This window comes from Peribacillus sp. AS_2, from assembly GCF_026891895.1.
GTDB lineage: Bacteria > Bacillota > Bacilli > Bacillales > DSM-1321 > Peribacillus > Peribacillus frigoritolerans.
Genome location: NZ_JAPTGA010000006.1, coordinates 1 through 115,343 on the forward strand (window position 1 = coordinate 1; position 115,343 = coordinate 115,343).

Genomic DNA, 115,343 nt, shown 5'->3' on the forward strand with positions numbered 1-115,343 from the left:
GTATTGTGATATTTTTCAGTTTCAGGGAGGAGTGACGTGAATTAACAGATAAATCAACCTGTAGGCTAATTAATTCCAACAGCTGGCTTATTTATTCGGCCTAAATTTGAATTGAAATAATTCATGGGAGCAAGATACGAATATGTATCATGGAGCAGAGGGAATTTCATGAATCAAGCGATTGTAATTCAGGGGGGAGAAGGGCAGGATATTGAAGGAGATGTACAGTATATGAGTGTTGATGTTTTTACGGAAGACAGGGGCATCATATTCTGAGGTATTATGGAATTACCATTATAAAGTAATCGATTTTATTTACATGCATTCTTGTCTTTACTTATTCTTTTCATTATACTAGGAAGAATTTAATTGATAATATGCAAGTTGGATGGGTAAGGAAGAAGGCTGACAAATATAGAACCATGAAGGGATCGGTATTGTGAGTAAGAAGAGTAAGGAAAAGTTTGAAGTTATCGAGGGCGAGACGATCGATGCATGTTTAGATCGAATTAAAGCGGCAGGTTACTTTCCCGTAAGGCGAACGGAAGAGCCTATCTTTGCCGAGAGAATTGAGAATGGCAAAGTCCATTATGTGCCAGTTAATCGAAAAATTGTATTCGAAGCAAAGCTAATTGAGTAAAACACGAACGATTAATTAATATCATGTAAAAATATTCGATTTTAACTTGACATTAAAATGGCCGGAAGGTAAGATGAAGTTACATTAATACATCTCATATAATCATGGGGATATGGCCCAAAAGTTTCTACCTGATGACCGTAAATCATCGGACTATGAGAAAAGCATCTGACTATTTCGGAAACTAGCCAAGTCTTTTTGTATTTCCAAAAGGGCTTTCTTTTCCGGACAGGTTGCTTTCTCTATGAGGAAGCAACCTGTCCGGTTTTTTAATTTACAATGAATTATAGATAAATGATAAGCGTCTGTCTGCATACTCGGGACGCCATAATATGAGTGTTGGAGGGAAAGATGATATGAAACCGCAAGTTGGGGTTATTATGGGTAGTGTCTCGGATTGGGAAACGATGAAGTACGCTTGTGAATCATTGGAACAGCTTGAGATCCCCTATGAAAAAAGAGTCGTTTCCGCCCACCGGACGCCGGATTTATTATTTGAATATGCAGAGAGTGCAAAAGATAGAGATATTAAAGTGATTATTGCCGGAGCAGGCGGGGCTGCACATCTACCAGGTATGACCGCCGCTAAAACGATTGTCCCTGTGATTGGCGTGCCAATACAGTCGAAGGCATTAAATGGGATGGATTCGTTATTATCGATTGTTCAAATGCCTGGTGGTGTACCGGTTGCAACGGTTGCGATCGGAAAAGCCGGCGCAGTCAATGCCGGTTTGTTAGCGGCTCAAATGTTAGCGGCTTTTGATTCTGACATTGCTGATAGGCTAGAGGCTTTACGAGACGAAACCAGAGAAAAGGTGTTACAGAGCAGTGAACAACTTAAATAATACAATCATATTACCGGGACAGACCATTGGAATTATCGGCGGTGGGCAATTGGGCAGGATGATGGCCTTGTCAGCTAAGGCATCGGGCTTTAAGATAGCGGTCCTTGAGCCGACTGCAGAAAGTCCATGTGCTCAAGTGGCGGATATTGAAATCATTGGTGCTTATGATGATATCGAAGCATTGAAAAGGTTAGCTGACGTCAGTGATGTCATAACATACGAGTTTGAAAATATCAGTTCGGAAGCCTTGGATTGGTTAAAGCAACATGCATTTCTTCCACAGGGCTCAGAATTATTAAAGTTGACACAGGATAGATTGACAGAAAAAAAAGCCATATCCGATGCAGGAGCTTCCGTTGCTCCATATCAGGAAATACAGGATATTTCAGAAATTTACCTTCATATAGAGAAATTAGGGTACCCTAGTGTGTTAAAAACGACGCGGGGCGGTTATGATGGAAAAGGGCAGTTGGTCATTAAGGAAGAAGCCGATATCAAAAAGGCTGAATCCCTGCTCAAAACAGGTATATGTGTGCTGGAAGCCTGGATTCCTTTCGTGAAAGAAATATCCATCATCGTGACGCGTAAGGCTGATGGCGAGACAAGTCATTTTCCGATTGCGGAAAACATTCATATTGAAAACATTCTTCATAAAAGCATTGTTCCGGCCCGTATCAGTATCCAAGCTGAACGGAAAGCTATTGCTGAAGCTTTGCAGCTTGCAGAGAAACTTGATTTGGTGGGGACATTGGCAGTCGAGATGTTTTTAACCGCTCAGGATGATATCATCATTAATGAATTGGCGCCAAGACCACATAACTCAGGCCATTATACAATGGAGGCATGTGAGACTTCACAGTTTGAACAGCATATAAGGGCTGTCTGCAATTGGCCTCTCGGAAATACGGCGTTATTGAAGCCCGTGGTAATGATAAACATCCTTGGTGAGCATATCGAACCCTTGTTGGATGAAATTCCGACGCTTTCAGATTGGAAGGTTCACCTTTACGGTAAGAAAGAAGCCAAGCTTAAGCGGAAAATGGGTCATGTGAATATTTTACGTCCAACGATTGAGGAAGCTCTTTTGGAAAGTGATCGAAGCAAAATATGGAATCAACAGGTTGAAACGGAGGAAGTAAAATGATTGAACGTTATACCCGCCCAGAGATGGGAAACATTTGGACAGAAAAGAACCGCTTTAATGCGTGGTTGGAAGTTGAAATCTTAGCTTGTGAAGCATGGTCAGAGCTAGGTGTCATTCCAAAAGAAGATGTGAAGCTTCTTCGCGAAAATGCTACATTCGATGTCGACCGTATCAATGAAATCGAAAAAGATACACGCCATGATGTTGTTGCTTTTACACGTGCGGTTTCCGAAACGTTGGGTGAAGAACGGAAATGGGTCCATTACGGACTGACTTCCACTGATGTGGTGGATACAGCTCTTTCATATGTGATAAAGCAGGCGAATGAGATCCTTGCCAAGGATTTAAATAACTTCGTGGAGATCCTGAAAAACAAAGCGAAAGAACATAAATACACAGTTCAAATGGGACGTACACATGGAGTTCATGCGGAACCGACCACATTTGGGTTGAAACTGGCACTTTGGTATCAAGAAATGAAACGCAATGTCGAACGTTTTGAAGAAGCAAGAAAGAACATAGAGGTTGGGAAAATCTCTGGGGCTGTCGGAACTTACGCAAACATCGACCCGTTCGTTGAAAAATTCGTTTGTGAAAAGCTTGGCCTTGAAGCAGCGCCAATCTCAACACAAACATTGCAACGCGATCGCCATGCACATTATATGAGTACATTGGCTTTAATTGCGACATCTATTGAAAAGTTTGCAGTGGAAATTCGCGGCTTGCAAAAAAGTGAAACACGCGAAGTGGAAGAATTCTTTGCAAAAGGACAAAAAGGATCTTCTGCAATGCCTCATAAACGGAATCCAATCGGTTCTGAAAATATGACGGGTATGGCTCGTGTAATCCGCGGTTACATGATGACAGCATATGAGAATGTGCCATTATGGCATGAGCGTGACATTTCGCATTCTTCTGCTGAGCGCATCATCTTGCCGGATGCAACGATCGCATTAAACTATATGCTGAACCGTTTCAGCAACATAGTGAAGAACTTGACCGTTTATCCAGAAAATATGAAACGCAATATGGACCGTACGCTGGGATTGATTTTCTCACAACGTGTGCTGCTATCCCTTATCGATAAAGGACTTGTCCGTGAAGAAGCTTATGATACGGTTCAGCCGAAAGCGATGGAAGCATGGGAGCTTCAGGTTCCATTCAGAAGCCTGATCGAAAAGGATGATAAAATCACAAGCTTGCTTACGAAAGAAGAACTTGATGATTGTTTCGATCCTACACATCACCTGAAAAATGTTGATGTAATCTTTGATCGTTTAGGTTTATAAAAGTGAAGGCGGCAAACATGGCACCTTTAATGGTGATATGTTTGCCAAGCCTGATCAATGGCAGGAAGATTCATAATATTCACAATGTGGGGGTCTGGACAGATGGAAAAACGAGAATTGTTGTATGAAGGAAAAGCGAAACAGATTTTTGCAACGGACAACAGTGAAATAGTATGGGTGGAATACAAGGATTCGGCAACGGCATTCAATGGTGAGAAGAAGTCAGAGATTGCCGGAAAAGGAAAGTTGAATAATCAAATTACTAGCTTACTATTTTCAAAGCTTGCCCAAGAGAATATCCCGTCCCATTTTATTGAAATGCTTTCCGAACGGGAGCAGCTAGTCAAAAGGGTATCCATCATTCCGCTAGAAGTCGTTGTCAGAAATACGGCTGCCGGCAGTTTTTCTAAAAGGACTGGCATTGAAGAAGGCCAGCCGCTCAAGAAAACGCTGATTGAGTTTTACTATAAAGACGACGAGCTCGGCGATCCTCTGTTAACGGAAGACCATATTGAAGAATTGGAACTTGCAAGCAAGGAAGATGTAGCGATTTTAAAAGAAAAGGCACAAGAAATCAGTATCGTCTTAACGTCTTTCTTTAAAGAGTTGGACATTAAATTGATTGATTTTAAATTAGAGTTCGGCAAAACCCCGAATGGAGACATTCTGCTGGCAGATGAAATTTCACCTGATACCTGCCGATTATGGGATATTAACACGAACGAAAAATTAGACAAAGATGTATTCCGCCGTGATTTAGGAAGTTTAACAGATGCTTACGAAAAAATACTAGCAAAGTTGGAGGGCACTCAACATGTATAAGGTTAAGGTATATATCACACTACGCGAAAGTGTATTAGATCCACAGGGAGCAGCAGTGCAACAATCACTTCATAGCTTGACATATAACGAAGTCAGTGATGTTCGAGTGGGGAAATACATTGAACTTACAATTAAGGATACGGATCGTGATTTAGATCAACTTGTGAAGGAAATGTGTGAAAAACTATTGGCCAATACGGTAATTGAAGCTTACCGTTATGATGTTGAGGAGGTTATCACCCAATGAAATTTGCTGTCATAGTTTTCCCTGGCTCCAATTGTGATGTCGATATGTACCATGCGATAAAGGATGCACTGGGGGAAGAAGTGGAGTATGTTTGGCACTCTACAGACAATCTAGATCAGTATGATGGGATTCTCCTTCCTGGAGGTTTCTCTTATGGAGACTATTTACGCTCTGGAGCAATTGCACGCTTTTCGAATGTAATGGCTGAAGTCGTAAAAGCGGCACAAGCAGGAAAGCCTGTCTTGGGTGTCTGCAATGGTTTTCAGATTTTACTTGAAGCAGGACTTTTACCTGGAGCGATGCGCCGTAATGAAGGCTTGAAATTCATTTGCCGCAATGTAGGACTGAAGGTTGAAAATAACCAATCGATGTTCACGACAGGATATGAATTAAATGAAACGATTACGATCCCTGTGGCACATGGTGAAGGGAATTACTACTGCGATGATGAAACATTGGCTGAATTAAAACAAAATAACCGCATCTTGTTCACGTATGATGGTGAAAATCCAAACGGAAGCTTGGAGCAAATAGCGGGAATTACAAATGAACAAGGAAATGTCCTCGGAATGATGCCTCATCCCGAACGTGCTGTTGATTCGCTGCTTGGCAGTAAAGACGGCTTAAAGATTTTTCAATCCATCGTAAAAAACTGGAGGGAATCACATGTTATTACAGCTTGAACCAAGTCCGGAAAAAATTAAATCGGATCGATTGTACGCAACAATGGGACTATCCGATGATGAATTTGCAATGGTGGAGAAAATCTTAGGCAGACTGCCGAATTATACGGAAACTGGTTTGTTTTCGGTTATGTGGTCAGAGCATTGTTCCTACAAAAATTCAAAACCCATCTTAAGGAAATTCCCGATTACAGGGGAGAAAGTGCTGCAAGGTCCTGGTGAAGGAGCAGGTATCGTTGATATCGGTGACGATCAGGCTGTCGTTTTTAAAATTGAAAGTCATAACCACCCTTCGGCAATAGAGCCTTATCAAGGTGCTGCTACCGGTGTCGGCGGAATTATCCGTGATGTTTTCTCCATGGGAGCCCGTCCGATCGCGATGTTGAACTCACTTCGCTTCGGTGAGCTAGACAATGATCGCGTGAAATATTTATTTAAAGAAGTGGTTGCAGGGATTGCAGGATACGGGAATTGTATCGGAATTCCAACTGTCGGCGGAGAAATTCAATTTGATCCATCGTATGAAGGAAATCCCCTTGTCAATGCAATGTGTGTCGGTTTAATCGATCATAAGGACATTAAAAAAGGCCAAGCGCATGGAGTGGGCAACACAGTGATGTATGTGGGTGCCAAAACTGGACGTGATGGCATTCATGGAGCAACATTTGCATCTGAAGAGCTATCAGAGTCTTCGGAAGAGAAACGGCCTGCCGTACAAGTAGGCGATCCATTCATGGAGAAACTGCTTTTGGAAGCATGCCTTGAATTGATTCAAAATGATGCCCTTGTTGGCATTCAGGATATGGGAGCAGCAGGTCTTACAAGCTCATCTGCCGAGATGGCGAGTAAAGCTGGCTCAGGAATAAAAATGAACCTGGATTTGGTACCGCAGCGTGAAACGGGAATGACAGCATATGAAATGATGCTTTCTGAATCACAAGAGCGGATGCTGATTGTTGTCACTAAAGGACGCGAACAGGAAATCGTCGACTTATTTACGAAATATGACCTAGAAGCGGTTGCTGTTGGTGTAGTAACGGATGATAAAAATCTAACACTTTCCCATCAAGGTGAAATCGTTGCCGAGGTTCCGGTTGATGCATTGGCTGAAGAAGCTCCTATTTATCACAAGCCATCTGCAGAGCCGCAATATTTCCGTGACTTCCAAAGCATGACGGCAGAAGTGCCAGTCATTGAAGATTATAAAGAAACATTGGTATCCCTATTGAAGCAACCGACAATTTCGAGTAAGGAATGGGTCTACGACCAGTATGATTACATGGTCCGCACGAATACAGTCGTCTCACCTGGATCGGATGCAGCGGTAGTGCGTGTACGTGGTACGAATAAAGCCCTTGCCATGACGACGGATTGTAACTCCCGCTTTATTTATTTAGATCCTGAAACAGGCGGCAAAATCGCTGTGGCTGAAGCAGCCCGTAACATCATTTGCTCGGGTGCGGAACCTTTAGCGATTACGGATTGCTTGAATTTTGGGAATCCAGAAAAACCAGAAATATTCTGGCAACTGGAAAAAGCGGCAGACGGTATGAGTGAAGCTTGCAGAAGCTTAAGCACTCCTGTAATCGGCGGAAATGTTTCCCTTTATAATGAAACGAATGGTGAAGCGATTTATCCGACGCCTGTAGTTGGAATGGTTGGTCTAGTCAATGACCTTAAGCACATCACAACACAAACATTTAAAAATGAATCCGATTTGATTTACGTGGTCGGTGAAGCGAAAGTGGAATTCGGAGGCAGTGAATTACAGAAAATGCTCGAGGGTAAAATCTTTGGACGCGCTCCAGAACTTGATTTGGACCTTGAACAAAAACGTCAGCAGCAAATTCTGACAGCAATCCAAAAAGGACTTGTTGCATCAGCCCATGACCTTTCGGAAGGCGGTTTGGCAGTGGCTTTAGCTGAATCTTTATTCGGGGCAAGCAAACTAGGGGCAAAAGTGAATATATCCGGGGAACCTGTATCTGAATTATTCAGTGAAACGCAATCACGATTCTTACTGTCCATCAATCCTGAAAATCAAGCGTCATTTGAAGCTCTTGTTGAAGATGCGATTTGCATAGGCTCAGTAACGGCTGATAATAAATTAGTCGTGGCAACAAGTGATAGCAAAGTATTGGAAGCGGACGTTGAAGATTTACAAACAGCTTGGAAGGGAGCCATACCATGCTTGCTGAAATAAGAAGCCTAAACGAAGAGTGTGGTGTTGTTGGAGTCTGGGGACATTCCGATGCAGCGCAGCTTGCTTACTACGGTTTGCATAGCTTGCAACATCGTGGTCAAGAGGGAGCGGGCATCGTCGTGACGGATGGTGAGCAGATGTCCATCTCTAAGGGCGAAGGACTTGTCACGGAGATATTCACTGCGGAAAAAATGCAGGCACTTTCCGGTAGCGGTAAAGCGGCAATAGGCCATGTCCGTTATACAACGGCAGGCGGCGGCGGGTATCAAAATGTTCAGCCTTTCCTGTTCAATTCTCATACAGGAGGGCTGGCCCTTGCTCATAATGGGAATATCGTCAATGCCCATCAATTAAAAGCACAGCTTGAAGGACAAGGAAGCATTTTTCAAACGACCTCTGATACGGAAGTTCTGGCCCATCTGATTAAACGATCCGGCTACTCGGATGTAAGAGATTCTGTGAAGAACAGTTTAAGTATGCTGAAGGGAGCCTATGCCTTTGTCATCATGACCGAAACCCAAATGATCATGGCAAGAGATCCGCATGGCTTCCGTCCACTTTCCTTGGGGAAAATAGGCGATGCATATTTCGCTGCATCTGAAACATGTGCACTTGATATTGTAGGCGCGGAATTCATCCGGGATATTGAGCCGGGTGAACTCGTTGTCATTAATGATGAGGGAATCACATCCGAATACTTTTCGCTTTCCAGCCAACAGGCAATGTGCACGATGGAGTACGTGTATTTTTCCCGTCCGGATAGCAACATTGATGGTATCAATGTTCATACGGCGCGGAAAAACCTTGGTAAGCAAATGGCACTCGAAACCAAAATTGAAGCAGACGTAGTTACAGGTGTACCTGATTCCAGCATCTCGGCAGCGATTGGCTATGCTGAAGCTGCGGGCATTCCTTATGAAATGGGCTTAATAAAGAATCGTTATGTTGGACGGACTTTCATTCAGCCATCACAAAGTCTGCGTGAACAAGGCGTAAAGATGAAACTATCACCTGTAAGAGGGGTAGTGGAAGGCAAGCGGGTCATAATGGTTGATGATTCAATCGTCCGCGGGACAACGAGCAGAAGGATTGTCCGCATGTTAAAAGATGCCGGAGCGAAAGAAGTGCATGTAGTAATCAGCTCACCACCGATCAAGAATCCATGTTTTTATGGCATAGACACGTCTAAAAAGGAAGAACTGATTGCAAGCTCAAAATCTGTGGAGGAAATAAGGGAAATCATTGAAGCTGATTCCTTAACTTTTCTAAGTGTCGAAGGTATGGTCGAAGCAATTGGACGACCGTTTCCTGGAGAAACGCGCGGTTCATGCCTAGCTTGTTTCACCGGAAATTATCCGACTGAAATTTTTGAATACGAACGAGAAAAAACAAAATGTTAATCAAGTCGGCAATGATGATTGATTTTCGGAGGAGGATTTCAAATGGCTAATGCATATAAACAGGCTGGTGTGGATATTGAGGCTGGTTATGAAGCGGTAAATCGAATGAAAAAACATGTAAAGCGCACATTTCGTCCAGAAGTAATGAATGGTCTGGGCGGTTTCGGCGGCATGTTTGATTTATCTTCCTTGAACCTTAAAGAACCTGTGCTCATTTCTGGTACGGATGGAGTGGGAACAAAACTTTTGTTAGCGTTCATGATGGATAAACACGATACAATTGGAGTGGATTGTGTAGCTATGTGCGTCAATGATGTTGTCGTTCAAGGTGCTGCACCTTTATACTTTTTAGATTATATTGCCTGCGGTAAAGCAGATCCTGAACGAATTGAAATGATCGTCAAAGGGGTTGCAGATGGCTGTGAGCAGGCGGGCTGTGCTTTAATCGGCGGAGAAACGGCTGAAATGCCGGGCATGTATGAGACGGAAGAATACGATGTGGCAGGTTTTACTGTAGGTGCCGTTGAAAAATCACGTCTGATTACTGGTGAAGCGATTTCGGCTGGTGATGTCGTTATTGGACTCGCTTCAAGCGGCATCCACAGTAATGGGTATTCACTTGTTCGTAAAATCCTTCTTGAAGACTCAGGCATGGGGCTTCATGACTTCGTACCGGAACTGGATTGCAAGTTGGGTGAGGAATTATTAAAACCGACGAAAATCTATGTGAAGTCCGTTTTATCGACGTTGGAAAAATTTGAGGTTAATGGTCTTGCCCATATCACCGGTGGAGGATTCATCGAGAATATTCCGCGTATCCTTCCTGAAGGATGCGGTGTTGAAATCGAGCTTGGAAGCTGGGAAATTCCAACTATATTTTCATTCCTTGAAGAAAAAGGGAACCTTGTAAAAGAGGAAATGTTCAATATCTTCAATATGGGTATTGGGATGACGGCTGTCGTCAAAAAAGAAGTGGCATTGGATGTGCTAGCCCACCTAAAGTCTTGCGGTGAAGAAGCCTCAATTATTGGAACGATCGTGGATGGAAATGGAGTGTCGTTCAAATAATGAGACGCCTTGCTGTCTTTGCATCAGGTAACGGTAGTAATTTTCAATCAATTGCTGAAGCAATAAAAAGTGGAAAGTTGGAGGCGGAAATCTGTCTTGTCGTATGCGATCGTGAAGACGCATATGTGCTTGAGAGAGCAAAGCTTGAGAATATTGACTCTTTCTCCTTTTCAGCAAAGAATTACTCCAACAAGACTGAATATGAATCGGAAATCCTGGAAAAACTTCGCCAGTATGAGATAGAGTTCATCATTCTTGCTGGTTATATGCGTTTGATCGGTCCGACATTATTACAAAAGTATTCACAGAGGATTGTGAACATCCACCCTTCACTTCTGCCAAGTTTTCCAGGCAAGGATGCAATTGGCCAGGCTTTTGATGCCGGAGTGAAGGAAACGGGGGTAACCGTTCATTATGTTGATGATGGAATGGACACAGGACCGGTCATTGCCCAAAAAACAGTGCCGATTCTTGAAGGGGATACGAGAGACATCCTTCAAAAAAGGATACAGGAAATGGAGCATGACCTGTACCCATCAGTTTTGCAGGAGCTATGCCACAAGAAACTTACTTAATGGAGGGACCAACATAACATGAAGAAACGCGCATTAATTAGTGTATCGGATAAAACAGGTATCGTAGAATTTGCTCAAGGTTTAATTGAAGCAGGTTTTGAAATCATTTCTACAGGCGGTACCAAAAAAACGCTTCAGGAAAATGGTATTGAGGTAATTGGAATCAGTGACGTCACCGGTTTCCCGGAAATTTTGGATGGACGTGTTAAAACGCTTCACCCGAATGTCCATGGAGCAGTGTTGGCAAAACATGATGACAAAGGTCACGCAGCACAGCTTGCTGAGCATAACATTGAACCCATTCAACTTGTCTGTGTAAACCTATATCCATTCCAAGCGACTATTTCCAAACCGGAAGTCACTGTGGAAGATGCTATTGAAAACATCGATATCGGTGGACCGACAATGCTTCGTTCTTCTGCTAAAAACCACGAATATGTGACTGTTATCGTTGATTCCAATGATTATCCTACCGTGTTGGCTGAGCTGAAACAAAACGGCGGGGTAACAAAAACCACGAATCGCCGCCTGGCTGCAAAAGTTTTCCGTCATACAGCAGCATATGATGCAGTTATTTCAGAGTATATGACAGAGCTTGCCGATGAAGAAAATCCTGAATCATTGACTGTTACCTATGAATTGAAACAGTCGCTTCGTTATGGGGAAAATCCACATCAAAAAGCCGCATTCTATAAAAAACCGCTTGGTTCCGTTTTCTCGATTGCAGAAGCGAAGCAATTACATGGAAAAGAACTATCATACAACAACATCAATGATGCTGATGCAGCACTTCAAATCGTAAAAGAATTCAATGAGCCTGCTGCAGTTGCAGTCAAACATATGAATCCTTGCGGCGTCGGCGTCGGTGCGACTATTTTGGAAGCATATGAAAAAGCTTATGAGGCAGATGCCACCTCCATTTTTGGTGGGATCATCGCTTTGAACCGTGAAGTCGATAAAGCGACTGCGGAAAAGCTTCATGAAATTTTCCTTGAAATCATCATTGCCCCTGGGTTTACACAAGAGGCAGTGGAAGTATTGACAAGCAAGAAAAACCTACGTTTATTAACGATCGATTTTGACGCGGTTAAAAAGCCTGAACGTAAATTGACATCCATTGAAGGCGGATTGCTTATTCAAGATCGGGACGCACATAGCTTAAAGGATGCAGAGGTAAAAGTGGCAACGAAACGTGAGCCTACACCTGAAGAGTGGAAAGCCATGGAACTTGGCTGGAAAATCGTGAAACATGTCAAGTCGAATGCAATAGTGGTTTGTAACGATCAAATGACATTAGGTGTTGGCGCAGGTCAAATGAACCGTGTGGGAGCTGCAAAAATTGCTCTGGAACAAGCTGGGGAAAGAGCGACAGGAAGTGCATTGGCATCAGATGCATTCTTCCCAATGGATGATACTGTAGAAGCGGCAGCAAAAGCGGGCGTCACGGCAATCATTCAGCCTGGTGGATCTGTTAAAGATGAGGATTCAATCAAGAAAGCTGATGAATATGGGATTACAATGGTGTTTACAGGAATTCGTCACTTTAAACATTAATCAAAAACGAGGTGCGATAATGAATGTACTAGTAATTGGCCGGGGCGGCAGGGAGCATGCCATAGCCCGCAAACTATTTGAAAGTAAACGGGTTGGGACCGTTTTTGCAGCACCGGGAAATCCAGGGATGACCGATGTAGCGACTCTTGTTCCAATTGATGAAAACAATAACAGGGAATTGGTTGCCTTTGCCAAGAATAATGCAGTTGCATTAACGGTGATCGGGCCCGAAACACCATTGTTGAATGGACTTGCAGATGATTTTGCGGAGGCAGGATTACAGGTATTTGGACCTAATGGCCGTGCTGCTGTCATCGAGGGAAGTAAATCCTTTGCTAAAGATTTAATGAAGAACTATAGCATTCCGACAGCGGAATATGAAACATTTTCTGATTATGATTCAGCAAAAGCATATATCGAAAAAATGGGTGCCCCCATTGTCATAAAAGCGGATGGTTTGGCAGCAGGAAAAGGTGTCGTAGTTGCTATGACGATGGAAGAGGCGTTAGACGCCATCCATGATATGCTAGTCGGAGCAAAGTTCGGGGAAGCATCTGCCAAAGTCGTTATTGAGGAATTCCTTGATGGCGAGGAATTTTCATTGATGGCATTCGTTAATGGGGAAAAAGTGTATCCGATGGTCATTGCTCAAGATCATAAGCGGGTTTTTGATGGAGATCAGGGTCCGAACACAGGTGGAATGGGTGCATATTCACCGGTACCGCAAATATCCGATGAAATGATTCAGACTGCAGTCGAAACGATTCTTAAACCCACGGTAAATGCGATGATTTCTGAGAATCGGAGTTTTACAGGAATATTATATGCCGGGTTGATCGCCACTGAAAAGGGCACAAAAGTCATTGAATTCAATGCCCGTTTTGGCGATCCGGAAACGCAAGTCGTTTTACCTCGTCTAAAGACAGACTTCGTAGATACGCTTGAAGCGGTTCTTTCTGGCGAGGATTTACAACTTGAATGGCATGAAGAGGCCGTGCTCGGAGTGGTCGTCGCAGCTGATGGATATCCAGGGGAATATAAAAAGGGATCTATCATTAAAGGCTTGGAAAAGATTGATCCGAAAGCCCATGTTTATCATGCTGGAACGGCTCTCAATAATGAAGGGAACTTCATCTCGAATGGCGGACGTGTACTTCTTGTTGCTGCAAAAGGGAAAGATTTGGCCTCTGCGCAAGCTGAAGTATATAAAGAGTTAGGGCATATTGAGAAAGACGGTTTATTTTGGCGAACGGATATTGGCTACCGAGCAATAAAATACAATTTTTCATCATAATATAAAGAAGCTGACTCTAAGCGGAGTCAGCTTCTTCTATAAGACTTAATATGAATCAGATTGATTCGATTCATTTTCCTGTTTTGGTTCTTTTGTCATCAAGTTTTGTCCGTTTTCCATCGCATCGACGACAGGACAATAACGGAGGATCCCTTCACCTATTTTCATGGCGGAAAGCATGGCCACGATTATATATGATTGGTTTTTCCATGGTTTTTTCACCATTTTAGCCGTAGCCCATGTTAGAAATGTAAAACCACAAGTAATTCGCATTAAAGCATTTATTATACTGATATTTTGTTTAAACTTCATATAAAATCCATCCCTTCACAAAAATTTAACAATAATCTGGATAACATTACTGTTCTAATGGGGCAAGTATGTTACTATGAAATAAAATTGGATTGAAAATGGTTTTTTTCATACACTGTTTCTAATAACTTATGGGGGAATGTTTATGCTTGAACAGCGCTATAGATGGAAAAATAAACATCTAAGAGAACATATAGATGTGCTGGATGGCAATAGGGCACCACACATTCTGCTAAAAAATACGACTTATTTAAATCAGGCTTTACGAAAATGGGTAAAAGCGAATATATGGATATATGAAGATCGCATCATATATGTTGGCGATAAGCTTCCTGATAATATAGACCGCTGTGAAATGGTCGACTGTACAAACCAGTACTTGGTTCCGGGTTATATTGAGCCGCATTCACACCCTTCTCAATTATATAATCCCCTTTCTTTTTCACGTTATGCATCTCATTTTGGCACAACGACATTGATCAATGATAACTTGCCGTTTCTATTGCAGTTAGATAAAAAGAAAGCGTTTTCTCTTTTGAAAGAATTACGTAACATTCCTGTAACAATGTATTGGTGGAGCCGTTTTGACGGACAAACGGAATTGATCGATGAAGATATGGTCTTTTCCCATGGAGCCGTCAAATCATGGCTGGAGCATGACGCCGTATTACAGGGCGGGGAACTAACTGGATGGCCGAAGCTTCTCGATGGGGATGACATGATGTTGCACTGGATTCAGGAAGCCAAGCGAATGAGGAAGAAAATAGAAGGACACTTTCCAGGTGCTTCAGAGAAGACTTTAGCAAAAATGACCTTGTTCGGCGCCGATTGTGATCATGAGGCAATGACAGGTGATGAAGTCATGTCACGCTTGCTGCAGGGCTATTATGTATCGTTAAGACATTCTTCGATCCGTCCGGATTTCCCAAAGCTGATACAGGAAATCCATGAACTGGGCATTGATCATTATGACAAATTCTTTTATACGACAGATGGATCACCTCCGTCCTTTTATGAAGGTGGTTTCATAGACTGCTTGATCAAAATAGCGATAGAGCATGGCGTTCCGGTCATCGATGCCTACAATATGGCGACCATCAACATCGCACGGTATTATAACATTGAATACCTTCATGGCAATATTGCCACAGGGAGGGTGGCGAACATCAATTTCCTGACCGATGTAAAGGAACCCGCACCGGTTTCGGTAATGGCGAAAGGGAAATGGGTGAAAAGGGATGGTGAGATCATTCCGGATAAACAGGAAATCGAATGGAGTGATTTCGATTTTAAACCGCTCGATCTTGATTGGGATCTCAGTTTAAAGGAAGATTTTGAATTTTCCATGCCGTTCGGGATAGAACTGGTTAATAATGTAATTACGAAACCATACTCCCTTGCCAATGATGTTGGGCATGAAGAACTGAACTTTGAGGATGATGAATGCTTTTTCATGCTAATCGACCGGGAAGGGAAATGGCGTATCAATACGATATTAAAAGGGTTTGCGGACAAATTGTGCGGCTTTGCTGGCTCTTATACAAATACAGGTGATATCATACTGATCGGTAAAAGGAAAAAGGATATGCATTTGGCATTTAACCGGCTGAAGGAAATTGGCGGTGGAATCATTTTGACGGAACAAGGCAAGGTGATTCATGAACTTCCTCTGAATTTAAAGGGAGTCATGTCGACCAAGGAGGTTCCTGAATTGATAAAAGAAGAAAATGAATTGAAACATTTGCTGCGGGAAAGAGGTTATCGCTTCGCCGATCCTGTGTATACCCTTTCATTCTTTTCGACAACCCATCTGCCATATATAAGGCTGACCCAGCGAGGAGTATATGATGTAATGAATAAAACTATACTCTTTCCCACTATAATGCGTTAAAATATAAGAGAAGAAATGGCTAATAAATCAGAGGAGTGGAAAGATGAAATTTAAGAGAGTTCTTTTCATCGTTATTGCTATTTTACTGCTGGCAGGCTGTTCGACGAAAGAGGACCCTGCATCGGATGACGGTAAGCCGAAAGACCAAGCTGTCATCAAAAATACAGATGTGAAAAATGAACCTTCCAATGAGTTTCCACTTACAGGTATAGCCACCGAAGCAGGCAGTGAGCGAAGGGCTGCAGCAGTGATGATTAATAATCATCCGGAAGCACGCCCGCAATCGGGCCTCTCAGAAGCCGATATGGTTTACGAAATGCTCGCAGAAGGTGACATAACCAGATTTTTAGCTATCTTCCAAAGTGAAATGCCTAGTCAAATCGGTCCGATTCGGAGTGCAAGGGACTATTATATCGAATTGGCTAAAGGCCTTGATTGCATCTATGTCTGTCATGGGTATAGCCCCGAGGCAAAGACCATGCTGGACAGAGGGTATATTGATAACTTGAACGGATTATATTATGATGGTACTTTGTTTCAACGTTCGGCAGATCGAAAAGCACCGCATAATTCCTACACCTCCTTTGAGGATATCGAAAAAGGTGCAAAGGAAAAGGGTTATGAGTTGAATGGTGCACCGAAGCCTTATGCTTTCCTTACAAAAGAAGAGGCAGCTGGACTTCAAGGGGAACCTGCATTGAAAACCGAGGTTTCCTACGGATCAGACGAGTATGATGTACAGTATGAATACGAAGCCACGGAAGAGAAATATAAACGTTATTCGAATGGAGAGCAAACAGTCGAGCATAAATCGAATAAACCTATTTTACTGGATAATATATTGATCATTGAGGCTGCTCATCAAGTGATCGACGACAAAGGGCGTCGAAAAATCGACTTGAAAAGTGGCGGAAATGGTTATTTACTTCAAAAAGGAAAAGCGAATGAAGTAGAATGGGTGAATAAGGATGGTCGTATTACACCAGTGAAAAACGATAAAGAGGTAGGGTTGGTTCCAGGGAAAACTTGGATCAATATTATTCCGGATGAACCTGGTTTAGTAGGAGACGTCTCATTTTGATACCCATGAAATTGAGGGGGAGTAACATGCAAATTGATAAGTTAAGAGGAAAAGAAACGGATCAGCTGTTCAAGTCGATCCTTTCCTTGCGTGATTTGGACGAATGCTATCGATTTTTTGATGATCTATGCACAGTTAATGAAATTTCATCATTGGCACAGCGTCTTGAAGTAGCCCGCATGCTTGAAGAAGGAAAAACCTATCATAAAATCGAAACGGAAACAGGTGCAAGCACGGCTACGATTTCCAGGGTCAAACGCTGCTTGAACTACGGAAATGATGCTTATTCCATGGCTCTGAACCGTATTAAGGATAACGTAGAGGAAACAACTGAATCATAATTCTTTCGATTAAAATAAAAAGCTGGGGAATTCATTTCCCGGCTTTTTATTTTGTGTCCAGCACGCTCATTGCCGGCTGTCTTTCTGCCGTATCCATGTTATATTGGATTTTAGATTAAAAGGTTCCATTTGGTAATAACATTTTATCGATACTTCTCTTTTTTAATGAAAAATCTTAATGCTATAATGGTGTAATGGGAAGTGTGAATGGAGGATTATAATGTACGATTTTCGCGAGTGGAAACATGTTTTCAAACTCGATCCAAATAAAGAAATAAGTGATGAGGCCCTTGAGAAAGTCTGTGAATCCGGTACTGATGCAATCATGGTCGGGGGAACGGATGGTATCACGCTTGAGAATGTGCTTCATTTAATGGCACGTGTCAGGCGATATACGGTCCCATGTGTGATGGAAATTTCTTCAGTTGAAACGGTGACCCCGGGGTTTGATTTATATTTCATTCCGAGTGTCCTGAATAGCACCAACCCGGATTGGATGATGAAATTGCATCAGCAAGCAGTCAAGGAATACGGATACCTTTTGAATTGGGATGAAATTTTCGTTGAAGGGTACTGTATCCTGAACCCTGGGTGCAAGGCGGCCCAATTGACGAAAGCCAATACTGATTTGGATATGGATGATGTGGGTGCATACGCGATGATGGCGGAAAAGATGTTCAACCTGCCGATCTTTTATTTGGAATACAGCGGTGATTATGGCGATGTCCAGATGGTGGAAGCGGCCAAAGAGAGTTTGGAAGATACCATACTATTCTATGGCGGTGGGATAAAATCGGTTGAACAGGCCAAAGAGATGTCCAAGATTGCGAATGTCATCGTTGTCGGCAATGTGATTTATGAAGATTTGAAAGTGGCCCTTGCAACAGTTACGGCAGTTAAATGAAAACATGTAAGAAATATAGTATACTAAAACAGAAACGAATGTTCGTATAGGTGGTGTGATAATGCAATATTTAGCGGAAAAATTATTAATTGGTTTGAATGAACAGCAACAAAAAGCAGTGAAAGCAACAGATGGTCCACTTTTAATCATGGCTGGGGCAGGAAGTGGAAAGACGCGTGTGCTGACTCACCGAATAGCTTACTTGATGGTCGAGAAGGAAATAGCGCCTTGGAACATCCTTGCAATCACGTTCACCAACAAGGCGGCACGTGAGATGAAGGAGAGGATCCGTGCCATACTTGGCGGTGCATCCGAAGATATCTGGATTTCGACTTTCCACTCGATGTGTGTCCGTATTCTACGAAGAGATATCGACCGTATCGGATTTAATAGGAACTTCTCGATATTGGATACGACGGATCAGCAATCGGTCATAAAACAAATCATGAAAGACCGTAATATGGATACAAAGAAATATGATTATCGTGCCATTTTGGGCAGCATCAGTTCAGCGAAAAATGAATTGGTCGGGCCGGAAGAGTACCTGAAGACGGCGTCTGATTACTTCACTAAAGTAACGGCCGATGTTTATACGGAATATCAAAAACGGCTGCGCAAAAATTCAGCGCTCGATTTCGATGATTTGATCATGATGACGATTCAATTGTTCCAGCTCGTACCTGAGGTGCTTGAATATTATCAGCGTAAATTTCAATACATTCATGTTGATGAGTACCAAGATACGAACAGGGCTCAATACATGCTTGTTAAATTATTGGCTTCACGCTTCCGTAATCTCTGTGTTGTCGGGGATTCCGATCAATCGATCTATCGTTGGCGCGGTGCGGATATTGCGAATATCCTTTCATTTGAAAAAGATTATCCGAATGCCAACATGATTTTCCTTGAACAGAATTACCGCTCGACGAAAAAGATCCTTGCAGCTGCGAATAAGGTCATCGATAACAATCAAAACCGTAAGCCGAAAAATCTTTGGACCGAGAATGCAGATGGCAATAAGATTTTCTATTACCGTGCGGACAATGAACAAGGGGAAGCGCAATTCGTTGCCGGAAGGATAAATGAGTTAGTTCAGGACGGCAGCAGGAAGTATTCAGATATAGCAATACTTTACAGAACGAATGCACAATCACGTGTCATGGAGGAAGTTCTGCTTAAATCCAATATTAATTATGCAATAGTCGGGGGCACTAAGTTCTATGACCGTAAAGAGATTAAGGATTTACTTGCCTATCTTCGACTTATTGCGAACCCTGACGATGACATCAGCCTTCGCCGTGTAATCAATGTGCCAAAACGCGGAATTGGTGCAACTTCGATGGACAAAGTGGCAGATTATGCAGATCAATATGATGTTTCCATATATAAAGCACTGGAGTCTGTGGAAATGGCAGGGATAAGCGGGAAGGCCACCAAAGCGGCAAGGGAATTCCATACGCTGATCACTAATTATACAAATCAGCAGGAGTACTTATCCGTGACGGAACTTGTGGAGGAAGTCATCGAGAAAACCGGTTACCGTGAGATGCTTCAGGCAGAAAAAACGATTGAATCACAAAGCCGGCTTGAAAATATAGATGAGTTTTTATCTGTTACGAAAGCATTCGAAGATAACAGCGAGGACAAATCATTGGTGGGCTTTTTGACTGACCTGGCGTTGGTTGCCGATATAGACCAACTTGACGAGAATACCGAAGAAGCTACAAATACGGTAACGTTGATGACACTGCATTCAGCGAAGGGACTTGAATATCCGGTAGTCTTTCTATTGGGCCTTGAAGAGGGGGTTTTCCCTCACAGCCGCTCTCTCATGGATGAAGAGGAGATGGAAGAAGAACGCCGCCTGGCTTATGTGGGAATTACAAGGGCCGAAAATGAACTATTCATAAGCAATGCCCAAATGCGGACATTGTATGGACGGACGAGCATGAATCCCGTTTCACGTTTCATCAGTGAAATACCAGAGGAACTTCTAGAAGACCTAAAACCGAAACCTGCTCCTAGGGCTAGGCAAACGCCTTTCAGCTCTTCGAGGACCGGGTCTCCTTCAACGGCTTCAACAAGAAAAGTGCCTGCCTTTGGAAAAGCTGTTTCTGCACCATCCGCAACGGGCGGTGAAGAAATCGGCTGGGCTGTCGGTGACCGTGCCTCCCATAAAAAATGGGGTATAGGAACCGTGGTGAGCGTAAAAGGGGAAGGCGAAGGAAAGGAATTGGATATTGCCTTTCCAAGTCCAATCGGCATCAAACGCCTATTGGCGAAATTTGCACCAGTTGAAAAAGCATAAGCTATTAATATGCTCCTGCTGGTAAAGAATAGGGATATCTGACTTTAGACACCGCTCTTCTATCAGAAGTGCGGTGGAGTCTTCTTTAGAAAGGATTGAACGTATGGACTTACAAGCTGCAGAGAAGAAAGTTCTGGAACTGCAAACGTTATTGAACCAATACAGCTATGAATATTATGTGATGGACCAGCCATCAGTACCTGATGCTGAATATGATCGGCTGCTACGTGAACTTATTGGGTATGAGGAGAAATTTCCGGAACTGCAAACGGCGGACTCGCCGACACAACGGGTCGGTGGCGCCATTTTGGATATGTTTGAAAAGGTGGAGCATACCACACCGATGCTTAGTTTAGGCAATGCCTTCAACGAAAGTGACTTGCGGGATTTCGACAGAAAGGTCAGACAATCTGTAGGTGACGATTTTTCCTATGTATGTGAATTGAAAATTGACGGACTTGCCGTCACACTTCAATATGAGAATGGATATTTCGTAAGAGGGGCAACCCGTGGAGACGGAACGATCGGTGAAGATATTACCGCCAATTTGAAAACGATCAAGTCGATCCCATTGAAGCTGCGGGAGCCAGTTGCCATAGAAGTGCGCGGTGAGGCATTCATGCCAAAAAAATCATTCGAATCATTAAACACGGCTAAGGAAGAACGCGGTGAGGAACCATTTGCCAACCCGCGAAATGCCGCTGCCGGCTCGTTAAGGCAGCTTGATCCGAAACTTGCTGCGAAACGGAACTTGGATATTTTCCTTTATGCGATTGCCGATTTGGGGGAAACGGGGGTCCGTTCCCATAGCGAGGGTCTGGATTTATTGGATAGACTCGGGTTTAAGACGAACCGGGAAAGAAAAACATGCTCGAATATAGAGGAAGTACTGGCCTATATAGTAGAATGGACGGAACAACGTCCAAACTTAGCCTATGATATTGATGGAATTGTCGTAAAGGTGGATTCCCTTGAACAGCAGGATGAATTAGGTTTTACTGCAAAAAGTCCGCGATGGGCCATTGCTTATAAATTCCCAGCTGAAGAAGTCATTACAACCCTAAGGGATATCGAGCTGAATGTGGGCCGTACGGGTGTATTGACCCCGACTGCCGTTTTGGATCCCGTCCGGGTAGCAGGTACGACTGTGCAGCGAGCTTCACTTCACAATGAAGACTTAATCCGTGAAAAGGACATCAGAATCGGAGATCAAGTGGTTGTGAAAAAAGCGGGTGATATCATTCCAGAGGTAGTCAATGTACTGGCAGAGCGCCGTACAGGGGAAGAAGTCGAGTTTCAGATGCCGACTGAGTGCCCTGAGTGCAGCAGTGAACTTGTCCGGCTGGACGGGGAGGTTGCTTTACGCTGCATCAACCCGAAGTGTCCTGCACAAATACGGGAAGGTTTGATTCACTTTGTTTCCCGTACAGCTATGAATATAGACAGTCTTGGTGAAAAAGTGATTAGCTTGTTATTTAAAGAAGAACTCATACAAGATGTGGCTGATATTTATAAGCTTACATACGATCAACTGATTGCTTTGGAAAGGATGGGGGATAAATCCGTCACTAAACTTCTTCAAGCAATCGAAGCTTCGAAGACCAACTCGTTGGAAAAATTACTATTCGGGCTGGGCATTCGCCATGTTGGTTCCAAAGCTGCCAAGACGCTTGCGAGGGAATTCGGGACGATGGAAGCCTTAAGCAAGGCGAGCCGTGAAGAACTAACGGCCATTAATGAAATAGGTGATAAGATGGCTGATTCCATCGTAGCTTATTTTGAATTGGAAGAAGTCCATGCATTATTGAATGAGCTGGATGCAGCCGGTGTGAATCTTACTTTCAAAGGGCAAAGAGCTGTTGCTTTAGAAGATATCGACTCTTTTTTTGCCGGTAAAACAGTCGTTTTAACGGGAAAACTGCATCAGTTAACACGTAACGAAGCTAAAGAGAAATTAGAGGCGCTAGGAGCTAACGTTGCTGGAAGTGTCAGCAAGAAAACCGATTTGGTCGTAGCTGGTGAAGATGCCGGTTCCAAACTGGAAAAAGCCGAAAGCCTAGGCGTCATGGTATGGGATGAAGAGAGACTGATTGAGGAACTAAATAAATAAGAGGTGTAGCTATGAGGAAACACTCCATTTTGGGGATGATTCTTATACTGCTTCTTGCTGGATGTGCGCCTAGTTTCGAGGATAAGCAAGAGGTAGTTCAAGACTCCAAAGACAAAAAAGAAACGGCAATTATTCCGAAGTATAAAATTTCGGAAGAATATTATCAAACAATCCTACCGTTTGAACCATCAAAAGCACGCGGTTTGGTCGTATCCAATCTAAATACCAGATACGACATTGAAGAATTCGAAAATGGATTGATGCGGTTGGCCCAAACCCAATTCGACCCGGAGGATTACCTGTTTCAAGAGGGGCAAATGCTAGATAGTTCCAAGATATCTTCCTGGCTGAACAGAAAATATACCGATAGTCAGTTGAAAGAAAAGAAGATGAAGGCCAAAGAGAACGTTGGCTTGAATCCGGTTGATCCGGGCAAGGGTGACATTGATAAGCGGAATGAAGAAAATCCGATCTATCTTGCCCATATTTTAGAACATAATTACTTGGTCAAAACAAAAGATAATTCAGTAAGCCTTGGCGGAGTTGTAATCGGTCTAGCGTTGAATTCAGTGCATTACTATCAAAAAGAGGCATTCGGTGCCACCTATGAAAATAAAATCGATAGTAAAAAGCTAAAGCAAGAAGGGGAAAAAATTGCTGCAGAAGTTTTAAAAAGGCTGCGTAAAATGGACAAGCTGAAAAATGTTCCGATTACGATTGCCTTATTCGAGCAAAATGAAAAATCTTCAGTAGTCCCTGGGAATTTCATTTCCTATACAAATATCGATAAAAACTCGAACAATATTGGGAAATGGACGAACTTGGACGAAGAGTATTTCCTATTTCCTTCTGCTGCTGCTGAAAAGAAATACCGTGATGACGTCAATACTTTCACGAACTTTAAAGAAGATGTCGAAGAATACTTCCCTAACTTTAACGGAGTCATCGGCAGGGCGTTCTATATGGATGATCAATTGCAAAGCCTGAACATCGATATCCCCATTCAATTTTATGGGAACTCGGAAGCGATAGGCTTTACCCAATATGTTGCTGGGCTCATAATGGAACGTTTCCCGAACTATATTGCCGTACAGGTATCCATTACGTCTGTAAATGGACCTGAAGCGCTCATAGTCCGTGAAGCGAATCAGGACGAACCAACCGTTCATATATACGAATGAAAAAAGGATGAAGCTTAGCGGCTTCATCCTTTTTTTCGACTGGAATCTATTTCTTGTAAATGTCAAAATAATCTTTAACAATGAACAAAGATATATAATGGAAAGTAAACCCTTCCATCTTAGGGAACAAGTGCTTTAAAAAGGCAACATTTGTCGAATTTTAAAAGCCTTATTGTCATTTCCCCGGAAATTCCGGCAACTTTCCCATATTTCCCGGAAAATATCTCTTTTTCCTTATGAAATAATTGAATTTCGACATTGTATCTCTTGTTGCTTTACTGTGCAATAGTTTGATATGATTTAAACGATGATTATATGGAGAAAAGCGACGAAATTCAGTCGATTTGGATATTTTTTCGGAGGTGAAGAGAATGTCACGTATTACTATGGAACAAGTTAAACACGTTGCCCATTTGGCCCGATTGGCCATTACGGAAGAAGAAGCAAAACAGTTTCAGCATCAGCTTGACCAAATGATTTCATTCGCGGAGCAGTTGAATGAGCTTGATACGGATCAAGTAAACCCGACTTCTCACGTTTTGGATATGAAGAATGTTATGCGCGAAGATGTCGCAAAACCAGGATTGCTAGTGGAAGAAGTAGTTAAAAATGCACCGGATAGCAAAGAAGGATATATCCGTGTACCATCAATAATTGAATAAGGAGGGACAATGATGTCGTTGTTCGAACAAAAGGTTTCTGAGCTTCATGAACGATTACATAAGAAAGAGATAAGTGTCACTGATCTTGTGGACGAATCGTATAAGCGAATCGGACAGGTAGAGGACAAGGTGAAGGCATTTTTGACACTTGATGAAGAAAACGCCCGCAATCAAGCAAAACGTTTGGATGATCAATTGGTAAAAGGCGAGAACGAAGGCGCTTTATTTGGTATGCCAATCGGAGTGAAGGATAATATTGTCACTAAAAATTTACGTACGACTTGCGCGAGCAAAATTTTGGAGAACTTTGATCCAATCTATGATGCAACCGTTGTTCAAAAGCTACAGAAGGCAGAAACGGTTACGATCGGTAAATTGAATATGGATGAGTTTGCGATGGGTTCTTCCAATGAGAACTCCGCATTTCAAGCAACACGCAACCCTTGGGATACGGAATATGTGCCAGGCGGTTCTTCGGGTGGTTCAGCTGCATCTGTCGCTTCCGGTGAAGTCCTATTCTCTTTAGGTTCCGATACGGGTGGATCGATCCGCCAACCAGCGGCATATTGTGGAGTCGTCGGCTTAAAACCTACATATGGACGGATTTCCCGATTCGGCCTTGTAGCATTTGCGTCTTCATTGGACCAAATCGGACCTGTTACAAGAACTGTTGAAGATAACGCTTATTTGCTTGAAGCGATCTCAGGAGTAGACCCAATGGATTCGACCTCTGCTAATGTTGACGTGCCGAATTTTGTGAATTCATTAACAGGCGATGTTAGAGGATTGAAAATAGCTGTGCCTAAAGAATACCTTGGTGAAGGCGTTGGTGAAGAAGCGCGTAATTCCGTACTTGAAGCATTAAAAGTACTAGAGGGTCTTGGAGCTCAATGGGAAGAGGTTTCCTTGCCGCATTCCAAATATGCTTTAGCTGCCTATTATCTGCTATCTTCATCGGAAGCCTCGGCTAACCTTTCACGTTTTGACGGTGTTCGTTACGGACATCGGACAGATAATGCAGAAACTCTTATAGAAATGTATAAGCAAACCCGTGCAGAAGGATTCGGTGACGAAGTGAAACGCCGTATCATGCTTGGAACGTTCTCCTTAAGTTCCGGTTATTATGATGCTTATTATAAAAAGGCTCAAAAAGTACGTACATTAATCAAAAAAGACTTTGAAGATGTCTTTGAAAAATATGATGTCATCGTTGGGCCGACTACACCTACGCCTGCATTTAAAATTGGTGAAAAAGTCGACGATCCATTAACGATGTATGCGAATGATATCCTGACGATTCCAGTCAATCTTGCTGGCGTACCGGGTATATCCGTGCCATGTGGTTTCGCAGCGAATGGTCTTCCGCTTGGACTGCAAATGATTGGGAAGCATTTTGATGAAAGCACGATTTACCGCGCGGCTCACGCATTTGAGCAAGCAACAGATTTTCATAAACAATTTCCTAAGCTGTAAGGGGTGAAAATAATGGACTTTGAAACGGTGATTGGTCTAGAAGTACACGTAGAATTAAAAACGGATTCTAAAATTTTCTCAGCGAGCCCAAATCATTTTGGTGCCGCTCCAAATAGTAACACGACTGTAATTGACCTAGGCTACCCAGGTGTATTGCCTGTCGTCAATAAAAAGGCTGTTGATTTTGCAATGAAGGCTGCAATTGCCCTGAATTGCGAAGTGGCGGAAGTTACGAAATTCGACCGGAAAAACTATTTTTACCCGGACAATCCTAAAGCATACCAAATTTCACAGTTCGATCAACCGATCGGTGAACATGGTTGGATTGAAATCGAAGTGGGCGGCAAGAAAAAGAAAATTGGTATTACCCGCATTCATATGGAAGAGGATGCTGGAAAGCTGACACATAAAGGGAACTATTCGCTTTGCGATTATAACCGCCAAGGTACGCCTCTTGTTGAAATCGTATCCGAACCGGATATCACTTCCCCGGAAGAAGCGTATGCTTATTTGGAAAAGCTGAAATCCATCATTCAATACACGGGCGTTTCCGATTGTAAAATGGAAGAAGGCTCACTCCGTTGTGATGCTAACATTTCCTTGAAACCTGTTGGTCAAAAGGAGTTCGGTACGAAAACCGAATTGAAAAACTTGAATTCATTCAACTTCGTTCGCAAAGGGTTGGAGCATGAAGAAATCCGCCAAGCGGAAATCTTGAATGAAGGCGGCATAATCGAACAGGAAACTCGCCGTTTCGACGAAGCTACAGGCAGAACCGTACTAATGCGAATTAAGGAAGGCTCCGATGATTACCGTTATTTCCCGGAACCGGACTTATTGACGATCCATATTGATGAAGAATGGAAAGCTCGTATCGCTGCCGAAATTCCGGAACTTCCGGATGCCCGGAAAAAACGCTATGTCGAAGAATTTGGCTTACCTGAATATGATGCAGCCGTTTTAACGGTAACGAAAGAAAGTGCGGATTTCTTTGAAGCGACAGTTGCTTCAGGTGCCGATGCAAAACTAGCATCTAACTGGATCATGGGTGAGGTTTCCGCTTTCTTGAATGCAGAAGGCAAAGAGCTGCATGATGTCAAATTGACTGCTGAATCATTGGCTGGAATGATCAAGCTGATTGAAGATGGCACGATTTCGTCTAAAATCGCTAAAAAGGTTTTCAAAGAATTGATTGAAAACGGCGGGGATGCTGAAACGATCGTCAAGGAGAAGGGACTAGTCCAAATTTCCGACGAAGGCGCATTGCGTACAGCCGTTGAAGAAGCATTGAATAATAACCCGCAATCCATTGAAGATTTTAAAGCCGGTAAACAAAAGGCAATCGGCTTCCTTGTCGGGCAGATTATGAAAGCGACAAAAGGACAAGCCAATCCACAACTTGTTAATAAAATTTTGGTGGAAGAAATCAATAAACGTTAATGTTGACCGTATCACTTTTAAAGTGGTACGGTTTTCTCTTGATTAAGGCTGAGAAAAATAATAAGCGGAAAAATAATTTTGAGTTATCTGTAGGGGTAACTCCTTTTTGTGTCGTCTATTACATGAATGTATATCAGGAAAGGGGGAAGAGAAGTGTCCGATGAGTTAGTTGAGAAGGTAAGGGCTGGGAATGATCATGCATTCCGAATGTTGATTGAAAATTATAAACAGACGATTTATAGAACCGTCTATTCCGTCTTGCGGAATCAAAAGGATGCAGAAGATGTTACCCAGGAAGTCTTTATCAAAATCTACACTTCTCTTCCTCAATATAAGAACCAAGGCTTCAAAACTTGGATTACCCGAATTGCCGTCAATCATGCAATCGATCTAAAGAGAAAGAGGGAACGCCAAAAGGAAGAATTACAGGACGAACATTCATCGGAAGTTAATTTGGGCTTAACGGATGATGTCGAGGCAGTATTTTTTCGGAATGAAAGGCGAAAGCAAGTATTACGGAAGCTGAATGACCTTCCAGAGGGATATCGAGACGTTGTATATGGCTATTACATAAAGGAAAAGACATTCAAGCAAATTGCAGAGGAACAGCAGATTCAAGTGAAATCTGTGGAAGTAAAGCTATACCGGGCAAGAAATTGGATGAGAAAACATTGGAAAGAGGAGGATTTTTCATGAATCATGTTTCAGAGGCACAATGGGTTGCATATTTGGCAGATGAAATACCAGAGGCTTTAAAAATTGAATATGAAAATCATCTATACTCCTGTGACAAGTGTTTGTCCGTCTATATGGAAGCGATGGAAAAAGAAGAAACAAGTCTTGACCTTGAAGGATTTGATATTGCAGGTCCAGTCATGGACTCTATTAGCCGATTGAAAGGCGGCTCTGTTGAAGAGTCTTGGCCACATCGAAAAGAGAAGTCACTTCGGACAATCACAAGACATTACCTGATTGCGGCAGGATTTACGATTTTATTAATGGCAGGCGGGGTATTTCAATCATTGACAGAATACGTGGATTCTGTGGAATCAAGCAGTGAAAAGAAAACGCAGTCCTTGACCGAGGACCTTATTGATAAAACATTTAATTGGATGGATACAATCGAAAAGAAAAATAAGGAGGGGTTTAGAAATGAATAAAAGTCCGGTATTAGCCTTTTTATTATCCTTTCTGCCAGGTTTCGGACATTTTTACCTAGGAAGGCAATATAAAGGGCTATTTTATTTTCTTGCCACAGCTGGATTGGGGCTTGGAGGTCTTTTTCTTTCGTTAATCAGTCAATCGGATGCGTTTCTGGCATTTTCCGTTATTGGAATGGTGTTTTATTTCATCAGTATATTTGATTTGGTGGTCACCTCATTGAGGAATCCTAAAAGTGAAGAGGATGTGGAGGGAATGGCAAATCCGCCGGAAGCGGAAAGGTTTTATGTAATCATCCTTTCATTCGTTCCTGGGTTAGGGCATTTTCAGCTAGGCCTCATGAACCGTGGGCTCATTTTTCTCATCAGCTTTTTAGGCTTTGGCATCATGGTGATATTCATCAGTGTGATGACACAAATGGAAGGCCTGTTAATATTCATGGCACTATTGCCTGTTATCTGGATTTACAGCTTTTTTGATTCTGTTCAACAGCTGAATAAAAAGCAAAGAGGTGAGGAGCTTATCGATCGGACCGTTTTGGAAGATTTCGAGGAGAGACGGGAATCCGGGAAGAAGAGTAAAGCGGTCGCGACTTTATTCGCTATTTTCCCTGGTGCAGGTCACTTATATTTGGGGCTGCAAAAACGCGGGATACAATTGATGGCCGGCTTTTTATTCGCCATTTACATACTGGATTTACTCCGGTTGGGTTTCTTCTTCTTCCTTATTCCGATTATCTGGTTTTATAGTTTTTTTGATGGATTGCAAAAAGCTTCGAAAATGGAAGAGGGTCCAGTAGAAGATACGCCCATCATTTCGGGAATGGTCAATCATCAAAAATGGTTAGGATTGGGTCTGGTGGGAATTGGAATCTATTTCTTGGCTAGTAATATGATCGTCCCGGCCATCGCTCCCCATTTAGATGAATGGATTGGAAGCAACTTGGAATATTGGTTTAGGGATTATTTTCAAAAAGGCCTTGTATGCATCCTTCTAATAGGCGGAGGAATCAAATTGCTGTCGGGAAGTAAAAAAGGGAGCGTCAAGGAGGAGACAAAATGAGAACATGGAGAGTCGGAACGATTTCAATGGGGATCTCCCTGGTTGGTTTGGGTTTTGTTTTACTCGTTTCCCAAATTTCGGATATGAATTTGACGACGATTCTGCTATCATGGTGGCCGTTGCTGTTCATGATCTTGGGTACAGAGATTCTCTTCTATATTTATTTTTCCAGAAAAGAAAGTTCTTTTGTAAAGTATGATATTCTTAGCATTCTTTTCGTTGGATTGCTTGGAACGACGGGAATAGTTTTAATTCTGCTTACATCCAGCGGATTGTTGGATCAAGTTAGGGCTGCCGTTAATAGTGAAGAGAAAACGGTCAATTTGCCTGGTTTCAATCAAAAGGCAGGAAAGGGCATACAGAGAGTTGTCCTGGACACTGGTTCATACCCATTGACAATTGAAAGTGGTAAGGACGAAGAAGTTTCCGTTTTTGGAACATATGGTGAGCGGGTAATGGAAGATGATGATTCATTGTTGAACAATGCGGAAGATTATTTACTTGTTGAAAGAAATGGTGATACTCTTTATATTAGCTTCAAGGATTTACCGAGTCAAAATGGACTTTTGGACAGTGGTACAAGGAATCTTAAGGCAACCCTTATAATCCCTGCTGAGTTGGCAGTGGAGATAGACGGTCAAAGTACCGATCTTGTCTTGAAGCCTAGAAAGCTCTTGAATGACTGGAGTGTGAAGGACAGCGGAAATCTAAGTATAGTCCTTCAGGATAATAGTGATATCAAGATAGATGCTAGAGGGGTCGAGGAACTTGAAGGCCCCGAGAGTGGCTGGAAGATGACTGAAGTGAAAAAAGGAACAAGTGATGAAGGCATTGTAAAAAAGAATGGGATATTCAATAATGGTGATGGGAAACATACTTTAACGGTTACCGATACATTTAACGTGAACGTTCAATATCCATGATTGAAATCATTTACTAGAATAAAATTGTAAAAAGCATTATAATTTTCCCTGATAAGATTTCTAGTAAAATGTAAAAGATATGGACCGAAATACGGTCCTCTTTTTTTCGAATATTGCTTTTCATGTAATGAAGGATTAAGATGTAAATTATGGAATCAATATGTATAAGGATGATGGGAAATGAAAAGAGCAAGGTTGATTTACAACCCGACTTCGGGCCGGGAAGCCATTAAGAAGAGCCTGCCAGGTGTGCTAGCGAAGCTTGAAGAAGCTGGTTATGAAGCTTCTGCACATGCGACGACTGGTGCTGGGGATGCGACGAAAGCGGCAAAGATAGCGATTGAACGCGGCTATGAGGTAGTTATTGCAGCAGGGGGCGACGGTACGATTTATGAGGTTGTTAATGGACTGGCCACTGCAGAGAAACGTCCGAAACTAGGAATCATCCCGACGGGAACGACCAATGATTTCGCCCGGGCGCTGCATTTACCGAAGTCGATCGAAGGGGCAGCCGAAATTATTGCCGGCGGGCATACGATGCCGATCGATATCGGGAAAATGAACGATAAGTATTTTATCAATATTGCTGGCGGGGGCAGATTGACAGAATTGACCTACGACGTGCCGATCAAGCTGAAAACGATGCTCGGTCAGCTAGCGTACTATATTAAAGGAATTGAAATGCTTCCTTCAATTAAGCCGACGGAAGTTTCTATTGAATATGATGGAAAGCTTTTTGAAGGGGAGATCATGCTTTTCTTGGTGGCTAACACGAATTCGGTCGGGGGCTTCGAGAAACTGGCCCCTGACGCCTCTTTGAATGATGGTATGTTCACGTTGCTTATTTTAAAAAAGGCAAACCTGGCTGATATTGTCCGTGTCGCAACATTGGCAATGCGCGGTGAGCATATCCATGATAAAAATGTCATTTATGAAAAAGCCAATCGAATTAAAGTACAGGCCAAAAAGGATATGATGCTTAATTTGGATGGGGAATTTGGCGGGATGGCCCCAGCTGAATTCGTCAATCAGTACCGCCATTTTGATGTATTCATTCCGCAAGGACTACTGCCGGATGATCCGGCAAATAAATAAGGTGAAAAGGCCACTGAATCTGGTGGCCTTTTCAGTTTAATGAAGCAAGGAGAATTGCAACATGTATATCAGGAAAGCGACACCGGAGGATGCGGACAAGGCAGCCATATTGACCCGGTTAGCGATTAAGGAAATTGCAGAGGTTTTGACAGGGGAAACGGAAGAAGAAAGAATACTTTCCGTTCTTGCCGACTTGTTCAGGAAAAGTGGGAATCGGGTCAGCTATGAAAATACGCTTGTCAGTGAACATGATGGACAAGTATCTGGATTGATCATTGCTTACCATGGCAAGGATGCCGAGAGCTTGGATGAACCGATAGTGAAACAATTAAGGCTCAAAATGAAAGACCCAAGCGTTACGCTCGATAAGGAAGCGGAAATGAGAGACTTTTATTTGGATACCGTGTCCGTCGACCCGAATTTTCAAGGAAGAGGAATTGGCAGTGCACTGATTCAATATGTGGAGGAATACGCTAAAAATAAGGGGTATCCAAGAATTTCTTTAGTCGTTGAAAATGAAAATGTAGCGGCGAATCGTCTCTATGGCAGATTAGGATATATAGAAATGAAAACCATTTCGATTAGCGGCCATGAATTTCGCTATATGGTAAAGGAAATAGAAGAACCTCCTGTTTAACAGGGGGTCCTTTTTAGTTCTTTGAAGTTTGGCATTGTATGCGATTACATTTGCTGCCCATTCATGGCTGCCCAATCAGCGTAAGCTCCGGTGCCATTACAGCCGGGACAGTCGTGTATATCGGAAAAATGATATTCCGTAGGTACGAAGGAGCTGTATCCACGTCCGTAACAATCCGGACAGAGGCCTTTTTCCTCCATACTCGCTCGATGTTTTTCTATCCTTGTAGCATTCCAGGCCGATATAGAGTTAAATAAACCCATTTCCTCACCTCTTTTGTTTTTCCTTATTTTTCTTTTTTTATTGAACTTTTATTCATGGAACTATGAAAAATCCGTAATTCCTTCCACTATATTTTTATGAAAACCAGGGTAAATTGGTGAGTGGTTTTGTGGCAAGGCCCCTATTGTGGTAAAATACAGGCTAGCATAAAAAAGAAAAGAGAAGATGATATGAAAAAAACAGCACCAGTTGCTAAAAATGATATAGTAGAGGTTTTATTTGAAGATTTAACACATGAAGGAGCTGGCGTCGCTAAAGTCGATGGCTACCCGATCTTTGTTCAGGGCGCCCTTCCAGGTGAAAAAGCAAAAATCAAAGTGATGAAGGCTAATAAGGGTTATGGCTTCGGACGCTTGATGGAGATTATCGAAAACAGTCCATACCGGGTTGAGGTCACGACTGAAGACTACCATAAGTACGGTGGTTGTCAGCTGCAGCATATGAGCTATGAAGGGCAGTTGGAATTCAAGGAAAAGCAAGTACGTGAAGTGATGACACGCATTGGGAAACTTGAGGATGTGAAGGTTCATCCGATCATCGGGATGGAGAATCCAACCCATTATCGCAATAAAGCGCAAGTGCCTGTTGGTGAAAAGGATGGCAAGCTAATAGCAGGGTTCTTCAAACCGCGGACACATGAAATCGTTGAAACGAAAGAAAGCATTATCCAAAATGAAGTGATTAATGAAGCCGTTCAAGTCGTTAAAGAGATTTTCAGTAAACTTGGTATCCCCGCTTACAATGAAGAGGCACATAAAGGTGTATTGCGGCACATCATGGCCCGTTATGGCAAGCAAACAGGGGAATTAATGATTGTTCTTGTTACTAGAACGAAAAGTATCCCTTTCATCGAAACCATCGTGAAGGAAATCGTTGAACGTCTTCCACAAGTTAAATCCATCGTTCAAAACGTGAATTCCAAGAAAACGAATGTTATCTTAGGCGATAAAATGACTGTGCTATGGGGCGACGAAGTAATCCATGATATGATCGGTGATGTGAAATTTGCGATATCAGCAAAATCTTTCTACCAAATCAATCCAGATCAAACGAAAGTCCTTTATGATAAAGCTCTTGACTATGCAGGGCTGACTGGTGAAGAAACGGTGATAGATGCCTATTGCGGCATTGGGACCATCTCTTTATTTTTAGCTAAAAAAGCGAAAAAAGTAATTGGTGTCGAAGTGGTCGAAGAAGCGATCGAAGACGCACGGCGTAACGCTGAATTGAATGAAATCTCAAATGCAGAATTCATGGTCGGCGATGCAGGTAACGTTATTGCTGAATGGTATCAAAAGGGCAATACTGCTGATGTCATCGTGGTGGATCCGCCACGCAAAGGTTGTGAAGAATCCCTTCTGAATACGATCATCGAGATGAAGCCTAATAAAGTCGTATACGTATCATGCAACCCAGGCACTCTAGCGCGTGATCTTCATATCTTGGAAGAAGGCGGATATAAAGCAGTTGATATCCAGCCTGTCGATATGTTCCCAATGACTACACATGTTGAAAATGTAGTGTTATTAGAGTTGAAATGATTGAATGCGGGCCCGGTCTAATTGACTGGGCCCGCATTTTTTATGTTTGTACAATATTGACTTCCGATCCACACACTCGCTCTCTGCGGGCGGTCGTCCCTCGGCATGCGCCTGAGGGAGGTTTTTCACTAGGTGCGCTTTTCCCGCAGGAATCTCTCCAAATAACTTAGTTACAACAGTTAGAAAGGAGACCATGCCTAAAGGAGTTGCAGGGCTGCTTTGGGTCAGGTTGTTTCGGGAGAATATTTGAAGAAAGATAGGTTCCCGAACCTCTTTGTCAACAAACTGTTGGTCCCGGTCTAAATGACCGGGACCTTTTTCACGTAGTTAAATTGAAGAAAAGGGAGGGGGATTTTTTTTTGAATGATTATTCTTGACGCTCTGACTTGGACATATATTAAGAAATATATGGATTGGGAGGCAAGGTGATTTTATTAATTTTCAAAAAGCGGTGGCTGTCATTGTTGGTAGCTTTTTGGTGGGCATTGGAATAAATGGATTTTTGGTTCCTCATCATTTAATAGATGGCGGCGTAATTGGGATTGCACTCATCCTTCATTATTTCTTTAGTTTTCAAACGGGACTATCCATGTTGGTTCTTAGCATTCCTATATTTTTATATGCCTGGTATTATGAACGCCCTTTTTTCTATAGCAGCGTTCACGGATTGCTTTTGACATCCCTTTTTATGGATTGGCTTAATCCATTGAAAAAGGTTTTTTCCATTTCAATACTGGCAAGCTCCTTGATTGGCGGTGTCATCATAGGGATGGGCATAGGACTCATGCTTCGATATGAGACAAGCAGCGGGGGGACGGATATGCTAGCCAAAATCATCTCAAAATCCACCTCCATGGATATTGCTTTGGCGATTATTGTCATAGATACATTAATCATTTCAGCTGCAGCATTCACCTTAGGTATCGAAATTTTTCTTTTTTCATGTGTGACGATCGTGATCATTGGGCTGGTCACATCGCTTATGAAAGTGAGGGAATGAATATATAATCAGTTCCTTAAGATATGGATTACGTTATCTATCGCCTTTTGCAGCTTCTCGCTATTTTTGCTAAACATCTCTTTAGCTTCTTTTGATTCAGTTCCAAGTGCAAATAACTCCAAGTCCGCTTGGCATTTCTTCAAGGTCGCGAGCAAAAGAGGTTTTTCTTGAGGAGAAGGAACTTTAAGTTTATCATCAAAAAGGTCCACAGTTAATTCTCCATTAGAATTGGCTTGACCAAGAAAAACATTATCGAGGATTACCCCCAACTTATCCAGTTCAGTAAGAAGCCAATTTCGGTTCAGACCAATCGTGGAAAGTGGTTCATCAAGTATACGGCCATCCATGATGATGGTTTGTGGCTCCTTTACTGCAGCCACTGGCATGTTAAGGTCCTTAGGTGTTACAGGTTGATTTTGCTTCTTTAACATTACGGAAAAATCCCCATTGGCTTCCAATAAGGCAAACTCAACTTCGGAAATATCAAAGACATCCTTTTTTCGGAGCAATCCCAGCAATTCATCGATGGTATATTTCTCTTTTTTTAAATTATCTTCCATGACTTTCCCATCTTTGATGAAAACCGATGCTTTTCCTTCCACAAGATCACGGAATGTTTTACTTTTTAAGGATATTAATCCTGCAATGAAAGGTGCTATGGCAAAAACAAGGATGGACAGGACGCCATGTATAATATTGCCCTCCACTTTTGTAGCTAATTCTGCCCCAACATTACCGATGGTTATGCCCGTTACATATTCAAAAAAGGAGAGCTGGGACAATTGTTTTTTTCCTAACACTTTAGTGATTACAAAAAGAACAATTAAAAAGAAAAATGAACGCAAAACAATTTCTAACCAACCCGGCATTACCAAACACCTCCTGCTTGATCATTAAAAACCTTTATATTGTGGTTCTTCCCGTTCTAACTCGCCCACGCGCTTCTGTACATCCTTCCTAACTTCATTAACCACCAGCATCGTTTCGTGCAAAATCCGTTTAGATTCATCATCTTGAGTCCTGAGTGCTAAGCTGGATAAGCCTGCTTCAATTCCTTTTAGGCTGGAGACACATTGTTTGACATTGGAAGCTATCGTCATGCAGCAACCTCCTTATCTTTTTAGGTGTATAATAATGACTCGGAACCATGAGCAGCTGTTATCCAGGCACTGGTTGCTTCCAGCATGCCAGTGGCAACAACCGATCAATCGATTTTTTTTCACATCGCTAACGCTACAGGTGTCTGTTCAAATATCAACCCTTAGTTTTGTGCTTCTCCGTCATATTCAATCGATACGGCATGGGCGATGCATGGAATCGTCTCACTTTGTTGAAAGGATAGGGGAGATAGCAAGGCACCGGTAGCCACGACGAGCAATCGTTTAATTTCCCCTTTTTTCATGCGATTTAATAAATGACCATAAACGACGGTTGCGGAACATCCAGGGCCACTTGCCCCGGCCAGGACCGGTTGACCATCCCTGTATATCATTAAACCGCAATCTTTATATTGCTCTTCTTTAATCGGCGTGCCATGTTTTTTAAATATTGCCAAAGAAACTTCATGTCCAATCTTTCCTAAATCCCCAGTCACTATCAAATCATAATAGGATGGGGCGAGGTTTCTTTCTCTGAGATGTGCTTCAATCGTATCTACAGCGGCCGGAGCCATGGCACCTCCCATATTGAAAGGATCGGTCAATCCCATGTCGATGACACGGCCTATCGTAGCTGAAGTGACCCTTGGGCCTTCCCCGGCACTGCTTAATAAAGCCACTCCTGCCCCCGTAACGGTCCATTGGGCTGTCGGAGGTTTTTGCCCTCCGTATTCCGTTGGATAGCGAAATTGCTTTTCCACTGCAGCGTTATGGCTTGATGCTCCTGTCAATAAGTACTCTGCCCCTTTGGTGTTGACAAGGTATGCACCAAGAGCCAGTCCCTCCATGGAGGTGGAGCAGGCGCCAAATAAGCCGAGATAAGGTGTTCCAAGTGTTCGGCAGGCAAAACTGGTAGGGGTTATTTGATTGATTAGGTCGCCTCCAAGGAAAAATTGTATCTGTTCCTTTTGAAGACCCGCCTTCTCGATTGCTTTTGTACTCGCTTCCTCCAATAAGACTTTATGTGCTTTTTCATAGGTATCTTGATTAATCCATAAATCGGAATGGAGAAGATCGAAATCATCCGCAAGCAAACCGTCTGCTTCAAATGGACCGCCAACGGTTCCAGTGGAGACGATGACAGGCTTTTGATCAAACACCCATGTGCGATGCCCCGTAAGCATTATTAAACCACCCCATTGTATGAGTATTGTCAGTAAAATTAAACAAAGGAATAACATAAAAATCCTTCAGCCAATTTGAATATAGTACAGCCACGAAACCTTTGGCCCGGAGTTCAATGGCTGCAGTATCACCGCAACCTGAAAGTAACAAAGCGGCCAATTCGGTCAAACAAAATCCGGAGATAAAGCAGTCAGCTTTCACTTTTTATCATTTAACATCCTTGTATCACATCATTCGGCGTTAAAAGTCTTTCTGAAGTCCAGGACAATCGTAATTCTCAAAACGATCTTCTACGATGATTCTGAAGTTGTAGTCGATCATAATTTAAGAATTACAGCTCTTTCATCCGCAGTTCAAGTCAGGTATGTAACCCTTTGGTAGTTTGTGATTGGCTTAAAGATTTTGTTCTTGGTTATGGAAAGATATAAAAAAGGCTGGTTGCTTTAACCAACCTTTTTTATATGGATGATCATTGTTTATATTGAGGTTCCTCGTTTTGAATCTCTTCTATGCGAGGAGTGATGCTGTCGACAATCGTTTGTGTTTGTTGGGCAGCTTGTTGGTACAATTGTTTGGCTTGCTCATTATCTGTTGAAAGGGCGAAAGTTTCAAAGCTCGCTTGAGCGCTTTTTAACCCTGCTATAGTTGTTTTGACATCGTTTATAACTGTCATATATGAACCCCCCTAGTTTTTAACTGCCTTATTAGAGTGAGGAAAAAATGAATATCCATACCTTCTAAATATATCCATGATTGAAATCACTTAGCTTCTTCCATTAATCAAACGTTTGATTAATGGAATGGAAACAGGCAGAATTCATTGTTTTAATCCTCCTTTTTCGTTGTGCGACTCGTTTTTATTGTTTAATCATTGACCGTATTCAGAATTTTAAATATAATTGTAGAAAACATAACGTTATTACGTGAGGTGATATGACATTTATATTATGGACGATTTATATAGTAGGGTTGTTATTGAAATTTCATCTGAAGAAGTGATGAAAGGACTGCTATTCCACAAAAGCAAACAGGAGTCGGAAATTGAATCGATCAAAGGTAAAATTCATAAATATGAGCAAAAACGACGAGCTGAGGAAGCTTGGTATCAATCACTGTCACCATTTAAACGTTTTTTTACAGGGCGTGCCCCAAGTCATCACCAGGCGGTTGAACATTTGGTTAATGTGAAAGATAGATATAAACAAATCGAGAAAATAAAACAGCGGGTCGCTTTATTAAATGAGGTGATCGGTTTACTTGAGGCTGAACCGGAAAAAAGGGAAATGAATTTGCCATCAGACATCATTAAAGAAATAATGGCCTGGCAGAAAGCGGAGGGAACGCCGAGATGACTCTAGAAACGTTAAACGCTGGCCTGGATACGATTTGGGTGGTTCTTACAGCAGCCATGATACTATTGATGGAGGGCGGGTTTGCCTTATTGGAGGCAGGGTTCGTCCGTACGAAAAATAATGTGAACATCATCATGAAGGTTTTTGCCGATATTACGATCGGAACGCTTTGCTATTTCGTCGTTGGTTTTGGCTTAATGTATGGAAAGGATGTATTTGGAATCATCGGGGCAAGTGGCTTTCTGCTGAAAGGTGATTTGTCGCACATCGACCTTACGATTTCCATGGATGCATATTGGTTATTTCAAGGGGCATTCGTCATCGCCGTCATTTCCATCGTTTCGGGAGCAGTTGCGGAAAGGATCAATTTTCGGGCGTATCTTATTTTTGTCGTAATGATGACAGCATTCATCTATCCGATTGCCGGTCACTGGGTATGGGGTGGCGGATGGTTAAGTAGGATGGGCATGCAGGACTTCGCAGGGTCTGCTGTCATTCATGCACTAGGCGGTTTTTCAGCACTTGCGGCTGCCATTGTTATCGGGCCGAGAGCAGGTAAATTCACTTCAAGGGGGACCAGCTCCATTTCGCTGCCGAGTAATCTCCCCTTGGCATCTGTCGGGGCATTCCTTTTATGGTTTGGCTGGTTTGGATTTAATGCAGGAAGCACCTTGCAAGCTACAGATGTCCGAATTGGACATATTGCCATTGTCACGATGCTCTCAGCTGCATCAGGGGGAGCGGTTACCCTGCTTTATACACTGTTTAGATATGGACGCTCGGATGCACCTTCCGTCATCAATGGCTCACTTGCTGGTCTTGTCGGGATTACGGCTGGATGTGCATTCGTTAGTGATCTGGCGGCGTTGCTGATTGGAGCAGTTTCTGGAATGTTGATGTTAGCTGCAACAAATTGGTTGGAAGCCCGGAAAATCGATGATCCGGTCGGTGCCTTTCCTGTTCATGCGGCATCAGGAATGTGGGGTACGCTAGCGGTAGGGCTTTTCTACACTGAAAACGGATTGTTTGCCGGCGGAGGATGGCATTTGCTCGGAGTTCAAATATTAGGATTAGTGGTGTTATGCATCTGGGGCTTTTCAGTTACTTGGCTTGTTTTTAAAGTTATAAATGTTTGGCTGCCGATAAGATCGACTGAAGAAGAAGAAGAACTTGGGTTGGATATCAGTTATCATGGCATCATGGCCACACATACCTCGCCGGAATTCATCAAGGTAGAGGAATACTATAAGCAGGATGAAGAATTGACAAGATAATGTCTATAATACAATGGTAAAATCAAGTAAGAGGTGAATTTTTAAATGGGTGTATGCAATCTTAATCATTCGCAGCAAGATGTCAGGCTAAAATTTGAGAGCCAAAAGGCATTTTTACCAACACTATTGAGTCAAACATTAGATCGATATCTTGAAAAAGGGAATTTGCAAGAAACATTGAATGAACTTTTTCATCTATTGAAGAAGTATGACTTGTCTACCCAGGAGGAACAGGAATCTAGAAACGAAAAGTTGAAACGGATCATGTTGTAAATTAGAAAGAGCAGGAGTGTAAATATGACTCCTGCTCTTTTATTTTCTTGGCTCTTTTCGTAAAGGTTGTTGTTTTTAAAACGAAACTATCTAAGGTTGATTGCAGCGGAAAGCGAGCATCTGGAGGGGAAATCAACCACACTTCACTACTTGGTAAATAGCAACAAAGTATGTAAAAACATCCGTTTTCTTATAAATAACTTGATGAATTCCGCGGGAATATGGCAGATTCCTATTTTTTATTCTGCAGATCAGTATTGTGTAACTACTTTTTTAAAGCAAGTAGCAGGATTCATATTTAAGGCGGCGAAAACAATTGTGTATATGACAAATAGTGAAAATCGTAAAGCTATGTAACTCTGGACAAGGGTTTGTTGAACCTTTAAAGATTAATCAATCGTTTGATTAAATCTCAAAGCAAAAAGCGGGAGCTCACAATGAGCTCCTGCTATTTCCTTCATTAAAAACCATCATCTGTTGCGGTGAAGGGGATGTTAAGGTTTCTTTCCACGGCCCGAAGTCTTTGATTCAGTCTGTTTAACCTATTCGTATGTCGCTGGTCCGCTTGACTTAGCCTGGTGATTTCCTGGTTAATGCGGTTCACTTCACGATTTATCCGCGTGATTTCTTGGTTCTGCCGATTGAGTTCCCTCGTTTGACGCTCGTTTTGACGCTCAAGTTCCCGGATTCTTCTTTCAAGTTGTTGAGGCTGCCTTTCAATATCGAATTGGTCTGGCACCTGGCTATATGGATTTTCTTGTACCTGCTGAAAGTTCCAATCTTGCTGTGGAATATAATCAAATCTTTCAGGCTGTTGGAAGTATGGGTTAAAATTTGGTTCAAAGTACTGATGATTTCCATTTTGTTGTGGATAAGGATAAAATCCGTATGAATTCATGGTCAACTCTCCTTTTTAAAATCAGGATGGATACCCTATAACTTATGTCAGTTCCGGTGAAGTGACTAGGCGTTAGCCCATATGAATGAGAAGAAGAGGGAATTCACAGAAAAAATTTCAATAAATTTGCAGAAACCATCCGGTTCATATATCGTTTAGGGTAGAGAAATTCTTTTTTTCATCTTGAAACCAATTCCAAGGATAATTCGTATATAAAGAAAAGAGTGTAAGTCAGGAGTGTAATGATAATGAATCGATTTGTTGCTGATTTTGTTCCAATATTGATTGCATTTCCAATGGTTTTGCCGGTTTGGATGATTAGCTATTTCGTATTGAATCAACCGTTTGCCCTGTCCGTTGTCATATCTTTAGCAGGAGGGGTACTTGCATACTGGCTGAGTTCCGTATATTTTTCATCAAGATACCTCAAAAAACATGAATTGACGAGAAAAGAATATCAATATATAAAGAAAAACTTAATTGAAGCAAAACCGAAGATATGGAGGGTGCAAAAAGCACTAATCTCGGTCAGGCATATCTCTTCTTTTAAACAGAGGAAAGAGATGATTAAAATGATCAGGAAAATATACAGTCTGACAAAAAAAGAACCGAAGCGGTTTTATCAAGCGGAACAGTTTTATTACTCGCATCTGGATTCTGCCATGGAGCTTGCGGAGAAATATGTTTTTCTAGCACAGCAGCCAAAAAAGAATAGGGAACTTGAACTTTCCTTAACGGAGACTCGTAAAACTTTAAAGGAACTTACTAATACGATAGAAAAGGATTTATATAAAGTGATTGCCAATGATATCGATGACCTTAACTTCGAATTGGATGTTGCTAAGCAATCCATTAAAACTAGAAAAGAGTCACAAGTAATTGATGAAAGCAGGAGGTTAAAATGAATAACAATGATCCAAACCTGTTGAATAAAACGAATAACGCCAGTTTGATCGATGACCTTTTAGCCAATCCATTTGATGGGGTGCAGGAGCTTGAGAAAGTAACTTCCCAGGAAGCGAAACCGGTTAAACTGATTGATGTCATTCCTGAAGAGAACAGGGCCAAAGCTTATCAGCTTGCTGAACAAATCGACCCAACGAATCATCAGGCAATGATATCCTATGGTACACCCGCCCAATCAAAGCTCCTGACCTTTTCTAATTCCATGCTTGAGCATGTCCAGAAAAAAGATGTGGGTGAAGTGGGTAGCATTATCAATGATTTAATGAAAAAGTTAAACGAGCTCAGCCCGGATGAGTTAAAACCGGATAAGCCCTCATTTTTTGCGCGTATGTTCGGGAAGCTCTCGGGATCTGTACAGGAGGTGCTATCCAAGTATCAAAAAACCGGTGCCCAAATTGACCGAATCAGCGTAAAACTCGATCGGAGCAAGAATATCCTGTTATCGGATATCGTAATTCTCGAAAAGCTATATGAAACGAATAAGGAATATTTCCAGGCATTGAATGTCTATATTGCAGCTGGGGAAATCAAACTCGAAGAAATCCATGAGAAAACGATTCCGGAGCTAAGGAAGTCCGCTGAATCAAGTAATGATCAAATGAAGTTTCAAGAAGTAAATGATATGCTGCAATTTGCTGAACGGTTGGATAAAAGGCTTCATGATTTGAAGTTGAGCCGTGAAATCACGATTCAAAGCGCACCGCAAATCAGGCTGATCCAAAACACGAATCAGGCACTAGTCGAAAAAATCCAATCTTCGATCATGACAGCCATCCCACTTTGGAAAAACCAGGTTGCGATTGCACTGACCCTAATCAGGCAAAGGCATGCTGTAGAAGCCCAAAAACAGGTTTCCAAGACTACAAATGACTTGTTATTGAAGAACTCCGAGATGCTGAAAACGAATACCATTGAAACCGCAAAAGAAAATGAGCGCGGACTTGTCGATATTGAAACATTAAAGAAAACTCAAGCTAACTTGATATCCACGCTTGAGGAGACCATGCGGATTCAAGAAGAAGGCAGGCATAAACGCCGTCAAGCTGAACAGGAATTGGCGTCAATGGAAAATGAACTGAAACAGAAACTATTAGAGATAAAGGGATAAGGGGAGATAACATGGAGACTATCGAGGCTATAAAAACGAGAAGAAGCATTGGAATCGTTAAGCAAGATCCGGTTCCTAAAGAAATGATCGAGCAAATCATTGAAGCCGGAACATATGCACCTAATCATCATCGGACGGAGCCTTGGCGTTTTTTTGTTTTGACAGGGGAAGGAAGAAATAAACTTGGGCAGGTATTCGAAGAAATAACAAGAATCGAAAATGCTGATGATACCCCTGAAAGTTTAATCAGCAAGCTCGAAAGGCAAAAAAAGAATCCATTAAGGGCTCCAGTCATCATCGCAGTGGGCATGGAGCCTAGTGATAAGAATAATGTCCTCGTCGCAGAAGAATATGCGGCTGTGAACAGTGCCATCCAAAATATGCTTCTTGCAGCACATTCTCTAGGTTTGGGAGCAGTATGGAGAACGGGGAAAATAACTTATCATGACAAAGTCCGTGAATTTTTCAATTTATCCTCTAAGGGAGAGGTATTGGCTTTCATATACTTGGGTTATCCTGACATGGAGCCGAAACCTGCTAAGAAAACACCGATTGACGAATTGACCACATGGATCGGATGAGGATTAGTGGCTGCATCAGTTTATAGACACTGATGCAGCTTTTTTTATTGGCTTCTTTAATTATACTTTTACTGAAAGGGATTTGACTTTGTCAGGCTTCGTTTCAAGTGACGATTGGTGAATTAGGTTGTACAATACAAAGGAAGAATAAATTTTGATGAATTAGGATGTGTCTATAGATGAGAACGATTGATCCATTTGAGATACTCGATGGAAAAGCGATAAAATATTTGGATGTATTTGGCGTTGAGGATGGCATTGCTTTAAAAAGTAAATACGAAGATAAATCGTATTGGATATATGATTATTATTGCATGCATCAGACTTGTGATTGCCAGGAAGTATACCTTGAATTCGTTGAGGAGCTTAAAGGCAATAAACAGGCGGGACAGCATTTTGGAGTGAGGGTTTCTTTCGGGGATAATCAATTCGTCCTGGAGGATTATAATATTTCGAAGCAAAAGGCGATGGATATCGCGGAAGATACGCTGAAGTACAGTAAAGATGTAATGGAGTTATTTAAACAGCGGTATCAGCAAATGAAGGAAAAAGGCACGCAAATTATCACGGAAAGTGCAAAGGCAGCTAAAATGCCGCATGTTCATGCAGAACCGGTCATTGGCAGAAATGAGCCTTGTCCTTGCGGAAGCGGGAAAAAATACAAAAAATGCTGCGGTGCAGCTTAACATCTTGGAAGCTGACTCGATTCGGAGTCGCTTCTTTTTTATTGGAAAAGTGCGTGCTTGGGAAAAAAATGAGAAAAAAGTGTAGCATAAAACGAACATTTGTTCTATAATAAGAGTACCAGATAATAACACAAAAAGAAATAAAAACTAGTTATTTAGACGGAATTTTCCGAAAACTTCTTTTTTATTTTCATAAATCTGGTATATATAAGAGAGAAGAGTTTTTTGATCTCATCTCTTTCAACGGTAGACGGCAACCAGACGGGATGAAAATCCCTACACTGATGGCAGTTTAACTTATTGAACGAAGGAAGGGGTAATCAAATGACAAGAGAAAAAAGATTAATACCTTACAAAGTTCTTGAAGTGATGGAAACGGTGAAAGAGAAGATTCCTGAGGGTGTCGAGCTTGTGAAAGCACCGGCAATTTGGGAAAAAAGCAGTTATGGTGAGGGCGTGGTAGTTGCCGTCATTGATACAGGCATAGACAAGGGACATCCAGACCTCAAGGAAAGAATCATTGGCGGGAAGGATTTTACCAATACCGGGGATTATCAAGATGATAACGGACATGGGACACATGTTAGCGGTACGGTTGTTGCTGCCATCAATAATGCTGGTGTAGTGGGAGTTGCTCCGAAGGCAAGCATATTAGCGTTAAAGGCCCTGAATGGTCAAGGACAAGGCGACATTGATTGGATTAATGGTGCTCTAGAGTATGCCATCAATTGGCGGGGGCCAAATGAAGAAAAGGTTTCGGTTATTTCACTTTCGCTTGGCGGACCTCCCGATGAGACTGAACACAAACTCATTCAAAAGGCCCTTCAGAACGATATCCTTGTTGTTTGTGCAGCTGGAAATAGCGGTGATGGGCGTCATGAAACGGATGAATTGGATTATCCAGGAGCATATCCCGAGGTAGTGGAAGTGGGGGCTGTGGATTTAAGCAGAAATTTAGCGGATTTTTCAAATACAAATGATGAAATTGACTTGGTGGCGCCAGGGGTTGATATTCTCTCTACGTATCCAGGAAATAAATATGCCAGGTTGAGCGGAACGTCAATGGCTACGCCTCATGTAAGCGGTGCGGCAGCTCTCTTGAAAGTGATTGCTGAAAAAGAATTTGAGCGCAATTTAACTGAAGCGGAATTATATGCACAGCTGGTGAAAAGTACGGAAGATCTGGGAATAAGCAAAAAAGCGCAGGGAAATGGACTGCTTAACTTAACGATTACGGAACAAAGAGCTGAAAAATCGATTAAGATTACGATAGAATCAGAAAATCTAAAGTTACCGAGTAAATCGGTGGTCATGGAATAGTAGAGAAAAAAGGTGCCCCAGGAAATTTTTGGGGCACCTTCCATAATGATTATTTTTTATTTTTCCTTAGAGCTGCAAAAAGGGCTACAATGGAAAGAATTAATGATATGACAGCCAGGGTAATGACCAGCGTTTGGTTGCCATCACCTTCTGTTGTTGCTGCATCCTTTGAATTGTCAGGTGTCGTGGAATCATTAGTGTCAGCTTCATCTTCGTGACCATGGTCCGCAGGTTCAGCATCAGCCTTGGGTGCAACCGTGATTTCCGTTACAGAATGCGGTAGGTCTGAGCCTTCTTCACCGCTCCATTCAACGATTTCACCATCTTCGTAATATTGAAATGCATCCCAGGCAACTTTCGTTTCTTCTTTAGGGTTTTGTGCTACGAAAGAGAATTGCTGGAATTGTCCAGCAGCTATTCCTTTGTCAGTTGCTGCCCAAGTTACCGTTTTTACATGCCCATCTTTGTCACCTTCTGTCGTTACTTTCCATCCCGGTACAGGCTGATAGCTTTCAAAAGTAACCCCTTCAGGTACTTTTAAAGTCACCTTTGTAGTGGCAGTTTCTTTTTCTACGGGTACTTTAATTGTATAAGTTTCCCACGCCTCAGGTGCAGATGAACTTGGCTTGACCGAAACGTGAGCATATGCTGAACCGGAAAAAATGAATAATGCAGCAAATGTAAAAATAAGTAGCTTTGAAATGTTTTTCATTTTTATAAATCCCTCCTATTATGAATTCCCTATGAAAATTATAAAATCAGCATTGATTGAATCCAGGCTTTCAGTCAATCCATGAACATGGATATTCCACTTTCCTGGCATGGTTAATATAGACTTTGATGTAAATGTCCCTGTGTTTTTCTCCTTCATTTGCAGCTTTATTTCACCGCGTGGCGTATCCAATGGCTGCATCGTGATCGTAAGCTGCTCTATTTCAGCAATTGGCTTGCCTTCATTGGATAGATTTACTTGAATCATGTTATCCCCGACTTCATTGGGCGTCACCATTAATGTAACCTCGTTATTTTCATCAGTCCGTAACGTTTTTTCAATGGGGCCCGGAGAAGACATGGCAGTTTGGACATTTGTTAATAAAGCTGCAACGAGAAGGATGACGATTCCTAAACCAAACTCCATTCCCACACTATAACCAAGTTTTTTCGTTTGCTTTTTCCCTCTGAGAAAATGAAAGCCGCCTAAAACGATCATGATTAACATGAGACCGATTTTCGCTAGTAACAATTGGCCATATGTTGTGTTAAACATTGAATGGATAGTTGGCACATGCTGTAAACTGCTATATATTCCGCTAATAATCAGGATGATTACAAACAGAAATGCCCATTTGGAAAACCTTTGAATGATCGACCAGTAAAAGGTTTTCTTATCTTGTTGGACTGCCTGCCGATCTGCAAGCCCAGGCAAAATCACCAATATGGCCATAAGGCCGCCGAGCCATAAAGTCATGGAAAATAAATGAAGGAAATCTATCAAAACGGCCAGAGCCTGATTAGGAACGGCTGCTGTATGTCCGGTGAATGCCTTACAAATCATCAAGCTGGCAATTATGATGAATGAAATGAAAGGTAGTGATTTATTCATTGAGTTCTCGAGCATGAAATAAATTACTAAAAATAGAAGGAGCAATATTAGAATTTCCAAGATCCAGATCGTCCCAAAGTTTGTAGCATTCAATACTTCCTTTATATAACTAACATTAAATGCATCGGTCCAACCTACGCCAGCATCGATCGTAACTCTTAAAGGCAGGCTGCAGAAGATGGAAAATGCTAAACCAGCATATGAAAGCCAAAGGTATAGACGGGTTCTTCTGCTGGCTTCAAAAAGTCGGGAATCCTTCATTAGCGATAATCTGAAAAAAAGGATTCCGGTAAGGGCAGCGAAGCATATGTATTGTAGACTTTGCAGAAAAACGTTGATGGAATTCGGAAAACTTTCATTCACTTCGGATTTATTTTGATCTGATAGGCCTGCCGAATCTCCGAATTGAAAGGGGATAGTTCCTTCAATAGGATGGCCATCACTCGAAACCACTCTCCATTTAATATAGTAAATCCCTTCATCGATCGTACCCTTCCACTTAGCTTCCAGTATTTTTTCACTCTGTTCAGAGATTGTACTGTCTTGAGTTTGAATTTTGTCTCCATCTTGGCTGAATACCTCAAGCGAATGAAAAGCTGGTTGTATATTCTCGCTGAATTGAATGGTGATCTTTTCAGGAAGAGTATCCATCGCTTCATTCGGGCTAGGATTAGAGCTGATTACTGTAGCATGCCCAGAAGCCATTGCCGGGTATAAAAGCAAACTGAATAGGCTGACTACCAGCCATAAATATTTTTTCATCTTGGTGTGTCATCATCCTTTCATCCGATTATGTAAGCCCATTATAAAAGGAAAATGTGAAAAAACAGTGAAAATAATTTAGTTATCTAAAGGCAGTTTAAGAGGTTCGCTATAAAATGAGAACAATAAGTTTTAGTTTTGCCTTCCATTCCAGTATAGCCATAAATAAGTGGTGGGAATTCCACTTTGCATAAAGTTTATACCAAATAGGCATCCTCCTTTTGATATAAAGTCCATTAAGAAATAATTAAGGTTCCTTTAGTAATCTGAGCCTATCATGTTTAAGGAATTTGGAGGGATAGGTTTTGATGAAGAAGGGATTAAAAGAAACAAGTGTGAAGGTGATCTTGGTTGGTTCCCTTGTGGGGATGGGAACATCCATTTATACGCCAGCGACAGAAGCTGCGGAAGGCACTTCTGTCATTTTGGAAGAGGCCCAAACGGTAAATAGTCTTTCAAAGCTAGAGATAGAGGGTATAGCACTGGATCAAAAGTTTACAGAAGATGTACACGACTATAGTTCAACAGTGGGGAATGTGGAAAAGATTACCTTGCTTGCAGCAAGCCCTAACGAGAATGCAGTCATATATGTGAATGGTGTCAAAATGACGGATGGTAAATTGAAGGATTTAACTCTTCAAACTGGCATGAATACGTTTGTAATCACCGTCAGCGATGGGGAAAATGAAACCGTTACCTATACTCTCAAGGTCGAAAAACATGAAAGTGATGATAACCTTTTAACATCGATTGGATTATCAAAAGGCTCATTAACATTCGATTCTAAGGTGACAGCTTATCATGCTTCAGTTGAAAATGAAGTCCAGTCGGTTACGGTAACTCCAACATTAAGTGACAGCAAGGCAATTGTAAAGGTAAATGGAAAGGATGCAACCAGTGCAGGTGTAAAGGTTACCCTTCCAGTCGGTAAGAAAACGGTGAAGATAACCGTTACAGCGGAAAATGGTGATGAAAAAATATATACACTCACGATTACACGGGCTGCAGCCGCAGCAAAGGAAACGGAATCGAAAGCTGCTCCAAAAGAGGATGAAGTTCAAAAGACCCCCTTAACAGGAACGAGTAAAGCCCAACCTTCCTCGGATAAGGGGAATAAATCTTCTTTATCATCAGCAGAATCCTCGGATAAGGGAAGTAAAACATCTTTAACATCAGCGGAATCCTCCAATAATCAAAAGCCAAGCAGTGGTGTCAGTGAAGTAACGAATGCACAGCAAATTGAAAGTATTTCAGCACAAAAAGTGAAAACGGATTCTGTTGAGAAAGTAACGTCCGCAGATTCTTTAGGCAAGGAAGGCAATAATGGACCAGTGTTAAACAGTCTGACGGTATCATCCGGCGTATGGAACAAATCTTTTGAATCTAATGAGCATACCTATCATATAGAGGTCGATAATGATATTTCTTCAGTCGAATTGAATGCAACGACAAATGCCAGCGGAGCAACGATTGAATATGACGGTGCGAGCAGTGCAAAAGTGAAGATCAAGGATAAAGCGAAAACGGCCATTTCCGTTACCGTTTCAAAGGATGGGGAGCGTCGTACTTACGTCCTTGTTTTCGAAAAGGACATGGATGTTGAAATGGATGAGGAAGAAACCGTGGATGATGTCAAAACAAAAGAGGTGGAAGTTGAGGCAGCGCAAACGAGTACAGCTGGTATGACGGAGAGCGAAACATCCAATGATCCAGGAGGCCAGGCTAATGGGAAACAACCTGCTGAGACGGTTTCATTCTTTGGGAATATAAAGGAATTCTTCACCTCTCTGATAAAATAGGATGGTTTTGAATCCTGCAAAAAAAGGACAAGGTTCAGGCTTGTCCTCGAAGAGTTCATATTTATATGGGCAAAATGATTTGGACCTCGGTTCCTTGGTTCAGTTCACTGTTAAACCGGACCTTTCCCCGATGCGCCTCAATGATTCGGCAACTGACTGTCAGTCCTAATCCGGTTCCTTTTTCTTTTGAAGAATAGAAAGGCTCTCCAAGATGTTTTATGCGGTTTTTTTCTATTCCGCTACCGTTATCTTTGATGGTGATGGAAAGGTTATTGTTCATTCGTTCAAAATCAATCCAAATGTGGTCGGCGGATGCCTCCATGGAATTCTTGAGCATGTTTATGAAAACTTGTTTTAATTGGTTTCCCTCACATAATAGAAGCGGTATTTCATTTTTGACAGATATTGATATTTTGGTTGGGTACGAGTCCGCCTCTGGTTTCAACAAGGTTTTGACATCGTTCATCAGGTCGATGATTTGATGTTTGCTGAATGGAAGTTCCTGTGGTTTTGCCAGAACGAGTAACTCGCTTACAATAAGATTGATCCGGTCCAATTCACTTAACATGATCGTGTAGTATTGTTCAAAGGGATGGTCGCTCTTTTTAAGCAGTTGGACGAAACCTTTTAAAGAAGTCAGCGGATTTCGTACCTCGTGGGCTACACTTGCGGCAAGTTCGCCGACTATCGATAATTTTTCGGTTCTTCTTAAGCGTGCTTCGGTTTCTCGAATTTGAGTGACTTCTTTAGCATAAGTAATGATTCCGACTAAATCCTCGCCAACCATCATCGGGACAAACGTACAAGAAAGTAAGATGGACTTCCCGTACTTCGTCAGGAATTCTATATCTTTCCCTTTTTTGATCCCCTTTTGGTTTTCCATGACATATTGGCATGATGTACGGATCAATTCCGCGTCTTCTGCTGAAAAATTCAAATTAATGAATGAAGCGCCATGTATTTCTTCTTGTTGAAAGCCTGTTACCGTTTCAAACCTTGGATTCACGGTCGTGATCATTCCATTTAAATCAAGCATCAGCATCGGATAAGGGTTGTGCTCAAACAATGATTTATAGCGTTGTTCGCTATCAAATAATTGATTCTCCGCGACAACTCTTTCAGATATATCCCTGCCAATGACGACTAAGCCTTTACGTGAACCATCTTCATTGAACAGGGGAACTTTAATCGTATCAAAGGTCTTGTGATTGCCATCGGGAAGAGGGATGATTTCCTCGCACCTAGTAATTTCCCCCTTTACCCACGTTTCTTCATCGGAAATTTCACAGTAGATCAACGATTCTTTATAAAATTCGGTGTATTCTGCGAGCTCACTGTCTCTTTTTCCCTTATAATCTACATGCTCCAATTGAAATAATTGCAGCCCGAAGGTATTGGATTCAAGCCATCGGCCATCCCCATCCTTGAAATTAACGAAATCCACCATTGAATTGATGAGTGTGCGCCGACGTTGTTCCGCCTCTTTTAATCGTTTGAATTCTTCCTTTTTAGCTAAATAAAGATATAGAATTAAGCCTATTGATAAAAGGAAAACAATGCCTTCCGCCCTTTGGAGTTGAATGAAGACCTCTTTATTATGGATATTTGTAGTTAAAAAATAGTCGAAAACGACTAATGTAAGAATCCCGGATAGGATATATATTGCTAAGATGGAGCGTTTGGACATGGAGATTCTCCCTGTTTTTAAGACATTTCAAAGGTAAAAATACATACACATTTTAACAAACTATCGGAAAAAAATATATGCAGAATCTCTAAATAAAAAAACAGGGGCCAATGTGGTCACCTGTTTTTTCTGAAGAGGGTTAGTTTCTTCTTCTTTTTTGCACGCTTATAGATCATGAAGAATAGTAAGAAGAGGAGTGCAAGAGCAGCTAGCGTATATTGGTTCATTTCAACAGATAGCAGTCCATAGGGAATCAGTGATAGGAAAAAAAAGTATATAAGGTTGCCAAGTGCCGTCGCCAATAAAAAGTCTTTGAAAGTGACGGTGCTGACTCCGGCTGCCAAGTTAATTAAGCTTGTGGGGATAAGCGGGAAAATCCTGCCTGTAAACACGTACATGAAGCCATGATCCACTACAGATTCTTGCCACTTTTCACCAATCTTCTTTAAAAGAAGCTCCTGAAACCAGTTTCTTGCTGCATAAAAAATGAATCCTGAGGCAACAACACTTGTAAACCAACTCCATAGATAGCCATATATGAATCCGAATATCGTGACGTTGATGGTTAGGAGCAAAATTAAGGGGATGATTGTAAAAGAATTTTGTACAAACATCAATACGAATGTCACAATAAATGTAAGCAAAAGATTTTCCTTCAATATGCCAATAACAGAATCCAAATCACTTTTCCAAACCAAAGTGAACAGTTCTGCATTAGAGTATATAAAAATTGCGATTACAAGTAGACCGATTATGGTCAGGACTTTTTTCAAAGGGCCACCACCATTCTTACTAATAGTTTATCATTTTCGAGTTCAATGGTGAAAAAAAAGAGCTGCCGCATCATGCAGACAGCTCTTTTCCATTATAGTGGCTTAACGGCCCGGAGATTCCTTTTAAAGCCACTTTTCAAACTGAATTCTTTTGTTCATTCCATAAATGATTGGCGCTCCAATCAAAAGGACAACGAACTCACCGACAGCTGTAGTCATCCAGCTTAGCCAGAATGGCAAGCCAAAGGCAAGGTTCAGTTCAATTGCAATTAAAAACATTGTGAACGTGAAAAAGATAATCGTAGCGACCATACGTCCTTTAATGCCTTTTATGAAACGAGACACATAAATGACAAGCAATAAGGCGAGCAGGGATTGGCCCACCCCAAAAATCAAATCATATGGCACCATCGGCGAAAAGAGCAGATTCGATATGAAGACTCCTCCAACGATACCGTAGATATACTTTTTATTGAATACAATCAGATGATTCAACATTTCCGGTACACGGAATTGGAACATCTCAAAAGCTATTGGTTTAAACACCAATGAGACCGCCACATACAAGGCAGCCAATAACCCGTTTATCACGAGTGTACGAACATTCATTTTACTCTCTCCCTAGTTTTTTATCGTGGGATGGTTACGAACCACGTGCAGGCGTTTACCCGATGTTTAATAGTAGCCCATGTAAGCTTGTTTCGTCAATTTGTAAAGAATGGTTTTAATTTATAGGTTTCCATCCAGATGAAGCAGCACAATTGAATTTTGAATTATTGCAATGAAGGATGATATTATTTCAATATGTACATAAAAAGGAGTGAATATTGATATGTCGATCGAAAGTGTCAAAAGCCATTTTAAACAATGGAATCGGGAAGGCGACGTAAAGGAGTTTGAAACATCTAGTGCCACGGTGATTGAGGCAGCGGAAACCATCGGTGTTATCCCAGCGCGGATTGCCAAGACCCTTTCCTTTAAAGGGGAAGGTGAACACGCGATTTTGGTTGTTGCCGCAGGGGACGCGAAAGTGGAAAATAAGAAATTTCGTCAGACGTTCGGTTTCAAGGCACGAATGCTTTCACCTGATGAAGTGCTTGCACAGACCGGCCATGCAATCGGAGGCGTTTGCCCGTTTGGCCTGGCAAACGATTTAGCTGTTTTTCTTGATGTATCGATGAAGCGCTTCGAGTCATTGTTTCCGGCTTGCGGCAGTTCAAACTCTGCAATAGAACTTACGCTCGCTGAATTATTTGAATATTCAGGTGCCAAGGATTGGGTGGATGTTTGTAAGGGGTGGGAAGAAAAGGGGAATGTGGAAACGGCGGCAGGAAATGCAGTTGATGGCATTTGATGAATGGGATGGAGTCCACTAAAGTGAACTTTATTTGGGGCCGCATTCATTTCTATTATTAAAGCGGAAAACGGGCAGAAAGTGTTCCTGATCGGAGGTTGAAAGATGTTAAATGGAAGCGAAAGAAAAAGCAATAGCAGCTATCTGAGTCTTAAAACTCTTTATGAAGAAAATATAACGGTTAAGAGCATTGCCCAGGAACTTGAGTTTTGCCATAAAAACGATCTGGCGCTGGATATCCAGAAAGCAATGAAAAAAAAGAATTTTGATATATTGGCAGTCCAAGATCAAGGGGAAATCATCGGATATATCGAAAGGCAAGAACTAGGTGAGGGAAGTATTTCTGAATATATGAGAAACTTCTCACCAAGGGAAATGGTTTCGAATTCCACCCCTTTGATCCAGCTTCTCCATATTTTTAAGAATAAAACAAGGGTGTTCGTATTAGAGAATAATTCAATTAAAATGTTGATTACCCATGCCGACCTCCAAAAGCCTCCGATCAGGATGCTGATATTTGGATATATTACCTTATTGGAAATGAGGATGAGCGATATCATCCTTGATAGATTCGGCGATGGCAGCTGGTATCCAATGATCAGCGAAGACCGTTTAGAAAAGGCAACCGAATTATATAAAAGGAGAATCGATAAAAATGAGGATATCAATATAATAGAGTGCCTGCAAATCAGTGATAAATTCGATATTATACATAAAGATAAAGAATTGAGGCACTTCTTCCAAATTCCTTCGAAAAGTAAAGGGAAGAAGGATGCGAATGCCATCCGAAAATTACGGGATAAGATTTCCCATGCTAATGAACTGGGTCTGGACATGTCATGGATGGAAATTATCGAGGTTGTCGAGTCCTGCGGCCGACTGCTCGAAATCTCTGAATCCTATCCTTATGAAAAATAAGATCCGGCTAATCATGCTGGTTCTTTTTTTTGCGCATCCAGATAGAAAAAAACTGCCCGTATCAGGCAGTCTCCCCGAAAAATTCAAAACTCCGGCAGTTGATCCAGGTTATTTTCTTTTATCCCATCGGGCTCACTCCGTAATATGTCACGTCCATATTTATGAAAGACGTCAACGTTGGCCAGGTTGCCAGCTTTGGCTTCCGCAAGGGCTGTTGGGTAGTCGAGTTCGCGGCCGGAGTTCGTTTTGATGGCGATAATATTGTCCTCTTCATTTTTCCTTACGGCGATGATTTCTTCTTTTCCTGCTGCTGAATCACTTTGGTTTGCTTGCGGTGTTCCCTGCTGTTTATATGACTCATAGGCTTCTTCAAATTGGTCCATGGTTTAGACACCTCCTATTTATAGGGTGAACCATTTTTCTTGCAATATACAAACCGGATTTCGTCCAACTTGAGCCGTTAATTCGTCCAAATGGGCCGATCTTTCGGCACTTTTTTTTGTGAATGCTGTCGTCTTGGCCTTTTTGCAGTGGCATGGCACTTGCATCTTGTATAAGTAGTAACGAGAAATAATATTCACTAGATTAAGGGAGGAATAGTAATCATGAATGTAAAACAAGGGGCAAGCACTGTAAATGCAAAACAACAGGTCAAGACAATGAAAGCGGCGGTCGTCAATGAGTTTAACCAAAAACTTGAAATTAAGGAAGTACCGATTCCGGAATTGGAATATGGTGAGATATTAGTGAAAATTAAAGCCTGTGGCGTGTGTCATACCGATTTACATGCTGCACATGGTGATTGGCCGGTAAAACCCAAGCTTCCGCTTATCCCGGGACATGAGGGTGTGGGCATTATAGAAAAGGTGGCGGAAGGCGTAACTTCCTTGAAAGTGGGTGACCGTGTTGGGATCCCTTGGCTTTATTCGGCCTGCGGCGATTGTGAATATTGTCTGACCGGCAGGGAAACGCTTTGCCTGGATCAATTGAATGCAGGCTATTCCGTGGACGGCGGGTATGCGGAGTATTGTAAAGCATCAGCAAAGTATGTGGTGAAGGTTCCTGAAGGGCTTGACTTTGCGGAGGTATCACCGATTTTCTGTGCAGGTGTAACGACTTATAAGGCGCTTAAGGTATCAGAAGCAAAACCTGGCGATTGGGTAGCGATTTATGGAATTGGCGGATTGGGACATGTTGCCCTGCAATACGCAAAAGCGATGGGCTTTAATGTCATTGCTGTCGATATTCAAGATGATAAGCTTGATCTGGCAACGGAACTTGGGGCGGATTACACGGTTAATGGGCTTAAGACTGATCCTGTACAGGCCATTAAGGATAAGGTTGGCGGTGTGCAGGCATCCATTTCTGTGGCGGTTACGAAAAAAGCATTCGAACAGGCTTACAGTTCAGTCAAGAGAGGCGGCACACTTGTCGTAGTCGGATTGCCGAATGATGAACTTCCAATCCCGATTTTTGATACAGTGTTAAATGGGGTGACTGTAAAAGGGTCCATCGTCGGGACGAGAAAAGATTTACAGGAAGCTGTTCAATTTGCGGCTGAGGGTAAAGTCAGAACGAATATTGAAACAAGAAAGCTTGATGAAATCAATGACGTGTTTTCAATGATGGAAAACGGAGAAATCAACGGCCGCATCGTTTTGACGCTAGAATAGGAACAGAGGAGGAAGCCCTGGAACGGGGCATCCTCCTTTTTATTATGTCTGGCTCTTCTCATTTAATATATAGCGCAATTTCCTTATGGATATTTGCAAGCGTTTGGCAGCTTCATTCCGGTTGCCGTAGGTTTTTTGCAGTGCCTGCATGACGAGCTCCTTTCCAATTGTTGATTGAAGCTGTTTGATTTCCGTAAGGATTTCTTCAAGCATCAGTTCATCCTTCTCATTAAAATCAGCCACCAGCCTTTTTCGCCACTCTTCAAGAAGGTTTTCTGTTGACTGTATCTCAGGTGACACATTTTTGTCAGTTGTGATCTGGCTGTTGGATAGTGAGATATCATTGGCGGTTATTACTGACTTATTGTCTGCAAGAGTTAGCGTGCGCAAGACCACATTAGATAGTTCGCGTATGTTGCCTGGCCAGTTGTATTGCTGTAATTTTTCAATGGCTTCATTGGAAAATGAGATATCTCCATGACCATTTCTCTCAACCAAGTGTCGGACAAGCAACGGAATATCCTCTTTTCGGCTCCTTAATGGCGGGATATCCAGAGTCACGACGTTCAGTCGGTAAAATAGGTCTTCCCGAAATTTATTCTTGTCCACTGCCTTTTGCAGATTTTCATTGGAGGCCGCCACTAACCGGGCGTTCGTCCGTAATGTCACGCTGCTGCCAACCCGCATGAATTCCCGCGTTTCCAAAACCCGAAGCAATTTGACTTGAATGGCCGGACTAGCATCCGCAATTTCATCAAGGAAAAGCGTCCCGTTCCCAGCAATTTCGAAAAAACCCTTTCGCAGCTGGGTAGCTCCGGTGAAAGCGCCCTTTTCATGACCGAATAATTCGCTTTCAAGCAGGGATTCAGAGATCGCTCCGCAATTGATGCCGATAAAAGGTTCATGGTTTCGGGGGCTGGCTATGTGGATGAAGCGTGAAAGCACTTCTTTCCCGCTTCCGGTTTCTCCTTCGATTAATACATTGACGGATTTTTGGGCAACCTTGAAGGCCGTTTCAATCAAATTCTTCATTAAAGGACTTTCACCGACAATGAGTCCTGAATCCTCGGCAAGCTTATGGATGAAATGCTGGTTCAAAGCTTCATTTTCATTCAATAGGTTGTCAATCTGCCTTTCCAGTACTTCAATATCCACGAAGGGTTTTTCCATGTAATCACTCGCGCCGAGTTTCATGGCATCAACAGCGGTCTTGACGGTGCTGTATCCGGTCATGATCAGTACCTTGCAACGCGGCTGAAGTCGTTTTAGATGCTGCAGGAGGGAAAGTCCATCGCAATCCGGAAGCTTCAAATCTATCATTGCGACATCAAAACGCTGCTGATTCCAGTCGATTTCATGAAACTCCTTCCCGCTATTCGCAACTTGTACGAGGTAACCTTTCATCGTAAAAAGGCGGGATAGAAAAGTCCCAACCTCTTTCTCATCGTCTACCACAAGTAAATGAATCACCTTATCATCCCCTTTCCTCTCCTTGTATAGGAAGCCTCAGAAAAAAAGTGCTTCCATGTCCTGGTGTGCTCAAAACGTCGATCTTTCCGCCATGGTCCTTGGCGATGCCAAGGCTTACAGACAGCCCCAAACCTGTTCCCTTTTCACGGTCTTTAGTCGTATGAAAGGGATGGAATATGAAGGGAAGGCGTTCTTGTTCAATCCCCATTCCGTTATCAGTCACCTGAACCACCATGAACTTGTTTTCTGAATAGGTAGCGATCGAAATCGATTTTTCCGTTTGCGCAGACTCATCCAATGCGTCCTTGGCATTCAATAGCAAGTTGATGATGATCTGTTCGATCTGCGGCTGGCTGCCCTTTATGAAAGGAAGGTCTTCCTGAAGGCTAAGATGGAGGGAGATTTGCTTCTTCCCAAGTTGGAACTTCAATAGGTTCAGAACCTGGTGAATGGCCTCGTTAATAGAGTAATAGTGGAACCTATACTCATCCTGCCTAGAAAAGGTAAGCAGGCTTTTCACGATTTGCCTGCATCGGTCCCCGCAAATCTTAATGTCGTCCAATAGTATATAATCCGGATTGTCCTGTGGGGTTTTCCGTAATAAAAGTTGCGAGTTACCAAGAATGGCCGTTAATGGGCTATTCAACTCATGGGCAATCCCAGCTGCCATTTCACCAATCGCCCCAAGTTTACCGGCATGTAATAGCTGGACTTCCATCTGTCTTCTTTCGGTGACATTTTTATAATAAGCAATGACCCCATATACTTGATGCTCCTTATTCTGAATCGGGTAAGCATGCATTTCCAAGATGGTATCATGCGGAAGGAGTATTTCCTGAAACCCTGGCTTATTAAATGAAAAGGTATCTTGAATCAGATTTTGCGATTTTTCAATTAAAGGAACCAAGTTGGAAAAGCCCCTGGCTGAATCATTGGATTGATAGACCGTTCCTTTGTGATCGAAGACGATGATCATATCTTCAACTGCCTTGAATGTATCCTCCCACTCCTGTTTGGAATGTAGAACTTCCTTATAAAGCTGGGCATTCTCCAAAGTTAACGCAAGCTGATTGGATAGTTGCTCAAGAAATTCTAGTTCATCTTCCTGCCATGTTTTCTTTTTCTTCCTGCCGAAAGTCCAAATTCCGATTTTTTTACTTTTTCCGTATAAAGGGACTAATAGAAGTGATTCGATCTCAAGGGATAATAGACGATCCTTTTCTGGGAAGTCCGGTAACTGGTTAACTTCCACCTGAATCGGCTGCTTTTCTTTCAAGGCCGATGAGAATTCCTGAAAAGGGTGTAACAGGTTTTTGGGATCCATTTCAAGATCGCAGTGACCATTAGGGCAGATGTGAAGCAGGGCAGGTTCTTCCTCATACAATATGACAAAATGACTGTCGTCGAAGGTGATGAGCTGCTTAAGTTTTTCAATAACATTTCGGAGAATCTCTTGGATGTCGATTTCCATATTCATATTTTTTGTGATGTCATTCATGATTTCAAGCTGCATATTCTTCTTCTTCAGCTGATCCACGGTTTTCTTAAGTTCCGTGTAATACGTTTTTTTTGAAGATTTAACGCCTGTCATTAAATCTATCAATTCATGTTTGTTCATGCTTTTCACCTCTTATAGGGCTGTAAGAAGCAGCTGATTAATCTGTTCTAATGACATATCACGGGGGTTTGTGATCATGCAGGCATCCTCAAGAGCGGTCATCCCTATGGGATCTATCATTTCTTTCGTAATGCCGACATCACTTAAACTCTTGGGAGCCCCTATATCCCGGGATAATTCCCTTACGAAGTGAATGGCAGCCATTCCTGCTTGCTGCTCCGTCAATGCCCGTGTATCGATGCCCATGATGTTTGCAATCTCGCTGAATCGCCTTGGTGAGGCAATTCGATTGAAATCCATGACATGGGGAAGGAGTATCGCATTGATTTCACCATGCGGAAGGAGGTACTTGCCGCCTATGGCATGTGAAATGGCATGAGCAGCTCCCAAAATGGCATTCGAAAAAGCCAGTCCAGCCTGCAGGCTCGCCATCGCCATCGCTTTTTTTGCTTCCTCATTATGCCTGGATGCAACAGAGGGGCGTAAGTGGCGGGAAACAATCGAAAGCGCGTTTTTAGCTTGTACATCGGTCAAAGGTGTCGCAGCGATTGAAACATAGGCTTCAATGGCGTGGGTTAACACATCCATTCCGGTAGCTGCGGTCAAATCGGGTCCCAAGGTGGTTAAGGTAGCAGGATCGACTATTGCAATATCGGGTACGAGTGATTTTGAAATGATCGTCATTTTTTTCTCGCGGAATGAATCGACGATCACCGAAAACTGGGATACTTCCGAACCCGATCCTGCAGTGGTCATGATCATCACCATGGGAGGGAGGGGAGAGTGGACTTTATCAACACCTTCATAATCACTGATGATGCCGCCATTCGTTACTAAAAGGGCTACCCCTTTGGCAACATCCAAAGCACTGCCTCCGCCCAAACCGATGATGGCATCACATTCTTGTTCTTTAAATGTCAAACAGCCGGCTTCGATCTCCCTGTCCTTCGGATTGGTTGTCATTTCAATGAATGTAGCAAAAGCAAGGCCTGCATCTTGGCAGGATTCAATGACTTTATCCAACCAGCCAGCATTGGCCACCCCGGAGTCGCTTACGATCAGCGCTTTTTTGGCACCCAGCCGCAAGCAGGCCTCGCCAGCTTGTTCAATCGAGCCTTTACCGAAAATCACTTCCGGCATCACGAATTTAGTTATCGACATCTTTGCGCCTTCTCCCTGTAAAAATTCAATATCTTCTGTATTATTTTCCCGAAAAAGTGCGAAAATCCTGTTTGGATTACAGGTATTTTTATATAATATGACAAAATATCGAATGGATAAGGTCTTTTGATGCAGGTCAAATAGTTTGGTAATTTCTTGTATTTGTAATTTCGGTACTTTAGACATGCATGAATAGGGATAAACCTACCTAGTTAGTAATTTCTATATATTGTAAAATTGTGGTAGAAACTATTAAACTGGGAGGCATTCCATGAAAAAACAATTTCTGTCGTTAACATTAATCACAGCATTGACACTCGGTACAGCCGGGACAACCACCGCTTTAGCAGCGCCGCTTTCATCGCCGGTGATATCTGAGCCATCCACGGACAAGCAAGTCATTAAAAGAATCGATGCCGATAAAATCTACAAGAATATTGAATACCTCTCACAAACACCTCGGGTGGCCGGTACGGAATCTGAGTATAAAGCAGTCCAATTCATCAAAAAGCAATTCCAATCTTATGGCTATAAAGCAGATATCGAAGAGTTCAGTTTTTTATCTTATACAGACCCAAATCTGGTCGAGCTGTCCATTGCCGGATTCGATGGGGAAATACAAGCAAACCATTTAACCTATTCAGTTAATGGGGACCTATCCGGTGAAGTGGTATATGCCGGTTTAGGAACAAAAGAAGAGCTTGAGGAAACCGATGTTGCAGGGAAGATTGCCCTTATACAAAGAGGGAACCTCACTTTTGCAGAGAAAGTATTGAATGCAGCGGAAAAAGGGGCAACGGGAGTCATCCTATTCAATAATGCAGATGGGGAATTAAACGGGACACTCGGAGAGGATAATGACAAGTATATTCCATCCGTCACGATCACCAAAAAGGATGGAGAAGCCCTTTTGGAAAAATTGAATGATGGAGTCAAATTGACAGCATCATTAAAAATTGAAGGAGCCCATTCAGGAGAAAAAACCTCTTATAATGTAGTGGCAACGAAAAAAGCAACAAAGAACAATAAAGCAAAAAAGAGCGATATCATTTATATTACCGGACATCATGATTCCGTCGCGGGGGCACCCGGAGCGAATGATGATGCATCTGGAACATCCGTCACCCTTGAACTTGCCCGTGTTCTGAAGAATCTTCCTACAGATACGGAAATTCGCTTCGTCACCTTTGGGGCAGAGGAAAATGGATTGTTGGGTTCGCAGCATTATGTGGACAATCTCCCTGATGATGATATCAAGCGGACCATTGCCAACTTCAATCTGGATATGGTGGGAAGCAGGGATGCCGGAGATTTGGTCATTTTGACTAATGATGGAGAAATGAACCTTGTAACCGAGCTGGCCCAGGCATCAAGTACAAGACTGAATGGTGAGCCGACTCCATATGGACAAGGCGGGAGAAGTGACCATGTGTCATTTGCTGAGGCTGGAATACCCGCTGCTTTATTCATCCACAGTCCATCAGAACCTTGGTATCATACTCCTGATGATACCATTGATAAAATCTCAAAAGAAAAGCTTCAAGATGTTGCTGAAATTGTCGGCACAGCTGTCTATGACCAAGCAAAAATCGAAGCTGAAAAACCTGATTTCAATCATAAAAAAGGGAAAAAAGTGAAAGTTCCGCATTTATTTGGCGAAAAGGAATTTAAATAATGCAGTAAATATTCAGAGGGTGCAGCCTGCACCCTTTCTTTATGTTTAAAAATGGAAATGAGAGGGTAAAAAGTCTAATTTGGAATTGGAGCGTGCGGGCTGAATCTCCTAATTCCGTAGCATAAATAGCTTATTTATCCCTATTTAACTCTAAGACTATAATCCTTATAATAAAAATTATGAAAAATATGACAGTCTACATAATGAGAATAGTATGTTTGAGGTGATTTTTTTGGTGTATGCAAATTCATTGAGTGAAATTCACTCTGCCCTCTCCAGTAAAACTTCCGATGTGAATGAAAAAATCAATCGTTTGGAGCAGGCAAAAAGACAAATCAAAGAAGAACAGAATGCTTGTCTTGGGGAAATAGCTAAAATTAAAAACCCGGACTTGGCAAAAAGCTGGACGGGAAACCGGGCAGAAGACTTTCAAGATGCCCGCAGTGATGCATACAAGGCAATGTCAACGATCATTCATGATGATTATGATGACTATCAAGAGAAAATCGACGGTAAAATTATGATGCTTAATATAGAGAAAAAGGCTCTGAGTGCAGCAGGTACGATAGCACATGAAGCGGATGTTCTTTTAGGCAAAGGAGAAGCCGTCATAGATCAATTGGAAAGTAAAATATCATATTTAAAAGGGTGGTTGTTTTAATGACGACAATCAAACTGAATCATCCTGCCGTAACGAAGCAAGTCGATCAAGTGAAGACGGCACTTGGTACAGTCACGCTTGGAAATTTACCGGCAGGCGAGCTTGGCAACAATAAATTGGAATTCACCTCGAAATGGATCGATCGCGAAACGAACCTGGAGAAGGTCTTTGAGCAATATATCAAAATCGTCCAGAAAAATGTGGAAGATACCCGTGCTAACATTGACTTATTAAAAGAACAGGATGAAGCCATCGCCCATACGTCTTCACATGGGTATCAGCGATGAAGATATTTGAAGCCGAGACATTGACGGCCGCAACCAAGTCGCGCGCCAAGCAATATGAAGAACTAAAGAAGGAAGTCACAGCCCTGAAAAAGGAATTTCAGGGCATTGTCGGCCTGGATGACGAGTTCCAGGGAGCCGGTGCTACCGCCATCAAAAGCTTCTATGAAGCACAAATCGAGGTGGCGGACGCCTGGATGGAATTATTCACGACCCAGATCAGTTTTTTGGAAGGCATACCGGCCAATCTGGAAGAAGCGGACCTCTCCGGAAATACGGTGGTCGAGGTCCCCTTTTTAGATGGCGAAGTCTCAAACGGCATCAACCAAGCGAAGTCGCTTGTTGATCAACAAGCGAACGACCTTCAAAGGATCCTTAATAGCATTGACGATATCCTGCCTCTTGATATGTTCAACCAAAAGGACTTTAATGAAAAAATCACGCTGGCCGGACACAGGCTGGATGACACCGTGACAAAGGTCGAGAATGTCGACCGGCAATTGGTCGAGGAATATGATGTGTCCATCGGGCAGGAAAACGTGGCCGTTGGCCTCTTCCGTGCCTTGCTTGATGCCACCAAACAGGACGGCCACGTTTCGCCGATGACATTCAACCAATCGGCATTCAAGAGCAGTGACGTCTATCAAGTGAAGGATGAAGTCGCCGGTCAGATGAAAGACTATCAAACCTTCAAAAAGGAACAAGCAGAAGCCCGGAAAATCGAACAGGAAATGGAAGAACTCGAAAATCGTCCATGGTACGAAAAGGCCTGGGATACGACAAAAACCTTTACAGGGGAATTCACGGGATATTATGATTCAATCAGGGCCTCGACCGGAGTCGATCCAGTAACGGGCCGCAAGCTGTCCGATGCCGAACGAATCGCCGCCGGCGCCATGGCCGCCGCTGGATTCATCCCCGTCGTCGGCTGGGCCGGACGGGCCATCAAAGGCGGTAGCGCCATCTACAAAACGGCCAAAGGACTCAATGCAGCGGACCATGCGCTTGATGCCTATAAAACGACAAAAGGCTTTAGCCTCCTCCAGAAAACCGAATACGGAATATACGGACTCCTCGCAGCCAACGGCCTCGGTGAAGCGGCAACAGGCAAAGACATGTTCGGCAACCAGCTAACCGAGGAACAGCGCCAGAACGGGCTGTTAATGGCACTTGGCATCGGCGGTGTGGCAGGTGCGGCTAAGTATGTGGATCATAAGTTTAAATTGAAGAATAGCTTATCTACCACAAAAGTAATTTCAAAAACAAGTGATGGTATAAAAAAGGTAGTAAATGAAAATGGCTATGAAGTCGATGATTTTATAAAGTTATTACATCCCGATAGAGTATTAAATTTAACAGAAAAAGATATTGTGGCTTCAATTAGGAATCAAATAGGCATTCCATCTATAGGGACAATAATGGCTAAAACTATTCCACAAAGGGATATTTATAAATACTTATATGATCCTGATTATAATGGTGTTAGAGGCTTTACTGCAGTTAAAGATGATTCTATAAAATTAAAGACTTTACATGATCATTATGAAGGAGCAAGATTGGATTATAACAATACGGCCTATAAAGTTACAAATGGTGTAGATGGAATTTCACAATCTATTGGAGGACCCGATAGATTTTATGGTGTGTTTGAATATCGGTTAAATGACCCAAGTAAAGTTTCAATCCCGAATTGGGATCCAACTCCTGAATCTTATCCATATACAGGTAGAGGGTTTACTGGCAGCAAAGAAGTTGTATTACCAGAATATTATCATACACCTAGACAATTTGAAGATGGTGACATACTTGATATTAAGGATGCAACTACTGGTGAAAAACAAATGAGTTTTATATTTGATGGAGATATTATGGAATGGATACCTAGAAAATGAGGTGAATAAAATTTGAAATATGCAACATATAAACAAAAGGATTATCACTTGAATATTCGAAATGACATGTTAAGGCTGAGAAGTAATACACCAGATCCAGGATTTCAAGAACTTATTGATTTAGGGGGGAATAAACATCCTAATCTATATATCAAGGTGGTAGCTATAGAAGAAGTGAATTTTGCTTATGAGCTAGATTTTTTAGTGACTTATAAGGGGAAAGAGTTTAGTCCTTATTCATTGGGCGGGCATATCTTGGATGAAAATGAGATTTCATTATTTAGTATGGATAGTAATGATGTAGAATGCTATGGATTCGAAAAGCAAGAGCAATTTGTTTTTAAAAAGGACGTGCCTCTTGACGACATAGAGTCGATTATTGAGGTGAAAAAACCAATATTAATATTTGAAGATTTACCTGAAAGCAGGAAGGTTATACCAAGGGGAGAAGTTAGAGACTATATAATGAAGTTGGATAATTAATTATGCGCTTTGGGGCTGGAAATTATTTATTCATTGTAATAAACGAATATAAAGACTGAGCTACTTAAGAAGACCTTAACAAATTTTTGTTAAGGTCTTCTAATATTATAGGGGAATGGTAAGCTGATAATCTCAATTTGGAAAAGGCGGTTCTATCGATGCCGGACTCTATCAAAAGTTCCTTTTTATAGCTAGGATTATTACTGGGTTATAAGACAGATGCATATCATCGAAGATATTGATGATTTAATCGAGAAATTTCATAGTTTTTGTGCAGATAAAGCAATTAAAGAAGAGTAGGGGGATTGATGTAAATCACTCACCCTATAAAAGTCCTTTATAGGGTTTTTTTATTTCCAAAGTTCAGTTTATGCTATATTAACTTCGGCGTTTTTCAACTTATATATATTAGATATAAGAATGCATTGGATGTAATGGAAAATAATGAAGATATAAGAGAATTAACTATTATTGGCGGCGTAAGGGCTTATATGGATAGTTATAATGACTATCAAAATCCGTTATTAGGAGAATTACATAAAGCTGAAAACTTACATAAAGAATTGCATCTTGTATTAGACTTAAACAAAAAGTAAGTGTAAGGAATAGCAGGCAGAAGAAGTGAAAATAATCGAGGAGAGGAAACCCTATACATTAGATTAATTTCCTGATTTAAAGTGCCCACATAAAGTAAAAGCGATTATTTCTTCAAAAAGTGGGTATTAAGAGTTAAGCGGTCTTTCATTTAATATCTAGCACTAAGTTTTCTTTATGTTGAATAAGGAGAATTTGGTGGGAGGTGATTAAATGAGGAAAGCCTATGGTATAAAAAGTTTGATGATTTACCTTGAGTCGGTAAATTATCCAATTACCGAAGAGGAAATCAATAATCTAATATTGAATAAAAAGATCCCCCATCTCAGACCCATCGATAATTTGCTGATTTTTAATTTAGATCATATTGATGGCTGGCTTAGTGATCAGCAATCCAACCCTTAGTTAATTGAAGCCCTGCTTTAAGTGGGGCTTTGATTTATATATGTACCTGTAATCTAAGTTTATTGATAAAAAGGAAAAGCGAGCCGAGGTGTTTCATGAAAACCTTGGCTGGCTTTTTGTTTATCTCTTCATTTTCAGAAAAACGAATCAGCACCAGTTGATTTGGTAACAACAGTATTCTGCCGTTATGCCTGAATTATAATAGCTTAAGCAGAGCTTGTGCACCTGTTAGGATAAGCCCTATGATAAAACCGCAGACCGCCCCGTTCACCCGAATCCATTGTAAATCTTTTCCTACACCGTTTTCCATCATATCAATCAGCGTTTCGTTGTCTAACTTATCTAAGTTTTCTTGTACAAGATTGCCGATTTGCGTATGATTTTTTTCAATGAGAACAGTAATTTGTTTCTGTATCCATTGATCGATGCGGGTGCTATTTTCCTTAATATTGTCCAGTATATGATGAATCATTGGAGTCAGGTAAGTATCCATGAAATGTTCATCTTCGACGAAATCCAATGCTTCTTGTTGAATTTGTTTTAGGCTTCCCTCTATTGTCGCCTCAGGCTCCCATTTTGTCAGAAGTTGTTTTTTCCATTTTTCAACTCCTTCTAACAGTTCCCGGTTATGGTTAATGCCTTGTATCTCTTTCCTGATATATAAGATTAAAGCCTCTCTATTTGGTTCTTTCTCGTTTTGTAAATTATTTACGACACTTAATAGCAGGTTTTGGATTATATTCCCAAGTTTCTCTTCGTTAAGTAGACTTTGAATGGATTTAACGGCGAACTGAAGCATACCTTCCAGTTCAATCTTGCTGAGTACATCCATGGAAACAGTTCCAAGTCGGTGACTGGTTTCTTTTTTTCCTAACCAATCTTCAGCTTTTTTCAAAACATGATCCAAAGCCTTCTTATCAAACTCTTCGTTAAGTAACTCTGAACTTACTAAATGTAGAATCTTGCTCATGTCTATGCCAGAAAGTGATGCTTTAATTTTTTTTGCAACGAAAGGCGTAATCTTTTCTATATCTATATAACCAATCATTTGCTTGATCAGTTTAATCAGGACTTTTCTAAAAGTATCACTTTGAATCTCTTTTCCTAAAATAGGGATCAGTTTTTCAGTAAAAGGAATATGTTTTACTTTGTCCTGAATGCTTTCCTTAGAAAGCCAGTCGTTTTTTAACATCGAAACAAGTGCATTTGTCATTCTTTTACGATTGTTGGGCAAAAGCGCTGTATGGGGGATTGGTAATCCAAGCGGATGGCGGAATAATGCAGTGACTGCAAACCAATCTGCCAATCCGCCGACTAAACCAGCCTCAAACCCTCCATGTAATAAATCTAAAGGCAATGTACCTTGAAATGGAGTGGTTGCAATATAACCCGCCCCCATGATAATTAGTGAATATCTAGCTATTTTTCTTGAAGATTTTATTTTTGGTGACATTATATTCCCTCATCCTTAAAATGATAGTCAATTACTATAACCCGAATCATTAGCAAATTTTATAACTTACTTTCATCTAGTAGTATAGCAGGTAGTACAAAAAAATAACCACAACAAGGCAGTAAGTTCATTATTTTTGGGCATTGAATATTGTCATTTCCCCTTGAATGTTCAATATTCTGATGATAAATGCAAAAAAAAAAGCCGATTCACTCAATCGGCTTTTTTTTTGCATTTACTGAAAAGCATTTTTTTGTTCATCTCCAACATATTATGATGCGTCTGTTTTTATCGAATTATTTTTATCGGTGCCTACATTTTTTTTATCTTTCATGAGACTGAAGATATAGGCCAGAACGGAACCTGATATGTTATGCCAAACACTGAAAATGGCACTTGGAACAGCGGCCAAAGGCGAGAAGTGGGCTGTTGCTATGGCTACACCTAAACCAGAGTTCTGCATACCGACCTCCATTGCAACAGCTTTCTGTTTAGCTAAATCCATCCCGCATAAACGAGCAAAGAAGAAGCCGAGTAAAAAACCAAGAACATTATGAAGAACGACTACTGCAAAAATCAGCAAACCTGTTTTAGCCAGCTGATCTTGGCTGCCAGCTACTACGGCAGATACGATCAGAACGATGGAAATGACAGATACTAGAGGTAAAGCCTTTGCACCGGCCTCTGCCTGTTTGCCGAAAAACTTTTTAACAAGAAATCCCAGTATCAGTGGGATAATCACCACTTGAATGATCGAAATGAATAATGACCCAATACTGATGTTGACCCATTTACTTGCCAAGAGCAGAATAAGCAGGGGCGTTACGATAGGCGCTAGAATAGTGGAAACAGAAGCAATGGCAACTGCAAGCGCAACATTTCCTCTCGCAAGAAACACCATGACATTCGAAGCCGTTCCACTAGGGCAACATCCTACCAAAATAACACCAACAGCGACTTCTTTGGGCAAATCGAACCCTATTGCTAATCCGAATGCCAATAAGGGCATAATGATAAAATGACCTGCTACCCCTAGTGCGACCTCTTTCGGCCGTCGGAATACTTCTTTAAAATCCGCTGCTGATAATGTAAGTCCCATGCCAAACATGACAATTCCTAGTAATGGAACAATATATTCTCCAATCCATATAAACTGATTAGGTAAGATATACGCAATAACTGCAAATAAAATGACCCATAAGGTAAACGTTTTACCAGCAAATCCGCTGATTTTCTCTACTACTCCCATAGTGACCTCCTAGATGTTTTGAAATAAAACAATTATAATTTATATTCAGAATATTTAAAACCCTTTTGGGCAATAAAAATATCATTAGGGCTGAACTAGTGTGAATATGGCGGTTCACTATAGGAAAAAAGCGGACAGGGTTTTTAGATTCTGTTCGCTTTTGACTTTATTTTTTTTAAAAAATAAGAAGGTGCTGTATATTAGCGGCAAACTAGTTTATAAGGAACCGGAAATTGAATTAGTATTTGTTGTTTTACAGGTTTAATTATTGCTATTGTATGTTTAGCCAGGGCTATAAAAGAAGTGGAGATGTGGTTTCTTTGATACATATATTAATTGCGGATGATGATCGGCATATTCGGGAGTTGCTTAAATTTCACTTGGAAAAGGAAGGGTACATGGTATCGGAAGCGAAGGACGGTAATGAAGCTTCCTTGTTACTGGAGAAGGAAAGGATCCATCTGGCTGTTGTCGATATAATGATGCCGTATAAAAACGGACTGGATCTTTGTAAGGAAATCCGGGATCAATATGATCTGCCCGTCATTTTATTGACAGCTAAAGATCAACTTATCGATAAGGAAAAGGGGTACTTTGCGGGTACGGATGATTACCTCGTGAAGCCATTTGAGCCAAGGGAACTTCTATTTCGGATAAAAGCGCTATTGCGAAGATACCGTATGGTGAATTCTGAATCCATCTCATTGAATCAAACGGTGATTGACCGCAAAAGTTACGAAGTGCGAATAAAGGGGAATACGCTGCTCCTGCCGCTTAAGGAATTTGAGCTGCTGGCTCAGCTGGGAAGTTTTCCTGATCAGGTCTTTACGCGTGAGCAGCTTATTGAACTGGTTTGGGGTGCTGATTTTGCAGGGGATGATCGAACGGTTGATGTCCATATTAAACGGTTGAGGGAACGTTTTGCCGGCCGGACCGATGACTTTGTCATAACGACTGTCCGTGGCTTAGGTTATAAACTGGAGGTCAACAAGAAGTGAAAACACTTTATTTCAGGATAGTTATTCAAACCATTTTGATCATGGTGCTTGCCAGTGTCATCGCTTTTTTAATTTCCAATGTCTATTATCATCAGGTTCAAAAACCCAACAATGGTGAGAAGATAAGCAAAGTCGCAAGTGAGATCGTCTCCTTATATGAGGAGAATCCTGATCAGGATATTGATGCGTATTTAACCCATATTGCAGGATTGCACTATCAAATGTATCTATTTAATGAGCAGGGTGAAGGAACTTTATATGGTGAGCCGTTTCGGGAAACGAATTTGGACCGCGACACGATTTCCGGAGTTTTGAATGGGAATACCTATCAAGGGATCGCCAATTATAATAATGGGTTATTTATTACGGGTTTTTTTGAAGATGTATTAATTAATAGCATTGGGGTCCCGATGAACGTGAATGGTGAAAAGCATGCATTGTTTGTAAGGCCCAATATAGAGCTGCAGTTTGGCGAATTTCGCTTTTTCCTTGCAGTTTTACTCGTTCTGACGCTACTTCTTAGTTTTTTATTTGTGATCATTAATACGCGTTTCATCGTTAAGCCGATTACGAAATTAACGGAGGCTACAAATAGAATCGCCGATGGGGATTATAGTAGTGAATTGAATGTCTCCCGAAGCGATGAAATAGGGGACTTGGCACAGCACTTCTCGAAAATGACTCAAAGCATACAGCGGTTGGATGATATGAGGCAGGAGTTCGTATCGAATGTATCTCATGAAATTCAATCTCCGCTTGCATCCATCCAAGGTTTTTCCCAAACCCTTCAATCGGAGGAATTAACAAAGGAACAAAGAAATCAGTACTTATCCATCATTGAAAAAGAAAGCAGGCGCATGTCGTCGTTAAGCAAACAGCTGCTCATGCTTGCTTCGTTGGATAAAGTAGATGATCCGCTACAGCGGTCAAAGTTCGATTTAGCGCAGCAAATCCGGCAGGTGTTGTTCATGCTGGAATGGAATTGGCGGGAAAAGGATATGGTGATCGAAATGGATTTGCCGTCCACCGCCATTTCTGCAGATGAGAAACTTTTAAATCAAGTTTGGACGAATTTGATAACCAATAGCATTAAATACTCGGAAAGCGGCAGTTCAATCCATATTCGGATTAAAAGTATAGGCAGTACTGTTGAAGTGATGATCGCGGATAGGGGCATTGGAATTCCAGAAGAAGACCTCCCTTATATCCTTGATCGCTTTTATAAAGTCGACAAAGTGAGGAACAGAAGTGAAACAGGCAGCGGATTAGGACTTTCGATCACGAAGAAGACGGTTGAACTTCATGGAGGGACGATTGAAGTCCAAAGTGAACTTGGTAAAGGGACCACTTTTTATATACGGCTGCCCTTTATGTAATCAGTTGTTCATCTTCCATTCATATTGAGTGTTTACAATCGAGTCATACCGATTGAAGCAGGACTTGATTGGTAAACAAAAGAAAAGGGAGATGAAATGATGTTTTTGGCAATGCGTGAACTAAAGCATTCAAAGTTACGTTATCTGCTGATTGGACTGATCATGGTATTGGTCGCTTTGCTTGTTTTTATCATTTCAGGATTAGCTAATGGACTTTCATCAGATAATGCTTCATCCATACAAAACATGAAAGCCGACTATTTCGTCATGGAGCATGACTCTAAAAATAAATTGAATCGATCGATCATATCGATGGAAAAGCTTGATGAAATCCGGGCTATATCGGATGTTAAAGCAGCCGAAGGACTTGGGCAAATGATGATCACATTGAATAAAATCGGATCATCGGAGAAAACGGATGCCACTATTTTTGCGACCAATGCCAGTGGGATCCTAGCACCAAAGGTCATAGAAGGAACGAGCTATGACAATAAGAAACAAGGTGAAGTCGTTGCAGATCGTTCTTTAAAAGAAGTCGGTTATAAATTGGGTGATTCACTTAAAGATGACCTATCAGGTAATGTTTTCACCATTGTTGGTTTTACGGAAAAGCAGTCTTACAGCCATACACCCGCAGTTTACATGAGTGTTAAGGGGTGGCAGGAGATTAATCCTGGATTGAAAAATCAAGGTAAAGACTCAATCAGCGCAATAGCCGTGCAAATGGATTCGAAGTCAGAAGAGAATGTACGTGAATCATTGCCTGAAGGTGTAACGCTCATTTCGAAAGAAGAATCACTTCAGAGTATACCAGGGTTCAAAGAGGAACAGGGGACATTGACGATGATGATTGCCTTTTTGTTTGTCATTGCAGCTTTCGTTTTGGCCGTATTCTTTTATGTGATTACTTTGCAGAAGACGAATCAATTTGGAGTCCTTAAAGCACTGGGGGCCAATACGGGCTACCTGGCAAAAAGCATCGTTGGTCAAGTAATGCTGCTTGCCGTGACATGCATAGCCGTCAGTGTTGCCCTGACATTCGGCGTCACTTTAATCATGCCAGAAGGAATGCCATTTGAATTGAGTGCCGATTTGGTCATTAAATATTCCGTATTACTTTTGGCTGTATCCGTATTGGGTTCGCTGCTATCCCTATACCGAGTAGCGAAGATAGACGCGATCGAAGCAATAGGGAGGGTATCATGATGGGGGATAAACTATTATTTGAAAACGTCAGTAAGGTTTATGGGGAAGGCGATAATAAGGTGAAAGCCCTTGATGATATTTCCCTGAATGTGAGAGCGGGGGAATTCGTCGCCATCGTCGGTCCTTCAGGTTCAGGAAAAAGTACTTTTCTTTCGATAGCAGGTGCGTTACTATCCCCGAGCAAAGGCCGCTTACTGCTGAATGGTGAGGATATTACAACACTATCCCCAAAAGAATTGACTCGGGTGCGCCTTGAAAAGATCGGGTTTGTATTCCAATCGTCGAATCTTGTGCCATATCTCTCCGTACGAGATCAGCTTCTGCTGCTTTCCGAATTGATCGGCAAGCGAGATAAAACAACTGTGAAAAAAGCGGACGAATTGCTTAGCCACCTTGGACTTGGACATCGGACAGATCACCTGCCAGAAGCACTGTCGGGCGGTGAGCGGCAGCGTGTAGCAATCGCCCGTTCGCTGATGAATGATCCAGAAATCATTTTAGCGGATGAACCAACCGCAAGTCTTGATTCCAAAAGAGGCAGGGATGTTGTTGAAATGCTTGCACATGAGGTGAAATCAAGAAATAAAGCGGCCATCATGGTAACGCATGATGAAAGAATGTTGGATTTATGTGATCGAGTGGTCAATATTACGGATGGCAAGGTATTTGGATGAAGTTATACGTAAAAAATCCGCCGCCTCTCCAAAGGAATTAGGAGTGGCGGCGGACTGAATTGCTTGAAGGGGATGGTTAACCGACAGTAAGCGGATGGAATACTAGTCGTAACTATATTAACGATTTGCGATTATGTATAATACTTTGCTTGTATCCCAGCTGGTTATCTTCGGATCATTCATGTTTTTTTATTTTAAAGAACAAGCAGTGATAGGTTGCTTTCACACCTGAATCATTTCGGAATTCTGTGTCGTATATGTTGATTAACTCTCGAAAAAGGGAAGGGCGCTGGCAGTAGTTTTCTTTGTTGCTGTTAGCAGCGCCAATCTTTTTGATTGAAGTGAAAAATTCACGAACTGTCTGAAAGTACTCCAGTTCAAGCTTTTCTATTTTTGTAATCTCGATTGGAGCTGCTGCTGAATAGGGGATTGCTGCTTCGCAAACTTGGGATAATTCTTCCAGAGTGTAAAACGTTTGGCCTGGTAAACTATCCATGGAAAGTTGAAGCTTTTCTTTCGCTTGTTCATATGAACTATGAAGCTCTTGAAAGGTATCTATTCCGAACGTTGAAAATATCAGGCTTCCTTCCGCCGTTAATCGTGTAAAAAGTTTTTCAAGGGTTGCAGGAAGATCATTCAGCCATTGAAACGTTGCATTGGAAATAATTAAGTCGTAATTTTCATTTAGCGCCATTTCTTCGATGTCCGTACATAAAAATGTAACACGGTCTTCCTTTGTTAATCCTTTTGCCACTTCAACCATACCGGGTGCCAAATCAACAGCCGTAATGGCGGCATTAGGGAATGTTTTGACGAGTAACCTGGTTAAGTAACCGGTGCCGCAGCCGATTTCAAGAATATTGATTTTATGATTGGTGTTTTTTTGAGGAAGCAAATCCACTAATTGCTTTGCCATGTTTTTTTGAACATTGGCATACGCATCATATGTTTGCGCGTGTTCACTGAATCGCTTGCTTAACAATCGTTTATCTATCATGAACGTACTCCTTTTGAATAAATGTTTTTATATGCTCCATACATTCCTTTGGTTTTGTGAAAAATGGAATATGACCAGTACCTTCGATAATACGAACCTCGGCTTTCCCACCCAGATTCTCTTTAATGAAAGATGAAGCTTCAAGTGGACAAATTTTGTCTTCCCTCCCATGAAGCATTAAAAAGGGGGCTTCAATCCGGTCGAGTCTTGCTCGAGCATCTTTCTGAAGTAAATAATCCAGTCCAATCAGAAGCGAAAACACATCATCTCCATTAAACTCGCTTTGACTGATCTTGGTGAATTGATGATAAAAACCTGCTTCTTTTTCAGCATCGGAAAACATCGCTTCATAGAAGGAAGTCAAAGTCTTTTCTTTATTGCGCGGCAGTTGTTTCTTCATGCGCTCGACCATTCGCGGATCCCAGCCAACTGAATAATTTTCCCCTGTAGTGAACCGACTTGTTGCGCCAAAAAGGATAAAACCTTTTATTCTTTCTCGAAAAGAACTTGAAAGTTCAAGTGATACTAGTGATCCTAATGACCAGCCCAATAAATAAACAGGACCATCGATGGAAGCGATTGTGTTTATGACCCGTTCTTCAAAGTCATTTAGTGCCTTCATATCTCTCCAATCTATAAATGAAAGGTGAAATAGTTCTGACAGCGGTTTGATTAACGGTTGAAAAGCCTCTTTTTCCATTCCCCAACCAGGAAGCACGACTAAATTCGGCTGCTTCATTCAACAACACCCATTTCTTTTCCAATGATCGAAACTTTTTGAACTGCCCAATCAAGATCTTTTTTATCGTGGAGAGCCGTTACGGTAAACCGGATTCTCGCTTCATTTTCAGGAACGGTCGGCGGCCTGACAGCAATAGCGGCAATTCCTTCTTTTTGCAAACGTGCAGCAAATTCCATCGCTTTTTCGTTTTCCCCGATGACGATAGGAACAATTTGTGATCGGCTTCCGCAAATGTTAAACCCGTAATTTGTGAGTTCTTCTCTAAAGTATTCTGAATGTGTTTGGAGCAGTGAGCGGCGTTCTGGTTCTTGCTGTACGAGTTCAATCGCTGTTTTTATAGCACCGAGTATGGCAGGGGGAAGTGCAGTTGAATAGATGAATCCGCGCATGCGATTTTTTAAATAGTCGATGAGCCATTCTTTCCCGACAACATAGGCACCGAATGAACCAAGCGCTTTACTGAATGTTCCCATTTGGATATCTATTTTATTTTGAAGATGGAGATGACCTGCATAGCCTTCACCGTTTTTACCGTAAATGCCGCTTCCATGTGCTTCATCTGTCATTAACATTGCGTTATAACGTTGCTTTAACCGAACTAGGTCTTCTAGATAAGCGAAGTCACCATCCATGCTGAAGACCGTATCCGTCACGATTAATTTACGTGCTTCAATCGGTGATTTTTTCAAAAATGCTTCTAAATGATCTAAATCATTATGGCGATAGCGTACATGCTTTGCTCTGCTTAAAAGAGCTCCATCGACAATGCTTGCATGATTCAATTTATCGCTATAAATAATATCGTTACGGGACAGCAGGGTGGAGATTATTCCAAGGTTCGCGTTATAACCACTGTTGATGACGAGTCCTGCTTCGGCCTTCTTCCAATTGACAAGAGCTTGTTCCGCCTGCTCGTAAAGAGGATGATTGCCAACAATTAAACGTGAAGCCGTTGCTCCTGCACCATATGTATGTACGGCATCAACCATAGCCGTTTTCAGCCGCTCATCTCCTGCATATCCTAAATAGTTATTAGAAGCTAGATTAAGCATCCTGCACCCGTTGATCGTAAGCCAAGGCTGCTCGGCACATACGGTTGATGCGAGTTCGCGCTTTTGCGAAATCTCTTCTAAATGAGCCAGTTCTTTTTTTATTTTTTCTTCCCAACAAAGTAAACGTTTTTCACTGTGCATGGCCATTCTCCTTTTTATATGTCAACTAAAATTAATATAGGTTAACATATAAATTATTCTAATCATGACTCAATGAAACTGTCAAGCTTTGAAAATGAGCATGAGAATAAAGTAATGATCCATTAATCTGGGAGAATTCAAGGGTCGGAAAAGGCTGGTAGATTATTTAGATCCCAGCCAGGAACATGAATCTAACCAGAAAAATCAGTTTAAGGAGAATTGGGCAGCGGTGGTTTTGTTAAGCTAATGTATAAAAATATGTATTAAGCTCGTTCATTGAAGATAATCTAACTTCCAAGGTAGTCTTTTTGTTAAACCTTCAAATCTTTGAAGGATTAAATGGAATTCCATGTTACTATAGAGCAGTGAAATTTAACAGAATTCACATTAACCATTACATAAAGGAAGGGTATAAATATGAAAAAGATTTCTTTAGATGTTTTCTTTATATTAATAGGAGCTTTTATTTTCGCTTTGGCAATAAATCTTTTCGTCATTCCCAATGAGCTTGGTGAGGGAGGAGTCACAGGGATAACCATCATACTGTTTTATCTTTTTGAATGGTCACCAGGACTGTTAAGTTTGATCATTAACGCTTTCCTGCTCATTGTCGGTTATAAATTTTTGTCGAAAATGACAACGGTATATACAATCGTAGCCGTTGCCTTTAATTCACTTTTCCTTCATTTAACCGAAAGCTGGACGATATCTTCAGATGAAGTGGTCATCAATGCGATATTTGGCGGGGTTTTTGCCGGTGCAGGTATTGGCATGATCATTCGTGTTGGAGGCACTACTGCCGGTACGACGATCCTTGCCCGAATTACGAATAAGTATTTGGGATGGAGCTTAAGCTACGGACTTCTGTTTTTCGATTTAATCGTTGCGTTCTCATCTTATTTCATAATTGGCGCTGAAGGTCTGATGCTCACTATACTAATGCTTTATATTGGAACAAAAACGATGGAATTCATCATTGAGGGATTGAATCCGAAAAAAGCGATCACCATCATTTCAAAAGAAGCGGACCAGATTGCAAAACAAGTAACCGAATTGATGGACCGGGGGGTCACTGTTTTTAGTGGTCATGGATACTATACAAAAGAATCCAAGGATATTTTATATATCGTTATAAGTAAGCAAGAGGTACTGAAGTTAAAGAGAATAGTGCAGTCAACGGATAGCAATGCTTTTATAGCCATACATGATGTTCGGGACGTATTCGGTGAAGGTTTCCTGGATATCTCGAAGTCCTGATGGTAATAATGTATAAGCGAAATGAAAAGGCCTAATAGGCTTTTTTATTTTGTATGGCGAAAAATCTATAAATTCTGAATAATTTGTTATATTATGTAAGTAAGAAACCACACACCCTGAGGAGTGCAGCCATTAAATGTGGAGGTGTCCAAGATGATCATTTTAAAAGTGGATGACAGAAAGTTTGGGAAAAGCAATATCAAGTACAGTGTCGTTGATAAGGAAACGAATGAATTGATCATTAGCGGTGTGTTTAAGGAATTTGGACAAGCAAGCGATAAATATTATGAATTGAAGGATGAATACGGTCCTTCCAATGTAAAGATGATATTGAAGTGAAAAGAGGGGGACCGACGGGTTTCCCTTTTTTCGTATAATGCCGGGAATGAAAATGCCCGTACAATAAATAATCGGATAAAGGAATAATCAAAGGTTTCTGAATCATATAATTAGATTAAGAGAGTTCTTAATATCCTTTTTTTACAATATACTACAATTTTATTGTAAAGTATGGAATTTGGTGGTAATATAAAGCGCATAAATGTAAACGTTTGCAATGTTTTTGTGAGGGGGTGATGTAAAAGAAGTACGATAGACTACGAATTTTATAGAATGAATGGCTTTTATTTTACTAATTTTATGCAAACGTTTTCTTAAAATTGCATGAATATTATGAGAAAAAGGGAGAGTGGGTAGGCATGAAGCGTAAAAAATGGTACGGGGGAATTCTTACTGTTTTATTGATTTTTAGTGTGATTTTGGCTGGATGCTCTTCTTCAACAGGCGGAAACAGCGACTCAAAGGATGTCGTGACGCTGGATATATTTCAATTCAAGGTAGAATTCAAGTCGCAATTCGAGACATTGGCAAAACAATATGAAAAAGAAAATCCAAATGTGAAGATCAAGGTATCGACAGTCGGCGGCGGAAATGATTATAAATCAGCCATTACGGCAAAGTTCGCTTCAGGTGAGGAGCCAGCGGTGTTTAACATTGGCGGACCGGTAGATGTCGCACAATATAAAGATAGATTAACAGATTTAAAGGACACGAAGGCTGCTGCTGCAGCGCTTGACGGTACTTTGGATGGCGTGGAAGAGGACGGGCAAGTCCTTGGACTTCCATTTAACCAGGAAGGATACGGCTTGATTTATAACAAACGGATATTTAAAGAAGCCGGAATTAATCCTGATGACATTACAAGTTATGAAACATTAGAGGCGGCAGTTAAGAAAATCGATTCACAAAAAGACAAATTGAAAATCGATGCAGTTTTCGCTTATCCGGTCAAAGAGAAGTGGGTGACAGGAAACCATTTATCCAATGTATTCTTATCACCGGAGTTTGATGGGAATGTGTTAGAAGCAAGTAAGGCACCAACGGTTAAATTCACGGATGGTGACAAGTTTAAACAATTGGTCGATATCCAAAATGAGTATTCCGTCCAGCCGACAGCAAGTCTTGATTACTCCCAACAAGTGGAGGAGCTGTTCTCGCTTGAAAAGGTTGCGATCATTCAGCAAGGTAACTGGGTGTATAACACAGTCTATGATATGGATCCTGAGTTAGCTGAAAAGGGAATTGGCATCATCCCGATTCCAAATGGAGACAATGCAGGCATGCCGGTCGGTGTACCGAACTATTGGGCAGTGAACAAGAAATCGGATGAAAAGGTACAGGAAGCAGCGAAGAAGTTCCTCGACTGGATGTATACATCCGAAGCAGGGAAAAAAGCTGTTTTGGAAGATTTTAAATTCATTCCTGCTTATGAAGGATATGATGTAGAAAAAATTGCCGATCCAATTTCAAAAGAAATTTATAAATACTCTCAAGAAGGAAATACGATTGGATGGGTGTTTAATGGATATCCGGTCGGTTGGAATGATGATCTTGGTGCAAGTGTCCAAAAATACGTAACTGGTAAATTGACTTGGGAGGAACTTGTCCAACAGAACATTGAAAATTGGGAGAAGATTCAAAGCAAATAAGAGTTGGGAAATGCAAGTGACCAATCGGCAAGAAAAACGTGTCGATTGGTTGTTCCTTATTATAGAAAAGCCGCTAAGGGATTCATCAAATTACCCAGTCATGATCTAACCCATTAACTATTAAATCATTTCAAGGAGGTCGGTTTCGTTGAGAAATCGGGATGCCGCATATTGGCTGTTTTTGACACCTGTTCTTGCTGCACTCATTTTGGTTGTGATCGTGCCACTCATCTACGGATTTTATTATTCCTTTACGAATTGGAACGGTTTAGGGACACCGGATTTCATCGGTTTTAAGAATTATATAGACTTGTTTACGGATAAAGGGTTCCTTGATACATTTTGGTTCACGATTAAATTTTCCGTAGCGGCAATTGTGGTAATCAATATCATCGGATTAAGTTTGGCTCTCATCGTGACTTCGAAAATTAAATCAAGCAACATATTGCGGACAGTTTTCTTTATGCCCAATTTAATTGGCGGCTTGATACTCGGCTTTATTTGGCAGTTCATTTTTATTAAGGTCTTCGGTGCGATTGGTGATTTGACGGGGATCGAAGCATTTAATGGTTGGTTATCGACGACTGATACAGGTTTTTGGGGATTGATCATTTTAACGTCCTGGCAAATGGCCGGATATATCATGATCATTTATATCGCCTATCTGCAGGCAGTTCCTGAAGACTTGATCGAAGCGGCAAAAATTGACGGAGCGAACAGCTTCCAGCGTTTTCGCCATATAACTTTTCCGCTAGTGGCACCTGCTTTTACCGTCAGTTTGTTTTTGACGCTTTCCCACTCGTTCAAGATCTATGATCAAAACCTTTCTTTGACGAATGGAGCTCCCTATAATTCAACTGAAATGGTTGCGATGAACATTGTAAAATCCGCCTTCACCGAAAACGATATGGCATATGCACAGGCAAAAGCCGTTATCTTTTTCGTAATCGTGGCGGTCGTTTCGCTGACACAAGTCTATTTCAATAAAAAACGGGAGGTTGAGCTGTAATGAAGGGAAAATGGAAATTGTGGCTGATTGGATTCATCGGATTCATTTTGGCCATATTATGGCTCACTCCGTTTTATTTAATGCTTGTCAATGCTTTTAAAATGAAACGGGATATATTTGCCGATACATTGGGACTGCCTGAAACCTGGACATTGGAAAACTTCACTCAAGCTTTCGAGCAATTGGATTTCCTCCGGACTTTATTCAATTCTTTATTGATATCGGGCGTCAGTGTAGTCATCATCATCATCTTTTCTGCGATGGCAGCATACGCTCTTTCCCGAAACAAAAGTAAAATAAGTTCCCTGCTTTTCTTTGTGTTTGTAGCAGCCATGCTGATCCCGTTTCAGTCTGTGATGATACCGCTCGTTGCCCAATTCGGACAGCTTGGGATGCTGAACAAGGCTGGACTGATTTTCATGTATTTAGGTTTTGGCTGCAGTCTATCCATATTCCTATATCATGGTACCTTAAAAGGGATTCCCCTCTCACTAGATGAGGCAGCAAAGATTGATGGTGCAAACCGATTTCAAGTATTTTGGTATATCATATTTCCACTATTAAAGCCGATGTCCATTACAGTTGGGATCTTGAATGTCATTTGGATATGGAACGACTATTTGCTGCCATCCCTTGTTATTGGCGGCGCGGGATCGGAGACCATTCCACTTAAATTATTCTTCTTCTTCGGACAATATACGAAGCAATGGCATCTCGCCTTGGCTGGACTTACTTTATCCATCATTCCAGTCATCATTGCGTACTTTTTTGCTCAGAGGCAAATTATTAAAGGAATTGCAGATGGAGCCGTTAAATAACTATTTAAATATAGGGAATATTAAACCATGTGCGGTGAACGGGGAGTGTTGATGAATTTGTCTGTTACTATAAAAGACGTTGCCAAAAAAGCAAATGTCGCTCCATCAACGGTATCGCGTGTAATCCATAACAGCCCGACAATCAGTGAAAAGACCAAGCGCAAGGTACGCAAGGTATTAAAGGAAATGGGCTATCATATGAATGAAAATGCCCGGAACTTAGTCACAAAGTCAACTAAGGCCATTGGGATCGTCATGAAAAGTTCGGCAAGGGAATCACTTTATAATCCCTTTTTTCCCGAAGTGATCCGGGGCATCGGAGATTTCTGTAATAAAGAAGGGTACAGTCTTTCTCTGACTACCGGCGAGACGGAGGATTCCATCTTTGAGGATGTCGTGAAAATGGTCCAGGGCAGAAGAGTGGATGGCATGATTGTTTTGTACTCTAAAAAGGACGATCAAGTGGTGCCGTATTTATTGAAGCAGGGCTTCCCGTTCGTTTTGATCGGGAAGCCAAGTACGAACATGAGCGGTATCACATTCATTGATAACGATAATGTTCAAGCGGCCAGGGAAGTATCGGAGTTTGTAATCAATCTTGGACATGAGCGAATCGCCTTTTTAGGAGGCAGCCCCGAGTTTGAAGTGATCCAGGACCGCTTGACAGGCTTTCAACAAGCGATGGAACAGGCCGGGGTGGATGTGCGACAGGAATATATCAAATTGATTCCTTTAAATCGAACGGATGGAATAAAGGCGATTGACGAATTGCTGGAATTGAAGGAGGCACCAACCGCTTTTTTGGTTATGGATCTTTTATTGGGTGTGCTCTTACTTGGAGTATTAGCTGAAAAGAACTTGAAAGTGCCGCAGCAAATAAGCGTCGTCTGTTTTAACCACTCAGAATTCATAGAATTTTTAAGTACCCCGCTGACAACGGTTGATATCCATACGTATCAGTTAGGGTATGAAGCCGCAAAATGCGTGTTCGATCTTATTGCGAATCCGGAAATGATGGAAAAGAGCATCAGCATTCCTACCAAAATCATAAAGCGAGAGTCGCATTTTGTTGCTGAAAAGGAAATTAAATGAAAATTGTAGAAAAGTTTTACCAATTAAAGCTTGATTTTTGCTAACATAAATTTACAATATAGATTATCACTATTATTTTTGAAAATTCATACTTTCTAAGGTCGATAAGTATGTTCTTATATTTTGATCATCCCTAACGCAAACGTTTGCGTTTTGAATAAAGAGGTAATAGTTAAACATCAAAACAAGTTGCCGTGAAATGATTCTTGAATGGAGGAGGTTGTTCATGAGAGTCCTTGTATGGAATGAGTTTCGCCACGAGAAAACAAAGCCTGAAGTAGCAAAAGTATATCCGGATGGCATCCATGGTGCAATTGCCGGCTTTTTACAAAGTGAACAGGTCGAAGTGAGGACCGCTACTCTCGATGAAGAAGAGCACGGATTAACCGAGGAAGTACTGGAACGAACCGATGTACTGCTTTGGTGGGGGCATGTTGCACATGATGAAGTTCAGGATGAAATCATTGCAAGGGTTCACAAGCGAGTACTCGAGGGAATGGGTCTCATCGTCCTCCATTCTGGACATTTTTCAAAAATCTTCAAACGATTGATGGGAACGACTTGTGATTTGAAATGGCGGGTGGCGGATGAAAGGGAACGGCTTTGGGTAGTCGATCCGAGTCACCCTATCGTTGATGGAATCGGTGAATATATCGAGCTTGAAAAGGAAGAGATGTACGGGGAACATTTTGATATTCCTGCACCAGATCAATTAATATTCGTCAGTTGGTTTGAAGGCGGGGAGATATTCAGAAGCGGTTGCACGTATCAGCGGGGTAAAGGGAGGATTTTCTATTTCCGTCCAGGACATGAAACATATCCTACCTACCATAATCCGGAGATTCAACGTGTGATTAAAAATGCCGTTGATTGGGTCAAGCCGGAATTCGGAATCGCAACGAACTATGGTAAAGCCGAACCGTTGGAATCCATCTCATCCAAAGAGATGAAGTGAAGGAGAGAACAAAATGGGCATAGTGAAGGTAGGAGTCATTGGATGCGGGAGTATCGCAAAAAACAGGCATTTTCCGGAGTATGAATCACATCAGGAAACGGAGATCATTGCCGTTTGTGATATTGTGCCGGACCGGGCGAATGCAGCAGCACAAAGGTATGGAGCGCAAGCATATACTGATTATATAGAACTTTTGAAGAATGAGGAGATTGAAGCGATCAGTGTATGTACACCGAATTACCTGCATGCACGCATCACGGTTGCGGCCTTGGAAGCGGGTAAGCATGTCCTATGTGAGAAACCAATGGCTACTTCTTTAGCAGACGCTGAAAAAATGAATGAAGCAGCAGCGAAAAGCGGCAAAATACTAATGATTGGCCATAATCAGCGATTTGTTCCCTCTCATCAAAAAGCGAAACAGCTTATTGAGAGCGGGGAGCTAGGGAAAATCTATAGCTTCCGGACGGCTTTTGGACATTCCGGGCCGGAAACCTGGAGCGTGGACGGACTGGAAAGCTGGTTTTTTAAAAAGGATCAGGCGGTCATTGGTGCAATGGGCGATTTAGGCGTTCATAAAGCTGATTTATTACGGTATATCCTTGGAGAAGAATTTGTTGAAGTGGGAGCCTTTGTGGAAACGACTGCCAAGAAAAACACGGACGTTGATGACAGTGCGGCCTGTATCCTCCGGACGGAGAACGGTATCATCGGAACTCTTACCGCCAGCTGGTCTTATGCAAAAGAAGACAATGCTACGGTCATTTATGCGGAAAAAGCGGTATTGCGCCTTGAAGACGATCCGAAATACTCACTGATCATCCATCATGATAATGGAAAGACAGAAACCACCCAATTAGGAAGCATCCAGACTAATGACTCAGAAGGACAGCATGATTCCGAAGTGATCAGCCACTTTGTAAAATGTGTGGTGGACAATGAGGAGCCTCTTGTCTCAGGAGTTGAAGGATTAAAGTCATTAAAAGTCATTCTTGGCGCGATGGAATCAAATGCATCCCGAAAAATCATCCGCTTATAAAGGGGTTAAAAGTCATCATGTACAAATTAAAAATGGGTATTATCGGTGCTGGCGGAATTGCCCAAAAAAGGCATATCCCAGCTTTTCAAAAATTTCAAGATAAAGTGGTTTTATACGCCATTCAGGATATAGATGAAATGAAGGCGCGGGAAGTGGCGCGGGAATTTCATATCGAAAAGGTTTTCACGAATTATGAAGAAATGTTTGCTGAAGTGGATGCTGTTACAATCGCAACGCCAAACAAGTTTCACGCTGAGATTTCCATTGCTGCCCTGCAAGCGGGTGTACATGTGTTATGCGAAAAGCCGATGGCCATTACAACCGAGGAATGTTTAGCGATAACCGAGGCTGCAAACATATCAGGTAAAGTGTTATCGACTGCCTATCATTACCGCTTCATGAAGGAAGCCCAAGCTGCAAAGAAAATGATTCAGGCCGGTGAAATCGGTGAACCGTATGTAGCGCGTGTACAGGCAATCAGGCGGCGCAAAGTCCCTGGCTGGGGAGTTTTTACAAGCAAGGAATTGCAAGGCGGGGGAAGCGTGATCGATTACGGCTGCCATTTGCTCGATTTGGCATTATGGCTGATGGATGACCCAGAACCGATTGAAATCGTAGGTTCGACATATAATTATGTCAGTAAGGGTGTCGATCAGGTCAATTTATGGGGCAATTTCGATGCCTCGGTATTTGAAGTGGATGACCATGCCACGGCATATATCAAATTTGCCAACGGAGCATCTCTATTATTCGAAACATCTTGGGCCGCGAATATCCGTGAAGAAGCAACTGTTTTGAGTTTATCCGGAACGCAGGGCGGACTTGATGTATTTCCGCTGGTCTTGAATCAGGCTAAGCACGGCATGCTTTTAAACAGTGAGGCTGTATGGATGCCAGGAGAGGATACACCAGACCTGCAACAGGCAGAGAACTTTATCAACAGCTGCCTGGGGTTAGCGGAACCATTGGTAAAACCATCGGAAGCCATGAAAGTTTCGAAAATAATCGAAGCGATTTATCAAAGCTCGGCAAGTGGGAAGGTCATGAGCATAAATTAATGAAAAGGTGAGGTGGGGCATGTGAAATTAGGGATCTTTACAGTGCTATTTGCTCAAAAATCATTCGAGGATATGCTTGATTATGTCGCGGATTCCGGATTAAAAACAGTTGAAATCGGTACAGGCGGGTATCCAGGGAATATCCATTGTCCACTCGATGAACTGCTCGAAAGTGAAGAAAAGCGCCAAGAATACCTCGAAGCCGTTCAAACAAGAGGGTTAACGATCAGTGCATTCAGCTGCCATGGCAATCCAATCTCTCCTGATGAAACCTTCGCTAAAGAAAGTGATGAAACACTGATCAAAACAATCAAACTTGCATCCTTACTGAACGTCCCGGTGGTCAATACCTTTTCTGGTACAGCGGGTGATCACGAAGGAGCTAAATATCCAAACTGGCCCGTAGCCCCATGGCCGAATGAGTATACAGATGTGCTGAAATGGCAATGGGAAGAAAAATTGATCCCCTATTGGACGAAGGTGGCTGCCATTGCCGATGAACACAATATAAAAATCGGCCTTGAACTGCATGGGGGCTTTCTCGTCCACACACCCTACACCTTATTAAAACTGCGGGAAGCTACATCTGATGCAATAGGCGCCAACCTTGATCCAAGCCATCTTTGGTGGCAGGGCATCGAACCAGTCGGAGCCATCAAAATCCTAGGGAAAGCGGGAGCAATCTACCACTTCCACGCAAAAGACACATACCTGGATCAGGATAACATCAATATGTATGGATTGACCGACATGCAGCCTTATGGCAATATCCAGAGCCGTGCCTGGAACTTCCGCTCTGTAGGATGCGGCCACAGCCTGCAAGAGTGGTCCGACATCATGAGCGCCCTTCGCACATACGGTTACGATTACGTCGTCAGCATCGAACACGAAGATCCGCTGATGTCAGTTGAAGAAGGATTCCAACGGGCCGTAACCAATCTGAAAACTGTACTCATCAACGAAAGTCCAACTGATTTATGGTGGGTATAATTTAGAGCCGAAAAGAGCAGCCTAATGCAGGTTGCTTTTTATTTTCGCCCTTACTCGTGCAAAAGTGGATGAGTGGAATTCACGAGTAAAAGCGTGAAACTCACGAGTAAAACAGCATAATTCACGAGTAAAAGTGCGAAATTCACGAGTAAAAGCATAAAATTCACGAGTAAAAGTGAAATTCATGAGTAAAAGAGTGAAACTTACGGATAAAAGTGAAATTCACGAGTGAAACAGCATAATTTACGTCGGCTGTATCCAATGGAGAGAGCTGGTTTTTTAAAAAAATCAATTTGACAGTCACCCTACTGTGTGTTACAGCATACCTTGTAGTAAGTAACGCAGGATACCAATATCACCGAGTAGTGAAGTTGCAGAAATATTTTTAAGAAAGAAAGTTGACACTTCTGCTACTCGGTGTTACAGTTTAGTTGTAATAAGTAATACTAAATAGCGTGATTTCCCAAAAGTTATTCAGTATAAAAACTTCCCTCGGAACTACGTTTTAATATAAGTCACAAAATAGAGGAGGCTGAGCATGGAAAATTTAACTGAAATGCTGAAGGGTTCGCTGGAAGGCTGCGTGCTGGAAATCATCAGCCGCCATGAAACCTATGGCTACGAGATTACCCGCCGCCTGAACGAGCTTGGGTTTACTGAAGTCGTGGAAGGGACGGTCTACACCATCCTCGTGCGATTAGAAAAGAAAAAACTGGTGAACATAGAGAAGAAACCGTCAGATATGGGGCCGCCCCGCAAGTTTTACTCACTTAATGAGGCTGGACGCCAGGAACTTGAATTATTTTGGAAAAAATGGGATTTTGTATCATCAAAAATCAATGTCTTAAAGTCAATCTAGCTTCATAAGATATTCCGTACGCTATTTTTTGGAGTGTCTTGTTTATAAAAAAGGAGGATAAATAACATGATGGAATTGTTCAAAAAAATGATTGGTGATAAAAAAGAGTATAAAATGATGATGGCACGGGTTGAAGCCCTGCCTGAGGACTACCAATTTGTATTTAAGAAAATTCAAAACTATATGTGGAATTTCTCAGCGGGCAACGGGATGGATATGCTGCACATGCAGTATGAATTAATCGAGTTGTTCGAAGCCGGTGCTGCGGAAGGCAGGCAAGTGCTAGAAATCACTGGGGACGATGTGGCGTCCTTTGCCGACGAACTAGTGGCAAATGCTAGAACCTATTTCGCCAAGTATCGTGAGGATTTGAATGACAGTATCATGAAGCGATTGGGAAAAAATAAATTCAATAAATAATTCCGACTGAATAGCTGGTTACAAAAGTGAAATGCCACCTTCGCTATTCAGTTATATTTTTAACCCGGTAGTAAGTTATACAGATTATCAGTCAGACTAAATAGAGGAGAATAGGCAACCTAGTCCGCTGGGTGCTCGGAAGGATAAATTCGAATCTTACAAGCGGCATTACTGCGCTATTAAAAGGAGGAAAAAAGTATGAGCCATGCAGTGATTACTGTAAAAGGGTTAAAAAAATCCTTTAAAGACAATAAAGTTTTAAAGGGGGTGGATTTTGAGGTGCGGCGTGGCGAAATTTTTGCCCTGCTGGGCTCAAATGGAGCGGGCAAGACGACGACGGTCAACATCCTCTCGACGCTGATGAAGTCCGATGGCGGTGAAGTAGGTATTTGCGGCTTTGACGTTCAGCGTGAACCGGATCATGTTCGCCAGAGCATCAGCCTGACAGGACAGTTTGCAGCTTTAGACGGCATGCTCACCGGGCGGGAAAACCTGCTGATGGTCGCCAAGTTGCGGGGAGTTTCCAATCCCGCCCAAGCCGCCGACAATCTGCTTGCGAGATTCAGCCTGACCGATGCGGCCAACCGCCGGGCAGATAAATATTCCGGCGGGATGAAGCGCCGGCTTGATATCGCCATGAGCCTGATCGGGACGCCAGCAGTCATTTTTCTCGACGAACCGACGACAGGGCTTGACCCCGAAGCCCGGATTGAAGTCTGGGATACGGTCAAGGAGCTAGCTGGCGGCGGCACGACAATTCTGCTGACGACCCAGTACCTGGAGGAAGCCGAACAACTGGCGGACCGTATCGCCATCCTGCATGGCGGAAAAATCATCTCGACCGGGACCCTTACCGAACTCAAGGAGATGTTCCCGCCAGCGAAAGTAGAGTACATCGAGAAGCAGCCGACATTGGAGGAAATTTTCCTCGCAATCATCGGCAAAAAGGAGGAGTTGTAAATGAATAGCAAAACAGGGGTATTACTAGGGCGTTTAATGCGCAACATCATGCGCAGCCCGGATACGATTATCACGGTGGCGATCACGCCGATTATGATGATGCTGCTGTTTGTCTACGTATTTGGCGGCGCCATAGAGGCAGGCACGGACAACTACGTCAATTATTTATTGCCGGGAATCTTGCTGATGGCTATAGCATCCGGCGTCGCTTACACTTCAGTAAGGCTGTTTACGGATGTAAAGAGCGGGTTGATGGCGCGTTTCATTACCATGCCCATCAAGCGCTCGTCGGTATTGTGGGCTCACGTGTTGACCTCGCTAATATCCAATTTGCTTACTGTCGTCGTGGTAATCCTCGTCGCACTCTTGATGGGCTTCCGTTCCAGCGCTGATATCCTGGATTGGCTAGCGGTAGCTGGGATAATCGTACTGTTTACGCTGGCGCTGACATGGCTGGCGGTCATTCCTGGATTGACAGCGGGGTCTTTGGAAGGGGCGACAGCCTACTCGTACCCGCTGATTTTCCTGCCGTTTATCAGTTCGGCCTTTGTCCCCACCGAAACCATGCCTAAAATTGTCCGTGCGTTCGCCGAGAACCAGCCAGTGACTTCAATCGTGAATGCGATTCGTGCCCTTTTGTATGAAGGGTCTGTTGGGAACGATATCTGGATTGCGCTTGCCTGGTGCGTCGGCATCATGGTCATCGCTTACTTCTTCGCCAGTAAAGTATTTAAACGCCAGTTCGGGTAAGTACACCATTATCGGGATTGGTCATTTCATAGTCAGCCGATGCGATGAATGCATCACATGGAAGTCTGCTTAAATGCCGGGGCAACCATCGATCAAATCATGGAAACCTTCAAAATTGGGGTGATTGGTGGCGGCCACTTATCCCATCATGGGATTTGCGATACTTGCTTTAGAAGAATTACAGCAAAAGGGTAGTGGTCATTCGGAAAGGGGAAATGAAAAGAATAAAGCCCTAGATGTAATTGACAGGAAAAGAGTAGATTCAGAAATAAAACCGCTTTGGGAATGAATGTCTTTAAAAATAGATTCCTTTCATTATCATAAAATGTATGGAGCTCCCCGCGGAATTCACGAGTAAAGGTGCAAAATTCACGAGTAAAAGTGCAAAATTCACGAGTAAAAGTGCGGAATTCACGAGTAAAAGTGCGGAATTCACGAGTAAAAGTGCAAAACTCACGAGTAAATCTGCAAAACTACGAATAAAAGCAAAATGATTGCTGAAAATAATCCTGAAATTAAAAAAGCGATGCCCCCGGAATTCTGGGGGCATCTTCATTATCATCTTTTCCTAGGGGAATAATCCAATTCTTTAAATAGTTCCGTCAATTCATCCACGGTCAGGTCGCGCCATTGTCCGATCGCCAGTCCGTCCAGATGGATGTTCATGATCCGGATTCGATGTAAATCACGGACTTCATAACCTAGTGCGGAGCACATACGGCGGATTTGCCTGTTCAGTCCTTGCATTAAAGTGATGTTAAATGTGTATTTGGTCAACTGCTTAACTTTACAAGGAAGTGTTTTCGTATCCAAAATCTCCACTCCGGATGACATATCTTTGATGAAGGAAGCGGTAAGTGGCTTATCCACGGTTACGATGTATTCTTTTTCATGCTTGTTTTCTGCACGAAGGATTTCATTAACGATATCTCCGTCATTTGTAAGAAGGATCAGACCGCTTGAGTCTTTGTCCAGCCGTCCGATATGAAAAATGCGAAGCGGATGATTTACAAAATCAACGATGTTCCCTTTTATGTGTTTTTCGGTCGTACTTGTAATCCCTATCGGTTTATTCAGTGCAATATAGACATTTTGCTGTTCGACTTTTATCGGCTTGCCGTCCACCCGGACATCATCGCCGGGTTCAGCTTGACTGCCGAGCTCAGCTACAGTGCCATTAATCGTCACACGGCCCTCGGCTATCCATTTGTCTGCGCCTCGTCGCGAGGTAATACCGGATTCACTGATAAATTTATTGATCCTCAACTAAAGCACACCTTTACATTCAGATTTTCTTCTTTAAAGGATAACGTAAATCATGGTGCATAGACAAGGGGAAAAGAGAAGAAAGCGTTCGTTGATGTGTATCACTGGATGCCCTTTACATGTTCTTCGTGACAGCTGACGGATCTGCTTTTTTCTTTTTGCTTGTCAGGTAGACGCCGAGGAAAACAAGGAGGCCACCGAGGGTTTGGATGGTCGTAATCGCATGACCCAAAATAAGGCTAAGAATGGCGGTAAATACAGCAATCAGATTTAGATAAATCCCAGCCTGACCGGCATTGATATGGCGAAGGGAAATATTCCAGAAAATAAATGAGCCGACAGAAGGGAAAATCCCGATATATAAAAGACCGGTGATGGCTTTACTGCTTAAATCAAGGTTCATTCCCGAGCCAATGGCAAATGGAGCAATGAGAAACAAACCGAGAAATACGGAAACGGCAGTAGCTGAGATGATCGGAATGTTTTTCAGTTTTTTACCGATTATAGAATAGAAGGTCCAAACGAGAATCGCCAGGATCATCAATAGGTCGCCTTTATTATAATTGAGCTGGAATATATCCAGAAGGTGTCCTTTTGTTAAGACCAATAAAACGCCGAATAAAGATAGGATAAGTCCAAGTGCATGTAGGGATGAAATTTTCTCCTTTAACAGCAAAGCGGAAAAAAGAACAATTAATGCAGGGTTCATGGAATTGACAAGAGCTGCATTCATGGAAGTTGTATAGGTCAGAGCCCAATAAAGGAAAAAATTATAACTGATGATTCCGAGTACACCAATGACTAATAGTAATTTCCAGGCTTTCCATACACTCTTCCAGTCTGGTTTTTCAATCCATTGCGCTAAAGGAAACAATAAGAAAACGGCGATTAGCCATCGCGCAAAGGTTAGTTGGATCGGGGAAAGTTCGGTCACAACGTACTTTCCGAATATATAATTACCGGCCCAGAACAAATTTGCCAAGATAAGAAATAAAATAACAATAGATTTTTTCATCAGACTGCCTCTCCCTAAATTTATGGAATATTCACTAAATATAGCAAAATAGGGGCACCTAAGCAATATAGGGGGCCTTATCAGTCAATTTTGGACAGGATAAAAAGGCCGTTCAACTTTAGCTGAACAGCCTTTTCACACATCTATATTAAGCGAAAATGGCACTGATTTCGGCGATTTCATCCATGGTTAGATCGACGTCCAATGCTTGTAGGTTGCGTGTGACCTGTTCTGGTTTTTTCGCTCCGGGAATCAGTACATCTATCGAGTGCCTGGTTAAATACCAAGCTAGTACGACATCGGCGACATCGGTATGCTTCCTGTTGGCGATCGCCCGTACTTCTTCCACTTTTTGCAGGTTGCTTACAAAGGCTTGTCCTTGGAAAAGCGGACTTTTTGCCCGGCCGTCATCGAATGTTGAATCCTGATTATATTTGCCGCCGAGCAAACCGGAAGCAAGGGGGAAATAAGGAATGAAGGAAATATCATTTTCGGCTGTATATGGAAGCAGGTCTTGTTCTGCCTCCCGTTTGAATAGATTGTACTCGGATTGCAGGACATCGACATAGCCGTCTTTATTCGCTTCCTTCAATTGTTCAAACGAAAAGTTAGAGACGCCGATTGACTTTATCTTGCCTGCATCCTTCAATTCCTTTAAGGCACCTACTGCTTCATCTTTAGGGGTATCACCATCAGGGAAATGGATATAGAATAAGTCGATGTAGTCTGTTTGGAGCCTTTTTAGACTCGAGTCCACGGCATTTTTCAGAAAAGCGGGAGAGTTATCAAAAACGATGCTGCCATCGACAAATTTGTGTGCCCCTTTAGTGGCAAGGACTATGTCTTCGCGTTTGCGGCTCTCTTTAAGGATTTCACCGATAAGTTCTTCTGAACGTTCAGGACCGTAAATGTAAGCTGTATCCCAAAAGTTGATTCCTTCTTCCAATGCCGTTCTCAAAACATCCCTTCCTGTATCCTCACTTAGATTAGGAAAAAGGTTATGTCCGCCAATTGCATTCGTGCCAAGGCCAATCGGGTTTACATACAGATCTGTTTTACCAATACGGGTTTGCTTAGACATATTACTCATCATCTCCTTTGACACCATCATAACAAAAAGCCGTTGCCGATTTCCAAAATAAAGCAATGAAGGTGTGTACAAAATAAGCAGATGACCGGAAAGATCACCTGCTTACTTCATTATTATAGTGTTTCGACTTCCAACTCCTCAGCGGAAGCTGTTTGTCCGATTTGACTGAGCAGAATGCCAAGGGCTGTACCGACGAGAGCAGGGATGACCCATTCCATGCCGTAAGCGGAAAGGGGAAGGACATCAGTCAAGGTTTGTACGGGTCCTAATTGTAAGCCAAAAGCATTCAGCCCATCCATCAAGGCGAAGACTCCTGTGAAAGTCATTGCACTGCGATAAACCTTCTTCGGATTTTTGAAATGACGGCTGAAGAATGTCAGGACAATCAGGACGATCGTTAGCGGATAAGCCATCACAAGGAATGGTACCGATACTTTCAGAATTTGATTCAGACCCATATTTGAAAGGACGAAACCGACGATTGTTACAATCAGAATGACTGTTTTATAGTTCAGCTTGGGGAAAAGGTTCGAGAAATACTGTCCGCAAGCAGTCGTCAACCCGACAACGGTGGTGAAGCATGCCAAAGTGAAAATGATGCCAAGAAGGGCCTTCCCGCCGGTTCCTAGTAAAAGGGTGGAAGCGACAGTGAGGATATCCGTTCCGTTTTCGAATGACCCACCGGCTGCCATGCGTGCTCCCATTACACCTAAGGAGATATAAACTAAAGAAAGCAAAACACCAGCGATGAGACCCGCTTTTACTGTATATCTCGTCAATTGTTTTCGTTCGGAAATCCCCCTTTGCTGGATTGAAGTAAGGATGACGATCCCAAAGGCCAAGGCAGCTAAAGCATCCATCGTATTGTAGCCTTCGATGAACCCTTTCGAAAAGGCTCCTGCAGCATATGCTTCGGTTGGAGCTTGGAAAGGAGCATCAAGCTTTACGAACCCAACGACACAGAGAATGACCATGGACAAAAGTAGAACGGGCGTGATCCAGCGTCCCATGAAGGTTTCCATTTTTTCCGGATTCAATGAAATGGCATAAACGATGATGAAAAATATGGTTGTGAACATGAATAGAAATAGTGGTTGATCCACAGAGTCGCCAAGATACGGCTTGAAGCCCATTTCATAGGCAACATTCGCATTCCGCGGAATGGCCAGAAACGGCCCGATGCTTAAATAGATTACGACCATGAACAACGTGCTGAATAGGGGATGTACTCGGGCACCGATGGTTTGTGCGCCGCCTTTAACAAGTGAGACTGCAAGAAGCACCAAAATTGGCAGGCCGACTCCGGTGGCGACAAAACCGGCGATGGCTGGCCAGAAAGAAGTTCCAGAAGATGCTCCTAAAAATGGAGGGAATATGAGATTCCCGGCTCCGAAAAACATTGAGAAAAGCATAAGGCCGATAAATAATGTGTCTGTTTTTTTCATGGTGATTTCTCCTTTTTTTAAAATGATAACTCCCGCCGACTGGCCTGAAAAAGGCTAATTAAAGTGTTTTGTGCAAATAAAAAACTCGCCCCTGAAAAATCAGGGACGAGTTTGTGCTCGCGTTACCACCCATATTCCGCACTTCAAAGAAGCTGCGGCACTCAGTCAACGTACGAATTCATACGTGATCCATTGTAACGGCGGAAACCCGTCAAAGCCTACTGCATTTTCAGCTTTGCATCTCAGAGATGATTTTCGGATAGGCCTTGGACATCGACTTCCACCACATGTCGACTCTCTGTGGAACAGGGTTCTCATCTTACTCTTTCTCTTCATAGATTTTATAATATAAAGATAATTTAGCAAATTCTGATTATGAAGTCAACATAATTTATCATTAATCCTTTCAAAGGAGCAGGAAATTAGTCCCCATTTGGCGAAACCAACTTTATCAAGAGTGTTTTTTGAAGAAGAATAGGATATTACTCCCTATTATCTTTCTAATCGCAACTATATTATAATAGAGGCAGAACACTAAAGGAGACAACAACATGTCTGAAAATAAAAAATTAAGCCTGGCGGATGCAGTCAAACAAAAACTGGCTCAAAAGCAAGCGGGATCAAGTAAAGATAAACTGGAAACAGGCGTTGTGAAGAAAACGAAACAGCTAAAAAGCCAGTTGACCAAAAAGCCGAATAACCAACGTAAGCGTACAGGGGTATAATCCTAATTCGTCAAAGGACAAGTACTGTTCGGAGCTTATCAGTGAGCAGTTACCTTTTATGAATGAGGGTACTGCTTTTTTATATGAATGCAAAAATGGGGATCAAGTAATGGACGAGCCAGAGTGATTTTGTTTTTTACCGTTTATAGGTAAGTTGAAGGGCTGGGCTTCTGGTCATTTAGAGGGATGGAGAATGGTTCGCTCACTTCTAGCTGATATGTAGAAAAACATATTTTCTCGAAAATGGAAATGACATCTCTGTATCGGTTTATTAAAAACATTACAGTTCTAGTTGCTTCTGTTTTAAAATTGTAAGAGTGGTGACATGTTGTTACCATATTGTTTTGTTAAAATAACATTTTAAGGTTTTGTAAATGATTTTTTAACTAAAGGAACCTATAAATTGAATATTAGGTCTGCTATGAGTCTTATAGAATCAGTGATTATCCTTTAATTGAAAATATGAAATATATCGGGGGAATAAAGATGGACGAACGTCTGATCGGAAAAAAATATTATGAAACGATGCTTGAGGATACAAGGAAGCATCCCATTCAAGCTTTGGGTGAAATGTTCCTCGTGGAACAAAAAAAGGAAAGATCCGATTTAACCGCAATTAGATTTGCTCAAGGAGAGGTATATTTTCAGCACCATGACTATGAAGCAGCCATTTTTAAATGGGAAAACATAGAAGGGGAACTTGGTTCATGGGCGAAGAAAAACATCGCTGATGCGTATTTTGAATTGGAAATGTATTCAACCGCAGAGGATATCTATAAATCCGTCGATACGGATGAAGCTGTCTTGAAAACAGAAGTTCTTTTGCAGCTGTTTTCCTTGTACATAGTGGAATCGAGAAATGATTTGGCTTCCAAAGTCGTGAAAGAAGCAGTCGAGTTTCAACCAGACTACCCGAATGTCACTGAAATTGCACGAGCCTTTTTTGAAGAACAAAAGGATTGGAACAGTGCGGTGGTATTAGCGGCGAATGAAAGTATCCGTACAGCGTCAATGGGCTGGTTCGATGTGCTGAAAACGTATATCCAGCAGGGTGTTGCCCAATCGATGGAGCCGGATTATTTCTCAACTGTCCTTGGTTCGCTATACACACTCGACCAGGAACGTTTCGAGAAAATGACGGTTGCCCTTTGGAAAAATTATAAATATACGGATGCTTATTTCGAATGGTTAAGAGTGATTAATAATTTGATAGATACCATCGAATTGAACCATGCGGATGTATGGGATGAGCTTTCCGTCTATTACAGGGATGCATATGCAGGTTTGTTAGAAGGAACGCATCTAATCAAAGAATTAAGTCCTGTCGTGCCAAGGTTGCTGGAAAACTGGCTCAAAATCGCAGACGGGGAGCTTTCGCTGTTTGCGGCGGCATCCACGTTGTCCTGGAATGAAATCTTCCCGGATACGATCAATGCGCTGGTCATTCAGGATGCGGAGAGCCTGCTTTCGAAATCGCCTAAATTGGGAGGCGGACTGGAAGCGGGAGAGAAACTGTTCAATTCCATTATCCAGTGGGCTGAAGATAATGATTTAAGGGTTGGAAATAAGCTTAAATGGATGGTGGAGGGGCTTAAAGATACCAGCAATTTCAATCTCCTTCTTGCAGGAAGCACAGGAAATGGCAAGACATCCTTTATTCAGTCAATCGTTGGAGAGAGCATTGCTGCTGAGGACCATTCTTCCCTAGTCAGTGTCAAAGACGGGGATGATTTGGAAATCCTTGAAATTACCGATACAGATAGCAAAGTTGTCGAGGAGCTAACTGATTTGGATGAAACACGCCGTCAGCGCGGGACTATAGTCGATGTGACAATCATCAGTGACTACCTAAGAAATAATCATTTGCGATTATTGGATACACCGGGGTTCAATGGGGAACAAAGCGTGGAATCCGATTTCCAAGGCTATTTACATGGCAGTGATGGCCTGATGTTCGTTCTTGACGCCAGGGCTCCTTTCACCGGCAGCGAAAGGGATCTATTATTGGAAATTCAAATGATGGCACCTAAACTGCCAATCCATTTCCTATTAAATAAAATGGATACGATATACAGTGATCAGGTCGCAGTCCGGATGGAAGACGAAACATGGGATAAAGTGAATGCATATTTCCCGAATGCGAAAGTGTTCGCTTTCTCCAAACATTATGACAGCAGGCAGCAATTGAAGGACCTTTCAGCCTTCCTTCAATCGAATTATCAAGATGATAATTGGAAGGAAAGAAGATCTGAAAAAATCCTGGCATTCATTCGTAAAACTTTATCTTATCTATTAGAAAAACGGACAGCCAATGAGCGGAAATGCGAGCATTCCATCTCTTGGAATGAGCAGATGGAAGTCAAACTGAATGGAGCGGTCAATCAACTGGCTGATCTGGAAAAAGAAAAAAGTGAAAATATCATAAGGTCGTATCGTTCGCTTAAGGACGAAGTGAAAAGTCAGCTTTATTCAAAAATTCCTGAATTACTGAGGGATTGCTCTAAATCGTTAACGGAAAGCAGTGATTTCAGTCAGGTCCATGTACAGTTAAACCAGGAAATGAATGAGCGGATTCAAAACTTCATTTCTGACAAGATCATGCCTCAATATTACCGTTCTCTTCAAGACTGGATTGCCAGTTCCCAAATGGAGTTCTCACAAAGCCAGCAGTTCATGGATGAGATGAGTGCCGGATTCAATGAATTATACAAAGAAGAACGGATTACACTGGCAGGTGACTTCAGGGTATTGGATGACTGGCGCCGTGATGCCGACCGGATGACAAGCAGTATCCGCATCGAAAACGTTAATATCCTTTTGCGCAGGACTCCATCACAATTGCTGCTTAAAGGAGCAGGTAAGCTATTTGGGGCGATACCGCAAAATAAGGCCAATATGTACAATCGTTACAAGAAATACCTGGAAAGTGAAGATTACCTGGATGTTGCTGAAATGATCACGGAACGTTTCCTAACCCAATTTGGATTGTTTGAAAAATCATTGGATCGGGACATCTCACTTTTCTATCGCAGTTCATTTGCCTTACTTCAAAAAACGATAGAGCAGACGCAGACTGAAATAAAAGACTACCAGGCTGCATTGGAGCATATGAAAGAAAATCCTGAGGTTTACCGTGATCCGATCACGTTGTTCGAAGTGAAATTAAGGCAGTTGGAGAGGCTTGAAAAAATCGAGAAAAAGCGTCTAGCCCAGCTCCAAAGAAAATAAAAATAACAGGAAACATTTCAAATATTCAAAAATCTATTGACTTTACGACTATATCCCTATAAAGTGATAATTACGAAAACGTAACACAATATATCTCTTATCAAGAGTGGCGGAGGGACTGGCCCTAAGATGCCCAGCAACCGTTCCATTAGGAATTGGTGCTAAATCCTGCAAAACAGAAATGTTTTGACAGATAAGAGAGGGACAAGTCTGCAAAACAGCCGATTAAACCTCTCTATATTAGAGAGGTTTTTATTTTGGGATTTACACCGACTTAACTGATAAGACTAATTAGAAAACATGGAGGGGAACAAGATGAGAAGGTCTATTAAAGGGATATTCATTTCTGCCATCGCTTCGGCTTTGCTTTTAACGGGTTGCTCTGCAGGGCAGAGTTCCACAGAATCGAAGAAAGAAGAAAAAGTATCATTTGAAAATGTCCCGGAGAGATTTGCTGATGGCGATGGAGCCAAAATCAAAGTGATCCGTAAAATTGGCGGTGATGATCATACTGCCCAATACCTGGCGGGGGCGAAAGAAGAAGGAGAAGCACTGGGGTTTCAGGTCGATACGTACACAGCCAATGGTGATACGGCTAAATTCCATGATGCGATAGCACAGGCTTTGGAGGAAGATTACGACGGCTATATCATTTCACATGGTGATGATGCCGCAACTGTAAATGACGTTCAGAAGTTGGTTGATGCAGGTAAAAGCGTTGTCACATTCGATTCAATAAGCGATCTATCTAAAATAGAGGGCGTGACATTAACTTCACAAGATGATGAAGCGCTGGCAACATTGGCTTTCGATAAACTGATAAAAGAACAGAAAGGTGAAGCGGCAATTGCATATCTTTGGGTGGATGGTTTTCCTCCAATGGTAAGAAGAAATGCAGTCTATCAGGAAAAACTAAAAGAAAATCCAGGGATTAAAGAAGTCGAAAGATTCGGAGTGGCATCCGCTGATACTTCGGTTCAGACACAAAATGCTGTAGCCGCAATGCTGAATAAATACCCTAAAGGCAAATTGGATGCCATTTTCGCAACATGGGATGCCTTTGCTATCGGTGCAGCCCGGGCGATTAAAGAAGCGGGCCGCGATGAAGTGAAGATATATGGAATTGATGTTTCGAATGCAGATCTCCAGGAAATCCAATCGGCTGATAGCTCTTGGTCCTACACGGCAGCAGTCGATCCCAAGTTGATCGGTGCAGTGAATATGAGGATATTGGCTAAAAAATTAGCGGGTGAAGAAACACCGCAAACATATGATTTGAAGGCATCACTCATTTCGCAAAAGCAAATCCAAGCTTCAAAAGAAGCGGTAAACATGGCAAACCTGTCTGATATTGTCGATGGCTGGGGTGTATCGACGGAATTTGAAGAAGATTGGATGAAGGTTTTGAAAGATCATTATAAAAAATAAAAAGAGACACTCTCTTTCCAGCGAAGGGAGTGTCTGTTCTATAAGGGGGAATGGGCATGGGCAAGCAACTAGAAATGAAGATGATTTCGATTGAATTTCCGGGGGTGAAGGCGCTAAGTGATGTTGATTTTTCTGTACAATCAGGAACAGCCCACGCATTGGTCGGTGCAAACGGAGCAGGGAAATCGACGTTAATGAAAGTTTTATCGGGAGCCCATGTTCATTATTCAGGTGACATTTTTATTGATGGGATGAAGCGGGATATCCGCTCGCCAAAAGCTGCTCAGGAACAGGGCATTCAAATAGTTCATCAGGAAGTGGATACCGCCCTCATCCCTTATTTAACAGTTGGGGAAAATGTAATGTTGAATGATATGGTCCAAAACATGGGAAAAAAACAAAGGGTACATTGGAAAGAACTGCACAACAAAGCCACTTCTATTCTTGAAGATATGAAAATTCATGTCCCTTCGAAAAAGTTGGTTAGAGACCTGACCTTGGCTGAAAAACAGATGGTCCTGATAGCAAGAGCCGTTTCGACAGAATGCAAATTCCTGATTCTCGACGAGCCAACTGCTCCGTTAAGTCATACGGAGACGACAGAACTTTTTCGAATTGTAAATGAGTTAAAGCAAAAAGGTGTGGCAATCATTTTCATTTCACATCGTCTGCCTGAGATTTTTGAAATCTGTGAGGAAATTACGATCATGAGGAATGGGGAGCGTGTCACTTGTCGAAAAATCGAGGACATAACCCGTACCGAAGTGGTAGAGAACATGCTCGGGAAAACCATGGATGAACAGTTTCCTGAAGTGAATGCTTCGATTGGAGACGTAATTCTGGAAGTGAACGGATTGTCAGATGCCGAGAAAGTTAAGAATGTCAGTCTGAATATTAAAGCAGGCGAGATAATCGGCTTGGCTGGGCTGGTCGGGGCTGGGAAAACGGAGCTGTGTAAAACCCTTTTCGGTCATACGTCCATCACAGCGGGTGAATTCATACTGAATGGTCGAAAGCTTTCTCTGAAATCACCGCATGAAGCAGTAAAAAGCGGGCTGGCACTTGTACCTGAGGAACGCAGGAAAGAAGGGGTCCTTGTACAGGAATCAGTCTCGGCAAACTTGACTGCAGCCAGTCTCGGCAAATTCTGCAAAACATTCAGTGTCGTCGATCGTAAGGCGGAAAAGGAAAAGGCGAAGGAAATGATCGCAAGTCTCGGCATTAAAACACCTTCAGGGGAAGTGAAGGTCGAAAACCTATCCGGTGGTAACCAGCAAAAAGTTGCGATTGGAAAATGGCTTATGGCAGATGCGGATGTATACATATTCGATGAACCAACGAAAGGGGTCGATGTCGGAGCCAAGAAGGATATATTCGAATTGATTGCAAAGCTTGCAAGGAATGGAAAAGCGATCATTTATGCATCCTCCGAGCTTACCGAAATCATTGGCATTACCAACCGGACCTATGTGTTATATGACGGGAGCACTGTCATCGAATTGGAAACAAGCAAAACGAATGAAGAAGAACTACTATTCTATTCAACAGGAGGTAAATAGGATGAGCATACCCATTCCTGTTACACAGACAGCGAAAGCGAAGAAAAAGGTGGAACTATTCGACTTTTTCTATAAATACGGCACAATATTGACGATTATCATTCTGATTGGAATTTTCGCCGTATCCAATCCATCTTTCATCCAAACGTCTAACCTGATAAACATCCTGCGTTCCATTTCAATCGTGACCATCATTGCGATCGGCATTACGATATCACTGACCGTGGATGGCTTCGACCTTTCCGTGGGCTCCGTCGCATCATTGGCCAATGCCATCGTCATCTCGATGTTTGTCTGGTTTTCCCAGGATACATTCATCGCCATATTAGCTGCGGTCGGTGCCTCACTTTTCGTAGGGGCTTTGAATTCATTCATGATCGTTAAATTGAGAATTCCCGACATGCTGATGACTTTGGCTACCATGTTCATTATCCAGGGAATTGCCCTTACCTATACAAAAGGGGCCACGGTTTCGCAAAATATGGTCATGCCAGACGGGACGTTCGCAACAGGACTGATCAGCCCGTTTTTCGCCAAAATTGGCCAGGTACCGTGGATAATCCTGATCATGGCCGTCATTGTGATAGCGACCCATATCTTTTTGACTTATACGAAGCACGGTCGTTATATGTACATTATTGGGGGAAATAAGGAAGCGGCGAGACTTTCCGGGATATCGGTTAATAAATACAAAATCCTTGCCTATCTGCTTTCGGCTCTATTTGCTGCAATCGGGGGGATTGTCCTTGCTTCAAGGGTCATGACATCGGAAATCAATTCAGGGTCACCCTATTTAATGGATGCCGTCGCGGCAGCCTTCATTGGTTCCTCCGTTTTGGGAGCGGGAAAACCTAATGCCTTTGGAACCTTCATCGGTGCAGTCCTGATCGGAATCCTTCAAAATGGACTCATCATGATGTCCGTTCCGTATTATGCGATGGATATCGTCAAAGGAACAGTGCTGGCCCTTGCGCTCGCGGTAACCTATTATAAGCAAAAACATTAAAAAGAGTTCGTTACGTTACTCTTCAGAAATCCAAAAATATGAAAAAATCCTGTTGTAATGCAACAGGATTTTTCCTTTTTAAAAAGGGATGGGTTAAGGAGATCGTCATCATTTTACTTATGCTAAAATGGTGGCATGAGCACTTTTTGAACCCTCATTGTCGGAGTATAAAGATTGACCGCAATAGTAATTTTTATAGAAACCTTATTTACCTTTTAATAAGATTGATAATGATCTATTGTAAAAGTATGAACATTCATATCATATACTTATCTAAAGGAGAGTGTAAATTTATGCGCGAAACCTGTGTTCCGGCAGGTGTGAAACCGAATGAAACTGGCTTTGGATATACGCTGTCCTTGATAGGCGGCAAATATAAAATGATCATAATGTATTGGCTGTCTGAAAATAAGGTCATGCGTCATAATCAACTGAAGCGAAGTATCGGTACCATTTCCTTTAAAACGCTAAGCATCATGTTAAAAGAGTTGGAGGCAGACGGCCTTATCATACGCAAGGAATTTCCCCAAATACCTCCAAAAGTAGAATATTCATTATCTGATCGTGGTCTATCTCTCATCCCATTGTTAAATATGATGTGCGAGTGGGGAGAGAAAAACAGTTTGCCAGCTCAGGATACTAAACAGACGCAGGTGTAGCTATTTTGATTAAATCAAAAGAAGTATTTCCCTGACAAGGAAATACTTTTTTAATGAACTGCCTATTATAGGTTATCGACAAAATTCAAATAATCTTGTGCGCTTTTTTCCAATTCGCTCACGGATGGCTCATTTTCAGCACCATAAAACGCAAAGAATGAACGATAATCTGCATTGCAGTATAGGAAGGTAGTTTCAAAGGGAGATAATAAATGTTCAAGTGTATAGCGATATCTTCCTTCTTCACTATAATCCTCTTCGTTAATTCCGGCAGATACAGCTAAAGCAGCTTTGCGATTCTTTAATTTATCGCCTCCATTTGAACCATAAGCCCAACCATAAGTAAAAACATCGTCAAGCCATCTTTTTAGGAGAGGCGGACAATTAAACCAATAAAAAGGGAACTGTAAAACAAGATTACTATGCGATTCGATTAATTGCTTTTCTTTTTCCGCATTTATGTTTCCGTCAGGGTAAACCTTATACAATTCGTGTACTGTATACTTCTCCGGATATTTCCTTAGCGAATCTACCCATCGCTTATTTATGACGGATGTTTCCAGACTGGGGTGTGCTACGATAACAAGAGTTTTCAAAGATTTCTCCTCCTTAACTATTATTTATTTTAAGTATAAAGTGCACTCTGCAAGTGCGTAAGTATGCACTTTTAGTATAGGTACTTACCTAAAGGAGAGTGTTAAATCAGGTTTAACTAAAAAAACGATCTGTAAATTCCAATATGAAGAAGATGTTAATAAGGGAATCTTAAAAGGTCAGATAGTCACTTTTATATAGGAGGGATATGTACGGCTTTGAATTAGCCAAAATTGACTTACATCAGGGCTTTAAACAAAAGCGCCTGGAATGGTAAATTGTTAGAGATGTGATTGATTCCTTTTTAGAGTTGGGGAATATGGAAGCGGCTAGACTTTCCGGGATATCCGTTAATACCCATCTGATTCCAGCTCTATTTGCTGCAATCGGGGGAATTGTCCTTGCATTAAGGGGCATGAAATCGGAAATCAATTCAGGATCCCGCTATTGATGCCGTCGCAGCAGCCTTCATTGGTTCCTCCGTTTTAGGAGCGGGAAAACCGAATGCCTTTGGAGGCTTCAGCGGTGCAGTCCTGAGCGGATTCCTTATTATGGATGCGATTGATATCATCAAAGGAACAGTTCTTGCCCTAGCGCTCGCGGTAACCTATTACAAGCTAAAACACTAAAGTTTTACGAAAAATTAAGAAGAAAGAGGAAGAGGGTTCTTTTTAACCCTCTTTCCAATACACTCACTATATTTTGTTTTTATAAATGACTTTGCTAACATCGTGTCTTACTGTTTTGTGACCTTCTTTCATTCCTTTCCCCATGGCAATAAGCATAACATCTAAATACCTATCGGAAATGTTTAAGGCTGACTTTAATCGTTCGGAATCATACCCGGACATTGTAATGGTTTCAAGTCCTGCCTCGTTCGCCAATAAAACTAACGACATTGACGCCAGGCTTGCGTCTCTTATTAATTCAACCTTTAAATCTTCTTTTGATTTATTTAGATAATAATTGATTGCCGCGTTTGTTAGATAATCTCTTACAGATGCGTCAAAATAACCTTTTTGAAATTCATCCTCATGTATCATTATGATATTTTCTTTTTCAAATGCTTGATAATCACCTAGTATAACAATCAGTACTGAGGCTTCAATTACCTGTTGTTGATTAAAAGCGATGGGCAGTAACAAATCCTTTAAATATGGTTCATCTAAAACCAGGTATCGTGTTGCTTGAATATTGTTTCCGTTAGGCGACTTACTTGCTCCTTCAATAAGTGTCGCCAACGTGTCTGGACTAATTTTATAATGGGGATCATACTGCCTTACGGAACGTCTTTTTTCTATAGTCTCTCTTACACTCATCGTGTTCACTCCCAATGTTATATTTGCTTTATAATCAGAGTATAATGGACCCATGATGTAGAAGAAAATAACGCACAATAAAGTGGCATAGCCACCTTTATGTGCCTATTCAGGAGGAATGAGGAATGAAGAGTCTAAATACGGGAATAAATATTTTCATGAATACTGTAGGAGGAAAGTGGAAATGCTTAATCCTCTTTTTTCTGAGTCAAAAACCGATGAGGACAAAAGAATTTTATATTCTAATACCGGCCATAACCCAGAAAGTCTTAACCGACCAATTAAAGCAGCTGGAAAGAGATGGGCTTGTCCGAAGAGAAGTATATAAAGTAGTACCACCAAAAGTAGAATATAGTTTAACTGAGTTAGGTCAATCATTTGTACCTGTATTAAATACAATGTGTGAATGGGGCACTACATATGCAGTCGAACAAAACCTCGAAAGGCAAGATCAAATCTGTCGTCATCATAAATAAGATCTGCATCAACTAGTAGTATGGATTTTTTTGATAAGTTCAGTAAGGCAAGCAGAATTTAATATTATTAGAGGAAATGTCTTGAAGATGACTTTTGGCATTCTCTCTAAAGATTGTATTAGACTAACAGGTGCTTTGCCCCGCCCGCTCTTTTTTTAATGTAACGGTTAGTTGCATAAGATTTTTTTTGCTTTATAATTAGTACCAGGTGTTAATATCAAGTTATAAAATGATGCAATTCATACACACGAGGTGGCTATTCTATGTTCAAATCCAAAGCACGTATTACTGCGATAGGTTCGTATGTTCCTGAAAAAAGGTTAACAAATAAAGACTTAGAAAAAATGGTTGAAACCAATGATGAATGGATTGTTAAACGTACCGGTATTAAAGAACGAAGAATTGCACATGAAGAGGAGTTTACTAGTGATATAGGTTATAAAGCTGTAAAGGATTTAATGGAACGGTATGATAAATCTGTCGAAGATGTTGATATGATCATTGTCTGTACCTTTACTCCTGATTTTAACACTCCAAGTGTAGCATCTTTAGTCCAAGCAAAGCTAGGCATTAAGAATACTGGAGCTATTGATTTAAACGCTGCCTGTGCAGGATTTACTTATGGGCTCCATGTAGCTAATGGATTAGTAACATCGGGATTAAATAAGAAAATCCTAGTTATTGGAGCGGATACTTTATCAAAACTTATGGACTATGAAGATCGAGCCACTTGTATTTTATTTGGAGATGGCGGAGGAGCAGTTCTTGTAGAATATGATGAAAAACAGCCAAGTTTTCTTTCTTCACATTTATATTCGGAGGGTGAAGGCGGAAAACATTTATATAGTACAAACCTGTCGACACGCATAAATGGTGAAGACTTAAATGATAGCGGCAACCTTGTACAAAACGGACGTGAGGTTTATAAATGGGCTGTCACGACCGTTCCAAAAGGAATGCAAACTGTGGTGAAAAATGCAGAATATCAATTGAATGATGTTGATTGGTTCGTACCGCATAGTGCAAATTTAAGAATGATCGAGTCAATATGTGAAAGAAGCGGCTTTCCAATCGAACGAACTTTATATAGCTTAGTGGGGTATGGAAATACTTCTTCAGCAACAATTCCCTTATCTTTGGAAATAGGGATAAAAGAAGGGAAGCTCCGTGGTGGTGAGAAGGTTTTATTATATGGTTTCGGCGGTGGATTAGCTCAAGCTGGATTGCTTATCGATTGGACCCTATAAAGCTATTTTCCATAACTAAAAACTGAGTTTGTTCCAGAAGAAGGCCTCTCATCGGGGGCCTTCTTAAAGTATGATTCTTTGCAGAATTATATATTCAAGGTAAGGTAAAAACTATCTTTAAAACGATGCAGGAACATTACCTTCATTTGAACTGCAAATAATGAGGAAAAGAAATCTATAAAGAACAGTTTCCGTTATGTTTTTTACTCACGGAATTATCCTGAAGAATTGGGAATTGCAAAAGCCACAAAAAATGATTCGTGAAATTAGAAAGCGATCTTACAAGGCTTTTCCCTGCCACTTTCGTGTTAACTGGCTGCTATTTTTTAAAATTTTTTCTTTCTGCACCAATTCCATAAAATTAAACGGATACCCTTGATATATCAAGGTTTTCCTCGGTGTCACTCATAGGTTGCATAGTATTGCGCTTATTACTATCTTTACTTTGCACGATTCATCTCACAATACTAGGAGTAGGAAAGGCGATGAACTCATTATCATTTTTAGCGAACGATTAAAAAAAGAACGGGAAAAAAGAAATTGGTCACAAAATGATCTTGCAGAGAAGATTCATGTGAGTCGCCAATCTGTGTCCAAATGGGAAACGGGAAAAAATTATCCAAGTATTGAAGTACTCATTAATCTGAGTGATTTATTTTAGATTACGGTAGATGAATTATTAAGGAGTGACGAGGAATTGAAAGAAAAAATAATACGGGAAAGTAAGCAGTTAGCATTTCCAAATTGGAAAATGTTTTTTGATATCTTGTTACTAATAGGAGCATTTTTGTTAGTGTCTAAATTAATTATTTTTGGTCTTAACAAATTTGCCGGCACGGATATTACCATTTTAAAGAGCATGCCAGTTTTAGCGAGTTTTTTACCATTTGCTTTGATGGTTATTGGCGGTATCGGTTCGGATTATTTGAAGGATAAATATGTAGATTAAAAATACTTTCTTCTAAAAATGATAGTGATTCACATGGGAATGAAAACCTTTTGGAAAACTGATCATAAAAGAACAGAACCTTTGAATTTCAGGTTCTGTTCTATGTTTTTATTTGAACTTTTGCACTTCTTCATTTCCCTCGAATTTGTTATCTTTCAATATGCCAATTTCTTCAATATGATTTCGTGCCGTTTCATCCCCTAATTTATAAATGAGGGCATAAAGCCTTTTCATGGCTGCATCGTATTTATCATTTGCCCGGTCATGATGATAGAGAAGATAGGGCACATGTGATCGGGCATATGCCTCCAGGTCATCTTTTCGGTGTTCCTCCAAGCATTGTTTCAATTCTGCAAGTTCCTCATCAGTTGCGTGCACCGTGAAACTCGGATTCTCTTCAAGTTTTTGTCCGAGTACGTCACCGCTGACCAAATCGACATGGTAGGTATGTTTTTCCTGTATCATTCTGCACATCACCCTTTCCGGCATTTATCTATTCTGTACCACTATTTGTAAAAAGTTAATCATGAAAGTAAACATTTCCTTAATGAAAAAGATAGGAAATAAAGGTATCGGACTCCTTATCAAATGGTTTAAGATGGATTTACAGAATAATATGGCAAATGGAGTGGTGATATAGTGAAGAGGTCAATCATGGTTGTTTTTTTTGTGTTGATTGCTTCAGGCTGCGTAACAAGGAATTATGATTCCAATATGGATTTAGGGAAAAGTCAGTTGAATGAGGAAAATTATTTAGAAGCCCACGAGGCATTTGAATTAGCTTATAAAGAAGCAAAAACACCTAAATCAAGGGAGTTAATGGATCTTTCAGGTTTGCTGGCGAGTGGAATGAAGAAATACGACGAACAGGATTTTGAATCGGCCAAAAAAGATTTTGAAGAAGCAACCGCATATAAAGCAAAATACCGGGAAGGTAAACAAATGGTTTCAAAGGCGGCGGAAATGCACCCGGTATCAGACTCCGCCACGATAGAAGCAGTAGTGGGAAATGATGAAGTGAAATCCACGGAGGAAACAACCGAGGAAGGATCCAAAACAGAAGATGTGGCGGGAACGGATACAAAAGGCAAAGAAGGAAGCAAGGATTCGGATCGTTCATTAAGTAAATCTCAGGCGGAGAAGCTTGTGAGGGATTACGTGGATATGGAAAACTTTTCGCAATTGCAAATCGAATATGATCATGATGCCGAAAAGGGAGATTATATTTTTCATGTTTTCGAGGTAGATGAACCTAGTCAGAAAAGCGGACACAAAACCACTTGGGGCTGGTATGGCGTGAATAAGGAGACCAAAGAAGTTTATGAAGTCATGTAAGGATAACTGAATGGTCGAAATGGGAGGCCCCTGTTGTGGCCTTTTTATTTTGTTGTGCGGCAACATACAGGATTCGATAAAATTTTTTGATTTTTGTTAAAGGATAGCCGAATTCTTTATTTTCTTAAGGATTTTTTAATAATTCCTGTTTATGATTGAGGCAAGTAAAGGACAATCATAGGAGGGATAAAGATGGAGAATTATAATGGTGAGGAGCAAGTCAGAATCAAGGCAGAACGGAAAAAGGGTAAGTCTCTCTGGATAACTAGCCTTGTTTCCGGAACGGTTGCTTCTATGGTTACATCATCTGTATTTCTATTTGGCGGAGAATTTATAGATCAAGGGAAAAGTTCAGTGAATGAGTCAACCGAAACGGCAGGTGTACAGCAAACGGACAGTGTTGAAAAGGATAAAAATGTCACGGCGGAAAAGTTATCGACAAGTACGGATTCAAATGATAGGGCAGAGATGGTCGAATCAGCATCCAAATCGATTGTAGGGGTCGTGAATTTACAGGAGATGCAAAGCCAGAACCCGTACCAGCGGCAAAGCACGGAGAGCGAAACGGTTGAGAGCGGAACTGGCTCAGGGGTCATTTATAAAAAAGCTGATGGGAAGGCCTATATCATCACGAACAATCATGTTATTGAAGGAGCTAAGGAAGTCGAAATTTCATTGTATGACGGACAAAAGGCAACGGCAGCTGTTGTCGGGGCCGATGCTTTGACGGATTTAGCGGTTTTGACAATTGATGCCTCGAAAGCACCAGAGGGAATTAAATTCGGGAATTCTGATAGCATGCGTCCAGGTGAAGAGGTATTGGCAATTGGCAACCCACTTGGACTTGATTTTTCAAGATCGGTTACACAAGGGATCGTCAGTGCCAACGGACGCACCATTTCAGTCGATACCGCGGACGGGGAGTGGGCACTTGATGTCCTTCAAACCGATGCAGCAATCAACCCTGGCAATAGCGGCGGTGCATTGATCAACACCGCTGGGGAAGTGATCGGCATAAACAGTCTGAAGATTTCTGAAAACGGTGTGGAAGGCTTAGGGTTTGCCATACCAAGTAATGATGTGATTCCGATTGTTACGGAACTGATTGAAAATGGAAAAATCACACGTCCATATTTAGGAGTCAGCTTGGCCAGTATGGAAGAACTGCCGCAATATTACATTCAAAATGTTCCTGAAGCCGTAAAGTCCGGTGTAATGGTGACGAGTATAGAAGCGGGATCGGCTGCGGCGAATGGAGGGCTAAAGCAACAGGATATCATTGTTAAGATTGATGGAACGAAGATAAATACTTCCGCAGCATTAAGGAAATACTTATATACAAATAAGAAAATCGGCGATAAAGTAAAAATTAAAGTATACCGAGGTACTGAAGAGAAAACGGTATCGATAACCTTGCAAAAACCATAGAAAGAGGTAAGGCCCCTGATCATTCATCAGGGGCCTTTTATTTAGAAGTTTTTAATAGTAAACACAAGGTTATATCGGAAAAATAGATAGTGTATTTGCACTGTTTTTTAGATTCTTCATATAGTCTTTAATACCTAAAAGCTAATAGTGGCGTGTTCTACTTGTCAAGGTTTCCATTGTGGATATGTTAAAATATAGAAAAGATTTGACAAATTTGTGAAATGTCATAAAATAGAAAGAAAGGGGATGAAATTATGGAAGCTAATCAGAAGATGTTAGATGCAGTGAAATGGGTATCGGGCACAGGTTGTGTAATCGGAATTATTATTTTTGCTTTAAGTTTCATTGTAAGCGATTACAATAAAGATTATATATTTACCTCCGTTGGAATCGCCATCACACTAAGCGCAGCTGCAATTTTTCTAGTTGGTATATTTTTTGTCCTGACAGAAGAAATGGTAATGAAAACACATAAAGGTGAAAGAATTGTACCGGAAACGACTAAAATCATAAAAATGAAGTCAAAGGCTAACACCCAAACAAAAAGAAGTACAGAATTCAGTAACTAAAACGAGGAATATAGCATAATGAGCATTCTATCATCAGATTTACTAACATGGATGAACGCCTGTCTAAAGAATTTGAGTCAAAGTGATCCGAATGATTGAATGCGCTTTCATTTTGTGGAGGACTTGGATTAATTATCAGTTGGCTACTTTTTAATTCAATACAATATACTGCGCTCGTTATGTATCAAAAATATGACCAACCCTTTCATTTAATGGAATACACACGATGTGCTCGGATATCCAAACCGAACTGCCCGAACGCAGGAAGTTCTAACTTTAAACTTTGAACTATATCCACGAGAAAAGGACATTTTTTAAAAGTCCTTTTCTCGTGGTTTTTTTTTACACTTTTACTTGAAGTTTCATTCAATGAGGAAGTGTGGGTTTCAAAGGCGGAGTTTATTGAACAACCAAATGTCCTTTTCTGTAATTCAGACCTGTCCTGCTGACCGATAAACATCACTAGTTGCAACAAGTTTGGCCGACCCCTGAATTATTTCACTTATGACTACTGGTAAACGGCTCGTTAGGAATACTGAAAGGGCAATAAGTATTGCAATGAGAAAGAGCCCAATTTACCCACTCGTTGTTTCCTTATATACATATAATATTGACCAGTGTTGGATCAATAGAGTTTGGAAGCATGGATTCAACATCATATCCAATGCGGCTACCATTTACCAACTTCCCTGGCCGAGTGTGAAAAATCCGTTTTAAATCATGTTTTCCAACGATAAATACCTACTTGACAGGATAGGTAATATCATTCATATTCTTGAGGGAGGTTGAGGCAATAAACACGGAGAATATAATGTGAAATTTTCATTTCATTATATTAGAGTAATAATAAATGGATAGTGGACCGGCAATATATGCAATCCTGTAATGATAAGTGAATTCCATATGTATGTTATTAAACAATTATTATATTTCATTTGCTAAAGATTTTCGAACATTTCCGTTCATTTACCATCTTCTTACTGCTCTTTATTGAACTTTATGTGACAGATGTCACTTTGTATTGTCTTTTTTTAGACTTGGGATTAATATTGGTATGTCGGGGTTTGTGAACATGGTAACACTTTGTCCGAATAATTACCAATTGGAATTTTATTATGTAAGAAAGGGGTAGTACTATGAAAATAAAATGGGCTCTATTAACTATACTTTTTACTATTGCCACTGTGCTAACCGGTTGCGATAACCCATTAATGGTCTTGGACCCTAAAGGGCCAGTAGCTGCAACACAAGCAGATGTTATTATGATTTCGATATGGACAATGGCCTTTGTCGTCCTTGTCGTTATGGTACTGTATATCTTCATGATAATGAAATATCGTGCTTCCAAACAACGTGATGATTATGAACCGCCTCATATTGAAGGAAGTAAGGTTCTTGAAATAATTTGGGTTGCGATCCCAATTATAATCGTCGCTTTCCTATCCGTTGTTACTGTTAAAACAACAAATGAAGTTGAGGCAACACCTAAAGGATACGGAGATCAAGAACCTTTAGTTATTTACGCTTCATCTTCCAACTGGAAGTGGCATTTTAGTTATCCGGAAGAAGATATCGAAACGGTCAACTATCTGTTTATACCGACTAACCGACCAATCGAATTTAAACTTTACTCATTCGGTCCAATCTCAAGTTTCTGGATTCCGCAACTTGGAGGACAAAAATACGCGATGTCGGACATGGTTAATACGTTGCACTTAGCAGCTGATGTACCAGGTGAGTATATGGGTCGAAATTCAAACTTCAGTGGTTCAGGTTTTGCTCAGCAAACGTTCAACGTTAAAGCATTGTCAGCAAAAGATTACGATAAGTGGGTAGATGAAATTAAAGCTACTGCTAAACCGATTACTGAGGAAAAATTCAATGAATTATTAAAACCTGGTCATGTGGGACAATCCACATACACTGGAACTCACTTAGAGTTTTCACCAGCTCCTGAAGGGGAAAATGCTGGTCATGACCACGGATCTTCTGATACTGAAGAACATGATTCCAAGGATTCACACGAGGAACATTCAGAACACAGCAACATGAATCACTAAGAATTAATTTCGTTCGATAAAACAACTAGGTTTACAAGATAAGGAATATTTTCCTGAAAGGAGTCACAAAAGTATGGATTACTTTGATCGATTTGCCGTACCTCATCCAAGTCCTGCGATTTATGCATCCATGGTTGCCATTGGTTTAACCATGATTGCGGTTGTTGCCGGAATTACCTATTTTAAAAAATGGGGTTACTTATGGCGTGAGTGGTTAACAACGGTTGACCATAAACGTATTGGTATCATGTACATCTTGGCAGCACTGCTTATGCTTTTCCGCGGTGGCGTCGATGCTCTTATGATGCGTGCTCAAACGGCTATTCCAGATAACGGTCTTTTGGATGGACAGCATTATAATGAGGTATTTACAACACACGGGGTCGTCATGATCCTGTTCATGGCTATGCCATTTATCATTGGGTTAATGAACATTGTTACACCATTACAAATTGGAGCGCGTGACGTAGCATTCCCACGTCTGAACGCAGTAAGCTTCTGGTTATTCTTCATGGGGGCAATGCTATTTAACATCTCTTTCGTAGTGGGTGGTTCTCCTGATGCAGGTTGGACATCTTACTTCCCGCTGGCAAGTAACGATTTCAGTGAATCAGTCGGTTCGAACTATTACGCGATTTCACTTCAAATCGCAGGTATTGGTACATTAATGACTGGTATCAACTTTATCGTAACCATCTTGAAAATGAGAGCACCTGGCCTGAACTTAATGAAAATGCCAATGTTCACATGGTCTATCTTGATTACAAACTTCATTATCGTTTTCGCTTTCCCTGTATTGACAGTGGCACTTGCGTTGATGACAATGGATCGTCTATTCGGAACTCAATTCTTTACGATGGCCAATGGCGGTAGCGATATGCTTTGGGCAAACTTGTTCTGGGTTTGGGGACATCCTGAAGTTTATATAGTTATTCTTCCAGCTTTCGGTATTTACAGTGAAATCATTTCGACATTTGCACGTCGTAACCTGTACGGGTATAATTCGATGGTTATCTCCATGGTAGCTATTTCTACACTATCTTTCATTGTATGGGCTCACCATTTCTATACAATGGGCCACGGTGCAATGGTTAATGGAATCTTCTCGATTACCACGATGGCAATTGCCGTCCCGACTGGTGTTAAGATCTTCAACTGGTTGTTCACACTTTGGAAAGGTAAAATCGTGTTTACCGTTCCAATGCTATACTCTTTAGCTTTCATTCCGATTTTCACACTCGGTGGGGTAACAGGGGTTATGCTTGCCATGGCAAGTGCTGACTACCAATACCATAATACAATGTTCTTAGTAGCTCACTTCCATTACGTTTTAATCCCTGGTACTGTATTTGCCGTACTTGCCGGTTTCACGTACTGGTGGCCAAAAATGTTTGGTTTCATGTTGAGCGAAAAAATTGGAAAATGGTCGTTCTGGTTCATTATAGTCGGCTTTAATGTAACATTCTTCCCGATGTTCATCACTGGTTTAGATGGGCAGGCACGTCGTATGTATACGTACTCTGAATCAACGGGATATGGTCCATTGAATATGCTCTCTTTCGTTGGAGCGATTGGTTTAGCAATAGGCTTTGCACTTATTGTGTACAATATCTATTGGAGTACTCGTTATGCATCAAGAAATATCTCAAACGATCCATGGGATGCACGTTCTCTAGAGTGGGCTACACATACACCAATCCCTGAATATAACTTTGCAATTGTGCCAACAGTTGCTTCTACAGAAGCATTCTGGGATGCAAAGAAAAAAGGCTTTAAATTATTTGGCGGTAAAGTAGAAAAGATTCATATGCCAAATAACAGTGGCGTGCCGTTTATCATGAGCTGTATCTTCTTCGTTTGGGGCTTTGCATTGGTATTCAGCATGTGGATCATTGCAATCATTGCAACGATCGGTATCTTTGCTTGTATGATTCATCGTTCATTCGAAAAAGATCACGGACGTTATATCTCTGTTGAAGAGATCGAAGAAACTGAAAATAAATTGCGAGGTGCTAAGTAATGAAAATAGATAACTCGCTGCCACTTGAATATAGCACGGAAGAAAATCGCTTAAAGATTTTTGGATTCTGGATTTTCCTGGGAGCAGAAATAGCTCTTTTCGCTACACTGTTCGCCACTTATTTT

General features: G+C 41.6%; 110 protein-coding genes, 3 pseudogenes, 3 riboswitches and 1 other annotated feature (1 of these 117 running past the window's edge). Of the genes and pseudogenes, 85 read left to right on the plus strand and 28 right to left on the minus strand.

The annotated features are described in order from the left end of the window. Positions 1 to 439 precede the first annotated feature (439 nt). The 13 genes from OTG27_RS12105 to purD all read left to right on the plus strand — a co-directional run bounded on the left by OTG27_RS12105 (position 440) and on the right by purD (position 13,764). The gene (locus OTG27_RS12105) at positions 440 to 640 is read left to right on the plus strand and encodes an NETI motif-containing protein (protein ID WP_034306130.1); all 201 of its coding nucleotides are present in this window, start codon (positions 440 to 442) and stop codon (positions 638 to 640) included. Between the two features lie 74 nt (positions 641 to 714). After that, positions 715 to 816, plus strand: a riboswitch (purine riboswitch). 180 nt (positions 817 to 996) lie between these two features. Further along, complete coding sequence (gene purE / locus OTG27_RS12110) at positions 997 to 1,485, plus strand: 5-(carboxyamino)imidazole ribonucleotide mutase (RefSeq protein ID WP_034306127.1); 489 nt, start codon at positions 997 to 999, stop codon at positions 1,483 to 1,485. Then, entirely contained in the window at positions 1,469 to 2,629 is a 1,161-nt protein-coding gene (gene purK, locus OTG27_RS12115) for a 5-(carboxyamino)imidazole ribonucleotide synthase (protein WP_268937070.1), read from the plus strand. Before purE ends, purK begins: the two co-directional genes overlap by 17 nt. Next, positions 2,626 to 3,918: an adenylosuccinate lyase gene (gene purB / locus OTG27_RS12120; protein ID WP_034306123.1), complete on the plus strand. Its 1,293-nt coding sequence runs from the start codon at positions 2,626 to 2,628 to the stop codon at positions 3,916 to 3,918. Before purK ends, purB begins: the two co-directional genes overlap by 4 nt. A gap of 102 nt (positions 3,919 to 4,020) precedes the next feature. After that, the gene (gene purC, locus OTG27_RS12125) at positions 4,021 to 4,740 is read left to right on the plus strand and encodes a phosphoribosylaminoimidazolesuccinocarboxamide synthase (RefSeq protein WP_048680630.1); all 720 of its coding nucleotides are present in this window, start codon (positions 4,021 to 4,023) and stop codon (positions 4,738 to 4,740) included. Continuing rightward, on the plus strand, positions 4,733 to 4,987 hold the full coding sequence (purS, locus tag OTG27_RS12130; protein WP_034306118.1) for a phosphoribosylformylglycinamidine synthase subunit PurS: 255 nt from the start codon (positions 4,733 to 4,735) through the stop codon (positions 4,985 to 4,987). The genes purC and purS overlap by 8 nt, the downstream gene beginning before the upstream one ends. Next, positions 4,984 to 5,670, plus strand: a complete 687-nt coding sequence (gene purQ / locus OTG27_RS12135) for a phosphoribosylformylglycinamidine synthase subunit PurQ (RefSeq protein ID WP_048680628.1) — start codon at positions 4,984 to 4,986, stop codon at positions 5,668 to 5,670. The genes purS and purQ overlap by 4 nt, the downstream gene beginning before the upstream one ends. Further along, the gene (purL, locus tag OTG27_RS12140) at positions 5,654 to 7,873 is read left to right on the plus strand and encodes a phosphoribosylformylglycinamidine synthase subunit PurL (RefSeq protein ID WP_268937071.1); all 2,220 of its coding nucleotides are present in this window, start codon (positions 5,654 to 5,656) and stop codon (positions 7,871 to 7,873) included. Before purQ ends, purL begins: the two co-directional genes overlap by 17 nt. Beyond that, positions 7,858 to 9,273 carry an amidophosphoribosyltransferase gene (purF, locus tag OTG27_RS12145; protein WP_268937072.1) on the plus strand — a complete coding sequence of 472 codons (1,416 nt, stop codon included), beginning with the start codon at positions 7,858 to 7,860 and terminating at the stop codon, positions 9,271 to 9,273. Before purL ends, purF begins: the two co-directional genes overlap by 16 nt. Before the next feature lie 42 nt (positions 9,274 to 9,315). Further along, a complete protein-coding gene (purM, locus tag OTG27_RS12150) occupies positions 9,316 to 10,341 on the plus strand; it encodes a phosphoribosylformylglycinamidine cyclo-ligase (protein ID WP_268937073.1) in 1,026 nt (341 codons plus the stop codon). Further along, positions 10,341 to 10,916 carry a phosphoribosylglycinamide formyltransferase gene (gene purN, locus OTG27_RS12155; RefSeq protein ID WP_034306109.1) on the plus strand — a complete coding sequence of 192 codons (576 nt, stop codon included), beginning with the start codon at positions 10,341 to 10,343 and terminating at the stop codon, positions 10,914 to 10,916. The genes purM and purN overlap by 1 nt, the downstream gene beginning before the upstream one ends. 18 nt (positions 10,917 to 10,934) lie before the next feature. After that, positions 10,935 to 12,470, plus strand: a complete 1,536-nt coding sequence (gene purH, locus OTG27_RS12160) for a bifunctional phosphoribosylaminoimidazolecarboxamide formyltransferase/IMP cyclohydrolase (protein ID WP_057278488.1) — start codon at positions 10,935 to 10,937, stop codon at positions 12,468 to 12,470. 19 nt (positions 12,471 to 12,489) lie between these two features. Continuing rightward, positions 12,490 to 13,764 carry a phosphoribosylamine--glycine ligase gene (purD, locus tag OTG27_RS12165; RefSeq protein ID WP_268937074.1) on the plus strand — a complete coding sequence of 425 codons (1,275 nt, stop codon included), beginning with the start codon at positions 12,490 to 12,492 and terminating at the stop codon, positions 13,762 to 13,764. Positions 13,765 to 13,809: 45 nt separating this feature from the next. Here purD and OTG27_RS12170 read toward each other — a convergent pair whose 3' ends face one another. Then, complete coding sequence (locus OTG27_RS12170) at positions 13,810 to 14,076, minus strand: YgaP-like transmembrane domain (protein ID WP_034306101.1); 267 nt, start codon at positions 14,074 to 14,076, stop codon at positions 13,810 to 13,812. A 145-nt stretch (positions 14,077 to 14,221) separates the two neighbouring features. On the opposite strand from OTG27_RS12170, the gene OTG27_RS12175 reads away from it, so the two are divergent. The 16 genes from OTG27_RS12175 to OTG27_RS12250 all read left to right on the plus strand — a co-directional run bounded on the left by OTG27_RS12175 (position 14,222) and on the right by OTG27_RS12250 (position 32,345). After that, positions 14,222 to 15,967 carry an adenine deaminase C-terminal domain-containing protein gene (locus tag OTG27_RS12175; protein WP_268937075.1) on the plus strand — a complete coding sequence of 582 codons (1,746 nt, stop codon included), beginning with the start codon at positions 14,222 to 14,224 and terminating at the stop codon, positions 15,965 to 15,967. Between the two features lie 43 nt (positions 15,968 to 16,010). Then, entirely contained in the window at positions 16,011 to 17,048 is a 1,038-nt protein-coding gene (locus tag OTG27_RS12180) for a DUF3048 domain-containing protein (protein ID WP_063577526.1), read from the plus strand. A gap of 26 nt (positions 17,049 to 17,074) precedes the next feature. Further along, complete coding sequence (locus OTG27_RS12185) at positions 17,075 to 17,389, plus strand: YerC/YecD family TrpR-related protein (protein ID WP_034306094.1); 315 nt, start codon at positions 17,075 to 17,077, stop codon at positions 17,387 to 17,389. A gap of 220 nt (positions 17,390 to 17,609) precedes the next feature. Continuing rightward, entirely contained in the window at positions 17,610 to 18,293 is a 684-nt protein-coding gene (gene pcrB / locus OTG27_RS12190) for a heptaprenylglyceryl phosphate synthase (RefSeq protein ID WP_268937076.1), read from the plus strand. Between the two features lie 61 nt (positions 18,294 to 18,354). Continuing rightward, entirely contained in the window at positions 18,355 to 20,601 is a 2,247-nt protein-coding gene (gene pcrA / locus OTG27_RS12195) for a DNA helicase PcrA (RefSeq protein ID WP_268937077.1), read from the plus strand. A 103-nt stretch (positions 20,602 to 20,704) separates the two neighbouring features. Further along, entirely contained in the window at positions 20,705 to 22,711 is a 2,007-nt protein-coding gene (ligA, locus tag OTG27_RS12200; RefSeq protein WP_268937078.1) for an NAD-dependent DNA ligase LigA, read from the plus strand. A gap of 11 nt (positions 22,712 to 22,722) precedes the next feature. Then, positions 22,723 to 23,892, plus strand: coding sequence for a CamS family sex pheromone protein (locus OTG27_RS12205; protein WP_268937079.1), 1,170 nt, complete (start codon positions 22,723 to 22,725; stop codon positions 23,890 to 23,892). A gap of 371 nt (positions 23,893 to 24,263) precedes the next feature. Next, entirely contained in the window at positions 24,264 to 24,554 is a 291-nt protein-coding gene (gene gatC / locus OTG27_RS12210) for an Asp-tRNA(Asn)/Glu-tRNA(Gln) amidotransferase subunit GatC (protein WP_268937080.1), read from the plus strand. Positions 24,555 to 24,566: 12 nt separating this feature from the next. Next, complete coding sequence (gene gatA / locus OTG27_RS12215) at positions 24,567 to 26,027, plus strand: Asp-tRNA(Asn)/Glu-tRNA(Gln) amidotransferase subunit GatA (protein ID WP_268937081.1); 1,461 nt, start codon at positions 24,567 to 24,569, stop codon at positions 26,025 to 26,027. A gap of 12 nt (positions 26,028 to 26,039) precedes the next feature. Continuing rightward, positions 26,040 to 27,467 (plus strand): Asp-tRNA(Asn)/Glu-tRNA(Gln) amidotransferase subunit GatB, encoded by a 1,428-nt coding sequence (gene gatB / locus OTG27_RS12220; RefSeq protein WP_034306078.1) that lies wholly within the window; start codon positions 26,040 to 26,042, stop codon positions 27,465 to 27,467. A gap of 153 nt (positions 27,468 to 27,620) precedes the next feature. Then, entirely contained in the window at positions 27,621 to 28,163 is a 543-nt protein-coding gene (locus OTG27_RS12225; RefSeq protein ID WP_235568396.1) for an RNA polymerase sigma factor, read from the plus strand. Then, positions 28,160 to 28,627 (plus strand): hypothetical protein, encoded by a 468-nt coding sequence (locus OTG27_RS12230; protein WP_098865639.1) that lies wholly within the window; start codon positions 28,160 to 28,162, stop codon positions 28,625 to 28,627. Before OTG27_RS12225 ends, OTG27_RS12230 begins: the two co-directional genes overlap by 4 nt. Then, positions 28,620 to 29,690, plus strand: coding sequence for a hypothetical protein (locus OTG27_RS12235; RefSeq protein WP_145506894.1), 1,071 nt, complete (start codon positions 28,620 to 28,622; stop codon positions 29,688 to 29,690). The genes OTG27_RS12230 and OTG27_RS12235 overlap by 8 nt, the downstream gene beginning before the upstream one ends. Beyond that, positions 29,687 to 30,613 (plus strand): hypothetical protein, encoded by a 927-nt coding sequence (locus tag OTG27_RS12240; RefSeq protein ID WP_268937082.1) that lies wholly within the window; start codon positions 29,687 to 29,689, stop codon positions 30,611 to 30,613. The genes OTG27_RS12235 and OTG27_RS12240 overlap by 4 nt, the downstream gene beginning before the upstream one ends. Before the next feature lie 180 nt (positions 30,614 to 30,793). Continuing rightward, positions 30,794 to 31,708, plus strand: coding sequence for a diacylglycerol kinase (locus OTG27_RS12245; RefSeq protein ID WP_034306067.1), 915 nt, complete (start codon positions 30,794 to 30,796; stop codon positions 31,706 to 31,708). A gap of 61 nt (positions 31,709 to 31,769) precedes the next feature. Next, complete coding sequence (locus tag OTG27_RS12250; RefSeq protein ID WP_057278500.1) at positions 31,770 to 32,345, plus strand: GNAT family N-acetyltransferase; 576 nt, start codon at positions 31,770 to 31,772, stop codon at positions 32,343 to 32,345. A 44-nt stretch (positions 32,346 to 32,389) separates the two neighbouring features. On the opposite strand, the gene OTG27_RS12255 is transcribed toward OTG27_RS12250, so the two are convergent. After that, the gene (locus OTG27_RS12255; RefSeq protein ID WP_034306063.1) at positions 32,390 to 32,608 is read right to left on the minus strand and encodes a hypothetical protein; all 219 of its coding nucleotides are present in this window, start codon (positions 32,606 to 32,608) and stop codon (positions 32,390 to 32,392) included. A gap of 189 nt (positions 32,609 to 32,797) precedes the next feature. On the opposite strand from OTG27_RS12255, the gene rlmD reads away from it, so the two are divergent. Both rlmD and OTG27_RS12265 read left to right on the plus strand, forming a co-directional pair. After that, entirely contained in the window at positions 32,798 to 34,168 is a 1,371-nt protein-coding gene (gene rlmD, locus OTG27_RS12260; RefSeq protein ID WP_096338814.1) for a 23S rRNA (uracil(1939)-C(5))-methyltransferase RlmD, read from the plus strand. 451 nt (positions 34,169 to 34,619) lie between these two features. Continuing rightward, positions 34,620 to 35,168: a YitT family protein gene (locus OTG27_RS12265; protein ID WP_235568398.1), complete on the plus strand. Its 549-nt coding sequence runs from the start codon at positions 34,620 to 34,622 to the stop codon at positions 35,166 to 35,168. Between the two features lie 8 nt (positions 35,169 to 35,176). On the opposite strand, the gene OTG27_RS12270 is transcribed toward OTG27_RS12265, so the two are convergent. The 4 genes from OTG27_RS12270 to OTG27_RS12285 form a co-directional block, all read right to left on the minus strand. Then, positions 35,177 to 36,037 (minus strand): DUF421 domain-containing protein, encoded by an 861-nt coding sequence (locus tag OTG27_RS12270; protein ID WP_268937083.1) that lies wholly within the window; start codon positions 36,035 to 36,037, stop codon positions 35,177 to 35,179. A gap of 24 nt (positions 36,038 to 36,061) precedes the next feature. Further along, complete coding sequence (locus OTG27_RS12275) at positions 36,062 to 36,268, minus strand: DUF1657 domain-containing protein (RefSeq protein ID WP_057278504.1); 207 nt, start codon at positions 36,266 to 36,268, stop codon at positions 36,062 to 36,064. 161 nt (positions 36,269 to 36,429) lie between these two features. Beyond that, entirely contained in the window at positions 36,430 to 37,449 is a 1,020-nt protein-coding gene (spoVAD, locus tag OTG27_RS12280; RefSeq protein WP_268937084.1) for a stage V sporulation protein AD, read from the minus strand. A 470-nt stretch (positions 37,450 to 37,919) separates the two neighbouring features. Continuing rightward, entirely contained in the window at positions 37,920 to 38,123 is a 204-nt protein-coding gene (locus tag OTG27_RS12285) for a DUF1657 domain-containing protein (protein WP_057278507.1), read from the minus strand. A 274-nt stretch (positions 38,124 to 38,397) separates the two neighbouring features. On the opposite strand from OTG27_RS12285, the gene OTG27_RS12290 reads away from it, so the two are divergent. The 3 genes from OTG27_RS12290 to OTG27_RS12300 are packed head-to-tail and all read left to right on the plus strand — an operon-like array spanning position 38,398 to position 40,349. After that, on the plus strand, positions 38,398 to 38,802 hold the full coding sequence (locus OTG27_RS12290) for a hypothetical protein (RefSeq protein ID WP_240520804.1): 405 nt from the start codon (positions 38,398 to 38,400) through the stop codon (positions 38,800 to 38,802). Then, positions 38,799 to 40,076 (plus strand): ammonium transporter, encoded by a 1,278-nt coding sequence (locus OTG27_RS12295; RefSeq protein ID WP_268937086.1) that lies wholly within the window; start codon positions 38,799 to 38,801, stop codon positions 40,074 to 40,076. The genes OTG27_RS12290 and OTG27_RS12295 overlap by 4 nt, the downstream gene beginning before the upstream one ends. Before the next feature lie 45 nt (positions 40,077 to 40,121). Continuing rightward, on the plus strand, positions 40,122 to 40,349 hold the full coding sequence (locus tag OTG27_RS12300; protein WP_268937087.1) for a hypothetical protein: 228 nt from the start codon (positions 40,122 to 40,124) through the stop codon (positions 40,347 to 40,349). A gap of 460 nt (positions 40,350 to 40,809) precedes the next feature. On the opposite strand, the gene OTG27_RS12305 is transcribed toward OTG27_RS12300, so the two are convergent. Continuing rightward, a complete protein-coding gene (locus tag OTG27_RS12305; RefSeq protein WP_194719492.1) occupies positions 40,810 to 41,247 on the minus strand; it encodes a coiled-coil domain-containing protein in 438 nt (145 codons plus the stop codon). Between the two features lie 248 nt (positions 41,248 to 41,495). On the opposite strand from OTG27_RS12305, the gene OTG27_RS12310 reads away from it, so the two are divergent. The 5 genes and pseudogenes from OTG27_RS12310 (at position 41,496) to OTG27_RS12330 (ending at position 45,908) form a co-directional block, all read left to right on the plus strand. Then, positions 41,496 to 42,152, plus strand: coding sequence for a 5-bromo-4-chloroindolyl phosphate hydrolysis family protein (locus OTG27_RS12310; RefSeq protein ID WP_098184970.1), 657 nt, complete (start codon positions 41,496 to 41,498; stop codon positions 42,150 to 42,152). Then, positions 42,149 to 43,321 (plus strand): toxic anion resistance protein, encoded by a 1,173-nt coding sequence (locus OTG27_RS12315; RefSeq protein WP_268937088.1) that lies wholly within the window; start codon positions 42,149 to 42,151, stop codon positions 43,319 to 43,321. The genes OTG27_RS12310 and OTG27_RS12315 overlap by 4 nt, the downstream gene beginning before the upstream one ends. An 11-nt stretch (positions 43,322 to 43,332) precedes the next feature. Then, a complete protein-coding gene (locus tag OTG27_RS12320) occupies positions 43,333 to 43,902 on the plus strand; it encodes a nitroreductase family protein (protein ID WP_054398091.1) in 570 nt (189 codons plus the stop codon). A gap of 608 nt (positions 43,903 to 44,510) precedes the next feature. Further along, positions 44,511 to 44,588, plus strand: a pseudogene (locus OTG27_RS26840) (SEC-C metal-binding domain-containing protein); the annotation flags it as partial. 324 nt (positions 44,589 to 44,912) lie between these two features. Next, positions 44,913 to 45,908 carry a S8 family peptidase gene (locus OTG27_RS12330; RefSeq protein ID WP_057278511.1) on the plus strand — a complete coding sequence of 332 codons (996 nt, stop codon included), beginning with the start codon at positions 44,913 to 44,915 and terminating at the stop codon, positions 45,906 to 45,908. A 49-nt stretch (positions 45,909 to 45,957) separates the two neighbouring features. On the opposite strand, the gene OTG27_RS12335 is transcribed toward OTG27_RS12330, so the two are convergent. Together OTG27_RS12335 and OTG27_RS12340 are read right to left on the minus strand one after the other, a co-directional pair. Next, a complete protein-coding gene (locus tag OTG27_RS12335) occupies positions 45,958 to 46,620 on the minus strand; it encodes a YcnI family copper-binding membrane protein (RefSeq protein ID WP_098865645.1) in 663 nt (220 codons plus the stop codon). Positions 46,621 to 46,638: 18 nt separating this feature from the next. Then, the gene (locus tag OTG27_RS12340) at positions 46,639 to 48,273 is read right to left on the minus strand and encodes a copper resistance CopC/CopD family protein (RefSeq protein WP_268937089.1); all 1,635 of its coding nucleotides are present in this window, start codon (positions 48,271 to 48,273) and stop codon (positions 46,639 to 46,641) included. Positions 48,274 to 48,581: 308 nt separating this feature from the next. Here OTG27_RS12340 and OTG27_RS12345 point away from each other — a divergent pair, with 308 nt between their 5' ends. After that, on the plus strand, positions 48,582 to 50,072 hold the full coding sequence (locus OTG27_RS12345) for a cadherin-like beta sandwich domain-containing protein (RefSeq protein WP_268937090.1): 1,491 nt from the start codon (positions 48,582 to 48,584) through the stop codon (positions 50,070 to 50,072). 61 nt (positions 50,073 to 50,133) lie between these two features. On the opposite strand, the gene OTG27_RS12350 is transcribed toward OTG27_RS12345, so the two are convergent. The 3 genes from OTG27_RS12350 to OTG27_RS12360 form a co-directional block, all read right to left on the minus strand. Continuing rightward, positions 50,134 to 51,759: a PAS domain-containing sensor histidine kinase gene (locus OTG27_RS12350; protein WP_057278515.1), complete on the minus strand. Its 1,626-nt coding sequence runs from the start codon at positions 51,757 to 51,759 to the stop codon at positions 50,134 to 50,136. Positions 51,760 to 51,875: 116 nt separating this feature from the next. Next, entirely contained in the window at positions 51,876 to 52,532 is a 657-nt protein-coding gene (locus tag OTG27_RS12355; protein ID WP_268937091.1) for a TVP38/TMEM64 family protein, read from the minus strand. Positions 52,533 to 52,655: 123 nt separating this feature from the next. Then, on the minus strand, positions 52,656 to 53,141 hold the full coding sequence (locus OTG27_RS12360) for a QueT transporter family protein (protein ID WP_034306030.1): 486 nt from the start codon (positions 53,139 to 53,141) through the stop codon (positions 52,656 to 52,658). A 6-nt stretch (positions 53,142 to 53,147) separates the two neighbouring features. Next, positions 53,148 to 53,192, minus strand: a riboswitch (PreQ1 riboswitch). A 172-nt stretch (positions 53,193 to 53,364) separates the two neighbouring features. On the opposite strand from OTG27_RS12360, the gene OTG27_RS12365 reads away from it, so the two are divergent. Together OTG27_RS12365 and OTG27_RS12370 are read left to right on the plus strand one after the other, a co-directional pair. Continuing rightward, positions 53,365 to 53,886, plus strand: coding sequence for a YbaK/EbsC family protein (locus OTG27_RS12365; RefSeq protein WP_268937092.1), 522 nt, complete (start codon positions 53,365 to 53,367; stop codon positions 53,884 to 53,886). 105 nt (positions 53,887 to 53,991) lie between these two features. Continuing rightward, positions 53,992 to 54,804 carry a CBS domain-containing protein gene (locus OTG27_RS12370; protein ID WP_057278518.1) on the plus strand — a complete coding sequence of 271 codons (813 nt, stop codon included), beginning with the start codon at positions 53,992 to 53,994 and terminating at the stop codon, positions 54,802 to 54,804. Between the two features lie 83 nt (positions 54,805 to 54,887). Here OTG27_RS12370 and OTG27_RS12375 read toward each other — a convergent pair whose 3' ends face one another. Then, positions 54,888 to 55,187, minus strand: coding sequence for a DUF3892 domain-containing protein (locus OTG27_RS12375; RefSeq protein WP_063595344.1), 300 nt, complete (start codon positions 55,185 to 55,187; stop codon positions 54,888 to 54,890). 276 nt (positions 55,188 to 55,463) lie between these two features. On the opposite strand from OTG27_RS12375, the gene adhP reads away from it, so the two are divergent. After that, entirely contained in the window at positions 55,464 to 56,477 is a 1,014-nt protein-coding gene (adhP, locus tag OTG27_RS12380; protein ID WP_268937229.1) for an alcohol dehydrogenase AdhP, read from the plus strand. Between the two features lie 42 nt (positions 56,478 to 56,519). Here the strand turns inward: adhP and OTG27_RS12385 are convergent, their stop codons facing one another. Genes OTG27_RS12385 through OTG27_RS12395 form a run of 3 tightly spaced genes read right to left on the minus strand, consistent with a single transcriptional unit; the run spans position 56,520 to position 60,726 of the window. Continuing rightward, on the minus strand, positions 56,520 to 57,947 hold the full coding sequence (locus OTG27_RS12385) for a sigma-54-dependent transcriptional regulator (protein ID WP_268937093.1): 1,428 nt from the start codon (positions 57,945 to 57,947) through the stop codon (positions 56,520 to 56,522). 4 nt (positions 57,948 to 57,951) lie between these two features. Continuing rightward, complete coding sequence (locus OTG27_RS12390; RefSeq protein ID WP_268937094.1) at positions 57,952 to 59,565, minus strand: sensor histidine kinase; 1,614 nt, start codon at positions 59,563 to 59,565, stop codon at positions 57,952 to 57,954. A 12-nt stretch (positions 59,566 to 59,577) separates the two neighbouring features. Then, a complete protein-coding gene (locus OTG27_RS12395; RefSeq protein ID WP_098865703.1) occupies positions 59,578 to 60,726 on the minus strand; it encodes an iron-containing alcohol dehydrogenase in 1,149 nt (382 codons plus the stop codon). 271 nt (positions 60,727 to 60,997) lie between these two features. Between OTG27_RS12395 and OTG27_RS12400 the strand changes: the two genes are divergently transcribed. From OTG27_RS12400 to OTG27_RS12430, 7 genes are all read left to right on the plus strand, one after another. Beyond that, entirely contained in the window at positions 60,998 to 62,401 is a 1,404-nt protein-coding gene (locus tag OTG27_RS12400; RefSeq protein WP_268937095.1) for a M28 family peptidase, read from the plus strand. Between the two features lie 214 nt (positions 62,402 to 62,615). Next, positions 62,616 to 63,062: a YwqH-like family protein gene (locus OTG27_RS12405; RefSeq protein ID WP_268937096.1), complete on the plus strand. Its 447-nt coding sequence runs from the start codon at positions 62,616 to 62,618 to the stop codon at positions 63,060 to 63,062. Beyond that, entirely contained in the window at positions 63,062 to 63,349 is a 288-nt protein-coding gene (locus OTG27_RS12410; protein WP_034306007.1) for a YwqI/YxiC family protein, read from the plus strand. The genes OTG27_RS12405 and OTG27_RS12410 overlap by 1 nt, the downstream gene beginning before the upstream one ends. Then, positions 63,346 to 65,238: a ribonuclease YeeF family protein gene (locus tag OTG27_RS12415; RefSeq protein ID WP_268937097.1), complete on the plus strand. Its 1,893-nt coding sequence runs from the start codon at positions 63,346 to 63,348 to the stop codon at positions 65,236 to 65,238. The genes OTG27_RS12410 and OTG27_RS12415 overlap by 4 nt, the downstream gene beginning before the upstream one ends. Before the next feature lie 12 nt (positions 65,239 to 65,250). Further along, on the plus strand, positions 65,251 to 65,721 hold the full coding sequence (locus tag OTG27_RS12420; RefSeq protein ID WP_268937098.1) for a hypothetical protein: 471 nt from the start codon (positions 65,251 to 65,253) through the stop codon (positions 65,719 to 65,721). Between the two features lie 326 nt (positions 65,722 to 66,047). Then, entirely contained in the window at positions 66,048 to 66,317 is a 270-nt protein-coding gene (locus OTG27_RS12425) for a hypothetical protein (RefSeq protein ID WP_268937230.1), read from the plus strand. Between the two features lie 211 nt (positions 66,318 to 66,528). Next, positions 66,529 to 66,720, plus strand: coding sequence for a hypothetical protein (locus tag OTG27_RS12430; protein WP_268937099.1), 192 nt, complete (start codon positions 66,529 to 66,531; stop codon positions 66,718 to 66,720). 196 nt (positions 66,721 to 66,916) lie between these two features. On the opposite strand, the gene OTG27_RS12435 is transcribed toward OTG27_RS12430, so the two are convergent. Next, positions 66,917 to 68,173 carry a DUF445 domain-containing protein gene (locus tag OTG27_RS12435; protein WP_268937100.1) on the minus strand — a complete coding sequence of 419 codons (1,257 nt, stop codon included), beginning with the start codon at positions 68,171 to 68,173 and terminating at the stop codon, positions 66,917 to 66,919. Between the two features lie 271 nt (positions 68,174 to 68,444). After that, complete coding sequence (locus OTG27_RS12440) at positions 68,445 to 69,422, minus strand: bile acid:sodium symporter family protein (protein ID WP_268937101.1); 978 nt, start codon at positions 69,420 to 69,422, stop codon at positions 68,445 to 68,447. A gap of 320 nt (positions 69,423 to 69,742) precedes the next feature. Here OTG27_RS12440 and OTG27_RS12445 point away from each other — a divergent pair, with 320 nt between their 5' ends. The 4 genes from OTG27_RS12445 to OTG27_RS12460 all read left to right on the plus strand — a co-directional run bounded on the left by OTG27_RS12445 (position 69,743) and on the right by OTG27_RS12460 (position 73,676). Next, complete coding sequence (locus tag OTG27_RS12445; protein WP_053533625.1) at positions 69,743 to 70,420, plus strand: response regulator transcription factor; 678 nt, start codon at positions 69,743 to 69,745, stop codon at positions 70,418 to 70,420. After that, positions 70,417 to 71,796, plus strand: coding sequence for a sensor histidine kinase (locus OTG27_RS12450; RefSeq protein ID WP_268937102.1), 1,380 nt, complete (start codon positions 70,417 to 70,419; stop codon positions 71,794 to 71,796). Before OTG27_RS12445 ends, OTG27_RS12450 begins: the two co-directional genes overlap by 4 nt. A gap of 99 nt (positions 71,797 to 71,895) precedes the next feature. Continuing rightward, positions 71,896 to 73,002, plus strand: a complete 1,107-nt coding sequence (locus tag OTG27_RS12455; protein WP_268937103.1) for an ABC transporter permease — start codon at positions 71,896 to 71,898, stop codon at positions 73,000 to 73,002. Continuing rightward, the gene (locus OTG27_RS12460; RefSeq protein ID WP_057278537.1) at positions 72,999 to 73,676 is read left to right on the plus strand and encodes an ABC transporter ATP-binding protein; all 678 of its coding nucleotides are present in this window, start codon (positions 72,999 to 73,001) and stop codon (positions 73,674 to 73,676) included. The genes OTG27_RS12455 and OTG27_RS12460 overlap by 4 nt, the downstream gene beginning before the upstream one ends. 175 nt (positions 73,677 to 73,851) lie before the next feature. Here OTG27_RS12460 and bioC read toward each other — a convergent pair whose 3' ends face one another. The 3 genes from bioC to bioF are packed head-to-tail and all read right to left on the minus strand — an operon-like array spanning position 73,852 to position 76,608. Further along, positions 73,852 to 74,673: a malonyl-ACP O-methyltransferase BioC gene (gene bioC, locus OTG27_RS12465; RefSeq protein WP_268937104.1), complete on the minus strand. Its 822-nt coding sequence runs from the start codon at positions 74,671 to 74,673 to the stop codon at positions 73,852 to 73,854. Further along, the gene (locus tag OTG27_RS12470; protein ID WP_268937105.1) at positions 74,663 to 75,412 is read right to left on the minus strand and encodes an alpha/beta fold hydrolase; all 750 of its coding nucleotides are present in this window, start codon (positions 75,410 to 75,412) and stop codon (positions 74,663 to 74,665) included. The genes bioC and OTG27_RS12470 overlap by 11 nt, the downstream gene beginning before the upstream one ends. Beyond that, entirely contained in the window at positions 75,409 to 76,608 is a 1,200-nt protein-coding gene (gene bioF / locus OTG27_RS12475; protein ID WP_268937106.1) for an 8-amino-7-oxononanoate synthase, read from the minus strand. Before bioF ends, OTG27_RS12470 begins: the two co-directional genes overlap by 4 nt. A 417-nt stretch (positions 76,609 to 77,025) precedes the next feature. Here bioF and OTG27_RS12480 point away from each other — a divergent pair, with 417 nt between their 5' ends. The 15 genes from OTG27_RS12480 (at position 77,026) to OTG27_RS12550 (ending at position 89,995) form a co-directional block, all read left to right on the plus strand. Further along, entirely contained in the window at positions 77,026 to 77,865 is an 840-nt protein-coding gene (locus OTG27_RS12480; RefSeq protein WP_063577485.1) for a YitT family protein, read from the plus strand. 153 nt (positions 77,866 to 78,018) lie between these two features. Continuing rightward, entirely contained in the window at positions 78,019 to 78,204 is a 186-nt protein-coding gene (locus tag OTG27_RS12485; RefSeq protein WP_268937107.1) for a hypothetical protein, read from the plus strand. A gap of 359 nt (positions 78,205 to 78,563) precedes the next feature. Beyond that, positions 78,564 to 79,853 carry an ABC transporter substrate-binding protein gene (locus OTG27_RS12490; protein WP_268937108.1) on the plus strand — a complete coding sequence of 430 codons (1,290 nt, stop codon included), beginning with the start codon at positions 78,564 to 78,566 and terminating at the stop codon, positions 79,851 to 79,853. 148 nt (positions 79,854 to 80,001) lie between these two features. After that, positions 80,002 to 80,862 carry a carbohydrate ABC transporter permease gene (locus tag OTG27_RS12495; protein ID WP_034305954.1) on the plus strand — a complete coding sequence of 287 codons (861 nt, stop codon included), beginning with the start codon at positions 80,002 to 80,004 and terminating at the stop codon, positions 80,860 to 80,862. Next, a complete protein-coding gene (locus OTG27_RS12500; RefSeq protein WP_034305951.1) occupies positions 80,862 to 81,680 on the plus strand; it encodes a carbohydrate ABC transporter permease in 819 nt (272 codons plus the stop codon). The genes OTG27_RS12495 and OTG27_RS12500 overlap by 1 nt, the downstream gene beginning before the upstream one ends. 57 nt (positions 81,681 to 81,737) lie before the next feature. After that, the gene (locus tag OTG27_RS12505; RefSeq protein WP_098184992.1) at positions 81,738 to 82,772 is read left to right on the plus strand and encodes a LacI family DNA-binding transcriptional regulator; all 1,035 of its coding nucleotides are present in this window, start codon (positions 81,738 to 81,740) and stop codon (positions 82,770 to 82,772) included. A gap of 226 nt (positions 82,773 to 82,998) precedes the next feature. Then, positions 82,999 to 83,727, plus strand: coding sequence for a ThuA domain-containing protein (locus OTG27_RS12510; protein WP_098184942.1), 729 nt, complete (start codon positions 82,999 to 83,001; stop codon positions 83,725 to 83,727). 13 nt (positions 83,728 to 83,740) lie between these two features. Next, complete coding sequence (locus tag OTG27_RS12515) at positions 83,741 to 84,763, plus strand: Gfo/Idh/MocA family protein (protein WP_057278545.1); 1,023 nt, start codon at positions 83,741 to 83,743, stop codon at positions 84,761 to 84,763. 17 nt (positions 84,764 to 84,780) lie between these two features. Further along, positions 84,781 to 85,821 (plus strand): Gfo/Idh/MocA family protein, encoded by a 1,041-nt coding sequence (locus OTG27_RS12520; protein WP_034305944.1) that lies wholly within the window; start codon positions 84,781 to 84,783, stop codon positions 85,819 to 85,821. A 21-nt stretch (positions 85,822 to 85,842) separates the two neighbouring features. Next, positions 85,843 to 86,811 (plus strand): sugar phosphate isomerase/epimerase family protein, encoded by a 969-nt coding sequence (locus OTG27_RS12525; RefSeq protein WP_191930499.1) that lies wholly within the window; start codon positions 85,843 to 85,845, stop codon positions 86,809 to 86,811. A gap of 538 nt (positions 86,812 to 87,349) precedes the next feature. Beyond that, a complete protein-coding gene (locus OTG27_RS12530; RefSeq protein WP_016131412.1) occupies positions 87,350 to 87,670 on the plus strand; it encodes a PadR family transcriptional regulator in 321 nt (106 codons plus the stop codon). 66 nt (positions 87,671 to 87,736) lie between these two features. Further along, a complete protein-coding gene (locus OTG27_RS12535) occupies positions 87,737 to 88,090 on the plus strand; it encodes a DUF1048 domain-containing protein (RefSeq protein ID WP_034305937.1) in 354 nt (117 codons plus the stop codon). Between the two features lie 198 nt (positions 88,091 to 88,288). Continuing rightward, complete coding sequence (locus tag OTG27_RS12540) at positions 88,289 to 89,050, plus strand: ABC transporter ATP-binding protein (RefSeq protein WP_268937109.1); 762 nt, start codon at positions 88,289 to 88,291, stop codon at positions 89,048 to 89,050. After that, the gene (locus OTG27_RS12545) at positions 89,051 to 89,800 is read left to right on the plus strand and encodes an ABC transporter permease (protein ID WP_034305932.1); all 750 of its coding nucleotides are present in this window, start codon (positions 89,051 to 89,053) and stop codon (positions 89,798 to 89,800) included. A gap of 57 nt (positions 89,801 to 89,857) precedes the next feature. Beyond that, complete coding sequence (locus OTG27_RS12550) at positions 89,858 to 89,995, plus strand: hypothetical protein (protein WP_268937110.1); 138 nt, start codon at positions 89,858 to 89,860, stop codon at positions 89,993 to 89,995. A 363-nt stretch (positions 89,996 to 90,358) separates the two neighbouring features. On the opposite strand, the gene rluF is transcribed toward OTG27_RS12550, so the two are convergent. From rluF to brnQ, 4 genes are all read right to left on the minus strand, one after another. Then, positions 90,359 to 91,066: a 23S rRNA pseudouridine(2604) synthase RluF gene (gene rluF / locus OTG27_RS12555; protein ID WP_268937111.1), complete on the minus strand. Its 708-nt coding sequence runs from the start codon at positions 91,064 to 91,066 to the stop codon at positions 90,359 to 90,361. A 115-nt stretch (positions 91,067 to 91,181) separates the two neighbouring features. Further along, entirely contained in the window at positions 91,182 to 92,081 is a 900-nt protein-coding gene (locus OTG27_RS12560) for a DMT family transporter (RefSeq protein WP_268937112.1), read from the minus strand. Between the two features lie 148 nt (positions 92,082 to 92,229). Then, positions 92,230 to 93,162, minus strand: a complete 933-nt coding sequence (locus OTG27_RS12565; RefSeq protein WP_098184936.1) for an aldo/keto reductase — start codon at positions 93,160 to 93,162, stop codon at positions 92,230 to 92,232. Positions 93,163 to 93,284: 122 nt separating this feature from the next. Further along, complete coding sequence (gene brnQ / locus OTG27_RS12570; RefSeq protein WP_268937113.1) at positions 93,285 to 94,616, minus strand: branched-chain amino acid transport system II carrier protein; 1,332 nt, start codon at positions 94,614 to 94,616, stop codon at positions 93,285 to 93,287. Between the two features lie 98 nt (positions 94,617 to 94,714). Continuing rightward, positions 94,715 to 94,961 (minus strand) — a binding site (T-box leader). Between the two features lie 206 nt (positions 94,962 to 95,167). On the opposite strand from brnQ, the gene OTG27_RS12575 reads away from it, so the two are divergent. The 6 genes from OTG27_RS12575 to OTG27_RS12600 all read left to right on the plus strand — a co-directional run bounded on the left by OTG27_RS12575 (position 95,168) and on the right by OTG27_RS12600 (position 103,221). Beyond that, a complete protein-coding gene (locus OTG27_RS12575) occupies positions 95,168 to 95,341 on the plus strand; it encodes a hypothetical protein (protein ID WP_164468807.1) in 174 nt (57 codons plus the stop codon). Positions 95,342 to 95,827: 486 nt separating this feature from the next. After that, positions 95,828 to 98,569 (plus strand): GTPase domain-containing protein, encoded by a 2,742-nt coding sequence (locus OTG27_RS12580; protein ID WP_268937114.1) that lies wholly within the window; start codon positions 95,828 to 95,830, stop codon positions 98,567 to 98,569. Positions 98,570 to 98,663: 94 nt separating this feature from the next. After that, positions 98,664 to 98,769, plus strand: a riboswitch (SAM riboswitch). A 115-nt stretch (positions 98,770 to 98,884) separates the two neighbouring features. After that, positions 98,885 to 99,997, plus strand: a complete 1,113-nt coding sequence (locus OTG27_RS12585) for a sugar ABC transporter substrate-binding protein (protein WP_268937115.1) — start codon at positions 98,885 to 98,887, stop codon at positions 99,995 to 99,997. A gap of 56 nt (positions 99,998 to 100,053) precedes the next feature. After that, positions 100,054 to 101,556, plus strand: a complete 1,503-nt coding sequence (locus OTG27_RS12590) for a sugar ABC transporter ATP-binding protein (protein ID WP_268937116.1) — start codon at positions 100,054 to 100,056, stop codon at positions 101,554 to 101,556. A gap of 1 nt (position 101,557) precedes the next feature. Continuing rightward, positions 101,558 to 102,562, plus strand: coding sequence for an ABC transporter permease (locus OTG27_RS12595; protein WP_034305912.1), 1,005 nt, complete (start codon positions 101,558 to 101,560; stop codon positions 102,560 to 102,562). Between the two features lie 293 nt (positions 102,563 to 102,855). Beyond that, positions 102,856 to 103,221, plus strand: a complete 366-nt coding sequence (locus OTG27_RS12600; RefSeq protein ID WP_268937117.1) for a winged helix-turn-helix transcriptional regulator — start codon at positions 102,856 to 102,858, stop codon at positions 103,219 to 103,221. A 65-nt stretch (positions 103,222 to 103,286) separates the two neighbouring features. Here the strand turns inward: OTG27_RS12600 and OTG27_RS12605 are convergent, their stop codons facing one another. Continuing rightward, positions 103,287 to 103,817, minus strand: coding sequence for an NAD(P)H-dependent oxidoreductase (locus OTG27_RS12605; protein ID WP_268937118.1), 531 nt, complete (start codon positions 103,815 to 103,817; stop codon positions 103,287 to 103,289). Positions 103,818 to 104,128: 311 nt separating this feature from the next. On the opposite strand from OTG27_RS12605, the pseudogene OTG27_RS12610 reads away from it, so the two are divergent. Next, a pseudogene (locus tag OTG27_RS12610) lies at positions 104,129 to 104,444 on the plus strand (ABC transporter permease); the annotation flags it as partial. A 66-nt stretch (positions 104,445 to 104,510) separates the two neighbouring features. Here OTG27_RS12610 and OTG27_RS12615 read toward each other — a convergent pair. Further along, positions 104,511 to 105,134, minus strand: a complete 624-nt coding sequence (locus OTG27_RS12615; RefSeq protein ID WP_268937119.1) for a nitroreductase family protein — start codon at positions 105,132 to 105,134, stop codon at positions 104,511 to 104,513. Positions 105,135 to 105,259: 125 nt separating this feature from the next. On the opposite strand from OTG27_RS12615, the gene OTG27_RS12620 reads away from it, so the two are divergent. The 3 genes and pseudogenes from OTG27_RS12620 (at position 105,260) to OTG27_RS12630 (ending at position 107,806) form a co-directional block, all read left to right on the plus strand. Then, on the plus strand, positions 105,260 to 105,610 hold the full coding sequence (locus OTG27_RS12620) for a winged helix-turn-helix transcriptional regulator (protein ID WP_034305903.1): 351 nt from the start codon (positions 105,260 to 105,262) through the stop codon (positions 105,608 to 105,610). A gap of 263 nt (positions 105,611 to 105,873) precedes the next feature. Beyond that, on the plus strand, positions 105,874 to 106,857 hold the full coding sequence (locus OTG27_RS12625; protein ID WP_187050439.1) for a ketoacyl-ACP synthase III: 984 nt from the start codon (positions 105,874 to 105,876) through the stop codon (positions 106,855 to 106,857). Between the two features lie 496 nt (positions 106,858 to 107,353). Then, positions 107,354 to 107,806, plus strand: a pseudogene (locus tag OTG27_RS12630) (helix-turn-helix domain-containing protein). Between the two features lie 108 nt (positions 107,807 to 107,914). On the opposite strand, the gene OTG27_RS12635 reads toward OTG27_RS12630, so the two are convergent. Then, positions 107,915 to 108,271 carry a hypothetical protein gene (locus OTG27_RS12635; RefSeq protein WP_057278572.1) on the minus strand — a complete coding sequence of 119 codons (357 nt, stop codon included), beginning with the start codon at positions 108,269 to 108,271 and terminating at the stop codon, positions 107,915 to 107,917. Positions 108,272 to 108,460: 189 nt separating this feature from the next. On the opposite strand from OTG27_RS12635, the gene OTG27_RS12640 reads away from it, so the two are divergent. The 6 genes from OTG27_RS12640 to qoxC all read left to right on the plus strand — a co-directional run. Continuing rightward, positions 108,461 to 109,141, plus strand: coding sequence for a hypothetical protein (locus tag OTG27_RS12640; protein WP_268937120.1), 681 nt, complete (start codon positions 108,461 to 108,463; stop codon positions 109,139 to 109,141). 192 nt (positions 109,142 to 109,333) lie between these two features. Beyond that, positions 109,334 to 110,569 carry a S1C family serine protease gene (locus OTG27_RS12645; protein WP_268937121.1) on the plus strand — a complete coding sequence of 412 codons (1,236 nt, stop codon included), beginning with the start codon at positions 109,334 to 109,336 and terminating at the stop codon, positions 110,567 to 110,569. A gap of 254 nt (positions 110,570 to 110,823) precedes the next feature. Next, a complete protein-coding gene (locus OTG27_RS12650; RefSeq protein WP_057278575.1) occupies positions 110,824 to 111,138 on the plus strand; it encodes a hypothetical protein in 315 nt (104 codons plus the stop codon). A 1,136-nt stretch (positions 111,139 to 112,274) separates the two neighbouring features. Then, positions 112,275 to 113,198, plus strand: a complete 924-nt coding sequence (gene qoxA / locus OTG27_RS12655) for a cytochrome aa3 quinol oxidase subunit II (RefSeq protein WP_268937122.1) — start codon at positions 112,275 to 112,277, stop codon at positions 113,196 to 113,198. Between the two features lie 73 nt (positions 113,199 to 113,271). Next, positions 113,272 to 115,218 (plus strand): cytochrome aa3 quinol oxidase subunit I, encoded by a 1,947-nt coding sequence (gene qoxB / locus OTG27_RS12660; protein ID WP_057278577.1) that lies wholly within the window; start codon positions 113,272 to 113,274, stop codon positions 115,216 to 115,218. Next, a protein-coding gene (qoxC, locus tag OTG27_RS12665; protein WP_057278578.1) for a cytochrome aa3 quinol oxidase subunit III crosses the window boundary here: on the plus strand, positions 115,218 to 115,343 show its 5' portion. It continues 471 nt past the right edge of the window; the window shows 126 of its 597 coding nt (coding positions 1-126); its start codon is at positions 115,218 to 115,220; its stop codon lies beyond the right edge, outside the window. Before qoxB ends, qoxC begins: the two co-directional genes overlap by 1 nt.

Coding starts and splice junctions, on each gene's coding strand:
- gatA (WP_268937081.1), top strand. CDS start 24,567: ATGTCGTTGTTCGAACAAAAGGTTTCTGAGCTTCATGAACGATTACAT.
- OTG27_RS12315 (WP_268937088.1), top strand. CDS start 42,149: ATGAATAACAATGATCCAAACCTGTTGAATAAAACGAATAACGCCAGT.
- bioC (WP_268937104.1), bottom strand. CDS start 74,673: ATGATAGATAAACGATTGTTAAGCAAGCGATTCAGTGAACACGCGCAA.
- purL (WP_268937071.1), top strand. CDS start 5,654: ATGTTATTACAGCTTGAACCAAGTCCGGAAAAAATTAAATCGGATCGA.
- OTG27_RS12365 (WP_268937092.1), top strand. CDS start 53,365: ATGTCGATCGAAAGTGTCAAAAGCCATTTTAAACAATGGAATCGGGAA.
- purE (WP_034306127.1), top strand. CDS start 997: ATGAAACCGCAAGTTGGGGTTATTATGGGTAGTGTCTCGGATTGGGAA.
- OTG27_RS12510 (WP_098184942.1), top strand. CDS start 82,999: ATGAGAGTCCTTGTATGGAATGAGTTTCGCCACGAGAAAACAAAGCCT.
- OTG27_RS12650 (WP_057278575.1), top strand. CDS start 110,824: ATGGAAGCTAATCAGAAGATGTTAGATGCAGTGAAATGGGTATCGGGC.
- OTG27_RS12530 (WP_016131412.1), top strand. CDS start 87,350: ATGGAAAATTTAACTGAAATGCTGAAGGGTTCGCTGGAAGGCTGCGTG.
- pcrB (WP_268937076.1), top strand. CDS start 17,610: ATGTACGATTTTCGCGAGTGGAAACATGTTTTCAAACTCGATCCAAAT.
- OTG27_RS12390 (WP_268937094.1), bottom strand. CDS start 59,565: ATGAACAAACATGAATTGATAGATTTAATGACAGGCGTTAAATCTTCA.
- rlmD (WP_096338814.1), top strand. CDS start 32,798: ATGAAAAAAACAGCACCAGTTGCTAAAAATGATATAGTAGAGGTTTTA.
- OTG27_RS12295 (WP_268937086.1), top strand. CDS start 38,799: ATGACTCTAGAAACGTTAAACGCTGGCCTGGATACGATTTGGGTGGTT.
- purD (WP_268937074.1), top strand. CDS start 12,490: ATGAATGTACTAGTAATTGGCCGGGGCGGCAGGGAGCATGCCATAGCC.
- OTG27_RS12615 (WP_268937119.1), bottom strand. CDS start 105,134: ATGAGTGTAAGAGAGACTATAGAAAAAAGACGTTCCGTAAGGCAGTAT.
- bioF (WP_268937106.1), bottom strand. CDS start 76,608: ATGCACAGTGAAAAACGTTTACTTTGTTGGGAAGAAAAAATAAAAAAA.
- purM (WP_268937073.1), top strand. CDS start 9,316: ATGGCTAATGCATATAAACAGGCTGGTGTGGATATTGAGGCTGGTTAT.
- OTG27_RS12275 (WP_057278504.1), bottom strand. CDS start 36,268: ATGACGATAGCTTCCAATGTCAAACAATGTGTCTCCAGCCTAAAAGGA.
- OTG27_RS12405 (WP_268937096.1), top strand. CDS start 62,616: ATGTTTGAGGTGATTTTTTTGGTGTATGCAAATTCATTGAGTGAAATT.
- OTG27_RS12515 (WP_057278545.1), top strand. CDS start 83,741: ATGGGCATAGTGAAGGTAGGAGTCATTGGATGCGGGAGTATCGCAAAA.
- OTG27_RS12480 (WP_063577485.1), top strand. CDS start 77,026: ATGAAAAAGATTTCTTTAGATGTTTTCTTTATATTAATAGGAGCTTTT.
- OTG27_RS12240 (WP_268937082.1), top strand. CDS start 29,687: ATGAGAACATGGAGAGTCGGAACGATTTCAATGGGGATCTCCCTGGTT.
- OTG27_RS12290 (WP_240520804.1), top strand. CDS start 38,398: ATGGACGATTTATATAGTAGGGTTGTTATTGAAATTTCATCTGAAGAA.
- OTG27_RS12600 (WP_268937117.1), top strand. CDS start 102,856: ATGCGCGAAACCTGTGTTCCGGCAGGTGTGAAACCGAATGAAACTGGC.
- OTG27_RS12625 (WP_187050439.1), top strand. CDS start 105,874: ATGTTCAAATCCAAAGCACGTATTACTGCGATAGGTTCGTATGTTCCT.
- OTG27_RS12235 (WP_145506894.1), top strand. CDS start 28,620: ATGAATAAAAGTCCGGTATTAGCCTTTTTATTATCCTTTCTGCCAGGT.
- purC (WP_048680630.1), top strand. CDS start 4,021: ATGGAAAAACGAGAATTGTTGTATGAAGGAAAAGCGAAACAGATTTTT.
- OTG27_RS12470 (WP_268937105.1), bottom strand. CDS start 75,412: ATGAAGCAGCCGAATTTAGTCGTGCTTCCTGGTTGGGGAATGGAAAAA.
- OTG27_RS12580 (WP_268937114.1), top strand. CDS start 95,828: ATGGACGAACGTCTGATCGGAAAAAAATATTATGAAACGATGCTTGAG.
- pcrA (WP_268937077.1), top strand. CDS start 18,355: ATGCAATATTTAGCGGAAAAATTATTAATTGGTTTGAATGAACAGCAA.
- OTG27_RS12340 (WP_268937089.1), bottom strand. CDS start 48,273: ATGAAAAAATATTTATGGCTGGTAGTCAGCCTATTCAGTTTGCTTTTA.
- purS (WP_034306118.1), top strand. CDS start 4,733: ATGTATAAGGTTAAGGTATATATCACACTACGCGAAAGTGTATTAGAT.
- OTG27_RS12170 (WP_034306101.1), bottom strand. CDS start 14,076: ATGAAGTTTAAACAAAATATCAGTATAATAAATGCTTTAATGCGAATT.
- OTG27_RS12345 (WP_268937090.1), top strand. CDS start 48,582: ATGAAGAAGGGATTAAAAGAAACAAGTGTGAAGGTGATCTTGGTTGGT.
- OTG27_RS12635 (WP_057278572.1), bottom strand. CDS start 108,271: ATGATACAGGAAAAACATACCTACCATGTCGATTTGGTCAGCGGTGAC.
- OTG27_RS12435 (WP_268937100.1), bottom strand. CDS start 68,173: ATGTCACCAAAAATAAAATCTTCAAGAAAAATAGCTAGATATTCACTA.
- OTG27_RS12255 (WP_034306063.1), bottom strand. CDS start 32,608: ATGGGTTTATTTAACTCTATATCGGCCTGGAATGCTACAAGGATAGAA.
- OTG27_RS12410 (WP_034306007.1), top strand. CDS start 63,062: ATGACGACAATCAAACTGAATCATCCTGCCGTAACGAAGCAAGTCGAT.
- OTG27_RS12595 (WP_034305912.1), top strand. CDS start 101,558: ATGAGCATACCCATTCCTGTTACACAGACAGCGAAAGCGAAGAAAAAG.
- OTG27_RS12415 (WP_268937097.1), top strand. CDS start 63,346: ATGAAGATATTTGAAGCCGAGACATTGACGGCCGCAACCAAGTCGCGC.
- gatC (WP_268937080.1), top strand. CDS start 24,264: ATGTCACGTATTACTATGGAACAAGTTAAACACGTTGCCCATTTGGCC.
- OTG27_RS12395 (WP_098865703.1), bottom strand. CDS start 60,726: ATGTCGATAACTAAATTCGTGATGCCGGAAGTGATTTTCGGTAAAGGC.
- OTG27_RS12270 (WP_268937083.1), bottom strand. CDS start 36,037: ATGCCGGGTTGGTTAGAAATTGTTTTGCGTTCATTTTTCTTTTTAATT.
- OTG27_RS12460 (WP_057278537.1), top strand. CDS start 72,999: ATGATGGGGGATAAACTATTATTTGAAAACGTCAGTAAGGTTTATGGG.
- OTG27_RS12370 (WP_057278518.1), top strand. CDS start 53,992: ATGTTAAATGGAAGCGAAAGAAAAAGCAATAGCAGCTATCTGAGTCTT.
- OTG27_RS12550 (WP_268937110.1), top strand. CDS start 89,858: ATGGAAGTCTGCTTAAATGCCGGGGCAACCATCGATCAAATCATGGAA.
- gatB (WP_034306078.1), top strand. CDS start 26,040: ATGGACTTTGAAACGGTGATTGGTCTAGAAGTACACGTAGAATTAAAA.
- purB (WP_034306123.1), top strand. CDS start 2,626: ATGATTGAACGTTATACCCGCCCAGAGATGGGAAACATTTGGACAGAA.
- OTG27_RS12645 (WP_268937121.1), top strand. CDS start 109,334: ATGGAGAATTATAATGGTGAGGAGCAAGTCAGAATCAAGGCAGAACGG.
- purF (WP_268937072.1), top strand. CDS start 7,858: ATGCTTGCTGAAATAAGAAGCCTAAACGAAGAGTGTGGTGTTGTTGGA.
- OTG27_RS12310 (WP_098184970.1), top strand. CDS start 41,496: ATGAATCGATTTGTTGCTGATTTTGTTCCAATATTGATTGCATTTCCA.
- OTG27_RS12565 (WP_098184936.1), bottom strand. CDS start 93,162: ATGTCTAAGCAAACCCGTATTGGTAAAACAGATCTGTATGTAAACCCG.
- OTG27_RS12575 (WP_164468807.1), top strand. CDS start 95,168: ATGTCTGAAAATAAAAAATTAAGCCTGGCGGATGCAGTCAAACAAAAA.
- OTG27_RS12490 (WP_268937108.1), top strand. CDS start 78,564: ATGAAGCGTAAAAAATGGTACGGGGGAATTCTTACTGTTTTATTGATT.
- OTG27_RS12350 (WP_057278515.1), bottom strand. CDS start 51,759: ATGTCCAAACGCTCCATCTTAGCAATATATATCCTATCCGGGATTCTT.
- OTG27_RS12205 (WP_268937079.1), top strand. CDS start 22,723: ATGAGGAAACACTCCATTTTGGGGATGATTCTTATACTGCTTCTTGCT.
- OTG27_RS12440 (WP_268937101.1), bottom strand. CDS start 69,422: ATGGGAGTAGTAGAGAAAATCAGCGGATTTGCTGGTAAAACGTTTACC.
- OTG27_RS12245 (WP_034306067.1), top strand. CDS start 30,794: ATGAAAAGAGCAAGGTTGATTTACAACCCGACTTCGGGCCGGGAAGCC.
- OTG27_RS12585 (WP_268937115.1), top strand. CDS start 98,885: ATGAGAAGGTCTATTAAAGGGATATTCATTTCTGCCATCGCTTCGGCT.
- OTG27_RS12320 (WP_054398091.1), top strand. CDS start 43,333: ATGGAGACTATCGAGGCTATAAAAACGAGAAGAAGCATTGGAATCGTT.
- OTG27_RS12180 (WP_063577526.1), top strand. CDS start 16,011: ATGAAATTTAAGAGAGTTCTTTTCATCGTTATTGCTATTTTACTGCTG.
- ligA (WP_268937078.1), top strand. CDS start 20,705: ATGGACTTACAAGCTGCAGAGAAGAAAGTTCTGGAACTGCAAACGTTA.
- OTG27_RS12590 (WP_268937116.1), top strand. CDS start 100,054: ATGGGCAAGCAACTAGAAATGAAGATGATTTCGATTGAATTTCCGGGG.
- OTG27_RS12545 (WP_034305932.1), top strand. CDS start 89,051: ATGAATAGCAAAACAGGGGTATTACTAGGGCGTTTAATGCGCAACATC.
- purH (WP_057278488.1), top strand. CDS start 10,935: ATGAAGAAACGCGCATTAATTAGTGTATCGGATAAAACAGGTATCGTA.
- OTG27_RS12540 (WP_268937109.1), top strand. CDS start 88,289: ATGAGCCATGCAGTGATTACTGTAAAAGGGTTAAAAAAATCCTTTAAA.
- OTG27_RS12500 (WP_034305951.1), top strand. CDS start 80,862: ATGAAGGGAAAATGGAAATTGTGGCTGATTGGATTCATCGGATTCATT.
- OTG27_RS12360 (WP_034306030.1), bottom strand. CDS start 53,141: ATGAATGTTCGTACACTCGTGATAAACGGGTTATTGGCTGCCTTGTAT.
- OTG27_RS12175 (WP_268937075.1), top strand. CDS start 14,222: ATGCTTGAACAGCGCTATAGATGGAAAAATAAACATCTAAGAGAACAT.
- OTG27_RS12400 (WP_268937095.1), top strand. CDS start 60,998: ATGAAAAAACAATTTCTGTCGTTAACATTAATCACAGCATTGACACTC.
- OTG27_RS12430 (WP_268937099.1), top strand. CDS start 66,529: ATGAGGAAAGCCTATGGTATAAAAAGTTTGATGATTTACCTTGAGTCG.
- OTG27_RS12330 (WP_057278511.1), top strand. CDS start 44,913: ATGACAAGAGAAAAAAGATTAATACCTTACAAAGTTCTTGAAGTGATG.
- OTG27_RS12620 (WP_034305903.1), top strand. CDS start 105,260: ATGAAGAGTCTAAATACGGGAATAAATATTTTCATGAATACTGTAGGA.
- OTG27_RS12535 (WP_034305937.1), top strand. CDS start 87,737: ATGATGGAATTGTTCAAAAAAATGATTGGTGATAAAAAAGAGTATAAA.
- purQ (WP_048680628.1), top strand. CDS start 4,984: ATGAAATTTGCTGTCATAGTTTTCCCTGGCTCCAATTGTGATGTCGAT.
- OTG27_RS12230 (WP_098865639.1), top strand. CDS start 28,160: ATGAATCATGTTTCAGAGGCACAATGGGTTGCATATTTGGCAGATGAA.
- OTG27_RS12185 (WP_034306094.1), top strand. CDS start 17,075: ATGCAAATTGATAAGTTAAGAGGAAAAGAAACGGATCAGCTGTTCAAG.
- OTG27_RS12300 (WP_268937087.1), top strand. CDS start 40,122: ATGGGTGTATGCAATCTTAATCATTCGCAGCAAGATGTCAGGCTAAAA.
- OTG27_RS12305 (WP_194719492.1), bottom strand. CDS start 41,247: ATGAATTCATACGGATTTTATCCTTATCCACAACAAAATGGAAATCAT.
- OTG27_RS12560 (WP_268937112.1), bottom strand. CDS start 92,081: ATGAAAAAATCTATTGTTATTTTATTTCTTATCTTGGCAAATTTGTTC.
- qoxB (WP_057278577.1), top strand. CDS start 113,272: ATGGATTACTTTGATCGATTTGCCGTACCTCATCCAAGTCCTGCGATT.
- OTG27_RS12520 (WP_034305944.1), top strand. CDS start 84,781: ATGTACAAATTAAAAATGGGTATTATCGGTGCTGGCGGAATTGCCCAA.
- brnQ (WP_268937113.1), bottom strand. CDS start 94,616: ATGAAAAAAACAGACACATTATTTATCGGCCTTATGCTTTTCTCAATG.
- spoVAD (WP_268937084.1), bottom strand. CDS start 37,449: ATGCTTACGGGGCATCGCACATGGGTGTTTGATCAAAAGCCTGTCATC.
- OTG27_RS12335 (WP_098865645.1), bottom strand. CDS start 46,620: ATGAAAAACATTTCAAAGCTACTTATTTTTACATTTGCTGCATTATTC.
- OTG27_RS12250 (WP_057278500.1), top strand. CDS start 31,770: ATGTATATCAGGAAAGCGACACCGGAGGATGCGGACAAGGCAGCCATA.
- OTG27_RS12455 (WP_268937103.1), top strand. CDS start 71,896: ATGTTTTTGGCAATGCGTGAACTAAAGCATTCAAAGTTACGTTATCTG.
- purN (WP_034306109.1), top strand. CDS start 10,341: ATGAGACGCCTTGCTGTCTTTGCATCAGGTAACGGTAGTAATTTTCAA.
- adhP (WP_268937229.1), top strand. CDS start 55,464: ATGAAAGCGGCGGTCGTCAATGAGTTTAACCAAAAACTTGAAATTAAG.
- OTG27_RS12485 (WP_268937107.1), top strand. CDS start 78,019: ATGATCATTTTAAAAGTGGATGACAGAAAGTTTGGGAAAAGCAATATC.
- qoxA (WP_268937122.1), top strand. CDS start 112,275: ATGAAAATAAAATGGGCTCTATTAACTATACTTTTTACTATTGCCACT.
- OTG27_RS12285 (WP_057278507.1), bottom strand. CDS start 38,123: ATGACAGTTATAAACGATGTCAAAACAACTATAGCAGGGTTAAAAAGC.
- OTG27_RS12375 (WP_063595344.1), bottom strand. CDS start 55,187: ATGGACCAATTTGAAGAAGCCTATGAGTCATATAAACAGCAGGGAACA.
- OTG27_RS12640 (WP_268937120.1), top strand. CDS start 108,461: ATGGTTGTTTTTTTTGTGTTGATTGCTTCAGGCTGCGTAACAAGGAAT.